We start from the raw sequence: 115,343 nt of genomic DNA, 5'->3' as shown, positions 1-115,343 counted from the left end.
AACCGTAGTGTAACGGAATTTATTATTTCAGGTATTATTTCTTGAGGTCTTGATGTAAGTAGAATGATATTTTCACCCCCTTTTAAAGAGAGTTCTTTAACTTGTTCAGCGACCTCTTCTTGATGCTCTATATCAATTTCATCATATCCATCTAAAATCACATAAAATTTACCAGTTTGAAGTAACTTGTAAAACAAATCTCTACTAAAGCAATCACCATAAACATCCAGTTCTTTTGCTAAATTGTCTATTAAATCAATATTTTTATTTACTTTCCTTAGCTCAAAAAAAAGAGGGATTCGATTTGATTTATAGAGTAAAGATGCAACAATGTATTTGGCGAACGTACTCTTTCCCATTCCCGCACTATCGATTATGAGAAATGACTCTGAGTTTTCGTTAATTAGATGATTGATTTGAATCTCTTCAGTCCCAGAATCATACTTTAGCTTTTCAAGTAATAACGGCTCATAAGCATCAAAAATATTTAGCTTCATAAGAGGAAAAGATATGGAAGTAATCTCGCTAACTCTTTCAGACAGTTTTAATATATAACCTCTCATAATTTTAGAAATATTTTCAGGATTAATCTGACCTTCCAGGTCTTTCTCCTTGCTCCAAGCTTTAACTCTGTCAATTTTGGGTCCTAATATTGCATCTACAAATTTTGAACCTCCTTTTACAAGTTGCAAAGCTACCTTTCCATCAACTGAAGACATAACCCCTCCGCTATCCATTTATCTACAATATATCTTTAACTGCATTTACCATAGCTCCCTTTAAACTTGTTAACAACTTAAAAAAGTGGTCATATTTAATTTGAATGGCTGCATAGGTGGGAGTTAACCCCCGTATTACAGTACGGGGGTTTTTCTTGCTCCGGTTTTGCCAGATGAACCTCCCCACTTCGTGGGGGCCCCTTCATCGGCAAAAGCCGGAGTTTTCCCCTGCCGGGGGCGTCACTGGCCGTGACAGGCAGCACTTAAGAGCAAGGCCCCCTGTGACGCCTCAAAATTCGTCAACTTCCTAAATCGGAACCCCAGAGGGGACCCCCTTGCTTCGCAACCCTGCGGGCGATTTAGTCCGTTTTGACTAATTTTTCTGGCTTACACATCTTCGTTATCACTTCGGTAAGCGGCGGGTTCCCCGTCCGCTACGCGAACTGATACAAAGGGGCCAATACCATGCAGGCATTAACTTTAGATTTAGACTTCAAGAGCTGTTTCCCCCTTGCCTGTCCGGTCAAAAAGAAGAGAGCTAAGCGTAATTTTGGCCCTAAACCTGTTCAATTAACCTTGATGTTGTTTCGAAAAATGGTGGCTAAATTATGGACCAGAAAAGACCGTGTGAAGTTTGTAGTAAACCTACCGATTCAAAAGCGAGTGAAGCAGAAACTAAAAGCTGTAGCCTGCTTGATAAGCCGAAATTTAAAAGAGCTAAGGCAGCAAATGAAGACTTTCATTGCATATTGTGCGGACAGACTACCATGGACGGGGAGGACTCAGGAAATGACTAAGCTGGAATTTCTGGAACTCAGGCAACGCAATATCAGAGCAGAAATTAAGCGCCTTTCTGAAATTGAACAGCAATACGGTTGCACTGACTTTACCAGGCAACAAATGGAGGTTGAATTAAACAGCCTTCAAGCGGTTAAAAGTGCAATCGCCAGCGAGGACGCAGCAAATGAGCAATAAGGACACAAACTATTCTGAAAAATTAAAGCGCTCAGGCATCGTTAAAATTACCCTGAGAGTGCCGGAAGAATTCAGAGACGAGTTTTTCAGAATGGCAGAGTTTTGCAGAGAGTACCGCGATTATTACCCGGATATTTGCCGCAGCAAGACCAAAGGCACCATTAAAGCCATTGGTAATTGATTTTTACGTGATTACGTAAAAATTATTACGTGATGCGTTACCTGTCACAATCAGCAAAGTGTGACAGGTAACGCTTATGATGATTTAAGTGATTCTCTGGTGTCATCAGCAATTGAATATGCTGGTTCATAGTCAGGCCGGAACCGAAACAGTGCCGTATATTCACCTTTGGAAATTTCGACACCATGACCAACATGTTTAATTTTGTAGCCCATGCTTTTCAGGTCTTCACCATAAACCCTGTCGTGTACCTTGTTGGTTTTGTCGTACCAGACCACAATCAAATCCCAGATGTAATTGCGCCTCATGTCCAGATAGGTAATCCTGGATTCGTACCTGATATTATTCGACTGAACAAAATCCAGTGGCTCCGGCTTTGGCGGTGCTTCTTTTGGCAGGTTGGGTAAAGGCTTGCTTTCTGTTGCTGAATTTTGTGCTGATGCTTCTGCAACACTTTCCGGCGAAAAGAATGAATTCAGTGAAACCACAGCGAACACCAGAACAACCAGAAACGCCGGAATGCCAAACTTTATGCCGTTTGTCTTAAACAGGTTTAGCCTGTCATCCTGATAATTTTCCGTATTCTCCGTGTCGCTCTGGTGTGAGGCATAGGCCCCGTAATATCTGGAATCATAACTTTCTACGTTGGACCTGATTTTCTCGAAAGTTATGTCGCCTCGTTTTGTGGGAACGCCCTGGTATGTGGTCCATTTATACCGTTTATCGAGGCCCACCATATCCAGCTTTAAAAACTGGATTTTGCGCTGTGTTCTGCGCTTCCAGAGGTTGTGACAATCTGCCAGAGACTGGCCCATGGCCACAATGTCTATTCCCCGATGCCTGTGCTCTGTAACGAACTTTGTAATACCTTCATCCAGTTTTTGTCTGCCTGACGGGAAATAATTCTGCAATTCATCGATAACAACCAGTGAATCATTTTCAACATGGTCATAAATTTCATGCACCTTTTCCTCTGGTATATGCACCAGCAGCTCTTTGCAGCGCTCGACCGAAATATCACACAACTCTGATATTTTTTCGTAATTAATACCGTTTATGCGTGCAAAGACTTTACGCCCTTTCTGAATGTTGGGAATGATATGTTTAACCAGTGCCTCGTATGACTTGCCAGCACCGGGCAATCCTTCGTGAAATATCAGCATATTACCATTGCCCCAACGTAAACAGTTTTCTCAACATGCGGAACGTGACCCCGCTGCCAAAAATCGCCAATCCGGTAGAGAAACCAGACATATTTAAAAAGTAAAGAATGTCCGGAGGCACTGCCTCAAACAGCGAGCCTATGCCGTTAGACAGGAAAACGGGCGGCTGAATGTTGTTGTATATATACACAATGCCATCCAGTAATAATTCAAAGACGAATAAAAATAAATCGCGCAGGAACAGTAGTAACATTCTGAACAATTCATGTACCCACGCAATAAACCCCTGAAACGTATCCGCAAGCCAGTCCATCATAATATCGCCACCCTGAACGCCATAAATGAAAACACCACCATAACCACCGCCTGAATAATGGGCCAGATTGCATTCATTACCGGGCCACAGAAGTGGTCAATCGTGATAGTAAATTTTATATAGTCCACATATACCGAATAAATCGGACACTGACCCACAAATGAAACATCAAAAAACGCATCAATCGCGGTAAACAGCGGCGCCGTTTTCATTCTGGTAACTGCATCCTCTATCACCGTGCCAAAATTGCGCTGTGAATAATCATTCGGCTCTGTCATGTCCCGCAATGTACCGGGAATGGCAAAATCCACGTTTTTTGTGGGAGTAAGCTGGTCGTTAATTTCCCCCAGTTTACCGTCCAGCTTGTTACCCTGCGCATTAATGGCGCTGATAATCCCTGAGTCATCAAATGTTACTGTTACAGCCACCTGCTCTGTCGGCTCTCCATAGTCCGGGTCGTCTTGTCCGTCTCCGTCAGAATCTAAATCCTGTTCGTTGGGTATGCCATCCCCGTCAATGTCAGGGTCGGCATAGTCCGGCACGTCATCGCCATCTAAATCACCGGATATACAAATAAATTCTGTCTGGTCACCCAGACCAAAAATGCCGCACCCTTCCTGGCAACTAAATCCCGTACACACATTTTCAGGGTCTTCAATACAGGCCATGGTGCCGTTCCCTAAATCTTCACAGTTGCGGTCAGGGTCATTGTCAGCGGTATCAGATAACTGTGAATCGTCATACATGGGGATCTCACCCTCGTAACAATTGGCCTCAAAATTGGGCGTATAGACTCCCGCATCAGGCGCTAAATCGTAAGCACAAATAGAGCCGTCATTGGTCTGGCTGCATATCCGCTCATTACCGGAGCCATCAGACGGCAACATAAAATCGGGTGAAGTGGGTCCGGTTGGGCAGGTGTCGCGTGTTGACAAATCAAGCGGGTCATAACACATGGTAATTTCTGACTGAGTAACCGCCAGTGTGTAAAACGGTTTGTTTTGAGGGGGGCAGCTATAAACAACAAGCGGGGCGACCTGAACAGCTACCTCATGGATCACCGTCCATGATGGCGGGTTAAAACGACCATCAGTATAACCACAACTACATTGCCCAATCAGGACGGAGTTGACTACACTTGATGACTGTATACTGCACCCTGAAATAATCGGCTTTCTGTTGCTTTGCTCGTACGCTGAACAGTAGGCACTGATCGCATTGCCGGGGTCGCCTCCATGGTGCCTGTCATTGGTAACCGCAACAACGGTTGTTTCTGTCCTTTGACCCAGCGCATTGCTGATGTGATACAGATGCCCGTCTATATCCATACCCTCTTCAATCGTAATATTCGCAAACGCAGCAAAGGTTGCTGTCATGCAAAACGCAAATAAAATCAGCGTCAGGTATACCTTGATGACAAAGATCAGCGCCTTAAGAGGATGCAGGACAATATACCTGGCACACCACATCAATTTTTCAGTTATCCGAGCTAAAACCGGCAATAGCTGCATACGCACAAATCACCCCCAGTAATGCAATCATTAATATCCAGAACATGTCTTCACCCCTTAATCAATAAAGGGGACCGCAGCCCCCTTAACAACAACAAATGCAGTCCAGTTATCGGAACCAACCAATCACCTTGTTATAACCCCAACGGGCCACACCGGGTGCAATTTTGATTGCTGCAATTGCTGTTAATGCCGCAACGATGGTGGTTGAATCCACAGCGGCTGTTACATTAGTAAAATCCATAATGATTACCTCTTAGTAATTATCTTTGGCGGCGAAATTGATTACCGATTGATAGCCCCATGCCACCAGATAGACTAACAACGGCAGTGTGAAAAACAGTGTAAAAATCATCTGATAATCAGATACAGGTATGTTTTGCGGGAAGAACAAATCTTCCATTGTCAGCGGTACAGGGTCGCTGTCGGAGGTATCAGGCGGCGAACCGTCATCAGCAGGAACATTGACATAGGCCTTATAGGTTGTGCCACGAATAAACACATCGTAACCGTTTGCAACGCACTGATTAGGGTCATCAGCCAGTGCGTAACCTGTACCATCAATTAATACGCCACAGGTCCCATTTTCGTAGGTCATACCAGCATCAGAATCACCAGTGGGCGTGTAATAATTCGCGTAATTGGCCGCAGTGTCATGCCAGTAATTGCCAAATCCGTTACAGTCCTCATAGGTGATAGTTGTATGGTAAAAATCACCCGCTGTACCGCCAGATTGAGAGCCATAACAGGCCATCAGTGCACCCCGTATATCAGTTCATAGCTGCCATCGGCCTGATGCTCAAATGTGACCCGGTCAGATTGCGACAGGCGCACCATGGCATGGTCAAATTGCTCAAACGGAATCGCTACGCCAAGGCCATTTTTACCGTTAGTGATAAATGTAAAATCACCATCAGGAAAATAAGCGCTAAACACAAAGTAAGTGTCAATTGCCTGAAAGACATTTTCACCTCCACTGATAAAGATGGCCTTGTCCATGGTTATGCGTCCTTCTCGATTAAGCGAAGACCATAATTGACCATCGCAACAAAGACCCAGTGTTCCACCCTGAACGATTCCATTTTCTCCACCGTTTTGGGCAGATATTCTGGTGCTTCGGTGTCATCAGTACCCTGCATAAGTGCAGCCTGCTTTGCGATTTCGAGCAATTCAGAAGGAGATATAACCGCCTCCAGCTTGTCAAAGTCCTTGAGCAACAGTGTTGCGGTTTGCTTATCCATCGAAGGATTAAATGGGTTGTAGCGAAGCATGGTTATGCGTCCTTTTTAGGGGCCTGATGCTGTCTGACAGGCTCAGCACCAACAACCATGTTTTTCATGGGGTTCTCAGGGTCTGGCTCCAGTTGAACGTCCATATGGGCCGGATATGCATTACCGAGGAATTCCTCAATCAGTTTCGGGTCAGCTTTGACCTTGAAACCGCTTTGTTTCTCGTCTGCATGAAATCCGGCAACGCGCTTTTCACCGTTTTCGGTTTTCCATGGGCGCAACGGTGTGCAGCAATAGAGGGTGGCTATTTCGTAGGGCTTGTTGTTTGATTTGCCTACGCCTTTTGAATGTTCAAATCCGGTCACGAATAATTGCATGGTTTTACTTCCTCAAGTGGTCTTAAATCAAAGTTAAGTAAGTGTTTATAGGTATCCGGCAGGTTGAATTTCCCGCCAGATTCGCGGGCGATAATCGAATATGCTTTCTCAATATCACCGTTGAAATGTTCGGCAACGTCCGTTAAGAGTTTGCCGACTTGCCTGCGCGCCCAGCGGATTTTGCCCGCAAATTCGAGGCGGGTTTTAACCTGCGATAGGCGCACACGTTGCAATCTGTCTGCTGAAATTTGTTCTTTGTAGGAGCCAGCGAAGGCGCAGAGGGCCGCGAATGATGCGGGTAAGTCTTCCAGTACGGATACCGAGACTTTTTTAAGTTCGACTTCGGTTCTGTACCATGTTTTATCTGATACGCCCTGCTCTAACGATTTGTCATAAATGCGCCAGTAAACCGGGCTTTTGCGACTTCCCACGTAAACGGTATCACCGAACAATTCTTTGCTGGTGCGTGGTCGCCTGATATCCAGTTGCGGGGTTCTCCCGCCTTTGGGGTTGTTAAAACCGTTGTCAGCATAGGCCCGTTCAGCAAATTTAGTGTCAAAGTTTCCGGTGAAATCATCGTAAGCAATATCGATACGGGACAGGCGAATAATGCTTAAGACTTTAGAGAGCCAGTAATGCAGTACAAAGGGGCGAATTTTTGCAAAGGTGTGCTGGCAACCGGTGCCGGATATCTGGATATAAACCGTATCGTTGTTGCCACCATACGCCAGAAAGCCCACTTCGATTTTTCCGGTTGGGTCGTACAGGCGTCTTGATTCATGATAGCCATGCAGGCCCTTATTGCGTGGATGGCCCACTTTGAGATTGAGAATTTTTTCAATGAACTGGTGGCAACGCTGATAGCAGACTTCCTCAAATTTAGCCTGATAGTCCCGAATAAGGGCTTCTTTTGCTTCCAGTGATTTAGCCTTTCTGAAAAGTGGCTGAGGGAGTTTTACCCATTGATTGCGTTTTGTGGTTTCTTTGCCAGCCCGGTTTAAATGGCGGAAATCGGAAACCGGGACGGTAAAAGCCAGATGGTCAACAAACAGAGTATCGTGGAGCTTCCAGTTCTTATTCATCGAACACCCCTTGCCTACACAATTCAGGGTAATTCTTCGGGGTAATTTCTGTTAACTGGTATTGGGTGCCATACTCACACGTAAGGAAGTCGCGCATTTCTGACATAGATTTGAACCATTCATTACGACACGGCCAGTCTGAACATGTGGCGTTCACTCCTGCTCCGTCGTTGTCGTAATAGATGGTTATCATAAATCCAAGGCCGTGTTTGATGCGGTATAATTTTTAGGCGAATACTAAATCTCGATATTGGGCGTGTCAACGCCCTAATATGGGCTTTATGGTGGTGAGCATTGATCTGGAGTGTGATTTTCTAATAGGATTGAGGGGAGGTTCTCAAATTGGATAAATTGGTGTTTTTAGATTCAGCATTTAAGTATGCGATGATGCAAAGTAAAGGGCTTACGAATAAGTCAGCGTCTGAAGAAATGGGTATTCCTTACAATACTTATCAAAAGTGGGTGAATTGGCGCAATACATCAAAGTTTCCAAGTGACGAATATGTTCATTTGATCGCCAAGTATATTGATTGGAACGTTGATGATTTATTCATAGCTATTCAAGCTGCAAAACACGCCAATAGTGAACTTCAGGAGAGGTATGAAAGCTTAATTGACAGTAAAAACCTTGTATTTAAAAAGGTTCTTACTAATGATTAGTAATGGGCCGTTCACTATAGCTTTGGCCACTAAATCAAATCTAGCGTCCATTATCATTTTGAGAATTTAACGAATTACGGCCTACCCCTTTTTGGGCGTTACAATACGCCATATTGGGCGTTATTAACTATGTATACATTATGGGAACAACCCATAAAGTGTGGATAGAATGTGATTAGTTAATTTATGCTTTCGCTGTCTTCAATCTAATTTGGTTCTGTAGCCGCTGTTTTACCAGGTTCACAACTTTCATGGAGATATAAAAAAGCCCGACGATTTGCCGGGCCTGTTCAGGTTGGTATTAAATACGATTCAAAGTGACATGTGCAATATCGGATATGGTTTACCTTGTCCGTCAGTGGCTGAACGTCCAGTCACTTTAAAGCCGAGTCGCTGATAGAATCCTGTTGCTTGTGGATTTTGCTCGTTTACATCAACTTTATGTGCCGCCTGATGATCTATAGCGTGACGAGTCAGAAATGAGCCTACGCCATTGCCTCTTTCTTCAGGTGCAATAAATAGCATTTCGATATTGCCGTCATGTACACCGCAGAAGCCTAAAATGTTGCCACTTTGATTGATGGCACATTTTAAATCTACAGCATCAAAATATTGTTCCAGAATCAGTGGCTTTAACTCCTGAATATCTGACTCTGGTAAAAAGTCATGCGTGGCTCTCACCGACGCCTCCCATATTTCAATTAAGGTCAAATAATCAGATGGCTTTGCTGTTTTAATTTCCATAACGATTGGTTCCATGTTGTATTCAGATAAATTTACACAGGAATCTTATCAGCATGATGGATTTTTTCGAAGCCAATTTACTCTTGAATTCAATAATATGTCATTGTGGCGGTACTATCTGGACCCAAACGTAGCTAAAGCACTAAAGTCAGATATATTAGGTGATGCAAGAATTACGCGTAACCGCTTTTACTTATCTAAATCGCTGAAAGTGACGCAATCCGGGTATCAGTTGCAGTCACTAAGTCGATAAGTGTGTCTCGATTGTGATTTGCTTTTTTAAGAAGTCTTGTAATTTCTTCTTGTAGTAGTCGCAGATTGGTACGGCGTTTATCTGCAAATAATAAACGGGCTGCGCTGGTGTAATAATCCCCCAAACTCTCAAAAAACTTTCGGGTAAACGTAACCCCTGTGGTTTCAAATTCTGAAATATCAAACAGGTCCAGTTCCAGCCAGATTTTAATAGATTCTGTAGCAAAGTTGTTTACATCGTAAAAGCCTGGATTACTTAAATCTGCGTCTGAAACTATTTTGGCTTCTCTTGAGCCCACCTGTCTTTTGGCGACATTGTCTGAATAATCAATGGCTGTGCTGTAAATACTGCATGCAACACTGTCGATTACTGCCTGGCTATATCCCAGCTCCACAAGCTTATCGTGAGAAACATTAATACTGATCTGCTCGTGCTCCTGGCGCTCAATAATATTGCCAATATCGTGCAGTGCCGCCGCCAGTCCAATGCGCTCGTAACACTTGTCGGTATAAGCAATGCCATCAATAATGGCCAGTTTTAATGCTACAGATAACACTCCTTTTACTGGATTAAAGGTATGACAAACATTGTGGAAATAGAGCTTTTCTAGCTTCTCTTCGTCCTGCAATAAATAGTCTTTAGCAAACGCCACAATTTCCATAAAGGACTCAGACTGAGGAAGATAACGACCGTTTTTATAACTGAAAATATCCAGCGTCATAAACTCGTGCAAGCTGGCAACCGGATCTTTGCTATTGGTGACGTAGTCATTGGGCAGGAAAAAGCATGATTCTTGATCAATCACGACTGGTCGAAGTGGGTAGGAAATATCTCCGAGCATCTTTTTCGCAAGCTTTCATCTGTTTTATTATTATTAATCATAGAGTTACAATTTCGGCCTTGCAACATTTTATTTACAATTCCGTAGTTTATCTGGACAGTCAGTTAAAAGAGAAAGCGCCCATAGTTATAAATTTCTCAAAAACTGTTGATTTAAACGGCTAATTCATCTTATCTCATAGAATTAATTAAGGTTATTTGCTAATTTTATCAATAACTAATGCCCCTACTCCGGCTAATTTACAAGGCATTTAACGGGTCTCACATACATGTTCCAAATTGGTTGTTACTTAATCCAGGAAAAACTTTTTGAAAGTTCAGGCACTATTGTTTTTCGGGCTGAGAATACGCAATCGGAGCAGAATGGGTTTCCCTCCAGTGTCGTACTAAAACAACTCAAATACGATTACCCAACCTCTGAGCAACTTGCTCGCTTTCGTCGGGAGTTTGAATTAACCAAAAAGCTGGCTGGTCCCGGTGTTATAGGTACGCATGAATTAATTCGCCACGAAAACACACTAGTGATGGTGATTGAAGATTTTTACGGTGAATCATTAGCTACGGTCTATAAAGAAAGGGCTATGCGGCTGCCTGAATTCTGGCGATTTGCTATTAAAATTGTAGAGTGTTTATCAATAGTGCATGACGCGAAAGTCATTCACAAAGACATTACCCCATCAAACATCTTGCTCAACAAACAAAATCAAAAAATGAAACTGATTGATTTTGGTATTTCCATTGAGCTGGCCTCTGAAAGTATTGATGGTGAAAAACCCGGTGTGTTAAAGGGCACTTTAGCCTACATTTCACCTGAGCAGACAGGAAGAATGAATCGGGTACTGGACTACCGCACCGATTTTTATTCCCTGGGGATTACCTTTTATCAAATGCTCACCAACACTTTGCCTTTTGATGCAGACGATCCTATCGAGTGGGTTCATGCGCATATTGCTAAGGTGCCCAAATCACCTCATGAACTTAACGCCCGTATTCCCAAGCCGCTTTCCGACCTAGTGATGAAGCTTATTGCTAAAAACGCTGAAGATCGCTATGTCACAATCGCTGGCTTAAAGCGCGACCTGGAAATATGCCGTCGCGAACACAGCACTACCGGCGATATCGGCCAGTTTGTACTGGGCGCACATGACCACTCCGGAGAGCTCAATTTATCGCAAAAGATTTATGGACGAGAGCTGGAAGTGGCCACCATGTTGGGCCTATACGACAAAGTGGTTAATGGTAGAAAGTCACTGTTAACCGTGTCTGGTGCGTCGGGTATTGGCAAAACCTCATTAATTAGAGAAATACAAAAGCCTGTTGTGTCACGACAGGGCTATTATACCGAAGGCAAATTTGATCAATTTGAGCGCTCTACCCCCTACTCTGCCATTGTCCAGGCGACCACTTCACTGGTGCGTCAAATCCTTACCGAAAATCAAGAGCAAATAGAAAACTGGAAACAGCGCTTTTTACTGGCACTGGAAGGCAATGGTCAACTGGTGATAGACGTAATCCCCGAAATGAAACACATCATTGGAGAGCAACCCACGCTGGCCAATATTCAGGGGACTGAATTAGAAAACCGTTTTCATCGAACCTTTCAACGATTTATGCGGGCTGTCTGCGACACTGAGCGGCCATTAGTTATCTTTCTGGATGATATGCAGTGGTGTGATCTGGCCACTTTAAAACTGGTATCCCTGTTACTTAACGACAATCATATTAAACACCTCTATCTGGTATTAGCCTGGCGCGACAACGAAGTCATTGAAACCCACCCCCTGGCTCAAACCCTGGAGGATCTCAACAACAGCGATGTGGTGCGCAGTAACTTAAAACTAAGCCCCTTATCGGCTCAGGATATGAATCGATTTATTGCCGATTCCACCGGATTAGATATGCAGTCTTGTCGTCAATTGGCGTCACTGTGTTTTGACAAGACATTAGGCAACCCCTTCTATCTCAATCAGTTTCTGCTGTCCCTGTACGATGCAGGACAAATTCGTTTTAGTCATGAACGGATGCAATGGACCTGGGATATTGCCACATTAGTGTCAGCTGACAGTACCGATAACGTCATCGACTTGATGCTGAAAAAGATGAACGCCCTGTCACCTGAAACCCAGTCGTTACTGCAGTGTGCAGCTTGTATTGGCAATCGGTTTGAACTGCATACGTTAGCCACTATTAGTCATCAGCCGGTACAACAGGTTGCAAGACAGTTAATGGAGGCGTTAAAAGCCGGCTTTTTAGTGCCTGTGGACGAAGCTTGGCAATGGGCGCAGTACCTGGATTCGGATACACAACTGTCAGTAACATCGGAGCTAAAATCACGGGCCGAGTACCGCTTTTTACATGACAGGGTTCAACAGGCAGCACACGCTTCAATGTCTGAAGTACAGCGTGATAAATTGCATTTACAGATTGGTCGGATCCTCAGTGAAAAGTTATCAGGCAACGAATTAAACGAACGCATTTTTGAAGTCGTTAATCACTTTAATGTCAATCTCAAAGACCTTGAGCAAGATCAGGAACGGCTCAATGTTATTAATATGAATCGCATTGCTGGTGAGAGAGCAAAAACCAGTGCCGCCTTTTCTATAGCTGCAGACTACTTTGCAGTTACCCTGTCGCTAATTAACGAGAATGACTGGCAGAGTAAAACCGATTTTATTATTGGTATTTACCTTCAGGCGGCTGAAGTTAGTTGCATCAACACTAGCTATGTTGAGATGTCCAACATACTTCAGAATCTGGAGAGTCACACTTCCGACAAGTTCGCAAAATTAAGTGCCATGAAAATCCGAATTTTGGCATTGATTGCGCAAAACCGTTCCGATGAGGCGGTTGATGTGGGACTGGCTGCCATGTCTTTGTTTGATATTGATATGCCACGCAACCCGGATGAGCAAGATGTGGAGCAGGCAATTTCTTCTACTTTGATCTCGCTTTCATCTGTAGATGATACTTTCTTACTCTCCGGAAATGATGCCCAGGATCCAGAAGCGCAAATAGCCCTGGATGTGCTGAATGTATTTGCTGCCGCGGCTTTTCGCAGTCAACCCATGCTGTTTGCACTGCTGGTGTGTAAGATGGTGCAATTGTCGGTCACCCGAGGCTGCACCGGCACCAGCTCATTTGCTTTCGCCACGCTGGGTATTTTGCTTTGCGGTTTGGTGGGCGACATCGACAAAGCACAACGCTATGCCAATGTTGCACAAAAGCTGATAGAGCGCTTTTCTGCAACAGACATAGAAGTACGTACGGTTTATGTCATCAAAACCTTTGTAGAAATTTGGAAAAAACCTCTGGAATTGTCTATTTCAGATCTACGCAGTAATTTCCAACTGGCGCTGACCCGTGGTGATCTGGAATACGCGTCGATGTCGGCCATGATGGAAAAGGTCCACAGTTTTTACACTGGGCAAAATCTTGCTGATTTATTGCAAAGTACCAGAGCCTACCTGGACAGTATTGAAGAAGCCGGTCAGGAAGTGTTTCACCATTACGTTTCCATGCTGTGTCAAACCATCAGCAATTTACGGGAACCCAATGAACACCCCTGGGTTTTAGAAGGGGAATTCTACAAAGAAACCGTAGGGGTGCCGATGCATGAAAGTGTGGAGGATCACACCGCACTGGCAAAACTGTTTAGCTTTAAACAGTTGACGGCGTTTTTAGCAGAAGACTGGGCTGTTGCCGATGCCTATGGTCAAAATATCATTCCACTGCTACCGGGGGTCGTTTCTTCAATCTATTTACCGCAGTTTTATTACTTCAGCAGTCTGAATCTGGTGATGCGCCACAGAGATATCGAACTCAGTAAAGAACAACTGGATCAGCTACGGCAATTCTCCAAATTACTTAATGGTTGGTCGCAGGGTTGTTCCCACAACTTTGCCAGTAAAGCCACACTAGTCAAAGCAGAGCTTAGCCGTTTAACCACCTCATTTAATCTCAAAACCATCAAGCTCTACGAGAAAGCAATCGAAGAAGCACGTTTAAGCGGCATGGTGCATGAAGAAGCCCTAAGCAATGAGTTTCTGGCTCGATTTTGGTTGCAGTACAACAAAATTGAAGTGGCGCAGATATACCTCAAACGCGCATTTCATTTGTACGATCTATGGGGCTGCGAAGTTAAGAAAATCAAGCTGCTGGAAAACTTCGATCAGTTATTGGGCTTTGATACAACAATAAAAACCTGGGAAAAAACGCCTACCACAGTGACTTCTGGGTTTACCCAAAGCCAAAGCCTCGACCTTAACTCCGTTATGAAAGCTTCACAGGCTATTTCCGGAGAAATTGTAAAAGAAAAGCTCATTCATACCATGATGCTATTAGTGGTGGAGAACGCCGGAGCGCAAAACGCCTCGTTGTTACTGCGCAACAACGGTTTGTGGCAATGGACCGCTAAAGCCACCTTGGAAAACAAAAAAGTAGAGCTGTATGATGAAGACTTCAGCTTTATGACTGATGAGCGTTTGCCCCTTCAGGTATTGCAATATGTGCTTCGGACTCAACAGGCATTACCTATTCACAACGCCACAGAGGACCCACTTTGTGCGCAGGATGCATACGTAATCAAACACCGTCCTGAATCCATCCTGTGTGTGCCAATCTCCCACAGAAGTGAAGTTCTGGGCCTGCTGTACCTGGAAAATAACTTACTGCGCAATGCCTTTACACCAGAGCGAATTGAAATAATTCAATTACTCTCATCGCAGTTAGTTATCTCAATGGAAAACGCAAATCTCTACGCAGACCTGGAAGCCAGAGTTAAGGAGCGCACCAAAAAACTGCACGAAGCCAACGAAAAACTAACGTTATTGGCAACCCTTGATTCGTTAACAGGCGCCTGCAACCGAAGACACTTTATCGAACTGGCCAACGTTGAAATAGCTCGTTCGAAGCGTTCCGGCAGACCCATTGGCATCATGATGTTGGACATTGATCACTTCAAAGCTGTTAATGATGAGTTTGGCCATGCCGCAGGCGACGAGGCTTTAAAAAAAGTAGTGAAAAACTGCATGAAGACTTTGCGTCCCGGGGACCTGTTTGGCCGTATGGGTGGTGAAGAGTTTGCATTACTGCTACCAGATACGGATCTGGAGCTGTGTCAAAACGTCGCTCACCGATTACGCAATTCCATCGAATCACTGCAAATCATTAGTGACCCTCATCATTTCAGTATTTCGGCCAGCATTGGTGTCTGTGGTTTTAATGGTGGCAATGAAACACTGGAACAATTATTACACTGTGCCGATCAGGCTTTATATCAGGCGAAGAATAAAGGCCGAAACCGAGTTGAAGTTCACCCCCAATAAGCCCTCCCTGCAAGCCTGAGTGATGTCCAACACATTTTCAGGTCGCTTTTATATGCTACACTTGGTTTAGTGCAAAAAAGTTAGGATTTTTCTGTGCTAAATCCGACGTCAGGGATTACATTTACCGTAGCTTGACTGAAAACATATGATTTTAATGAAAAAAACTGCACTCACTGCCACAATATTTGGGGCACTTGTTCATGCCTCAATTTCCGCCAATGAAACCCATGATACGCAGTCATCTGAACAATCAGAAATGGAGAATATTACTGTCTATGCACAAAAACGTCCTCAAAGATCTCAGGATGTCAGTGTGGCTGTTTCAGTATTGCAAGGCGATGTGCTGGATAAGCTCAAGCTCAAAGATACCACTCAATTATCTGCGCAAATTCCCAATGTAAAGATTACCGCAAACACTGGTGAAGGCGCGCCACCTGTGGTGAATATCCGCGGTGTCGGCAGTCTGGATTACAACAATACAACTACAGCTCCGGTAGCGTTCTACGTCGATAACGTGGTTGGTGGCTCGTTGAGTAATTCGTTGCTGTATCTGTTTGATATGGAGCGAATTGAGGTATTAAAAGGACCACAAGGCACCTTGTTTGGCAGAAATACCACAGGCGGCGCTGTGTTGCTTACTTCGAAACAACCTGTGTTTGAAACTGAGGGCTATCTAACCCTTGGTCTAGCCAATCAGGAGCACCACAAAATTGAAGGGGTATACAATACCCCGATTTCAGATTCTACCGCGTTAAGAGTGGGCTTTAGTCAACAGGACTACGATTATTCCTCTAACAACCTGGAGCACGGATATCCTCAGGCCGGGATGAGACAAAACAATGTGCGTCTGCAGCTCAGACACGAACAAGAGGATCTGAGCTTTTTACTCAAATTGCACGCTGCTGACTGGGATGGCAATGTTAAACCGGTCAGAAGCAAAGGTTATATTTCCGCTTCTGGTGAAATTTGCTCACCGGAAACGGCTGGAACAACAGCCTGTACCGACAATTTTGGGTTTAATGTTGGCACTGATAATTTTCACGATGTACGACTAGACGACAACAGTCCTCACACAACCGAACGATATGGGGCCAGCTTTGAACTTAATTATCAGCTAACTCCAGAGCGCAGTTTTACCTCTATTACCAGTATCAATCAGTTAGACAGATTGCACACCTTTAACTGCGATGCCAGCCCATCCCGTCTTTGTGATGGCGATCTGGGCGTAGATAATCAGATTTTCACCCAGGAATTTCGGCTAAATCAGCAATTGGGTGAGCATTACCTGATTGCCGGGTTATTTTATCTGGATGAAGACATTCAGCAGGACAATGAAATTGACCTGTTTTATGATTACAGAGCCTTTCTGAGCACCGGACCTGTGCATCTTTTTTATGATAATCAGGTATTTACCAATTCTCTGGGAGCATACAGTCAGTTAGATTATCAGCTCAGTGACACCCTGACCTTAACCACGGGCTTGCGTTATACCTGGGAAAATATTGATTACTTCGCCACCTCGCTATTAAACGTGCCATTAATGGCGGGAGACTTTAACGGCATTACCGTACCGGGTTGGAAAATCCCGGGCGAAATCAAAGACAATAACCTGTCCGGTAAAATTGCCTTAGTGCAGCGTATCTCCAACAGCACCAGTTTGTATTACAGTCTTAACCGGGGCTTTAAGAGTGGTGGTTATAACGGTAGCCTGGCTTTTTCCGTTGATGAAGCGCGACTGGCGGAGTATGGTCCGGAAACGCTCACAGCCTGGGAAGTCGGTATGAAAACCGGCTCCAAAGACTTTAATCTGAACCTCGCTGCGTTTTATTACGATTACCAGGATCAACAGGTATTTATGAACCAGCAATCCGCAGAGCAGTTAGCGGCGCCCGCTCAGGTGTTAGATAATGTTGGTGAATCTGTGATTTATGGTGCAGAACTGGACATTACCTACATGCCCGGAACCGACTGGTTATTGCAGGCGGGTATTGGTTATTTACCAGAGGCAAACCTGGAAGAGTTTATCAATGTACAAGGGCAAACCATTCGGGATAATCGCCTGCCCTTCAGCTCAGAATGGAATGCCAATGGCTTAGTTAATTATCGCACTGACACAGACATGGGGACTCTGAGTCTGCAACTGGAGTTTGATTATCAATCGGCTTTTTACTTTGATCAGAACCAAAACCCACTGGCAATGCAAGATGCCTATACTTTATGGAACGGCAGCGCCAGTTGGGAACGACATAACTGGGAAGTTACCTTGTGGGTTAAGAACCTGACAGATGAAGAATACAGCCAGATTCATTTCGATATGGGTCCCGCTTTTGGCTTGCTGCAGGACCTGAAAGGCGAAGCCCGCCGATACGGCGTTGAGCTCAGTTATCATTTTTAACAAAATCAGCGGGCCTGGTGACTGGTAAATTCCTTTCCTTTTGCTACATTTTCAACAGTTAACATCTCAATTGAGCGTGTTGATGCTTTCCAGTCAAAACCCGTTAATTAAGGATAATGGTTAATATGAGCTCAGTAATCCCCTCACTTCCGCAAAAAGACTCTGCCGCACAACAAGCAGCCAGAGCATTTCAGCTTTCGGTTGCAGGTACGTCATTCAATTATATGAATACCTATATGTTAGGTGTGGCACTTTCAGCAGACCTGCCGGATGGAGAAGAATTTAACACGCCCTATAAATTGAAACTGATCCCCATCGTAGCCACCATGATGGCGAATTTAATTGCTAATCTTGAGGATATGTTGGAGGAGGAGAAAGAACTCACCAAGAAGCACTCAATACTAGACCGCATCAGAGATGCCGCTAAAGAACTAATTGATTTTCAGGATAGCAACATCAGCGACAAGGTAGACGCCATTGGCGATATATTTGACGCACTGGACGATATTCCGGAAGCGTTGGGAGTAGAGTTGCGCAGCCTGCCTTCCAAACTACAAAGCAGTTTAAAAGCTATTAAAAAGCTGGCCAAAGAAGTGGAGAAAAACGGCCCTACGGCTATTTTGAAGAGCTCAATGTGGGATTTATTGTCTACCACCGAAAGAAGAGAAATTCTGGAAGCGGAAACCTGGGAAAGGTATAAACAACTGTTTCAAAAAATCCCCACGCCATTAATGCTGCAAATTGACGATAACAAACAGCCCTGGATGGCAGATGCACAATTTCAGTGTATGGAGGACTGGTTTCTAGGGTACCTGCAGGTAGGCGGCTTTAACACCACCATGTTACGCGGCGTGCGCATAAATGCCCCAGAGAATACCGACATTGTGGACCTGGACAAGCTGCTGACTAAGTTTCCCGTAACCGATGAAATGTTAAAAATCGAGGTGGGCGACGACACCCTTAGCCTCAAAGCTGCAGCAGAGCAAAATCGCTTGTTTGTAGTGGATTATGAGTGTCTCGAAGGTGCTACTTGTGTGCCTGTTCACGGTGAAGAGCGTTTCTTAGGTGCACCAATGTGCCTGTTTTATCTGAACCCCAATCCACCGGAAGGCTATCCGCAAACAGAAGGTGGCGCTTTACAGCCAATTGCCATTCAGTTGTTGCAAAAGCCAGATCCGGTTAAGGCCCCTATTTTCACCTCAAAAGATGCCGGCAATGCCAATGACGAAAACGGTTACAAGTGGTTAATTGCCAAGTATTTTGTCAATGTCAGCAACGCCATTCAACACGAATCCGTTGCTCACCTGGGCGACTGTCACCTGGAAATTGACCCTATGGTAGTGGCTGCCAACCGCAACTTCGCGAAGGTTCACCCACTGATGGTTCTGTTAAAACCACACTTTCGCTTTACCATTAATATCAATCAAAGTGCCTTGCATAGTCTGATCATTCCCGGTGGTGTGGTCGCCACCAATGTTGGCCCGAGAATTCAGGATACCTGGGATCTGGTAGCGGAAGCCCACAAAAATTGGAAATTTGATCACAACAACCCAGAAGTCCTTTTTGCCCGTCGTGGTGTAGATACCATCCCTAGCTTCCCCTTCAGAGATGACACCATGTTGTTGTGGCAAGCGACCTTTAATTGGGTTTCGGACTATATCGATATCTACTACAGCAGCGATGAAGATGTCGTTAAAGACTTTGAGTTGCAGAACTGGATAAACGAAATGGTGTCGGGTGATTACGCCGGATTCAAAGGCTTTGAACACTTGCAGGAAAATCCGGACGCAGACGGACATCCATGGGTTTTGGCTTCAGTGGATTATCTGAAACGCATTATTGCGCAGATTATTTACATCGCCGGACCACAACACGCATCGGTAAATTTTGCTCAATATCCACTGATGTCCTTTATGCCCAGTGTGGCTGGCACCATTTATGAACCTGCACCAGGCAAGGATACGGTAATAAACGATGAAGAGGATTGCTGTAAATACTATCCGCCTCTGGATGTAGCCTCTTACACTTACCTGTTTGAGTACCTGCTTTCGAGTCTGCAGTACGATACTTTTGGCCATTACGACGAAGGCGATGAAAAGGACGATGGCCCTTATTTTGATGACACTCGAGTGGCTGCACCTCTGGTCAAATTTCAGCAAGCTTTGAAAGAAATAGAGGGCACTATTACGCAGCGCAACAAAACCCGGCCAATGGAATACCCATTCCAGATCCCGTCAAAAATCCCAAACAGTATCAGTATTTAACTTAGCTTATAAACCGGGAAGCTTAATGCTTCTCGGTTTTAATTGCTACCTGGGGTAATATTCGTTGAGCCGTTTAAACAGCGTTTGAGCGAACTGCTGGCGAATGCCGATTGCTCCGGCGGAGAAACATAACTAGCAATAGTATTGGCATAGGTGCCATTGTTTAACATTTCATCCATGGCTCGCTGCAACGCGTTGACTATCTCCAGATCGGTGGATTTATTCAGTGCCAGGTGGTTACCACCCAAAGCATCATCATTAAGCTCTAACACTGGCACCACGTCTTGCGGTTTCAAGCCGACTCTTTTGAGTTGATAAGCCAATGTTAAAGACGAGCCGATCATCAGATCCAGTTTGTGATGTGCAAACATTTGACTGTCTTCATGCTTGTTGGAAAAAGTCAGGTATTCCTTGCCTTCCGTCATTCCCAAATCATTCAGGACATCCTGATAGATATCGCCACGGGCAATACCCACCGTATAATTCAACAGGTCTTGTTCGTTTTTAACCTTGAAATCGGTACGTGTCTTTAAGCGATAAAAACAAGCGTTACTGGAGGTCAGCGGGCCCGCCCAGCGAAATAACGCTTCGCGCTTTGGATAACGAGCCGTGGTAAAAACGCCGGTGTTTTCATGAGTTAATGCCGCTGTATAAGCCCGATTCCAATGTACCAGACTAAAATCACATTCAATCTCAGCTAATTCGCACGCGGCAGCAACTATCTCGTAGTTAATGCCCCGTAATTTATCATCTTGCAAAAAGTTATAGGGTGGGAACGACTCAGTGAAGAGTTGTAGCGGTTTGCTTTGTGCATTGCCATCCTGAGGCAACAGGAGCAATCCAGCTATGGCGGTAGCAACAACACCAGTGAACTGCATAGTCAACCACCTACTCCCAGCAAAATATCTTTTGCAGTTTATCGGTTAAAAAAGCGATAGCGGCTGGCTACGCCTTGCAACAGATTAGAAAAAGATTTAGCCATTCTCGGCCCTATGTAATTATCCAGCATCTGACCAAACAACGGGAATTGCATGCCAAACTCTGAAGTCCAGGCTACACGCGTTTTATCGCCTTCCTCAGAGAACTCCATGCGGCCTCCAGGGTGATAAATGCGCAAAGGCTTTGAATCAGTTATGCGATATTCCATCACCTTGTTAGGTTCAAACTTAATGATTTCTTCTTGTAACGTTGCGCCACTCACCTTAACTTCCCGAACAGCGCCTACGCCATTGGGCTCAGTGTTGCCAGTTTTTAACAACTGCGCCGCTTTGATGCCTGGATACAGATTATAGTTACTATGATCAGTTAACATCTTAAAAGCTGCATCTATCGGCATGTCTAACAGTTCTACTACTTCTATCTTGTACAAAACAACTTCCTGAATAATGGGTTAGTCGTCAAATACAGTGCTACAACCACCGTACTCATTAAATGCTTTATCCCAACGACGCACGTCATTGGCTCTGCGCCACCTTTCATGGAAAAACTCCATCAAACAAGGTCCGGCATCAGTTTGTATAATCAGTGTATCATTTTCCTGTACTTGATCGTATTGGGGATAACTATCCAGCGTTCCCCAGAATTTTGCGCCATTGTTACCGGCATAATCCAACCAAAAATCATTCAGCCCAATCCAGGATTGGCGTTTACTGTGCCAGACCAGCGAGACATCATTAATTACCATGATTTTACCGTGCCGTGGGGTTCCTTGCGCCAATACTTGCCAGCAAAAACAACTAACGACTAAGCCTACAATTAATTTTTTAAGCATGATTATTACCGGTTGATAATAGCGTGACTTCTCGCTGAGGAAAGGGAATGGCAATGTTATTGGCCTTCAGGGTATCCCAAATCATTTTGTTTACCTGATATCGACTGGCAAACAACTTATCGGTTTCCACCCAATAGCGCACTTCTATATTAACGGAACTGTCCGCAAACTCTGCAATACCAATCAGTGGTGACGGCTCCTGGGTAACCACCGACATCTTGTTTAGCGCTTCGCTCAGCAAAGCGATAACCTGGTCTAAGTCACTATCATAGGCTACCCCAACCTGCATTTCGGTCAGAGTGTAATTCCTAGAGTTGTGCAAAATCTCGCCAACAATATGTTTGTTGGGGATCAGGATCTCAACGCCATCTTCATCCTCTAATTTGGTAAAGGCCAAAGTGATCTCACGCACAACGCCAGAAACACCCTCAACCTGAATAGTATCCCCCACTACAAAGGGCCTGGCGAGAATGATATTGAATCCCGCACCATAATTAGATAGCAGCCCCTGCACTGCCAACCCAGCTCCCAAACCAAGCGCACCGATGGCCGCCACAAATGGGGTAATACTGATGCCAATCATGTTTAAACAGATTATGGCAATCATCACCAGGATAGTGATTTTAACCACATTTCCGATAAACTGAGACAAGGTGATATCCAGGTTCTTTCTTTTACACAGCGCCACGACCGCTGCAGAAATCCGTCGTGCTATCAGCAAGCCCAAAATAAAAACAAACAGCGCACCTAATAACTGGAAGCTGTATTCCACAAGAAAATTAACGATAAGGCTGTAGACCTGTTGAACTTGTTCTAATTGTTGATTGGCAGATTCATTCATGCTTTTGGCTCAGATTCAGGAGGTTTAAACGTTCGAACTAAACGGGCAACTAAGCTCTGTGTATGCCACTTTAGGTTCTTGATACATAGTACTATATCATCTCTGCTCACTGTACATAGGCAATTAGTCGCAGAGCTAAAATTGCCCAACGGCGGTAATTCTGCTAAAAATAGGTATGCAATCGCACTGACTGTGCCAATTGCTGAATGATAGCGAAATCACTCAGGCAGTCCCCATGAATAATGGATTACACCATCCGCAAGATAGTAACTTAGTTAAGCCACAAGTCACTGAGGAGTTGGCTCTGCTAAAACGCCAGGTCCAGGACCTTAAAAAACAACTCAAAGAAGCCGAATCCTTAGCGAATTTGGGGTTATGGGAATGGCATATCAGCGAAGATATCGTGGTCTGGTCGGAAAACGCCTATCGTATGTTCGAAGTTCCACCGGGTACACAAATTACCTATCAGAAAGTTTTAGAACGCATCCACCCGGATGATCGGGAACATCACAATCAACGCACTCAGGAATGGCTAAAAAATGGTGGTGGAGCTCCCTACGAATATCGGCTGCGAATTGATGAGCGCATAAAGTACTTTAAAGCCTTTGGCAAAGTGGAGCATAACCAGGATGGTAAGCCAGTGCGTTTTTTTGGAGCCATTCAGGACATCACTGAGCAGGTGACTTTACAAAATAAGCTGGAAGCCTCGTTACCCCATGTGATAAACGATTTCATCCCCATTTGCGCCTGGTGCCAGGCCATTAAAGACGAGCAAAAAGGCTGGTTATCCATCGAAGACTACTTGCACAGTAAAAACGCCGGCGCATCGCTAAGTCATGGTATCTGTCCTTCCTGTATGCAAACTGCAGAAACTGAGTTCGACGCTGATATGGCCAAATTGAAACAGGTTAAACAAAAAAAATAACCAGCTTAATTCATACTCTATTTAAATGGACGTGCCAGTACTCATTCTAAATCAAGGGGGTCGTCTACTTCACCTTAAGGCGCAGTCGGCGCCCCGACAATGATTCATATCGAACGAAAGTGGTTAAACTATACTGCGGCGTCGAAATAAATTTCGACCTACCAACAAACTCAAAATTAGAGCCTGTGGGTAGGTTGAGTGCTTCAATATCGATAATTTATGACGTACCCAAATAATTAGGTTCTGGCTTCGGTTAGCTCTGGCAAAACCGGTTGTCGCTCAAAAATGGTTCTCGATATTGCCCTGATTAGTCAGCTTATTCAAGATTATCACTATCCAACGCATATCCATGAACAATGAAGATTTTGCCTGATACCTTTAGCGTGTTGACTAAATAATTACCCGTGCTATTCTGCCATGGATTGGGCAATTTTAGCTGTATTACTCAAAATTAATTACAGATTACAACTGCCCATGGAGGGTGTAATGGACGTCATTACTCTGTTTATTACTGTTGCCGTCAGCATATTCATGTTTCCCTATCTCTCTTTAATATTTGTTGAGCTCATCAACAGTATAGGCAAAAAGCATTGTTCAAAAAGGCCATCATCGGCAAGCAAGTTGGAGAACAACTTGCGATTTGAACCCGTCCCCCCCCGTTATTAAACTTTAAATCAAAGGAAGTCATTATGGATGTTGCATTGATATCAAGCGGTATTCGGGCAGTCATGCGCGCTGCACAATCTGGAACAGTATTATATGCAGAGCACGCTAGGGATAGAGCGATTTTTCTGCCCAGCGTACAGTTGCCAGAATTAACGATTCGAAGCCAATTAGATATGTACTTGCGCGAAAATATCGAGCTGCAAGAAATCGAACCATTTGCCGCAATCTGGGCTGGCGAAAACGGTGTTATTCTCTCCCAAGATGCCACCATTTACGACCCTGCTTTTGCGGAAATGCAAAAACTAAAAGCGTTAGCTAAATTAAACGCCAGCGATCTTAACGATCAATACGAAGCAGGCATGATAGGTGCTGGGGCTTTGATTGAACAATGGCGACTCTCAAAAGAGCCACCTTCTGTTGTGGCGCGCTTCGCCCTCACTATTACAGATATTGGTTTGGAATTTGTTAGTACCAATCCCAGTCTTTTCGGTGTCAGTGGTAAAGGCGAGGCATTGGTTGTCTCCTTTGCCAGCCAAATTGAAGCAATTATACCCAATGATGTTGCTGATTTCGGCCCCAAACAGGGCTTTGCCAACCGCCTGCTTGGCAATGTCTTGCGAGCCGCATTAAGCACCCTGGCCGAAAACCCCGACAGTGTATTTGACGACGATAATACCAAAACACTTGTTACTACCTTCATCGGCCCTGTGATTGCTGCAATGCCCAGCAACATCAATGAATATCTCAATTACCAGGATGTTGTAGATGCCATGACAGGCCCTGCAATTGGTGCTCTGTTGGGGGTAGTTGCAGAAAATCCAGGCCAGTATTTAGGTGATTCGGTTAAAAACGATAAAGCACTGTCTGCATTGTCCCAGGCGGTGATCTCTGAGGCGGCTAAACTTAGTGCCGATTCAAGCATCCTAAACTTGCTGGGCAAAGACGGAATGTTGTCTTTGTATCAAGCGGGAATGGATGTAGCAATTAAACAGCCTGAGGTCTTTATTGATGCCGACGCGCCCTATGCAGATGCTTATAAAGCACTGATTTCTGGTGTCGCAACTCAACTCAGAAACAGTCCTAAACTGGATAAAACTGTCGTCACAGGAATTGCCTCGGAAGTAATTAAAGTGGTGGGTGCTCATGCCGGTACATTATTTAAAATACATGGCGATGACTCGTGGGATAAAGTGGCACTGGGGATTATTCAGCATATCGCAGATGACATTAGTGCTGCGCTCACTACGCCCAACGGGGCACAGACATTGTTTACTCGAGAAGACTTTAAAACCATGGCATTAATCGTGGTGGCTGAAGTTAACGAAAATCCGCTAATGCTGGGCGTAGAAAAAGACGGTTTGCAGGCCATTGTAAAAAACTTAACCCAGATAATGGTAGCAGATCAGAGTTTACTATTAACGCGCGAAGACTGGCTGGTTGTTGCCAGTATGGCAGCCGCACAAGCAGCTCAAAACCCCGGCAAACTGTTCGATACAGATTCGCAAGTAATGAATAAAATCTTATCAGCCGTACTTCAGGTTGCCAGCACCACATGGGAAAATGCCGCTGCCACGGGCCTACCTAAGTTAGCATTTGGTCGAACCTTGTTGACCATGATTGAAATGATCACCGAACAGTTGGCCAACAATATCACCGGTGTCAAACAACACCCAGAAATAGTCTCAGAATTTTTAGCCGTTCTTCTCAATATTGCCAATGAGCATCCTGATGCCATCGGCAGCGCCAATTTGATCGAAGTTTTTGGTTTGTTCCTGGCGGAAGTCATGGAAACCGGTGCCCTTCCGGAAGAAGCAACAGTTAAACAAGCATTTGGAGTAGCCTGATGAATACATTGATAAAACATGGAAAAATTACGCTGAATCTGGCGTTTTGTTTATTACTTACTGCCTGTGCAACTACTGAAGACATTAAACGTTCATCCAGTTTAATCCGCATGGATAACCAGATGAATACCATACTTCAAGATACCTCAATGAGAAAATCTGATGAGGGAAAAGCCAAACTGGCAGTGATAGCCAGTGATGCAAAAGAACAGGCGACAAAAAGCACAAATCAAAACGACGCCATAGCCTTTTATCGGCTAGCAGCAACAGCAGAATGGCAACAGCAAGATGCAACATCTATTAATGATTTGGCGACTACCGTGAACTCAGGGCTGAATGTTTGCGAGAGCATGAAAGAGGATAAACCTGATCGCGATTGCTTCTTGCTGAAAATGGTCTTGCCGTTTCATGCGTTTGAAATTAACACTTATGATTTCACCAACCAGCTAACCCGAATAAATTTCTCTGATCCGGTTTCCTCAGACACTGAAGTTACAACCTTAAATGGGGCTTACAGTAAAACAGAGCAGTTTTATTCCATTCTCATGCGAATGTACAACATTGATAGTGAAGACAAAGCCATGTTGGCAGACCATCCATCATTAAAAAATTATTTTTGCACAGAGAGTCAAAAAGTCTTTCTCTTTTACAGTTCTCAGTGGGGGCCTGTAAATGCAAAAACTACTGAGTTTGAGAACAACAGTCCTGCTGTGAGTGTCACTGTAGAATTCTCTGGAGAAAAAATGGCGCTGTTAAAGCCGAAAACCTTAAGGGATAAATACCCTGCTACGTTTTCCTTATGTAATGCTGGCTAGAAATAATTAAACGGCCTGTAATCTGATTCAACGAGACTGACGTGTTCCAATAGATTCACACACCCGGTTAAGAGATAATTCTCACAACTGGAGTATTTATGAAAACCCGAAAAAGCTATTCAAAAGAATTCAAACTGGACGCAGTGAGTCTGGTCACTGAGCAAAACTACAAAATTGCCGAGGCAGCAAGAAGTCTGGGGATCTGTGCCAATATGCTTGGCCGCTGGATTAAAGAGCAGGAATCTGAAGGTGCTCACGCTTTCCGCGGCAATGGCAAACTTACACCAGAGCAAGAGGAGCTTCGCCGTCTCAGGGAAGAAAATAAACGCCTGAAAATGGAGAAAGAGATTTTAAAAAAGGCGACGGTCTTCTTTGCCAAAGAAACCAGGTAAAGTACGGTTTCATCACCCAGCATAAGAAGACCTGGCCAATCAGCCTGATGTGTCAGGCATTGGGTGTCTGTCGTCATAATTATTACAGTGCGATGCGTCGGGAACAGGTCCAGGAGCCAGATCCACAGCATGATGAATTGATTGAATGGGTAGAAAAAATTGCGGACGCCAGTGACTTTACCTATGGCGTCCGGCGTATGAAACGAGCGTTGAATTTACTGGGTTATCCGGTAGGTAAGCAACGCACTCGTGCTTTGATGAAAGAAGCAGGAATCAGCGTTAAAAGGCGCAAGAAGTATAAAGTGACGACCAACAGCAATCATAACCAGCCAGTATTCGACAATGTACTGACACGCGAATTTGATGTGCAACAGCCCAACCAGGCTTACGTCTCCGATATTACCTATATCTGGACTCAGGAAGGCTGGTTATATCTGGCAGTGGTAATTGACCTGTTCTCACGCAAAGTCGTGGGCTGGAGCATGTCATCGCGTATGAATGCGCAGCTGGTCTGTGATGCACTGACCATGGCATTGTGGCAACGTCAGCCCAACGCTGGTCTGATCCATCACTCAGACCGTGGATCACAATACGCGAGCCGTCAGTTCAGACAACTGCTTAAACGCCACAAGGTCACAGGTAGCATGAGCAGAAAAGGTGACTGTTGGGATAATGCGGTAGTAGAGAGCTTCTTTGGTACGTTGAAGCAGGAGCGAGTGCAATGGCGCTACTACCAGACGCGACATGCAGCGCAGCAAGATATTCTGCAATACATTACGATGTTTTATAACAGCCAAAGATTGCATTCATACTTGGATTACAGAAGTCCAAACCAATATGAAGCTGACATGGAGAAATTAGAAAAAGCCGTTTAACTGAGGTGTGTGAATTTGGTTGACCATGTCAGACCGTTAAAATGTAATTAACTACTGCTTAATAAGACGTCGGTAACTTTTTAAGCAGTAGTATCGCATCCGTGTCCACCTTGATATATCCCCCTACAGAAAGATCTTTCATGATTCTGGCCACCCGCTCTCTGGTGGCACCGACACGCGAAGCTAATAGCTTTTGCGTCATTTTGGGTTTGATTTTCAGAACACCATCCTCTTCAATCGCCTGGGCTTCAAAAAAACTCACCAAACGACCATAAACATCTTTCATAGCAAAGGCTTTGATCGTATTTACCTGACTTTTGGAAAAGGACGCTAAATTAGTCAACAAAGTTCGTGTGAGTTTATGGTTATTATCTAACAAGGTATCAAAACCGCTTTTTTGGATGGCGTATAACAAACTGTCTGAGGTGGTCATTACCGACGCTGCTCGGGTTTGATCGGTGAGAATTCCCAGTTCCCCAAAGTAATCCCCGGCCTCCATGGTGGTCAGCACCAGTTCCTGCCCTTGCTCATCAGATAAATAGACTTTGATTTGCCCCTGCTCTATCAGAAACAAGGTATCAGCTGTATCTCCCTCGTTACATATCACAGAACCTTTTCCATAGCGGCGCGGAATGCACAGCTCAGCAATACTGCCCAACGCTTGTTCTTCCAGATCGCTAAAAAGACACACTGTTTTAAGTAATTCTGTTATTTTTTCCGTGTTCATGCTTGTCTCTGATAACCATGTTCCTCAGAGTTAATTATGGACATAGATACTTTAATTGCCTATGTCAATGTGATCTATTTTACAAAATTGCTGTAATTCAGATCACAGCGTCAGGCGACTCAAATCGGTTTTAATAGCTTCAACAAATTAAAACGATGTGGAGTCGTATCATGTTTCAACAATCTATCAGCGTATTAAAACAGTTTAGTCACGGTATCGCTCTGTTGTGGCTGTTGCTTATAACTAACAGTGTTTCTGCCACACAGTTAGCCGATTATGCTTATGCCAGAATCGACAGAACCATGGCCAACAACGAAATCGCCGTAATCAAAGCACCTTACGGTCAAACAGCTTCTAAGCTTGAAGCAGGAAAAAGCTATTTCCTGGCAGTTAAAACTCAACATCAGCAACAAATAAACAACCGCATAGTGCTTTACTTTGCAAAGCCAGAGCAAAGCAACGCAATATCTCGCTATGTAGAGTTTTTAATTCGTCCTGAGTTAAACCAGAATGATTGGGTAGCCACGGATGAGCTGGATGGTAACTATCAATTATTGCCTTTTACCCTGCCTGAATCAGCAAATACCATTATGCACGGTCGTATCGAGGCTGTTGTAAAATATTACAATGGTAACCAAGAAGTGTTTGCAGTAAATCAGTGGCAAGTAGAGGATAAAGCACCACATGCGTTACTGGCACAAAACCCGAACCAGGCTTTCCGCACCATCCCTGTTAATCTGGGGTATGTAGGTAGCAGCAAGACACCAGATCAATTACAGGAATTAGCCGAGGATCTGGAAAACCGTTTTAATACGGCCACCAAGGGCTACGTTAATATTGATGTTAACTTAATTGGCAGTCACGTTTTCCCGGAAAATGGTACCTTGCTGGCCGATGATGAGCATAACTATATCCAGTGGTGGAATAGCTTGCCGAAATTGCAGAACCAGCCAGGTTATGTTGCTTTGGATCCGGAAAACCAGGACGACCTAAACCTTATCCGCATGGCCTGGTACGAAGCACATCCAAGACAAATGAACAAAGACGTTAATGCCCTGTTTGGTCTTGATGATCAGGATTATCAACTACATCATCACCTGTTTTATGTTGAAGCCGGATACCGCTTTGCGGGTGCTCGTTACGCTGCTACCGTCGGTATGTTAACTAACTATGGTAACCAGGCATTCAGACAACGCATCAATGGTGAGTATCAGTATGGTTTTAACGCTGAGCACCTGACAGAGCAACCGGCTGAAGTTTTACAAAAAATCGCCTTGCATGAGTTTGGCCATACTCTGGGATTCCAGCACCCTCAAAATGACTATGTGCTGGAAGGTCAACACTGGAAATCTAAAACCAACCACTCTGTGCACGAATCAGTGACTAATATCATGACTCAAGGCACCCAAGGTACGACTAACAAGTTTTTTATGGATGATGACATCCTGCGTATCGTACCAGCCAACGTGCGCAACACTTTAACAACATTACCTCTGGTGGCTCACAACCCGGTAGCACACAATGTCTCAAATGGTGTTGTATCTCTGTCAGGTAATGACGCAGCCCACAACGTGCTGGTTAATGAGATGGCTGTAAATGCTCACAGTAACGGCTGGACATATACCCAAGACCTGAACGAAGGCGATAACACAGTTTCTGTATCACGTTTAAGTGGTGAGCTTCAGGGACACCCGCAACTGTTTAAAGTACAAAGCAGTGATAGCAACTTACAGGACACTCCAGAGTTTGAACTACAGATCCAACAACGCCCTGCTGGCAGAATCAGTGATATCACCTTGCTGTCCAGCTCTACCAGAGGTATCAAGTCCAGCTGGTTCTGGGTGTACAAAATCGAAAACGGCTCACGTCAATTCAAAGTTAACCTGGGTCGCTGGATGAACCACAACGGCGAACACCAGGCACAAACCACCTTCAGAGTTGTGTTTGAAGCTGGTCAATACGAAGTATGCGGACGCGCTCGTGATACCCTGTATGGCACTGGCACTCAGTCACAATCGGATGTTGATTGCCATATTTTGGATTTCTGAAATACCTGGTAGTCTTTGACCGCTGTAAAAATAACAAAAGGAGGCTGGGCCTCCTTTTGTAGTGACTATAGAAACCGCTAAATGGATCGAGCAGAGTTTTTATTATTGGTCATTTTAAAAGCTATAAAACCTAGCCAGGAAAATACCCAAATCAATAAAAACCACAGAAACTTTTGCACAGGTTCAACATCCTGCTTCAACATGAGCGTCAAAGGTACCAAATACAAAAGCACTGCTAATAACAATAAAACAACTGGTGAAATTAAAAACTCTAACATTTAATCACTCCAAGAATTCACAAAGCGTTAAAACGCTTTTCCGTTATTAAGAAATACTAATCCCCGATCAAGCCTCGACGTTGTACTAAACTGGTTATTAAAACTTGCGACAAGAGCTTCTTGTAAACAAGTATCTGCCGACCAACTGATTTTTGTGGGACCTATCATAGTTACCGTATCATCATTCAAAATTAAACGCCCTAGTTCACCCGGCTGCAATACCGCACCCGTTGCCAGATTAGAAGGATCGTTAGTTGAATCAAAGTTGCCAAAATATGATACTCCGCTTGGAGAATGGTTTTGGCCATTGATGTTGGTGAATTCCAGTTTAACGTTTACTGGCTTACTGCTGATATTTGTCAGAGTGTATTCTACAGACCAGTTTCCATTAGTATTTGCTGCTGGGGCAAAAATAGTATTTTCCGAACCTAATGTATCAACGTAACAAGTTTGTTCTGCAGCATTCAAAAAAGAAGCACTAAAACATAGAGCTGTGGCGAGTATCAGTTTTTTCATGGTAATTCCTTTATAGTACCTTTTATAAGTAAGGTTATAAAATTACACTAAAAAACTGCCTATGTAACCCAGGGTGAGATCGTGAACGTTATTTAACCAATCAGGTGCATAGTCAAAGCATTTCCTGGACCTTACTGTTAGCTTGTGATCATATACTCTCTTTTTGGGAGTTAAATCATGTACCTGGAAGCCTTTTCCTCTCATTTTGGTCAAATAGAAGACCAGCGTCAGACCGCTAAAGTAACCTATCCCCTGTTTGATATCTTGTTTGTAGCGTTCTGTGGCGTTATTGCTGGAGCCGAGGGATGGGCTGATATTCGAGATTATGCCGAGTGTCATCATGACTGGTTTAAAGAACGTGGAGTATTAGCTGATGGTATTCCCGTTGACGACACAATTGCTCGTACCATTTCACGTATAAAACCAGAGGAGTTTAGCGCCTGCTTTATTAACTGGATGCAGTATGTTCATGAGCTGACCAAAGGTGAAGTTATCGCTATTGATGGCAAAACGTTACGAGGCTCTTATAACAGAGAAGATCGCAACTCAACTATCCATATGGTCAATGCATTTGCAACGGGTAACAGAATGGTACTGGGTCAGATAAAGACCGATGAAAAGTCGAATGAGATCACAGCTATTCCGGAACTGATCCAGTTACTTGATATCAGTGGCGCATTGATTTCCACTGATGCGATGGGCTATCAGGTCAGTATTGCGGAGCAAATCCTTGATGGAGGTGGAGATTACCTCTTTGGTGTGAAGGAAAACCAGCCCACGCTAAGTAAAAGCCTCCGGGATGCTTTCAGTGAGGAGCGTTTAGCGCCATTCATTAACCTGGAAATGGCAAAGCAACATGGTCGAATTGAAGCAAGAGCCTATTATGTAAAAAGTGCCGATGAGTTAGGAGAAGTCGGTGCAAAATGGCCGGAGTTGAAAACAGCGGGCATGGTGCTCAACTACCGTCACGTAAAAGGTAAAGAGCCACAATTAAATTACCGATACTATATCAGCTCAGCCGACCTGACAGAGCAAAAGTTTGCTGACAGTGTGAGGAAGCACTGGCTGGTAGAAAATACACTTCACTATGTTTTGGATGTCAGCAAGAACGAAGACAAAAGTCAGATTTATCAAGACAACAGTGCCGACAACTGGGCCATTCTAAGACAAATGTCACTAAATATGCTTCGGGCAGAAGAGTCCAGCCTCAGTATTGCGCGAAAACAGAAACGCGCCTGGGCAAAAACAGATTATCTTGAGCAAGTTTTGAAGGCAGGACTAAACGACCTGGTCATTTAATGTACACTCATGCGGTAGCCCTGCTATGTAACCCGTTTAAGGTTCCACTCGATGTTAGTTAATATGAGCCCGACCACTTAGAAAAGGTTGTTGAACTGAATCCGGTTTACTTCGTAGTTTCGACATAAGTTTCATGGGAGACACGAATACCGATACTGCCGGAAAAAAGTCTGCTTTTCTGAGTTTTATATTTGATTGAGGAATCTTTGTTGGAATGAATTCCAACTTACGAAAAGAAGTGGTGCCCGGGGCCTCCCCCTCTTTATAGTCTCAAAAAATGCCAAACAATCCCAACCCCCTTATTAAAAGGGTTCTATTTAATTATCTTGTCTCAAACTGTCGCTATCGGTAACATATAATAATTCATTTTATGGGTGGGTATTTGGTATGCCGATAAAAGCAAAAGAGTTAAACGCGAAGCAAGTCCGGGACAAAGTTAATCAGTTGCAAAAGGGGTTTGAGGCCGGAGATTTTACCTCAAAAACTACGGGGCGATACTTACCACAAAAGCACCCTGTGGGTGGTACGGCTGGCCTTTACATCCAAGTTTCAAGTCCTCATTCAGCCAGTTGGATATTGCGCATCAGAATGGGTGATAAGCGTCCAGATATTGGCCTGGGTAGCTTCCCTGAAATTGGATTAAAAAAAGCTAAAGAACTGGCGGCTGATATAAAAATTAAAGTGAAATACGAAGGTATAAATCCCGTATTAGAAAAGAAAGAAGCAAGACAAAAGATTGCTGCCGAACAAATCAAGCATAAAACCTTCAAGCAAGCCGCTGAACTATTCATTGAAAAGAAATCCGCAGAGTACAAGACGGCTCAACAAACCCGCAAGCTTACACAGCAATTAACTGACTTTGCATACCCGGTATTAGGTAATTTATTGCTTAAAGATATTGAGTTGGCACATATTGAGGCAGTCTTACAACCGATTTGGGAAACGAAAAACGAGACAGCGAAACGCTGTCGAATGTATATCGAACGTGTGCTGGATTTGGCAGAGGTTAAAGGCTGGCGCAGTGGCGAAAACCCGGCGCGGTGGACTGGCTTTCTGGATCAGGTTTTCGTCAAGCCTTCAAAAATCGCACAAGTAAAGCATTACAAAGCCCTACCTGTAGATGATATGCCGGAATTTTGGAAGAAATTAACCAAAGAGGATTATATGGGGGCCCTGGCACTTCAATTTGTAATATTGACAGCGGCGCGTTCCGGTGAAGTTCGCCAGGCAAGATGGGAACAAATAGATTTTGTCAATAAGGTGTGGACAATACCCGGTGAAGATATGAAAGCAGGTAAGGCCCACAGTGTGCCGCTTTGTGATTCTGCTATTATCCTTCTAAATGAGTTGCCGCGACTAAGCGAATACATTTTTGTGAATCGCAACAATAAACCTTTGTCTGATGTCTCAATTTCCAAAGCACCCAAACGTATCGGGCACGACGCGACCACTCACGGGTTCAGGTCAACATTCAAGGATTGGTCACGGAAACATACAAATTACGCGGATGAAGTTTCAGAACTTGCACTGGCCCACGTCAGTGACGATAAAACCCGCGCGGCTTATGCCCGTGATCAGCTAATCGACAAGCGAAGGCTGTTAATGCGTGACTGGGAAAATTTTGTGTTAAATGGGCATCAAAAAGCCGATGTCGTTAAGCTAAGGGGCTAAGGTGTGGACATATTAGAAGAAGAAATGCGCGAGAGGAAAATAAAAGCCGAACGCTACCAGCACGCCAAGCAGTTTGAGCGGATAAATACTGATGATCCCCATGAGGTTAAATTCATAAGCAGCCTTAAAATTTCAGACGGAATGAAAACTAACTTTTATTGGGTTGCCGCAATCCACGCTTGGGAACATAACTCGCCAGAGCCTTTAAGTCGATTAATCGCTAAACATGCTATTCCCGCAGATCTCCGCGAAGTAATAGCCGACATGATCCAACGCGGAAAGGGGCGCTACAAAAAATTAAAAGATTCTGAGGATAGATTTTTGAGAATCGCTTTTTTGCGTGATGTTTCCCAATATCATGAGGATGTTTGGGAAAGTCTACGCACTGAAAGAGAAGGTTACAGCGGTGAGATGGAAATTGTAGAATTAAGAAATCAGCTAAGAGCGAGCAAAAAAGCAAACAAAGAGTTAATGGCAAAAGGGGGGCATGAGCATCAAATAAGCACACGCGCCCAAGAAGATGAAATAAAATATTTCAATAACATCATAGACTTATATCCCAGATTGAACTTAGATTGGAAGTTGACTTCAATCGGCAAATAGGCGTTGCCAGTTTCATGTGAATAATGAGAAACCACTTAAACAACCCCAAGAGGTGATAAATGGTGACTCGAAAATACTCAAGTGTTCCAACAGTGTCTGAAAGATACGACGTGAGCGACAAAACAATCTGGAGGTGGATCAAGCAAGGTAAGATACCTAAACCCGTCAAGCTTCCAAATGGTGCTACTCGTTTCCTTAATTCAGACCTTGAAAAGTGGGAAAAGGGAGAGGCATAACATGGATATTAATACACTAAGCAAATGCCGCCGCCTCGCTCAGTCTCTTGAGCTTGTGCAGAACAACTTACCTGAACCCGCGAAGGTTACAGCGCGAAACTTTATCAATGCTGCAAGCGTGTTTTTTGGTGAAGAATTACAGCAACCCCGGCTTGTCCTTCAAAGTTTTAGATTCCTGAAAGAAAATTATCAGGATTTATTAGAGGAAGTCGCTTTTTCTGTGGCACAGGAGGCGAATGATGGAATGTAAACAAAATAGCTCCCCGGCGGCAACCGGGGACACTCAATCAAAAAGGCGTTTGGCTAACACCATCGGGTTTGATTCTAGCAAACTTCCGGAGATTTGCGAAGTAGACCAATGGATTTTGTATTATGTTAAGCACAACTGTAAGACTGGCAAAGTCGACAAAATCCCAGCAAAAGTCAAAAACGGGAAGATAGTCAATGCCAGTGCAACCGACCCGCATTGTCGCACCAGCTATCAACAGGCGTTAAACGACTGCCAGCGATTTGGGGCGGATGGTGTGGGCTTTGTGTTAACTGACAAAGACCGTTACTTTTGTATCGATCTTGATGGAGTTTTGCAGGATGGAAAAGTAGAGCCCTGGGCGGGAAAGCTTGTGGAAAAATTCGATTCGTTTTGTGAAATCTCCCAAAGCGGTAAAGGCTTACATATTTTTGGCAAGCTATCGAATAAAATCGACCATAGAAGTAAGAGTAAATCTTTTCATAACAGCAAAGTTGAGATTTACAGCGCTGGCCGCTTTATTGCCTTCACCGGCAAAGTGTACGGCGATTACAAGCCCGTCAGAGACTGTACGGCAGAGTTTGAATCACTTGCCAAAGCAATTGCCATTGCTGGTAAAAAAACACCTGAAAACACAGTTAAGCCTGTGTCCACAGAGAAGCCGGGCAGCGTTCAGGAGGTGCTGGAAGTCATATCACGAGTTGCAAGCGGTACGGGCAAAGGCGCTGGCACCGCACAGGAATTTTTGCAGCTACATAACGGAGGTCATCTATCTGATGACCTTTCAGCCGATGATATGACTTATTTGAACGTTGCAGCTTTTTACTGTGGTGGTGATGCCGCGCTAATGGAAAGCATGTGGCTAAACTCAGCATTAACCCGAGACAAGCTAAACCGGGAAGATTATCGACAGCGTACCATTAACAAAGCACTTGAGGACTGCCAGCAGTTTTATCAACCTCAATCCTCGCAAGCGCAACAACATTATGCACCCACACCAGAAAACCAGGTGCAGGAAATACACAATCTGCACAGCAAAGAGTTGAAAAAGGAAGAAATCCCCGAAGTTTGCCCGGAACTTGAGTATTTGCCTGGAATGCTTGGAGAAATTCAGGCATGTATCTACAACCGTATGCAATACCCGAGTAAACAAATGTCAGCGGCAAGTGCTGTTGCAGCGCTCAGCCTTGCTGCACAAAAGAACTTCTTAATCAACAGCCAGGATGGTTTGGGATTTAACGAATACTTTATGGCACTGGCCCCAACAGGCTTTGGTAAAGATGTCCTTCGCAAAGGCATTAAAGCAGTGACAAAAAACTGTGGCGTTAACCTTGAACGGTCTGCGCCAGCTTCAAAACAAGGTCTTCACTGCGTTCTTGAAAATCATTGCGATCCGTCAGACAGGCAAGATATTCCTGTTATGCTGATGAGCGATGAATTCGCACACTGGTACGCCGAATCGAAAAGCGAAAGCCATAAACAGCAGGCAATGGGCTATTTGATGGAGATCTATTCATCGGCCTGTGATTCAGTCCACCCGGGGCGAACTGCGGGCAATAAATACAAGACTGTCGAATCACCAAAATTAAGTCTGTTTGCAACCACAACGCCCGAATTCATGTTTGAAGCAATGACCATGGAAGAATCACGGAAAGGCACATATAACCGGTGGCTGTTCTTTGTTGAAGAAACCGAGCTACCGGAAAAGGTCTATGAAGGTTTGAGCTATCACGTACCAGAAGACGTTCAGGAGTTTATGGCGTGGCTGGAAAACCATCATCAAACTATAATCGAATTCCAGCGAAATCCCGCAACATGGAAGCGGTATAAAGAGCTTGATAGCTTAACGGAGCAAATCAAACGAAAGGACGGTGAAATGGGCGGCAGACTCGCTGAACAAGCAATAAAACTGGCTGGGTTATTCGCGCTATCTGACAAGCGCACCACCATTGAACCTGGCGATATTGAAAAAGCATTCAGGATACGGATTAACCTTCATAAACGACTTGTGGCAATGATGCACAAATACGATTGTTTCAGTGATGCTGATGCAACGGTAAAAGCCAAGGATCAGGTTTACAAAGCTTTACTCAGCAATAAGACTCTTTATCTTTCTCAGCTTTCAAAATACAGTCGCGAATATGCAAAGTTGCCAGTTTACCAGCAAGGCAATGTGGTTAGAGCGCTTTTGAGTGAAGGTTTAGCAATACAGGACGCTAAACGAATCGCGTTATCTTAGGACTTTTAGGACAAGGAGTGTCTTAATTACCCACACTAGTAAGGACGGGACCTGTAGGCGTGATAATTGTAATAATAAGACAGTAAGACACACACAGATATATATAATTAAAAAACCTCTCTTTTCACGCACTTGTGTATGTCCTAATGTCCTAATTGTCCTAAAACTGGATAATTAAATAACCGTTCGCATTTAGTACTTATACTCTGTTTATCGGGGGCATTAATTTAACTCAACAGCATCCCCTAACCATAAGATGGTGCCTGTATCAGTCACCTAATCCGAATCGCAGGCCATTACTGGTAGTAACCTGAAAATTCAATCAAATGTACCCTTCATAATACCCACCCAAAATGGTACAATTACAGCCAGATACAGCACAAATACAAAGCGATATGACTAACGTACCAGAGCGATTTTCACCCGGCTGGATCCAGCAATTGGACGGAAGGACAGCAGCAGCGGCAACCCTAAAAGCGCGGTTTAATGAGTTAAGCGACGACTTAGGCGGTTTACATAGTCTTTCATATCAACGCCGAAGCCTGGCAGAGAGAGTTTTGTTTTTGGAATTTCACTTGCAACAAATGGAAGCGCAAATAATTACAGGGACGTTTGAGGACTCAGGCAAATACACCGGGTATTTAAACAGCCTTGTCGGTCTTTATCGAAGTCTGGGCCTCAACCGCGAGCGCAAAGAGATCAGCCTTAAAGAGTACATCAGCGAATGAACATTATTCAGGCAATGACCGACCCTAATTTATTCGGCAATCACTTCGGTAAGGCATCATATTTTAACTGGCGACAACTGATTTCTGGTTTCTATGGGCTAGAAGTGGAAGACCCTGAAATATTCGAGCAAATAACAAAACGTAAGCCACCAAAACACGAGCTTTCAGAGATGGTTATGGTAGTAGGACGCCGAGGCTCTAAGTCCCATGTAAGCGCATTACTGGCCTGCTATGAGGCTTTTTTTCGGAACTACCAAGACAGGCTTTCACCTGGTGAAGTTGCCACTATCGCGGTGATCGCCACTGACCGGATGCAAGCGCGGTCTGTGATGAGATACATAAACGGCATGATTGACGACTGCCCTATGTTACGACAAATGGTTGTCCGTGAAACCGCAGAAAGTATCGAGTTGTCAAACCGATGCGTGATTGAAATCCGAACAGCCACACACCGGGGCGTTCGAGGCTATACATGTGCAGCGGTCATCTGTGATGAGATCGCCTTTTGGCTGCAAGACGGTGCTAACCCTGATTTTGAGGTGATCAATGCTGTCCGTCCGTCGCTGGCTAGTCTGAGCGGCAAACTGATTTTGCTTAGTTCGCCTAATTCACGCAAAGGCGTTTTGTGGGAGATGTATCGCAAATTTTACGGCGTTGACGATGAACGCGTTTTGGTTTGCCAGGCTTCAACTGAGATGATGAACCCGACGATTGATAAAGAATTCATCAAGCGACAATACGACGATGATCCCCAATCCGCATCGGCTGAGTTTGGAGCGCAATTTCGAACAGATATAGAAACTTTTGTAAGCCGTGAGATCCTCGATATTTGTACTATTCCAGACCGCCACGAACTCCCCCCTTGCGCCCGACTCAACTATCACGCTTTTGTCGATGTAAGCGGTGGCAGTTCAGACGCTTACACTCTCGCCATAGCCCACGGTGAGGGGAAAAGCTGGCAGGAAATCACCGCTGTTATTGATTGTATACGTGTTTTTAAGCCACCTTTTTCACCCGAGCAAGTGACCGAAGAAGTGGTCAATCTTTGCCGAATGTATCGCATCCGGGAAGTTGTGGGCGACCACTATGCCGCAGAGTTGACTCGCGAACTTTATACTAAGCGAAACATGGCCTATCGATTTTCAGAGAAAAACAAAACAGAACTGTATCGGGAGATGATCCCAATACTGAACAGCCACCGCGTTGAGTTGCTGGATAATCGGCAGCTATACAACGAACTTGCTCAACTTGAACGCAAAGTATCCCGGAATGGTCGAGAGGTAATCGACCACCCACCACGCCAGCATGATGATGCTGCAAACGCTGCGGCTGGCGTGATTAACCTTGTACTAGATAACCCCCGGCCCGGCAAAGCCGTACCGTTTCGATTTTAATAACAACAACCTCAAGAGGTAAAATAAAATGGCAATACCATCACAACTTTTCAGAGATTTAGAAAACCGTGTGGGCGCAATCTCAACAGATACGCGAATATCAGTACCTTTTTTAAATGGTGTCCGAAGCCTTGGCAATCAGATCCAGTCGCTCGAGTCCCTGAAAAAGAATAAACCCCAAAACCGGACGCCGGAAGAACACGCGGTAAAGGTCGATGCAGCGGCTAAAAAAGTTCGCCATAACGTCACTGAGCAGCTTAACCAGATGCTAAGAACGGTCAACCAATTAACCGACGCGCTAAAAACAGAAGCTGTTCAGAAAGCCGGGTTACAAAGCAAAGGACGCGATTCAGAAATTCGAGCAGCGATCCTTGGAATGGATAAGAAGGACAAAATTGACCTTGTTCATTCTTCGATAAAAAGCGGCAGCGGCGAAGTTGTAAACGCGATCCTGTCAGGCCCACAATTCCTATCTGGTGTGGATAAGAGCATTTACGACCGCCTGGAGTCTGATTTTCTCAGTGCTAATGCACCGGAGCAAATGCAGGCGATAAAACAACTGGACGAATTGAACGAGCTTTATCTGACCGCTGATAAATCAGCAATTCAGGCCGCGAAGGATTTTGAAGCGGATACAGCCGAATACAATGATTCGCTGGAGAAAGCAGCCGAAGCCGAACGCGATTTTAAATTAGCGGCTGGTTGATGTTTCTAAAAAATAGAAATGTGCTATTTTCGTAAAAAACATCAAAAGTACAGTGTGTAATTTTGGAGGGGTGTAAAACCTGAGCTTTATTTTCACTATGTAAATCAATGACTTACGGTAAAAATGGTGCCCGGGGCCGGACTTGAACCGGCACGATCTTACGATCGAGGGATTTTAAATCCCTTGTGTCTACCAATTTCACCACCCGGGCTTAGGGGGTTAGTGCGATTGCACTATTGGATTTTCCAAATTATGGAGGCGGGTCCCGGAGTCGAACCGAGGTCCACGGATTTGCAATCCGCTGCATAGCCACTCTGCCAACCCGCCAGTATTTGGAGCGGGAAACGAGATTCGAACTCGCGACCCCAACCTTGGCAAGGTTGTGCTCTACCAGCTGAGCTATTCCCGCAAATACTTGCTACGTTTTAGGGTGTTTCAGTTGAGTGACAGCACCTCAAAACGTGGAGCAGGATTTTACAGTGAAGCGCCATACTGTCAACAGAAAATATAGCCTTTTTAAACTGACTGCTTGATTTTTGGCTTAAGTGCGTCATTTTCAATCAATTTCGCGTTATTTTGCGTGTTTACGTATGGTTGTCCAGGCGGCAACGGAATATTGCACCATAGAATAAACAGATAATACGGTGGCCACATACAACAACACATAACCCAGGGTTACCCAATACAACATCTCAAATTCCGACAGCAAGCCGATTAATGCCAACATTTGTGCCATGGTCTTCGCCTTACCCCAAAAAGAAACTTTAACCGTGTCAGATTCGCCGTGTTGGGCCATCCACTCACGTAAGGAAGACACAAAGATTTCGCGGGACATCAATAAAATGGCTGGAATAGTGATCCACAAGGTATTGTAGGTATGAGTAATCATTAACAGCGCAGCGGCTACAATGAGCTTATCCGCTACCGGGTCTAAGAACGCCCCGAAGCTGGTGGTTTGTTGCAGTTTTCTGGCCAGATAACCGTCGAACCAGTCGGTAATTGCGGCGAGCCAAAAGATGAAAGCACCGGCCTGGTGCGCCCATTGCCAGTCGAGGTAGTACACAACGACGAACACGGGGATAAGTAATACTCTAAAAAAAGTAAGCAGGTTGGGAATGGTATACATTGAATTCCTGTAATCTTCTGTCTGTTTCGGTATCAGGCTGATCGGAGCCAGGCATGAATTTTTTCGGCTAGTTCGCGGCTAACGCCCGGGACTTGCTCTAGTTGTTCTACGCTGGCGCCTAAAACTTCCTGCAAACCACCCATATATCTTAACAGGCTTTGTCTGCGTTTAGCACCTACTCCCGGAATATCTTCCAGTTTTGAGCGTTTCTTTTCTTTCTGACGGCGGTTGCGATGGCCTGCGATGGCGAATCGGTGGGATTCATCGCGAATGTGTTGGATCAGGTGCAAGGCAATGGAATCAGCTTCCAGCGGAATAGTTTCATGACTGCCCGCCATGATCAGGGTTTCCAGGCCCGGCTTGCGGGATGTGCCTTTGGCCACACCTATCAGTTGTGGAGTTTTATCTCCTTGCCAGTCCTCAAAAAACGCCTCAGCCTGGGCTAACTGGCCTTTACCACCGTCAATAAACAAGATATCCGGGATCTTGGCGGGATCAGAGCCAGGTTTAAAGCGCCTTTTCAGGGCCTGTGCCATAGCAGCATAGTCATCACCTGGGGTAATTCCTTCGATATTGTAGCGACGATAGTCATTCTTAAATGGCCCTTCGCGATTAAACACCACACAAGAGGCTACAGTTTGTTGTCCGGATGTATGGGAAATGTCAAAGCATTCCATTCGCTGAATGGGCTTTTGCCATTCCAATACTTTTTCCAGTTCAAGATAGCGGGCATGAATCGACTTTTGCTGAGACAATAAGGTAGTAAGCGTAGTTTCAGCATTGGTGGTGGCTAATTCCAGATAACGCTTTTTCTCGTCTCTCAGCCCCTGATAAAAGGTCACCTTGCGCCCTGCTTCCTGACTTAGGGCTTTTTCCAGCGCGTCTTTATCTTCTAATTTAAATGGCAACACCACTTGTGTGGGAATGCTTTTTCCACCTGAGAGGTAATATTGCACCACAAAGGATTCCAGCACTTCATTGAGTTCTGAATTGGCTGGCACCTTAGGTGTAAAACTCTTGTTGCCCAGTAATTTGTTATCCCGAATAAAAAAGCCCTGAATACAGGCGGTGCCATTGCGATAGGCCAGACCAAACACATCCATCTCTTCCTGAGAGCCACTAACCCATTGTTGCTCCTGAATGCGGTTTAATATGGTGATTTGATCGCGATGAACCGCTGCCTGCTCAAAATTTAACGACTGGCTGGCACTTTCCATTTTATCTGCCAAAGATGCGATAACGTCTTTGCTTTTGCCCTTTAAAAACATGCGAGCTAAATCCACCTGTTCCTGATATTCAGTGTCAGAGACATAACCGGGCACACAAGGCGCTGAGCAGCGTTTTAATTGATATTGCAGGCAAGGTCTGGAACGAGCGCGATAATAACTGTCTTCACACTGACGTACCGGGAAAATCTTTTGCATCAGGCGCAGACTTTCCCGTACTGACCAGGCGCTGGGGTATGGGCCAAAGTATTCACCGCCCTTCTCTCTTTTCGTGCCGCGAAAGATGCTCAGCCTGGGATGTTTATGGCCAGAAAGATGAATATAGGGATAGGATTTGTCGTCTCGCAACAATACGTTGTAGCGAGGTTTGTACTTTTTTATAAAGTTATTTTCCAGAATGAAGGCTTCGGTTTCTGAATGAGTGACCGTCACATCCATATTGGCAATATTCTTAACTAAGGAAATGGTTTTTACGCTATCCAGATTGGTTTTAAAGTAACTGGATACCCGCTTTTTCAGATTCTTGGCTTTCCCCACATAAATAACATCGCCTTTGTCGTTATACATGCGATAAACGCCGGGCTGCTGGGTGAGGTTTTTGAGAAATGCGCCAGAGTCAAAAGCGCTACTCTGGCTTTCTTCCTTATCAGACATGCGCGCTAAAGGTTATCGGATTTTATCAGGTGATGACGTAACGCAAGGTGAGTTAGCTCTACATCTGAGCTGACGTTAAGCTTTTCGAACATTCTGTAACGATAGGTATTAACTGTTTTTGCACTGATGTTTAATTGCAGCGCGATATCTGGCACTTTAGTGCCTTTGGTGATCATAATCATGATCTGCAGTTCACGTTCTGACAATGACTTAAAGGGATCGTCTTCGTTCAGATCTAACTGACCAAGGGCGATTTGTTGTGCAATTTCCGGAGCGATGTATTTTTGTCCGCGAGCCACTTTTTGAATGGCAATAATCATTTCCTGAGGATCGGCGTCTTTGGTGAGATAACCAAACGCTCCCATTTGCATTACTTTAGCGGGAAACGGGTTTTCCTTATGAACCGACAAGGCGACCACTTTAATGTCTTCGTTAATGCGCAGGATCTGTTTGGTGGCTTCTAGTCCGCCAATGCCTGGCATACTCATATCCATCAAAACAATATCGGGAGGATCTTTACGGCACAGCTTGACCGCAGCCTCACCACTTTGAGCTTCGGCTATTACATTGAATCCTTCAACATCATCCAAAATTCGGCGAATTCCGGTTCTGACCAAGTCATGATCATCAACTAACAGAAGTTTTATCAATCTAGTAGCTCCACTCTAACAACAGGAAGTCTTTTCTTGTTTTACACAATACAACAATAGAATTTAATCAACAGACCGTCATTGGGCAAGTAAAAATATCCAAATTAGCCGACTACTGCTTATGGTGGCACCAAATCGCGAAGAATTTGACCATTAATTCAACAATCAGAGGCTTAACGGTAAAACCCAGAACTCAATCGATTCCAACCTTTTATGGTATCCGGTAAGCCAACACCGTAGTTAACAGCCTTGCAATGCTCAAAACTACAGCGAATTACCCACCTTTCCGGGCAAGTTTTTGATTGCATGGGTAACGTAGCTTTGCAGCCACATCGGCACTTTTTGATTTTTTCCATTGATTAAAAAGGTATTTTTTGTGAAACGGTAGCCTTTGGGCCAGTGCAATTCAAGCTTAATATAACTAATAGTTAATATCTCGCTCAACCTTAAACTCAAATGAAGACCTGGAAACGGTCTTCTTCTGTTGTGGAGAATAAATTCAGTAAAAAGAAATTTAAACATTGAATTTAAACATGACACCCATTCAAAATTTGTTGATTCACCAATCGTTGTAGTGTTCGAAGTCCGGTCAAATCAGGTCCATTCGCGAGATAAGCCGAAAGAGCAGGTAAACCTGAAGATTGGCTGAAGATACGAATTCATTCGAACAGCGGTGGTTGAATTTGGTAGCGGTGTCTGAATAAATTCAGTTCTATAAGGGTTTGACTGTTATCGGACAACGGTGGTTGATTCAGTTTGCTTTGTCGAACTGAAGTTCCACCTACAGGCTTGTGTTTTCTCGCGCCATGGGCAAAAGGGGGTTTTAGGGAAGCGCCCCCAAAGAAAAATGTAGAAAGCAAAAAGGCCACCTTACGGCAGCCTCTTTACTAAATTTGGCGGAGAGAGAGGGATTCGAACCCCCGGTGGGTTTAACCCCACGCCTGATTTCAAGTCAGGTGCATTCAACCGAGCTCTGCCATCTCTCCAAATTGTGGAGCGCATATTAATGATGTTATTTAGGGTTGTAAAGGGTTAATTTCCATTAATTTGTCCGACTGCCTTAACTTTAATCAAATTGACCAAATAATTAGCTAATCAGGAAAAATCGAATATCCGGTTACGCTTTTTCGACCACTAAACAGTGAATTTTAGTTGAAAAATGTGGTCGAAACCCTAAAACTAGCGTTAGATAATAATATCTATTTTTTGCTGACTAACTACGGAGTTTAACGATGCAACAAAATTCAGTGTATTCTGCCAGTTCAAGGCCTTCAGTACTGGAGACCAATAAGGTTCTGCGTAATACCTACATGCTTCTTGGCCTGACACTTATATTCAGTGCCATTTGCGCCGGTATTACCATGGGCATGAATCTTTCACCAATGGCGGCTTTAGGCATGTCTCTTGGTGCATTTGTGTGTCTCTTTATCGTTCACAAACAAGCAGATAAAGCTTCAGGCTTAGCCTGGATCTTTGTTTTCACCGGTTTATTAGGCGGCTCTTTAGGGCCAATGCTTAACGCTTACCTTGGCTTGCCAGGTGGCGGTGCATTAATTATGCAGGCATTAGGTGCGACGGCATTAGTGTTTTTCGCTCTGTCTGGTTATGTATTAACGACTAAGAAAGACTTCTCATTTATGGGTGGTTTTTTGATGGTAGGTTTAATTGTTGCCATCGTGGCCAGCATCGCCAATATCTTTATGGGTATTCCAGCGTTGTCTCTGGCAGTAAGTGCAGCGATCGTATTTATCATGTCGGGTCTGATCCTGTTTGATACCAGCCGTATCATTCACGGTGGTGAGACTAACTACATCAGAGCCACGGTGTCTTTATACCTGAACATCTACAATCTGTTCACCTCTATTCTGCACCTGTTAGGCGCGTTTGGTGGCGACGATTAATCTCTGATTAAACAGAGTCAATTAAAACACCCCGCTTTTGCGGGGTGTTTTGTTTTTACGGTTTGATAAAGTAAACTATCGCTATGAAAACATTCCTGATTTTAGTAACCAGCTCACCAACTGCCTCGGCTAATTGTTATTCCGCTTTACAATTCGCGAAAGCAGCAGCTGAGCAATCCTATAAGGTGGTGCTGTTCTTTTATGGCGAGGGTATTCACAACGCCAATGCTTTTATTCAACCGCCCGGTGATGAGCTTAATCTTCACAAGCAATGGACAGAACTGGCTCAGGATAGCAATGTGGAACTGATTGTTTGTGCAACTGCGGCAGTTAAACGCGGCGTGATCACCAAAGACGATGCGCAACATGCCAATGCGTTTAACCTCACTGCCCCCTTTCACGCTGGCGGCTTGGCAGAGTTCAGCCAGTTAAGCCAAACTGCTAAGCACTTTATTCAGTTTTAATATGACCAATAGAATCGCTTTAGTTATTACTCAGCCGCCTTTTGCCAACACCTCCGGGCAAGACGCCGTGGATATGGCAATGGTATTGGGCACCTTTGAAATTCCCACAGCTTTGTTCTTTGTTTCTGGTGGCGTTCGGCAACTGGCATCCGTCAATACTAACGGTACCTCAATAAAAGATTTCACCAAAAGCTTTGCAGCGCTGTCCTTTTATGACATCGAAGACATTTATGCCAGTCAATTAGATTTGCAACGGCATAATATCAACCAGCAGGAGTTACCTGATTTTGTGCAGGTACTAACCCCGGCGGATCTGTCGCTGACACTTTCTGAATATCAACAAGTAATTCGATTTTGAGCACCCTACACCTGTTAACCAACAATACCGGATTTGACCTTCTCAGTGAGCAGGCTTATCTGATTACGCCAGAAGATGCGCTGGTATTAATGGCTGAAGCCGTTTATCTGGCCGATGGCAGCTTTCCCCTGCAACAAAAAGTTTATGTGCTGCAAGAAGATATGCAGCTCAGAGGGATGACAGAGCACAATACCGAGCTGGAACAAATCAATTACCCGCAATTAGTAGCGCTTATAGCAGAATACGACAAAACCCTGTCGTGGTAAGGAAAACATTAATGTCTGATACATTAGAATTTAATGGTAAAAGCATTCCGTTGGACAAAAACGGTTATTTACAAAACGTTGAAGATTGGGTCGCGGAAATGGTGCCGCTGTTAGCGGAATCTGAAAATATCCAATTAACCGATAGTCATTGGGAAGTCGTCTGGTTTGTTCGCGAGTTTTATCTGGAGTTTAATACCAGCCCGGCAATCAGAGCGCTGGTAAACGCCATGAAAAAGAAACTAGGGGAAGATAAAGGAAACAGTCGTTATCTGCATCGACTGTTTCCTAAAGGTGCGGCTAAACAAGCAACAAAGCTTGCCGGATTGCCAAAACCGGCTAAATGCCTGTGAGTTAGTTCTTTTGGCCCATGCCTTCGTTTACGGTCACGAATATTTCAAAACCGATGTAACCGATAAAACCTATGATGGCCAGTATACATAACCAATATATCCATTTCATCATTTGTTTAAACTCACGACTTCTTGCCATAACGACCCCTGTGATACTTTTATCCGATAACTTTGTTATCGGATAGTATTACGCTACTGAAATTTTTTCCAGCCCGCCCATGTAGCTTTGCAATGCTTTAGGAATAACCACACTGCCATCAGCTTGTTGGTTGTTTTCCAGTATTGCCACAAGCGTACGACCTACAGCCAATCCAGAACCATTCAGGGTATGAATCAGCTCAGGCTTTTGATTGTCGGCGGCGCGATAACGAGCCTGCATCCGTCTTGCCTGGAAATCGCCCATATTACTGCAGCTGGAAATCTCTCTGTAAGTATTTTGCGCTGGCAACCACACTTCTAAATCGTAGGTTTTGCAGCTGGCAAAGCCCATATCACCTGTACACAACAGTACTTTGCGATAAGGAAGCTCCAGTAATTGCAAAATCTTTTCAGCGTGCCCGGTAAGTTCTTCCAAAGCTTCCATGGATTTAGCTGGCTCAACCAACTGCACCAATTCCACTTTATCAAACTGATGCTGTCTGATAAGACCGCGGGTATCGCGACCATAAGACCCTGCTTCACTTCTGAAACAAGGTGTATGCGCAGTCATTTTTACCGGCAACTGTTTGGCGTCAAAAATAACGTCTCTGGCTATATTGGTCAGTGGCACTTCGGCAGTTGGGATCAGCGCCAGGCCCTGTCCTTCTTCGGTAGCAGGCTTAGTATGGAACAGATCTTCACCAAACTTAGGTAATTGACCAGTACCGTACAAGGATTCGTCGTTAACCAGCAGTGGCACATAACACTCTTCGTAGCCATGTTCGGCGGTGTGTGTGTCCAACATAAACTGTGCCAGGGCACGATGTAATCTGGCTACTTTACCGTTCATCACCACAAAGCGAGAACCGGTAAGCTTAGCCGCTGTTTCAAAGTCAGCACCGTTGTTTAGGCCAGCAGCGATATCCACGTGGTCTTTAACCTCGAAATCAAAGGTTTTGGGTGTGCCCCACTTAGTGATTTCCTGGTTTTCAGATTCATCTTTACCGGCAGGCACAGCACTGTCGGGTACATTGGGTACCGATTGCGAAATCAGCTGAATTTCTTCCAGCAACGCACTCAGCTCGTGCTTAGCTGCGTCTAGTTCGTCACCCAGTTTGCCCACTTCGGCTAGTAATGGTTGAATATCCTCGCCGGATGCTTTGGCTTTACCAATCGACTTGGAACGGACGTTGCGCTCATTCTGTAATTCTTGTGTTTTAACCTGCAGTGATTTTCTTTTTTCTTCCAATGCAGCTAATTTTTCAACGTCAAGTTTGAACCCGCGCGCCGCCAGTTTATCAGCGGTATCCTGCAGGTCCGTACGCAACAATTTTGCATCCAACATGGTGTTTAATTAACCCTTAATAATATGTAGTCCTACCCAGGCAGCGCCCAGGCAACAACTGAGATTCAAAAATATATTCAGAACACCTTTCAGGTAGTGGCCCTGTTGTAACAACAGCAGGCTGTCTACAGAAAAGGTAGAGAAAGTTGTAAAAGCCCCTAAAAACCCTATCGCAATCAACGTGCGCCAGGGAACAATTTCCAGGTGGCCGTGTTCGGTCAGGCTGTAAACCCAGCCCAATAAAAATGACCCTACAACATTGACCAGCAGTGTACCAAAAGGAAACCCCTTGCCAAGCCATTGCAGCATGATTTGTGAGATAAAAAAGCGTAGTGACGCCCCAAAAGCCCCACCAACGGCCACCAACAGATAAATATTTAAACTACTCATAGCGTTTGTTAGGGCTGTTTTTGTCCAGCTCAGCTAAATAATCCAGCTTTTCGCGGATTTGTTTTTCCAGGCCTCGCGCTTCCGGAAAATAAAATTTTTGGTCACTGAGTTCTTGTGGAAAGTAGTTTTCGCCCGCGGCATAGGCAAAATCTTCGTTATGAGCATAGCGATATTCCTGACCATGGCCCTGCTGTTTGGCAATTTGAGTGGGAGCGTTGCGCAAGTGCACCGGTACTTCAACATCACCGGTTTCGGCAGCTAATCGCCGGGCAGCCTTAAAGGCTTTGTAAACCGCATTACTCTTCGCCGCACTGGCACAATACACAGTGGCTTGGGCGATTGCCCTTTCGCCCTCAGCCGGTCCAACGCGATGAAAAATATCCCAGGCATTCACGACGATTTGCAAAGCTCGCGGATCGGCATTGCCAATATCCTCTGATGCAATGGCCAGCAGTCGTCGTGCTACATAGAGCGGTTCGCCACCGGCTTCCAAAATGCGACAATACCAATACAGTGCTGCATCCGGACTGGTGCCGCGCACTGACTTGTGAAAAGCGGAAATTAAATCGTAAAAGTGATCGCCTTGTTTGTCGAACTGGACAACTCGTCCTTCGACGGCATATTTGATCTCAACCGGGGTGATTTCGCCCTTGGCAACACTGTCAGCCAGTTCCAGACAATTTAGCGCACGGCGAGCATCACCGGATGCAAAATCGCTGAGCAGCGCCAGTGCATCATCAGTAATAGCGGTATCGAGATAACTCACAGCCCGTGTGATGACTTGTTGTATTTCTGCTTTGCTGAGCTTTTCCAGAATATACAAACGCACCCGAGATAACAGTGCCCGGTTTAGTTCAAAGGCCGGGTTTTCGGTGGTAGCACCGATGAAAACGATACTGCCGTCTTCAATATGGGGTAAAAAGGCATCTTGCTGAGACTTGTTAAAGCGATGTACTTCGTCCACAAACAAGATGGTTTTTTGATTAAACTGCGCGCGGTTTTGTTGCGCTGTAGCGACGGCATCGCGGATATCTTTAATCCCAGAGGTAACAGCGGATAGGCGTATCAATTGGGCGTCATTATGAGCGGCTACCATTTCCGCCATCGTGGTTTTACCCGTGCCGGGTGGTCCCCAAAAAACCATTGAATGCAGGTTACCCGCCTCCAATGCAGCGCGCAAAGGCATACCCTGACCAAGCAAATGAGACTGGCCGATATAATCGGTTAAAGATTTAGGTCTTAGTTGCGCCGCAAGCGGTGAACCTGATTGTTGCATTGTGCTGCTACCCTGAATTAGCGCTGGTCGTCCAGGCTATAACCCTCAGGTAAGGTAAAAGCAAAGCGCTCGTCGCTAACCGATTGATTTTGTTTTACATCAGAAAAGACTAACTGGTTGGTCTGTTCCATCTTATCCAAAATTGCTAATTGGGTGAGCTTGCCTTCGGTAAAGGTTAACGTCAGGGAAATAAAGTCGCTGTCAGCTTTAAGACTTTTCATGGTGAAGCTATCTTCTTTGCTTTCCTCCACCAGATAATGTTGCCACATTGGCGAATCTGGTTGTGCTAACAGCATTACCGGGTGGTCTTGTGCTGCGTTTTGCTGATCAATAGCAACAACTTGCTCGACAAAAGGATCTACGTGCCACAGCGTTACCCCATCGGCAATCAGCTGCATTTCATTCGGTTCGAATGACTCCCAGTATAGCTTTTGTGGCTGTTTCAATAACAAAATACCTTCAGCGTTTTGCAGTTCTTCGCCCAACGCATCTGATACTTTTTGCTGAAATTTAGCGCTGAAAGATTGCAACTGCGCTAATTTGGTTTTTAATTCTGCTTTGCTTTCATCGCTGGCCACTGCACTGTGTGTCAGGGTTAGCGCTATTAACAAACTGGTGATCTTTCTTATCATCAATTAATCCTTAGGTGGCGGTGCCGCCAATACATCCCGGTTACCATTGTGCCCTGGCGATGATACTACGCCATTTTGCTCCATTTGCTCCACTAAACGAGCTGCACGGTTGTAACCAATTCTAAATTTACGTTGTACGCCGGAAACTGAAGCTCTGCGGGTTTCAGTTACAAAGGCCACGGCTTCATCATAAAAGGCGTCGTATTCCTGATCTTCGTTCTCGGCCTGTTCACCAGGTAACATCACATCAGCCGTCGCTTCGCCGTTTAAAATCTCATCAATATATTCAGGCTCACCGCGTTTCTTCCAATCAGCAACTACCGCGTGAACCTCATGATCATCCACAAACGCACCGTGCACACGGGTTGGTACGCCGGTCCCTGGTGGCAAATACAGCATGTCACCCATACCCAGTAGTGCCTCTGCACCTTGTTGATCCAGTATGGTTCTGGAATCAATCTTAGACGACACCTGGAAGGCAATCCGGGTGGGAATGTTAGCCTTTATCAGACCGGTAATAACATCCACCGACGGACGCTGCGTTGCCAATATCAGATGTATACCGGCGGCCCGTGCTTTTTGCGCAATACGGGCGATCAGCTCTTCTACTTTTTTGCCCACAATCATCATCATGTCGGCAAATTCGTCCACCACAACCACAATAGAAGGCAGCTTCTCCAGTTCCGGTGCTTCACTATCCATACTTTGCTCCGAAGACCAAAGCGGGTCTTTGATTGGCGTGCCCTGCTCTTTCGCTTTCAATACCTTGGCATTGTAGCCTTTCAGGTTTCGCACCCCTAACGCAGACATCAAGCGATAGCGACGTTCCATTTCTCCCACACACCAACGCAGCGCGTTAGCGGCTTCTTTCATGTCGGTTACCACTTCTGCCAGCAAGTGAGGGATCCCCTCATACACCGACAGCTCCAACATTTTCGGGTCGATCATGATAAAGCGCACATCTTCCGGTGTGGATTTATAGAGTAATGATAAGATCATTACATTAACCCCAACTGACTTACCGGAACCAGTCGTACCCGCCACCAATAAGTGTGGCATCTTGGCCAAGTCCACCACGACCGGGTTTCCTGAAATATCAGCACCCAACACCATGGTGAGATTAGATGGGTTAGACTGGAATTTCGGTCCACCAATTACTTCGCTTAAAAATACGGTTTCTCGGGTTTTGTTGGGAAGCTCCAGACCAATAACGGATTTTCCTGGGATTACTTCTACCACCCGAACTGACATAGCCGACATGGCACGCGCCAAATCTTTTGCCAAACCAGATATTTTGCTGACCTTAACCCCAGGAGCCAAATCCAGTTCAAAGCGGGTAATAACAGGTCCAGGAAATACACCTACAACTCGTGCTTCGACGTTGAAGTCTGCCAACTTGGCTTCCACCAGACGGGCAATTTGTTCCAACTCCTCTTCTGTAATCGGATTTTGCTTTTTATTGGGACGGTCTAACAGGTCAAACGAAGGAACGATACCTTCCGGTACATCTTCCAGGTCTTTAAAGGTTTTCAGTGGCTTGGCACCGGGAACCCCGACTGTCACAGCGGGTTTAGCCGGTTCTTTGGTCTCAGCGGCCACAGGTTCTGAATCGCTTGTTGTATCCGGTTTTGGTGTTGCAGGCGCAGTGGCATTGTCAGCTTTGATAACCGGCTCTTTGCGCTCCGGTACCTCTTCGGAAACCACCTCAACCGTCACTGGTTTCGGTTTAAACAAATTAGTAATGGCAGAGAAACTATGACCTTTTTCGTCTTTTGATTTGCCGGCTTCGAACTTATCTTCTTTGCGCTCTGGCACATCATAATCTTCCTGCACCACTTCCTGTTCCTGATCATCATCCAGGTCTGGTTCAGGACGCATACTGGTGATTTCAATATTGTGGGAGTTGGCGCGTGAGGTGGCTAGTTGCTTATCTTTACTCTTGTCTGCCAATCTCGGGCTGCTACTACCGTCAAATCCAAGCAGCAACGGAACCTGAGCCGTTTTTTTCCACGACCAGATACTATAAAAGCCCAAACCATCGATGATGCTGAGCCAGGAAATACCGGTCAACAGAGTAAAGCCGGTACAAACAAAACAAAGTAGTAGTAAATTGGTTCCCACCAGACTGAAAAACGGAATGAGTGCATGACTGATGGCTTCGCCTATCATGCCTCCAGAGGTGACAGTTACCATATCATCAACATTGATACTTAAAATGCCGGTAAGACCGATTAGCAAAGTAATGGCACCAATTAACCTCAACCCAATGGTGAGGTAGTCCAACTCATAAACGGATTTGCTGGTCTGAAACATAAACCAGCCCACAAAGGCAGTGGCAAAGGGGATCACCCAGGCCAGATAACCAAAACACCAGAATAGTACATCGGCAACCCAGGCGCCTGCTGGGCCTGCGGCATTGCGCACATCTGAAGAAAACCCGGTCTGACTCCAACCCGGATCAGCTGAGTTAAAGGTTGCAACGGAGAGGAACAAAAACAATGCAAAGCCAGCCGACACGATCATGCCAACTTCCATAAGTCTTTGCATACCACTTAAACGAGCCATTATGAAAGCTACTTTCCCTATTAATCTTGTTATTTATTATGTTAACTGTTGCGCACAGCTTTTTATTTCACGTTTATCTTAACATAAGTCGATTGCTTTACTTCTTCCATTACCACATAAGTGCGCGATTCACTTACTCCTGGCAACCTGAGTAGTATATCACCTAATAACTTTCTGTAACTCGACATATCTGCAACACGGGTTTTCAACAAGTAATCGAAGTTACCGGATACCAGATGACATTCCTGGATGTCTTCCAGCTTTTTTACCGCATTGGAGAAGTCTTCAAAAATATCCACCGAGGTTTTTACCAGGGTGATTTCCACAAACACCAACATGGCAGCCCCCAGCTTTTCCGGGGCAACCTGGGCCACATAACCGGTGATATAACCCTGATTTTCCAGCCGGCGAACCCGTTCCAGGCAAGGAGTCGGGCTAAGGCCCACCCTTTTGGACAGCTCCACGTTAGATAATCGGCCATCGTTCTGCAATTCTACAAGTATCTTGCGATCAATACGATCGAGGTCTTTTGGCGTTTTTACCAGCATATTTAATATCGTTATTTTAACTTTTTTAGATATATTATCTGAGAATATAGCAAAATAAAGTCATTCATTCTGTATATTTTTACCTATACTCATCAAACATATTTTCTAACGAATTTAGGACCCTACTTGCTATGTTGATTGGTGTACCAAAAGAAATTAAAAATCACGAATACCGTGTTGGTTTAACTCCTGCAGCGGTTAAAGAGTTTGTTATGCACGGCCATCAGGTGATGGTGGAAACGGATGCAGGCGCCTCAATTGGTTTTACTAACGAGCAATATCAGGAAGCTGGCGCAACTATCGCTGCTGGACCTGAGTCTATTTTTGAAAAAGCAGAAATGATCGTTAAGGTAAAAGAGCCGCAACCAAACGAATGTAAAATGTTGTCTGAAGGTCAGACACTGTACACCTATCTGCATTTAGCTCCGGATCCAACACAAACTGACTTGCTGGTTAAATCTGGCGCAACCTGTATCGCATACGAAACGGTTACCGATCGCACTGGTGCGTTGCCTCTGTTGGCACCAATGAGTGAAGTAGCGGGTCGTATGTCTGTTCAGGCGGGTGCCCACTTCTTAGAAAAAGCACAAGGTGGTAGCGGTACTCTGTTGGGTGGCGTTCCTGGCGTTGCACCGGGCAAAGTTTTGATCATCGGTGGTGGCGTAGTTGGTACTAATGCTGCAAAAATGGCATTAGGCATGGGTGCGGATGTCACTATTCTGGATCGTTCTCTGCCGCGTTTAAGAGACCTGGACGATATCTTTGATGGCCGGGTTAAAACCGTATTCAGCACGGTTGATGCTATTGAGCATTACTCTTCAAAAGCTGATCTGGTCGTTGGTGCGGTGTTAATCCCTGGAGCTGCAGCACCTAAGCTGTTAACCAGAGAGCACATCAAAAACATGAAAGAAGGTTCAGTTGTAGTTGACGTTGCTATTGATCAGGGCGGCTGTTTTGAAACTTCTAAAGCTACAACACACCAGGATCCTGTGTATATCGTTGATGGCGTTGTGCACTACTGTGTTGCCAACATGCCAGGCGGTGTTGCCCGTACATCTACAATGGCCCTGAACAATGCGACATTGCCATTTGGATTGGCTCTGGCAAATAAAGGCCCGAAAAAAGCCATGTTGGACGACCCACATCTATTGGCTGGCCTTAACGTGCACAAAGGCAAAGTCACTTACAAAGCAGTTACCGATGCTCTGGGTGAGCAACTGGGTCTGGAATACATGGACGCAGTACAGGCATTATCGCTGTAAGCATGAAAGTCTGATATCAAGTAGGGTGAGGCGTCACCGCCTCATCCCTCTCACAGAACCGTACGTACGGACCTCGTATACGGCTCATGCATACTTCCATTCAGCATAAGCGCTGAACACATACCCCGTCCTAATTAGCTCAAAATTGACCAGACCAAGGTCGTTGAACCATTGATTTGGCATCGCATAACTGGCCAGAGGGCTATGAGCATTTCTCCAACTGTTCATTTGGATAAACCTGAACGGCGGTTTATAACCAAGCTGCTTCAGTCTTCGATGCAGCTTCGCTGGTTTCTTCCATAATTTCAATTGGATACTGCGAAGCCTGCGCCTCAACCATCTCGCTATCTTAGAAAATTCCCTGTTGCTATTGGCAATCCTGAAGTACTGGCTAAACCCTCTTAAAACAGGGTTCAACTCTTTGATAACTGCACACAGCGGTTTGCCACCATTGCGTTTCGTCATCTGCTTCAACTTCTTTTTAAACGCTGCGAGTTTCTGAGGTTGTATACGGGTGTATTGACGCCCAATTTCAACACCCAGAAATTTCACTCCCTCATCGCTATGAGCAATGTGAGATTTCGCCTGGTTAACTGTCAGTTTCAGCCCTTTCTCCAGTAGCTTCGTCGCCTGTTTCTGTGCATTTTCTGCTCCAGAACGACTTCGGCAGAAGATCAGAATATCATCGGCATAGCGCACTATTCGGTGCCCTCGCTTCCTCATCTCCTGATCAAACGCATCCAGATAGATATTCGCTATCAGTGGGCTTATCACACCACCTTGCGGGCTTCCTGAGCCGCTCTGCTGCCAGTAACCATCTACCATTACACCACTTTTCAGGAACTGATTTATCAGTGACAGTACGCTGCCATCTGTGACTCGCTTTCGGATACTTTCAAGGATAATCTCATGATCGAGCTTATCAAAGCACTTCGACAGGTCCATATCCACAACATGCTCCAGTCCGTAGCGACGGATGAACATCGTGGCTTTATTAATGGCATCGTGACAACTTCGATGCGGTCTGTATCCAAAGCTTGATGGATGGAATTGCGCATCAAAGAGCGGCATAAGCAGATCATACAGGGCCTGCTGGACTACTCTGTCCCGTACTGCTGGGATCCCCAGTAATCGTGTACCACCATCGTCTTTCGGTATTTCTTTCCGCCTGACAGGTTGTGGACTGTACTTTCTGGTTTTGAGTTCACAGACAAGTTGGTCAAGATTATCACTCAGATTTAAGGCGAAGTCGCTCAGGCTCTGCCCATCTGTTCCGGCCGCGCCTTTCGCTTTCTTTACCTTTTTGAATCCTTTGTACAGGCGCTCTTTATTAAGCAGTTGCCCATACAAACTGTAATAAACTCTCACCTTGCCTCCTCAGGTTGTGTGCTGTGTGGGGACGGATATCCTTTCTTTGCGTTGGTATATTTCATGTTGTCGTAAAGCGTGCTGGCACAATGGCAATCTACTTAACGTGCACAACATTACTCCCGTGTACAGTTTCATGTTCCAGTCTGCGGTTTCCACCACAAACCAGACAGGAAGACTTCGATAGCTAACCGACTCGTGTACCACTAAAAAAAAACATCTGTTCATCACAGACTTGAAGTATGCTTCCTCCCTTCGCAACACTGATAAGCTTTTGGCCAGTCAGTGTCCCATCAGACACTATGCTAATGGTCAGCTCGGTTTTATCCTCCACACCATTACTGGGTTTCACAGGCCGGGCCTTACTCACTACTACGGATTCATCTGCCACCTCGCACCAACACCTGCCTTGAGTCTCCCCTCGTACAGATGATTCTGGCTCTTCACCAGAGACGGTGTCAGGCTTCCCCAGTTACTGCACTGGCTCCCTGTCAGAGATCCCACCCTCAAGCACAAAACAGAACTGACTGAGTATCGGGCTTCACGCTATTTTGCACGCTTACCCTCCTGCTTTGCCGAATCAGGTTCACTTTCGTTGTGTACCTCTGACTTCCTATGGCTTCCTTCAGACCTTGCCGTTAGCCAGCAACGCCCTTGCCATTTGGATTATCTTCCCCTCAGTCGGGGTGATTCAGGTTTCTTTCAACCTGACGGGTTTGCCAGCTTCGCTGGGCAAACAAAAAAAGCGCCGACATTAGTCGGCGCTTTTTTGTTTAAGGTTACCTAACGGGTATTACAATTAGTATTCCCACCAATTGTCCTGCCACCAGGCAAGAAACTCGTCAAAGTCGATACTGCCATCGCCGTTCTCATCAATCAGCGCAAAGCCTTCCTGCGCCTGTGATTCCTTAGCTTTAGGTGAAATTACTTTTAATAGTTCAAAAAATTCACCAAAATCGATTTCGCCGTTCTTGTCGTTGTCGAAGAAATCAAACTCTTCACGGATCTGGTTAATTTTTTCTTGATCTATTTCTTTTGTGTCGCTCATCAGTAAGCTTCCGTTTTCTGTTCTTTTACCCAGTTTAAACGCTTGAATGCGCTGGTGTCTACACTTGCTTTACAGCATGTGCCCTTAGCTCCACTTAGCTTTTTGCAGCCTGGCGTTGGGCACGGCGCTCGTTAATTTTTAACTTGCGCATTTTGTTCATAACATCTCGCGCTTCTGTACCAATGTGCTCTTCGTTTCGCGCTTTTGCTAAGGCAATTTGCTTTTCTCTTTCGCGAAAACGCTCAATCTGCTCATCACTGTGTTTACCGTAGCAATGGGGACAGGATACGCCTGATTCGTACTTATCGCTTTGCTTATCTTCTTCTGTAATTGGCAGGCGGCAGGCATAACATTGGTCGTAGTGGCTTTTTTCCAGGTCGTGGTTTACTGCCACCCGGTTATCAAATACGAAGCAATCACCTTCCCATAAGCTCTGCTCTTTAGGAACCTCTTCCAGATACTTTAAAATACCGCCTTCCAGGTGATAGACCTCTTCAAAGCCTTGCTCTTTCATAAAGGCAGTGGACTTTTCACAGCGAATACCGCCAGTACAGAACATCGCAACTTTCTTGTTTTTATTGGGATCCATGTTGTCGGCGACATACTGAGGAAACTCCCGGAAAGTCTCGGTTTTTGGATTGATTGCGTGCTTAAAAGTACCAATGCCAATTTCGTAATCGTTGCGGGTATCGATAACGGTCACTTCAGGATCAGCGATTAGCGCGTTCCAATCTTCGGGTTTAACGTAGGTTCCCACCGTTTTGCGCGGGTCGATGCCTTCCACCCCCATGGTAACGATTTCTTTTTTCAGTTTGACCTTAGTGCGATAAAAGGGTTGCGTGTCTTCAAATGACTCTTTGAAGGAAATCGGGTTGATGCGCTCATCCTGATTAAGATATGCCAATAAGGCATCAATGGCTTCTCTGGTACCGGATACTGTACCGTTTATGCCTTCGCTAGCGAGTAGCAGTGTGCCCTTAATACCCTGCTCTTCCATAAAGGTTAACAGGGGTTGACGTATTTCCTGGTAATTGTCTAATGCCACAAATTTATACATGGCACAGATAACGATCTGATTCATATTGTCTCCGCTATCCGGATCTTTAATCCGGTGCAAATTAAAAACTCACGCCGTATGGACAGCATACGGCGTACAAAAAGCGCGCGGATTCTAGCTTAACAGGCGTTTTTATGCAAATTTGGCCGGGCGTTGGGAAGCCATGGGAAATAGTTGGAAGAAGTTATCTGTGGTGGTCTGGGCCAGTTTTTCCAACGGTATTTGTTTCAGGTCCGCAATAAACTGTGCAACATCTTTTACATAGGCAGGTTGATTCTGCTTGCCTCTGTGCGGGACTGGCGCCAACCAGGGGGAATCGGTTTCGACTAACAATCGGTCCAACGGTATTTTTTTCACTACATCTCTTAGCTCGGATGCGTTTCTGAAGGTCACAATTCCGGATATAGAAATGTAAAAGCCGAGATCTAACGCTGCTTTAGCCATTTCCCAATTTTCAGTAAAACAATGCAACACGCCTCCGCACTGCTCACCGCCGTGCTGCTTTAACAATGAGATTGTATCTTCACGTGCGTCTCTGGTGTGAATAACCAGGGGTTTATTGAGCTGATTGGCCACCTGAATATGTTCAACAAAAGACTGGATCTGTACAGATTTACTTTCCGGAGAATAAAAATAATCCAGGCCGGTTTCACCAATTGCCACTACGTTGTCGGCCTGCGCTGCTTTTAACAGCTCATCTTGGGGACAGGCTTCATCCTGATGCAAAGGGTGCACGCCACAAGTTGCATAAACATTGGGCAAGCCAGATATCATGTCCATCATAGAATTAAAATCGTTGACGGAAACACAAACACATAAAAAGTGCTCTACGCCTTGGCTATTGGCGGCTTTGATAATATCTACTAGTTCTTCTTTGGTTTTATCTAATCTATCCAGGTGACAGTGGGAATCCACCAACATTACAAGCTCCGGTATTTCTAAACTGATTACAATAAGGTCGAAAATTGACGCCAAGATTGTAACATTTTTTCGATGATAAGGGTTTTGTTTACGCCCTGCATATTCAGAGTTTTTCGGGCAGACAAGAGTTCGCAATGCATATCGTAGACACGCAATTTAATCTCGTCTGAAATGTCAGAGCGTTTTACCTCATTGAGTTTATAGGCCAACCAGTCCAGTAACAGTTGATGCTCCTCTAAGAGCTTCGCTGGGATTGCCGTTGTGGCCGTCATTTTTTGCAGGTTTTTCAGCCAGTCGAAACACTCTGTCAAACTCTCGTCCTTAAGAATGGTATGAATGAGCAAAGGACGTGACCAATACAATTCCAGCAATAATGGGTCAGGCTGCGCATCCTGGGTTTTTAACCAGTTTTCCACCACCGCTTTTTCGTTGATTTGCACCAATTGTTTTTCACACCGGCTTAAAATGGTGGGTAGTAACTCATTGGCACTGGTGGCTGACATCAGGATAAAGGTTTTACTGGTGGGTTCTTCCAGTGTTTTTAACAAGGCATTGGACGCTGCCACCGTCATTTTGTGGGCGTTTTCGATAATTAACACCTTGTCCAGGCCAAGATGAGAGGTTTGGTTAAGACGAGTAATACCATCGCGAATGACGTCTACACCAATGGTTTTCTCATAAGGTGTCAGAATTAGATCCGGGTGGTTACCTGCGGCATACAGTTTACATGACTGGCACTGGCCACAGGCACTTTTAGCGCTGCATAAAAGGTGGTGAGCCATCTGTTGTAATAGTTCTGACTTCCCGGTGCCGCGACTGCCAATGAATAGCAGTCCGTGATGTAATTTTTGCTCTTTGGCACGGGACATTAAGCCGTGAAATTGTTTTTCAAACCAGGGGTAAATCATCTTATAAACCTAATTGATACTTTCTGACGGCCGCGTTGTGCTGTTGCAGGGTTTCTGAAAACTGATGGCTACCATCACCTTTAGATACAAAATAATATTCGTCTGTCATCATCGGGTTTAGTGCCGCAAAAATTGCTTCTTTACTGGCCATAGCAATCGGTGTGGGTGGCAGCCCCTTTATTACATAGGTATTGAATGGCGTACTCTGACGCAAATGTGCGCGAGTCAGATTGCCATCAAAACTATCACCCAACCCATAAATCACAGTTGGGTCAGTTTGCAAGCGCATATTGTCGCGCAGACGATTAACAAACACCCCGGCGATGCGCGGACGTTCCTCTGCAACGCCGGTTTCCTTTTCGATAATGGAAGCCAAAATCAGCGCTTCATAGGGGGAGTTTAACGGTAACATACCCTGCCTGTTGGCCCATTGCTCTTTGAGATATTGCTGCATATTAGCGCGCATACGCAAAACCAGTTCCGATAACGGCGTTTGATACCGTACGTCATAGGTTTCCGGCAGTAACAAGCCCTCCAGTGAAGCCCAGGGCTCATCCAGCAAAGCTAAAAGTTCCGCATCAGACTTATCCATTTTGATAAAAGCTCGTTGTGCTAATTCGGCGCGCCATTGCTGCCAGGTTAGCCCTTCAACCATAGTAATACGGTAGGTTTTCTCTTTTCCGTTGGAGATATCCGCCAGCAACTGTTGCAGGCTGGTTCCCGGCATCAGGCTGTAATGCCCTTGCTTGATGGGATACTCATCAGCCATCAAGCGAATATGGAGTTTTAACAGTAGCGAATTTTCTATCAGATTATCGTTACTGAGGTCTGCGACTAAGCCGGTCAGGCTTTGCCCCCGGACCACATCCAGAGTTTGTTCCTGCTCCACCATTACAGGTTGCTTGATCACCGCATAAAACGCCCTGTAAATAAGCCAGATACTGAGTAACGCACTCAGCCCCGTCAGTAGGATAAAAATACTGCGTTTGTTCACTGAGCTTAATTCCCTTTTATCATTATTTGTTGGCGCAATTCCGCCTGTAGTTTGACCACAGCCTGATTGTTGAAATGGACTTTATTCCCGCCCTGCAACTCAATTTCCTTAACGGGGACCACCCGCATTAAACTGTTACATATCAGCATATCAGAAGCATGCTGTAAGCTACTGACAGAGGCCCTGATTTGGGTAACGGGCTGATGATTACTCTGAAAACAACCCATTAAAAAGTTACGCATAACACCTGTAACACCTGAGTAATCTAACGCAGGCGTAAACCACCGATTGTGAGCACGCCAAAACACATTACCAGCGGTAACCTCCACAATTTTGTCGTCTGTATCCAAAACCAACATATCCTGGGCATCATTTTGCTCCAACTTTATCAGGCTTTGCTCTAAACGATTCAGGTGTTTTAAACCAGCGAGCGCGGGCTGTTTGCCTAGACGATTTTTGGCGACAGACAATACCACCCCCTGTTCTTGCCAGGGCTTATAATCTGGCTGTCCTTCGGTTATTTTAATATAACATTTGGCAGTAATATCACTGCCACGCGCATAGCCTCGACCACCGTCTCCAGCCGAAATCAGCACTTTGGCGATACCAGATTGAATCGTTTTAACGTTTTCCTGAAGGCGCTCTTTTAACAGGAGAAACTGCTGCTCTGAAACCGGAATTTGCAATTTGTGGCAACCGGATTTAAGTCTAAGCAGGTGCAGTTCCAACAACTCTATATTGCCTGACTCAATAGCTGCCGTTGTAAAACACCCATCACCATAACTGGCGGCTCTGGATTCAAAGGGGTAGTCAAAACTAATATGCATAAAAAAAGCCTGTATAAACAGGCTTTTATTGTGACAGTTTTTGGCTGACTATTAAATACGTTTTAACAAGACAGAGCCGTTTGTGCCACCAAAACCAAAGGAGTTACACAGGGCGTACTCTTGTTCAAAGCCTTTAGCTTTACCGGCTACAAAATTAAGATCACAACCTTCTCCAGGCGTGGTCAGGTTCATAGTAGGCGGAGCCATTTTGTCGCGCAGCGCTAAAATGGTGAAAATAGTTTCTACTGAACCAGCCGCCCCTAACAGGTGACCAGTCATCGACTTAGTAGAGCTGACCAACAGCTTTTTAGCATGTTCACCAAAAATCGACTTAATGCCTGCTACTTCGGCCACATCCCCCGCGGGAGTCGAGGTACCATGCGCATTGATATAACCCACAACATCTGGGGAAACACCGGCATCATTAAGCGCATTTTGCATAGCCGCCGCACCACCTTCACCGTTCTCCGGCGGAGAAGTCATGTGATAAGCGTCGCCACTCATGCCAAAACCAACCAGTTCAGCATAAATTTCTGCGCCACGAGCTTTAGCACTTTCATACTCTTCAAGCACTACGACACCTGCGCCCTCGCCCATAACAAAACCATCGCGGTCAGCGTCCCATGGACGACTGGCTGCCTGCGGGTCATCGTTACGAGAAGACAGTGCTCTGGCTGCAGCAAAGCCCCCCATGCCTAATGGCGTGATAGCGGCTTCGGCACCACCGGCAACCATAGCGTCGGCGTCACCGTAGGCAATCGTACGCGCAGCAATACCGATGTTATGCACACCAGTGGTACAGGCAGTTACGATATTCAGATTTGGTCCTTTCAGACCTTCCATGATAGACAGGAAGCCTGAAATCATGTTGGTGATAGTAGAAGGCACAAAAAATGGTGAAATTCTTCTGGGACCGGAATTGGTTAGCTTAGTGTGATTTTCTTCGATCAAACCTAAGCCGCCAATACCTGAACCAATTGCTACGCCAACACGCGAAGCATTGTCATCGGTAATAACCAGGCCAGAATCCGCCAATGCTTGTTTACCCGCGGCTATGCCATACTGGATAAACAAATCCATTTTTTTGGTTTCTTTTTTAGGAATATAAGATTCTACGTCAAAGTCTTTTACCTCGCCTGCAAAGCGTGTACTGAATTCAGACACATCAAAGCGGGTAATTTCACCTATTCCACTCTTACCGGCCAACACATTAGACCAGGTAGTTGCAACATCGTTGCCAAGTGGAGACAGGATACCAAGACCAGTAACGACAACACGTCTTTTAGACATATAGGCCTCCGCTGGAGAAACTGGATAGTGTATTTAAAAATATTTTCATACAGATACAAAAAAACGGCCCAATAGAGCCGTTTTATATTCAACTGTGACTCTTACGCGTCTTTGTTTGCGTTGATGTAGTCAATAGCTGATTGAACAGTAGTGATTTTCTCAGCTTCTTCATCAGGGATTTCAGTGTCGAATTCCTCTTCCAAAGCCATAACCAACTCAACTGTGTCCAGTGAATCAGCGCCCAGGTCATCTACGAATGAAGCTTCTGGTTTAACTTCTTCTTCTTTAACGCCCAGTTGCTCAACGATAATCTTAGTTACGCGATCTTCAATACTCATATTTTTAGTTATCCTAACTTTTAGCAAGTTGTAAAATTGCGGTTAGTCTATGCTTCAAATCCCAACCATGCAAGCATGACCATGGGTTTTTTGGCTGGTCTAACCACAAATTTAGCACATTTAATATTTATTCATAAAGCATTTGCGAAATTTTTTACAAAGTCGCTTAAACCATGAACATCCCACCATTCACATGAATGGTTTCACCAGTAATATAAGCCGCACCATCAGATGCCAGGAAAGCAACAGTTGCTGCGATTTCCTCAGGTTTACCCAGACGCTCCATTGGCACATCTTTCATAATCCCGGCTTTCTGGTCATCGGTTAATACCTTGGTCATATCGGTGTCAATGAAACCCGGAGATACCACGTTTACAGTGATACCTCGAGATGCAATCTCGCGTGCCATGGATTTACTGAAACCAATTAAGCCCGCCTTAGCTGCTGAGTAATTAGTTTGACCAGGATTACCGCTACTGCCTACCACAGAACCAATATTGATGATTCTGCCAGCACGCTTTTTCATCATTGGCCGTAAAACGGCCTTAGACATGCGGAAAATCGACGTCAGGTTAGTATCCAGAATGGACTGCCACTCGTCGTCTTTCATACGCATTAACAGGTTGTCTTTGGTGATACCGGCGTTATTTACCAGTATATCCACATCACCATATTGCTCTTTGACTGCAGCAAGTAAGGCTTCGATGGACTCCTGGCTGGAAACGTCCAACACTTTACCAGAACCGTTCTCGCCGAGGTATTCACTGATAGCAGCAGCGCCCTTTTCTGATGTGGCGGTACCAACAACAGTCGCGCCCTGCGCTACCAAAGCTTCAGCAATGGCTTTACCAATGCCTCGGCTGGCACCGGTTACCAGCGAAACTTTACCTTCTAAGTTTGCCATTTTGTGTTTCTCTCTTAGATAGTTTTATAAAAATTCTGTTACCGATTCGGGTGTATTCATGGCACTCCCGGAAAGGCTTTTGTCTATGCGTTTTGTCAGACCCGTTAACACTTTGCCCGGCCCAACTTCTACTAGTTGCTCAATGCCGTCGGCTGCCATCTTTTGCACGGTTTCAGTCCAACGGACTGGGCTGTATAACTGACGCACCAAAGCATTTTTAATCGCGTCTGCCGCTGTTTCCGCCGTGACATCAACATTATTGATAACCGGGATCTGCGGGGCAGATAAAGTTAGCGTATCTAACTGTTCTTTGAGTTTGATTGCCGCCGGTTCCATCAATGCACAATGGGAAGGTACACTTACCGGTAATGGTAAGGCGCGTTTGGCACCGGCCGCTTTACAGGCATCACCAGCGCGCTTAACTGCATCGGCGTTTCCAGCAATAACAACCTGTCCCGGGCTGTTGAAGTTCACTGCTGAAACAACCTCGCCTTTGGCTTCAGCGGCACAAATTTCGACGATTTTGGCGTCGTCTAAACCGATAATAGCAAACATCGCTCCGGTACCTGAGGGGACTGCTTGTTGCATATATTCGCCACGGGCTTTAACTAATTTCAGGGCATCAGCAAATTGTAAAACACCGGCGCAGGTTAAAGCGGAATATTCACCCAGACTATGACCGGCCATAACGGCGGGCTTTGCACCGTTTTGCGCCAGATAATGACGCCAGATTGCGACGCTGCTTGCCAACAAGGCAGGCTGCGTTTTATCAGTCTGATTTAGTTGTTCTGCAGGCCCTTGTTCAATTAATTGCCATAAATCGTAACCCAGTGCATCTGAGGCCTCGGCAAAAGTTGCTTTAATCACATCAGAAGCAGCAACCAGTTCATTTAACATCCCAACGGATTGCGATCCCTGACCAGGGAAGACAAAAGCAGTTTTAGACATAGTTTAACCTTAGTATTTGATCAGTAACGAAGCCCAGGTGAATCCAGCACCAAAAGCTTCCAATAATAAGTTTTGACCGCGTTTTATGCGTCCGTCTCGTATAGCTGTATCCAGCGCCGTCGGAACTGTGGCTGCGGAGGTGTTACCGTAATGCGGCAAGGTCAGAACCACCTGGTCCATCGACATATTGAGCTTATCTGCGGTGGCTTTAATAATGCGGAAATTTGCCTGATGTGGCACCAGCCAGTCCAGGTCTGATTTATCCATATTGTTGGCTTCCAGCGTTTTGTCTACTACTTCGCTGAGTTTGGTAACAGCAACTTTGAAAACAGCGTTGCCTTTCATGAAACCCCAAGAGGAATTGACCGACGCAGCATCACCACGGGTTGGCAATGAAGCGTAAAGCAAGTCGCCCTGTTTACCAGACGCATGCAAGTGACTGGACAAAATTCCGGGCTCTTCGCTGGCTTCAATAATAACGGCACCAGCGCCGTCACCAAATAAAATGATCATGGAGCGATCATTAGGGTCCACCAATGTCGATAGACAATCGGTACCCACCACTAACACGCGCTTACACATGCCAGTGCGAATATATTGATCGGCAACACTTAATGAATAACAAAAGCCAGAACAGGCGGCAGCCACGTCGAAGGCGCCCATAGTGGCCTTGATGCCCAGACCCGCCTGGATTTCACATGCGGCGCTGGGGAATGAATTGGGTGCTGTGGTAGTACCACAAACGATTAAATCGATAGACTCAGGATCAATATCCGCCATTTCCAATGCTTTTTTGGATGCTTCAACACCCATAGTAGAAACGGTTTCATCTTTACCTATGATACGACGCTCTTTTATACCCGTTCGGTCGGTAATCCATTCATCCGTTGTATCAACCATTTTTTCCAGGTCACTATTGGATCTTACTTCACTGGGATAGTAACTTCCGGTGCCTATAATTCTTGAGTACATTTATTCTGCCTTATTCACGAGAGCATGGTTAATCTTGCTCTGAATTTTGTCGGGTACCTGTCTTTCGACTTCTTTCATAGCTTCCTGAATTGCATACATAAACGCGTCTTCAGAGGCATTGCCATGACTCTTTACTACAATGCCGCGCAATCCTATCAAACTGGCACCGTTATACTGGTCGGGGTTCACCCTGTAATAGACCTTTTTTAATATCGGACGAGCAATAAATGACAGCATTTTAGTCCAGATATTTTTGTTTGCTGCTTTTTTACCTTCTTTGGCTATAAATTTTGCCAGACCTTCGGAGGCCTTCAATACAATATTGCCAACAAATCCATCGGTAACTATCACATCAACACTGGCGTTAAACAGAGCATCGCCTTCTACATAACCAACATAATTAATGTCTTTGTTTGCCAGCAGCATTTTATTCGCATCTTTGACAATGGCGTTACCTTTATTTTGTTCGACACCAACATTTATTAATGCCACTTTCGGCCGTGTGACACCTTCTACGGTTTCAGCCATCACGGATCCCATCACCGCAAATTGATATAGGGCGTTGGCATCCTGGGTAACATTGGCCCCGAGATCCAGCAGATATACGCGTTTTTTGTTATTGCCGGGGATCGAAGAAATCAGCGCAGGACGTTTAACACCGTCCAGCGGTTTTAAAAAATATAAGGATAAAGCCAATAATGCACCGGTATTGCCCGCACTGACACAGGCATCGGAATCTCCGGATTTAACAGATTGCAATGCCATTCCCATGGTGGAATCTTGTTTATAACGAAGTGCAGACGTAGGTGCCTCTTCCATACTAACGAGGGAAGACACATCGGTTATAGATATGCGTTGTTTTACTTCGCTTGGTAATCCGTATAAGTATGGCCGGATTAGCGATTCTGGTCCAAAAAGATTGAGGTATAGGTGGGCGTAATTCTGGCAAGCCCGAATAGCGGCAGGCAAAGTAATAGAGGGGCCATTATCGCCCCCCATTACATCGACTGCTAGTCGAATATCAGTCAAACTGATACCTTACTTTTCGACGACTTTTTTACCTTTGTAAAAGCCATCTGCAGTCACGTGGTGACGACGGTGAGTCTCACCTGATGTAGCATCAATAGACAAAGTCGCACCGCTTAATGCATCATGTGAACGACGCATACCACGCTTGGAACGAGTCTTACGATTCTGTTGTACCGCCATAATCTACTCCTGGTTCCGCTTAAGTTCTTTTAACACCGCGAACGGGTTTGGTTGCTCAGTTTCCGGTTCAATTTCACCAAAACTCATTTGGTCATCGGTTACACTGCAATCTTTTTCGTCATGCATTGCTACCAATGGTAAAGACAAAATTAATTCATCTTCAAACAGTTCCAGTATATTGATTTCTCCATGCTCATTGAGCTCTACCGGATCATAAGCTTCCGGAATATCTTCGACTGATTGGCCTTCGCTTATTGGCGTATAGCAAAATGGCAGATCAATCGGATATTCAAAAGGCTTGTTACACCTTTGGCATTCCAATGAAACTTTGGTCTGCATGTTGCCGTGAAAAAAGGTAAGACCCTGCGCGTCTATTTCAAACCTTAGCTCAACAGCTACATCGTCCAGAATTTCAATCACCGCTTCTTTCAGTCTGAGCATATCACCAGTAGCCATGACACCCCGATAATCGGAACGTTTCATAGCGCACTTGTGTGGCTCAACCTGTTTTGGAAGACGGACATTGGACATAGCGCGCGCATATTATAGATTTATAACCCAATAGTCAAAGACTTAGTGTATTAATTTAAAGGAAATGTAGCTAAAAAATAAAGCAGCTATCGGTCTTATGTTTTTTATAGGGCTCTTAACCCACTCCTGCAATCACTTTTCAACATAAATATAACTACGGTCCGTTTTTTGGTTAGGAGTAAGTGATTAACAAACAGGTGCTAAGATAAGCTCTATTTTGGTTTCACCCAAAACCTCTAACCATTATTGTTATAATGTCACAATCCATTCTGGTAAACTGCAAAACTAAAATAGCAATAACACAAGGAACGGCTTACCTATGAATAGCGCGAACGCCCTTCACTTAACTCTGGCTTCAGGCTCCCGTTACAAGCAATCCGTGCTGGCGAAACTCGGAATACCATTTGCAATATCCTCGCCAGATATTGATGAGTCTCCGTTGCCCGATGAAACAGCCGAAACGTTGGTTTTGCGTTTGGCCCGGGAAAAGGCTCTACATATATTAAAAACCCATACAGAAATTCAAAATACTGAACACTTTATTATTGGCGTAGATCAGGTTGCGTTGCATAACAATAATATATTGGGTAAACCCCACACCCGAGAAAAAGCCATTGCACAGCTGAAAGCCTTTTCAGCACAAGAAGTGGTATTTTTAACTGGCATTGCGGTTTGTCACGGCAATGGCACCATCAAATCAAAGGTGGAAAAATATCGGGTCGCTTTCAAAACATTAACTGAACAGCAGATAATACGCTATGTTGATGCCGAATCACCGCTGGATTGTGCCGGTGCATTTAAAAGCGAAGGGGCCGGAATATTGCTGTTCAACGAGTTAGCCGGACGAGATATCAATGCCTTGGTGGGTATGCCTCTATTGGCTTTTCAGGAGCTGATGATGGAATTCAATGTGGATCTGTTTGAGCACATTTCAAAAAATGGCCAGTGAACTTTTAGTTCAACCAGCCAATCGCAGTGCTGTAGCAATCAATAATAGCTTTCGGCTCTGCTTCCTGAAGTTTTTCTCTGCGGTGGGCACCAAACGTGACACCAATGCGATCCATATTGGCATTCCTGGCCATGTTCATATCGTGAATACTGTCCCCCACCATCAGGCACTCTTCTGAAGCAACATTGTAAAAACGGCTGATTTGCAAAAGCATATCAGGAGCAGGCTTACTGGCTGCTTCATCCGATGTACGACTATAAGTGAAGAATTTCCCCAATCCGGAACGCTGGAAGGCGTTTTCCAGCCCTCTTCTGCCTTTGCCCGTTGCCACAGCCAACTTAATATCTCTTGCTTTCAGTTCCTCTAACAATTCAGGAACGTAATCAAATAAGGGCAATGTAATATCATCGTTTTTGATGTACTGGTTTTTGTAGTTATCCCGAAACCGTTCAAACTCAGTCTCCTTGTCATTACCAAACAAAGTTACAAATGCCTCGGGCAAGCTCAGCCCAATGATATTTCTGGCGCTGGCTTCATCTGGAACAGGTAAGGCGTTGTCAATTGCCGCCTGCTGCACACAATGCACTATATGGGCAATGCTATCCATCACAGTGCCGTCCCAATCAAAAATAACAACCTTATATTTATCCAGCATTTTTGATTCCTTTTAAATACGCTTTTAATTCATCCGTGAGTGGCGCAGAATAAACTTGTCGTTCACCTGACTCATGGTCAGCAAAAGATATCTGGTGAGCATGTAGAAACATTCTACTCAGGCCACCGCGCTTAGCCTCATCATTTCGTTCCTGAGTACAGTACTTATCATCCATTAATATCGGATGACCGGCGTGTAAGCAGTGTACCCTTATCTGATGGGTACGCCCGGTTACTGGAATTGCCTCCACCAAAGTAGCGTTTCCGAATCGTTCCACGACATTGTATCGAGTCTCGGACGGTTTACCCTGGTCAGAAACTTTGACAACCCGCTCTCCAGACTGCAAAACATTTTTGTGTAGCGGCGCTTTTACTTTGTTGCGATGTTCAGGCCAGTCGCCGTCCACAAGCGCAAAGTACTTTTTAACTGTCGTCTTTTCTCTTAGCTGTTCATGCAGGCTACGCAGAACTGAACGGCGTTTTGCTATCAGTAAGCACCCAGATGTATCGCGGTCCAGGCGGTGTACCAGCTCCATATAACGCTCATCCGGCCTGAGACTTCTCAGGGCTTCAATTACCCCAAAACTTTGACCACTACCACCGTGCACAGCCATTCCATGAGGCTTGTTTAAGACAATAAGCTTTTTATCTTCATGAATGATTAAGGATTCCAAATTCTGTACGGAAGACAGCTTCGCGGAAGGCCCCTCCTTTTCTTCAGAAACACGAATAGGGGGAACTCTTAATTCATCACCTGGGCACAGTTTATATTCAGGCTTTACCCTTTTTTTATTAACGCGCACTTCGCCTTTGCGCAATATCCGATAAATCATACTTTTGGGCACGCCCTTGAGTATGTTTTTCAGAAAATTATCAACACGTTGGCCTTCATAATCAGGCTCAATGGTTAATATTTGTACTTTATCAAATGTCAGATTCTTCATAGCGAGCGCAATTTTACAGATTTTCTATAAATTCACACCAGTTATTCGTTATTTTCTTGCTACTGTTTCAAGATTAATGCCATAATCTAACTACGCTTGCATTAAAGCGTAAAACAGGATTATGTGGTAATACTCCGGCGTAATAGAGAATACCCTACAGCAACCATGAAGAGAGTAACGTTTCATGTAGATTGCAACCGGATTAAGCCCAACAAAATTGATTAATCACCTGTTACAATGCAAACGTGGGAAGAATTTTGATTGCGCGCTAAAAAGGCGCGGAATAAACGAAAGTAAGACAATTTAGACAAATTACACACTGCTAGTATGTTAAGTCGGGAGGCTTTGCGTGCCTATCGCTAGTTAGGGCATATTTGGATATATCCCCGTTTGTATTGTGACGTATATACATTATTTGAGTCACAATATGAAAAGAATGTTAATTAACGCTACGCAGTCTGAAGAGATGCGTGTTGCGCTGGTTGACGGCCAAAAGCTTTACGATCTTGATATCGAAAGCCCTGGTCACGAACAGAAAAAAGCCAATATATACAAAGGCACGATTACTCGTGTCGAACCCAGCCTTGAAGCCGCCTTCGTAGATTACGGAGCTGAGCGCCACGGATTCCTTCCGCTAAAAGAAATTGCTAAAAGCTACTTCCCCAACGGATATAAAATCGAAGGTCGTCCCAACATTAAAGATGTTGTGTCTGAAGGTCAGGAAGTTATTGTCCAGATCGATAAAGAAGAACGCGGCCAGAAAGGTGCAGCTTTAACAACCTTTCTAAGCTTAGCAGGTAGTTACCTGGTGCTAATGCCGAACAACCCGCGTGCCGGTGGCATCTCTCGCCGAATCGAAGGCGACGAACGCACAGAACTGAAAGACGCCTTAAATCGTCTTAGCCTGCCCAAGGGCATGGGGCTGATTGTACGTACTGCCGGTGTTGGGAAGTCTTACGAAGAATTAGAGTGGGATTTGAACGTGTTGCTGACTCATTGGAAAGCCATTGAAGAAGCTGCTGATTCGCGCCCTGCTCCATTTTTAATCCATCAGGAAAGCAACGTTATTGTTCGCGCCATTCGCGACTACTTGCGTCGTGATGTGGGTGAGATTCTAATCGACCATTCAAAAGTTTACGATCAGGCGTTAGAGCACATTAAACTGGTTCGCCCTGATTTTGCAAATCGGGTCAAGCGCTACAACAGCGATGTACCATTGTTCAATCACTTCCAGATTGAAAGCCAGATTGAATCCGCTTTTCAGCGTGAAGTCAGATTGCCTTCTGGTGGTTCTATCGTTATAGACCCAACCGAAGCATTAACTTCTATCGATATTAACTCTGCCCGCGCCACAAAAGGCGGAGATATCGAAGAAACCGCGTTGAATACAAACCTTGAAGCGGCTGACGAAATTGCTCGTCAGTTAAGGCTGCGAGATCTTGGTGGTCTGGTGGTAATCGACTTTATCGATATGACACCAGTTAAACACCAACGTGAAGTTGAAAATCGCATGAACAAGGCAGTGGAAAACGACAGAGCACGAGTTCAAATTGGACGAATTTCTAAATTTGGTCTGTTAGAAATGTCTCGTCAAAGATTGCGTCCTTCATTGGGTGAGTCTGCAAATCACGTTTGTCCACGTTGTGTCGGCCAAGGCACTATCAGAAGTACTGAATCTTTAGCCCTGTCAATTCTTCGTTTATTAGAAGAAGAAGGCATCAAAGAAAATACCCATCAAGTACACGCTCAGGTTCCGGTAGATGTTGCCACCTATCTGTTGAATGAAAAGCGCAAAGCCATTCAGTATATAGAGAAACGTCATAACGTATCCTTGCTGATCATTCCTAATTCCAATATGGAAACACCTCATTACGAAGTTATTCGTTTCCGTAAGGATGAAGCCACTGATGAGCTGAGCTTTAAACTGGTAAGTGAACCGGTAGATACCACTCCAGCTGTGTCTGTGGGTACCAGCAGCGAACAACCCAAGAAAGAACAACCTGCTCTGTCTGGATTTATAGCGCCTAAAGCTGCGGCCCCGGCACCTGTAGTAGCAGAGAAGAAAGAACCTGGTATCTTTGCGGTGTTCTTTGCCTGGCTAACGGCCCTTTTCCAATCTGATGACAAATCAGCAAAAGGCAAAAGTAAGCACAAGCCTGGTAACAAGTACAACAAAAACAACCGCAACAAAAAACAAGGACGTCAGCGCAATAACAACGACAGAGACAGAAACCGTCGTAGTAGTGAAGCGCGCAAAGACAAAGACTCCTCCCCTCGTCAGCAAAATAAAGACGCTCAGGGCAATCCGCGGAAACGCGAAAGAGTCAGAAACAATAACAATGCTGAAGCAGCTAACACCAACACCGAAGCACGTAGTAATAACGTAAATCGCGAAGAAGGTACTCGTCCGCGCAAACAAGTTGCTGAGCGCCGTAAACGACGTGAAAATCGTCGTAGTGTACGTGTTGATAACACCCAAAAAGAAGCCGCATTAGCAAATACAGCCCAGATGAACGAACAGGCCGCACAAACGGAAAAACGTGCTAAACCTGAAACAAAGGCTGTCGCGAAAGACAATGTGCAGGAACCAGTAAAGCAGCCTCAAATTACAGAAAATGTAACAACTGAGCAGAAAGCGGAAAAAGCCCCTGTGGCAAAAGCTCAAGCTAAGCCAACTGAGAAGCCGGTTAGCAAGCAACCCAAAACTGAACAGCTTGCTGAGCCAAAGGTAACTGAAGAGACTCAGGAAGAGACTAAACAGCAGTTAAGCCTGGATGTAACTGCAGAGTCAGCAGTTGTTGGAAATGAAGTTGCGAACACAGACTCCGCTGAAGAGCCAAAAGAGACCGTTGAAAGCGCAACTGATGCTCAGCAACATTTATTGGATATGGATTTTCACCATGAAGAACCAACTTCCGATAAACAAGAGCCTGAAAAAGCAGTGGCAGAAAGCGAAGCTAAGTCAGCAAAGGTGGCAACTAAACCTTCGAAAGTACTGGTGTTTAAAGCTTCTTCTCCGATGACTCGACCGGCTGAATTGCAAGAGAGCATTGGCGAAATAGAAATCGTCGCTCGGGATATGGCATCCAGACCAGACGTGCGCATCAGTGGTAAAAGTGCCGCATTGCTAAGTGCCAGCAATCGCTCTTCAGCACCAACCACTAAGCCTGTATCTTTGTAACGATACACAAGGAAATAAAAAAGCCCTGCAAATGCAGGGCTTTTTTGATCGGTTTGACCCGTCCTGAAATACGTTGACATAAAGAGGACTTCTTTATGTCAGCATCAAACCTATGCGATGCTTTGATTTATCTGTTGTAATGTCTGTAACGGGTTTTCTGATTGGGTGATAGGTCTGCCAATAACCATGTAATCAACCCCATCTGCCACCGCCTGCTCTGGCGTGACGATGCGAGATTGATCTCCAGCTGCACTGCCTGTCGGCCTGATACCTGGTGTTACTAACAGAAAGTCTTTGCCCAACTGCGCTTTCAGGCTCTTGGCTTCCATCGCTGAGCAAACAACACCATCCAGCCCTGATTGTTTAGTTAATGCCGCCAGATGCTCAACATGGGCCTGAATCGAGGTTGTTATACCTATGCCTTGTAACTGTTCAGCGTCCATACTGGTCAACACCGTCACAGCAATCAACTTTGGTCGATTGCTATAGGCACTCAGGGCTTCATTAGCTGCCTGCATCATCTTGCTGCCGCCAGAGGCATGAACATTAACCATCCACACTCCAAGCTCTGCTGCAGCGGCACAGGCTTTGGCAACGGTATTGGGAATGTCATGGAACTTGAGATCCAGAAACACATCAAAACCTCTGCCAACCAGTTCTTTAACAAACTCAGGGCCAAACAAAGTAAACATCTCTTTGCCCACTTTAAGTTTGCAGGCTTCAGGTGTTACCTGATCAACAAACTCAAGGGCGCGATTTTTATCGTTGTAATCCAGTGCAACTATAACTTTACTATCTTGCATTTATTCACCATCTAAACCTTTTATTGGTTTCATCTCTCCCCAGGTTTTACAGGAAGGACACAACCAATGAATCTTCTTCCCGGAAAAACCGCAACCGTTACAGCGATATTTCGGGCGTTGTTCTATTTGCTTTTCAATTAATTTATTCAACAGCAACAAACTGTTTTTGGTATCGGAGTTTTCGGTTTCTTCGCCAGCATATAAGCTGAGCAATTTATGAAACCCCTTCATTGAAGGACTTTTGTTGATCTTTTCCAGCAATAATTGTGCTGCAGCTGAAGAGGATGTTTCTCTTTGCGACAGAGACACCAAAGCTAGATAGGCGGTGGCACATTGATCGGAATGCTGCTCCAGAATACTCTTTAGCGCCGGCCAGTTCTCGGTTTTTTCCGTACACTGCCACAGTCCAGGTATCGCTTCGCTTACCCAGTCAATATCCCGTTGCGGAATTTGGCTGAGATATTCAAAAGCCTGCGCATAGTTCTGTTGCTTGTTTTCTATATCTGCCAGCAAAAACCAGGGCCGAACACTATGTTCATCAGACATAACCGCACGTTGAAGCCATTTCTCGGCATGCAGGTATTCTTCCTTGTGAATGGCAATCTGTGCCTGTTCGCAATAAAAATGGGCGATGCGTTTTGAGAGGTCATCACTATCACCGTGATTTTCGACCATATTTTCAGCCAGTTCTATGGCTCTGTCCCACTCTTTGGTGGTTTGGTAAATATTAAATAGTTGCTGATGAGCTAACAGGTAGTAATCTTTGGAGTCCATCAGGCTTAAAAAGGCATTTTCGGCTCGTTCCAAAAAGCCAGCCAACAGGTAGTCTCTGCCAAGTTCATACATGGCGTTTTCTCGCAGCTTTCCTGATACCTCTTTTTTGTTCACCAGGTTTTGGTGTACTTTGATTGCGCGATCAATCTCTCCCCGGTGTCGAAAAAAGTTCCCCATAGCAATGTGAGTTTCAAAGTTGCCGGTATTGATGTCCACCATCTTTATCAGAGTATCAACCGCTTTATCCGGCTGATCTGACAATAAGAAGTTCAACCCTTTAAAGTATTGTTTGGTGAGAATCTTAGAGGTATTGCGCTGTTGTTGTCTGACGCTATTTCTTCCCATTACCCAACCGTAGCCGGCAGCAACAGGCAGCAAAAGAAAGAGGAGTTCCAGCATTAGCTTGTCTTATCTAGAGATTTGACGAATTTTTTATTTTGGCTACGAAGTTGTAGCTTTAGCTTGAGGACGTAAATTATCCAGAACAACGATGCTAAACAAGCCCCCAATAAGATAGAAGCTGACATCAGTGCTGTCACAGATACCGTCTGTTTTGCGATAAGAAAATTGAAATCTGTAAGCTGTGTGTTCTGTGAGCCCAAAACGATGGCCAATACCAGGCCTAGCAGACAGATTGAGATATAAAGAAACGCCTTCACAATTTCAATCCTGAAAATAGAGGTGTAAAAAAAGCGGTTGCTACCAGCAAACCGCTTTTTGTATTTTAATTTGCAATCGCTTCATTAACGCGTTCGCGAAGTTCCTTACCGGGCTTAAAGTGCGGTACATACTTCCCATCTAACTTAACAGTTTCTCCAGTTTTAGGGTTACGACCCTCTCTTGGAGCTCTGAAATGTAGTGAAAAGCTGCCGAATCCACGGATTTCGATTCGCTCTCCTTTTTGTAGCGTCTGAGCCATTTGCTCTAACAGCTCTTTTATCGCTACTTCTACCTCTTTAGAGGGTATATGCCGCGCCCTATCGGCGAGTCTTTCGATTAATTGTGACTTGGTCATCTCAACCCCTTTGTCAACATGAAAAACCAGACGTTACCGACAGTAACCCGCCACAGAGTGACGGGTACAAGTTTTTACTCTTCGCCTTTTGCTGCTTTGAAGGCTTCAGCCATAGCACTTGCGAAACCAGAATCTTCTTGTTGGTTTACGCGAGCCAGAGCTTCTTTCTCATCTGCTTCGTCTTTTGCTTTAACAGACAAGTTTACGATGCGGTTCTTACGATCAACACCGATGAACTTAGCTTCAACAGCATCACCTACTGCAAGTTCAGTTGATGCATCTTCGATGCGGTCGCGAGATAAATCTGCAACGCGGATATAACCGTCAACTTCTTCAGCAAGGTTAATTGTTGCGCCTTTAGCGTCAACTGCGGTAACTGTACCGTTAACGATAGCACCTTTCTTTTTATCTGTCAGATACTTATTGAAAGGATCTTCGTCAATTTGCTTCACGCCAAGAGAAATTCTTTCGCGCTCTGCGTCGACCTGAAGTACAACTGCAGTGATTTCGTCACCTTTCTTATAATCACGAACCGCGTCTTCACCCGCTTTGTTCCATGAAATATCAGACAAGTGAACCAGACCGTCGATGCCGCCATCAAGACCGATAAAGATACCGAAGTCAGTGATTGACTTGATCTTACCAGTGACTTTGTCACCTTTGTTGTAAGACTTAGCAAACTCTTCCCAAGGATTAGCTTTACACTGCTTAAGACCCAGAGAAATACGACGACGCTCTTCGTCAATTTCAAGAACCATAACTTCAACAGTGTCGCCAAGGCTAACCACTTTTGAAGGATGGATGTTCTTGTTAGTCCAATCCATTTCAGAAACGTGAACAAGACCTTCAACGCCTTCCTGGATTTCAACGAAGCAGCCGTAATCAGTCAGATTTGTAACCTGACCAGTTAACTTAGCACCTTCAGGGTAACGGTTTGCGATTTCTTCCCAAGGATCGTTGCCCATTTGCTTCATGCCAAGAGAAACACGAGACTTCTCTTTGTCGAACTTCAGAACCTTAACGTTGATTTCGTCACCAACACTTACGATTTCGCTAGGATGCTTAACGCGCTTCCAAGCCATATCAGTGATGTGTAACAGACCGTCAACACCACCCAGATCTACGAACGCACCGTAGTCAGTCAGGTTCTTAACGATACCCTTAACTTCAACGCCTTCATCCAGAGTTTGTAACAGAGTATCGCGTTCTGCGCTGTTTTCTTCTTCGATAACCGCACGACGAGAAACAACAACGTTGTTGCGTTTTGCGTCTAACTTAATAACTTTGAATTCTAATTCTTTACCTTCAAGGTGCAGCGTGTCACGTACCGGACGAACGTCTACCAAAGAACCTGGCAAGAACGCGCGTACAGAGTTAACTTCAACCGTGAAACCACCTTTAACTTTACCGTTGATAACACCGGTAACGGTAACTTTGTCTTCGTAAGCTTTTTCAAGCTCAACCCACGCTTCGTGGCGTTTCGCTTTTTCACGAGAAAGGATTGTTTCACCGAAGCCGTCTTCAACAGCGTCTAGTGCAACATCAACCTCGTCACCAACGGCAATTTCCAGATCGCCTTTGGAGTTTTTGAACTGCTCAGCAGGAATGGCACTTTCAGATTTCAGGCCAGCGTCTACTAAAACAATATCTTTATCGATAGAAACAACAGTACCACGTACGATCGCACCTGGGCGTGTTTCTAATTCTTTTAAACTTTCTTCAAATAATTGAGCAAAACTTTCAGTCATAATCTTTCGTTTTTTAGTCCAAGCTTACATCCGGTAAGATGGGGTTGTTAAATTATACGTTTTTAATCCATTTAAACGCAGTTGTACTTGGGTGAACTACACCTCACCCTCATGCAATTTGGTCTCTACCCAGTGGGCCACTTTTTGCAACACTTCTTCTATAGAAAGTTGTGTAGAATCAACCACTAAGGCATCAGCGGCAGGTACCAGAGGAGCGACTGAACGGTTTGTATCTCGTTCATCCCGGGCCTGTATGTCCGCCAAAAGGGCCGTAATGCTAACATCATGGCCTTTTTCACGCAACTCATTATAGCGTCTGCTGGCTCTTTCTTCGGCCGATGCGGTCAGGAAAATCTTGGCTTTGGCTTCCGGAAATACCACTGTTCCCATGTCTCTTCCGTCAGCAACCAAACCCGGCTCCATGTTAAAGGCGCGTTGCCGTCTTAACAGAGCTTCACGAATACGGGGTAAAGAGGCGACTTTTGAGGCCATAGAGCCCACTTCTTCGTTGCGAATCGAATGTGTTACGTCCTCGCCCTCGAGAATTACCCGAGTTTCCAGACTTTCAGCATAATCAAAATTAACGTCTAAACTGGTGGCTAATGGGATTAACGCTTCTTCGTCAGTTGCGTCGATACCGTGATGAATTGCTGCGATTGCTAATACTCTGTAGATAGCGCCGCTATCCAAAAGATGCCATCCTAGTTTATTCGCAAGTAACTTGCTTATTGTCCCCTTTCCTGCACCGCCTGGACCATCTATGGTAACGACTGGGCTTTTAAGCATATATGGGCTCCCTGATTAACGCTGTGTTCAAAATGCGCGACATTATACGCTCCCAAAATTATTCTACAACGGCGAGTTTGTGACAGAAGGTGAATGATGGATTAAAAAAGCCCTCAAAGAGGGCTTTCGCTATCCTTATAAGCGTCGCTTTAGTGGCAAATTTTTGCCAGGCGTTCGAAATAGTCAGGAAAGGTTTTAGAAGTACATTTGGGGTCATTAATCACCACTGGCGTATCGCTAAGAGATACCAGCGAAAAGCACATGGCAATGCGGTGATCGTTATAGGTGTCAATGGCCGCTTCTTTGAGTTGGGTTACTGGTGTAACCGAAATAAAATCGTTGCCCTCTTCCACGATAGCACCTAACTTTTTCAGTTCAGTAGCCATTGCTGTCAGGCGATCGGTTTCCTTTACCCGCCAGTTATAAATATTGCGGATAGTAGTAGTTCCCTCTGCAAACAGGGCTGCTACGGCAATTGTCATGGCGGCGTCAGGAATGTGATTCATATCCATATCGACAGCCTTGAGTTTTGCGCCCTCAACCTCAATGAAGTTGCGATCCCAATTTATCTTGGCCCCCATGTTCTCCAGCACATCCGCAAAGCGAATGTCGCCCTGAACACTGTCTTTACCTACACCGTATACTTTAACTTTACCACCTTTGATAGCACCTGCCGCAAGGAAGTATGAGGCAGAAGAGGCATCACCTTCCACCATGTATTCACCAGGGCTTTGATAAGACTGATTGCCTTTAACGATGAATTCCTGGAAATCGCAATTTTCAACGCTGACGCCAAACTGCTCCATGATCGCCAGGGTGATTTCTATGTAAGGTTTAGAAACCAGATCTCCGGTTACCTGAATACGGGTATCACCACTAAATAGTGGTGCAGCCATTAAAACCGCGGTCAGAAATTGACTGGAAATAGAACCGTCAATTTGCAAGGTTCCGCCACTTAGAGCAGTACCGCTAATTTTCAATGTCGGATAACCATCGTTTTTTAGATACTGAATTTGCGCACCAGCACCTCTTAAGGTGTCCACCAGTGAGCCTATTGGGCGCTCTTCCATTCTTGGTTCGCCACCTAAGACAAACTCGCCTTTACTCATAGCAAGTGCAGCACACAAAGGGCGCATAGCGGTTCCGGCATTACCCAGGTATAACTCAACAGGCTCGGCTACCTTAAAGACGCCTCCGTTGCCTTTTACCTCACAGACTGTTTTGCAGTCCGATAAGCTGTATTCAACACCTAACTGAGTAAGTGCATCCAGCATGTGCCGGATGTCATCGCTGTCTAACAGGTTAGTAACCTTAGTGGTCCCATTGGCCAACGCAGCCAACAATAAGGCCCGATTCGATAAGCTTTTTGAGCCGGGTACGGTAACTTCACCAGTCACCGAGCCCACAGGTGATAGTTTAAGTTGCTCCACTATCACTCTTCCTTGTTGTCGTTTTCAGGCGCTTCAGCTTCATTATTACTAACTTCTGCAGTTGCTGCTTCAGTTTCGCTTTCGCCCTCTTCGGAAAATTCAGTATTCTCAGTCACAACTTCTTCGATACGTTGTAAACCCACTACTTTTTCATCATCTGCGGTACGAATAATACGGACACCCTGAGTGTTTCTGCCGATAACCGACACTTCGTTAGCGCGGGTTCTTACCAGCGTACCAGCGTCACTGATTAGCATCATCTCGTCATCTTCATCCACCTGGATAGCGCCGACGACAGCACCGTTACGCTCTGATACTTTGATAGATACAACACCTTGGGTTGCCCTGCTCTTGGCCGGGTAATCTTCAAGCGGCGTACGTTTACCGAAACCATTTTCAGTCACGGTCAGAATTGGAGCGTCCGTTTCAGGAACAATAAGTGACACAACACGCTGTCCATCCTGCATACGAATACCGCGCACACCCGTAGCAGTACGGCCCATTGGGCGAAGTGCCAGTTTTTCTTCACCGGTTTCCGGATCGATTTTCACTGCACCGGTTTCTGAATCTCTTTCTTTCTCATTAAATCTGACCACTTTACCCGCATCAGAGAACAGCATGATGTCGCTTTCACCTGAGGTTAATGCCACCCCAATCAACTCGTCGCCTTCGTTCAGATTTACGGCAATAATACCGTTTGCACGTGGGCGAGAATATTGCGTTAACGCGGTTTTCTTAACGGTACCATTGGCAGTCGCCATCAACACGAATCTGTCATCCACAAATTCTTGTATTGGCAATATCGCTGTGATGCGTTCATCTGCTTCAAGCGGCAAGATATTAATAATGGGTTTACCTCTGGCGTTTCGGCTGGCCAGCGGTAATTGATAAACTTTCAACCAGTACAATCGGCCTCTGGTGGAGAAGCACAAGATGTGGTCGTGGGTGTTAGCCACCAGTAGCTTCTCAATATAGTCTTCGTCTTTCATGCGGGTGGCGGCTTTACCTTTACCACCCCGACGCTGCGCTTCATAGTCAGACAGTTTTTGATACTTAACGTATCCCTCTCTGGATAGCGTCACTACTACGTCTTCTCTTTCGATCAGGTCTTCCATGTCAATATCATGGGCAGCCGCAGTGATTTCGGTACGGCGCTCATCACCAAATTCGTCGCGTACTTTTTCCAGCTCTTCGCGAATAACTTCCATCAGACGCTCTGGATTACCCAAAATTTCCAGCAATTCAGCGATCAGATCTAACAATTCTTTGTATTCAGCCAGAATCTTCTCGTGCTCAAGACCGGTTAACTTATGCAGTCTAAGGTCAAGAATTGCTTGTGCCTGATTTTCTGTCAGATAATACAGGCCATCGCGGATACCAAACTCGGCTTCTAGCCATTCAGGACGAGCAGCGTCAACACCTGCGCGTTGCAGCATGTCTTCTACATTGCCCAATGCCCAGCCTTGCGCCACCAAACCTTTCTTCGCTTCTGACGGGCTTGGAGAGGCTTTGATTAATTCAATAATTGGGTCAATATTGGCCAGTGCTACCGCTAAACCTTCAAGAATATGAGCGCGTTCTCGGGCTTTTCTTAATTCAAAAACGGTTCGACGGGTAACAACTTCACGTCTGTGACGGATAAAAGCATTAAGCAGTTGATACAGATTTAGGGTTTTAGGCTGGCCCTGGTCCAGGGCAACCATATTGATACCAAACACGGTTTGCATCTGAGTGTTGGCATACAACTGATTAAGCAGTACTTCGCCAGATTCGTTGCGCTTAACTTCAATAACAATGCGCATTCCGTCTTTGTCTGACTCGTCACGTAATGCTGAAATACCTTCGATTTTCTTCTCTTTAACCAGTTCAGCCATTTTTTCAATTAATCTGGCTTTGTTAACCTGGTATGGAATTTCTGAAACGATAATGGTTTCTTTACCATTTTTGTCAGTCTCAATTTCGGCTCTGGCGCGTAGGTATATTTTACCGCGTCCGGTACGATAGGCATCGTCAATGCCTTTGCGACCGCTGATCATGGCCGCGGTTGGGAAATCTGGCCCCGGAATGTATTGCATCAAATCATCGATAGTCAAATCCGGATTATCGATTAGGGCAATACAACCATTTACGACTTCAGTAAGGTTGTGAGGTGGAATATTGGTTGCCATACCTACGGCGATACCGGAAGAACCGTTTACCAATAAGTTCGGTACCTTAGTGGGTAATACATCGGGAATTTTTTCAGTACCATCATAGTTTGGTACATAATCAACCGTTTCTTTATCCAGATCAGCCAGTAGTTCGTGGGCTATTTTGGCCATACGTACTTCGGTATAACGCATCGCAGCAGCTGAGTCACCATCCACAGAACCAAAGTTACCTTGTCCATCTACCAACATATAGCGCAGTGAAAACGGCTGAGCCATACGTACTATGGTGTCGTATACTGCAGAATCACCATGAGGGTGATATTTACCGATTACGTCACCAACGATACGCGCAGACTTTTTATAAGGTTTGTTAAAGTCATTTTTAAGCTCGTTCATGGCGAATAGCACACGACGGTGCACTGGCTTAAGACCATCTCGCACATCGGGCAATGCACGCCCGACGATAACGCTCATGGCGTAATCCAGATACGAGTTTTTCAACTCATCTTCGATATTAATTGGAAGGATTTCTTTGGCGTTGTCAGTCATATACAGCCTTGTTGTTATTATTTTCACCGACGGTCATCGGGAAACATCACTGTTTAATTATCTTTGCAAAGCTTTTAGATTCAAAAATCGCAGCTTGTCAAAACAGGAAATAAAAGTGTTCAAGATTCTATCACCGAACCACAAAAATAAAAGGTGCTGATTGCTGAATATATGTGCAAACGAACCTGTTAAAGGGAGTTTTGAAGCCGTATACTTGCCGAAACTTGTTTGGAGTCAGCATTTTGCAAGAAAACGTCGATTATTCAGAAATTCAAAAATTCGCCGATCTGGCCAGTCGTTGGTGGGATTTTGAAGGTGAATTTAAGCCATTACATGAAATTAACCCCCTGCGTTTGTCATTTATCATGCAGCAATGTGATGGACTGCACAGTCTAAAAGTGCTGGACGTGGGTTGTGGTGGTGGCATTTTGTCCGAATCAATGGCCAAAGCGGGTGCTGATGTTGTTGGTATTGATATGGGCGCTGAACCGCTTGAAGTTGCTAAATTACACGCTCTGGAATCCGGCGTTCAGGTAGACTACCGACAACTACCAGCAGAACAGATGGCCGAAGCTGAGCCAGAATCTTTTGATGTGGTTACCTGTCTGGAGATGCTGGAACACGTACCGGATCCTGCTTCTATCGTTTCGGCTTGTAGCAAATTAGTAAAACCCGGTGGCTGGGTTTTCTTTTCCACCCTGAATCGCAATATTAAGTCCTGGTCTATGGCAGTCGTTGCTGCAGAATATGTTTTGGGTTTGGTGCCTAAAGGCACTCACGATTATCAAAAATTCATCAAACCCTCTGAGTTAATGGCATGGACGGATGCATCGGGATTGGCTGCCCGCAAAATAACCGGTCTTCACTATAACCCTTTGGCAAAATCCTATTATCTTTCTGACAGCAATGTCGATGTCAATTACATTGTAGGCTGCCAGAAATTATGATGACCTTACCACAGGCTGTGTTATTCGACCTGGACGGGACATTATTGGATACCGCGCCGGATCTGGGGAATGCCTTAAACCACATTCTGGCCCAACTGCACTACCCCTTAAAGAGTTATCAGGAATATCGGGTTGAGTCCTCCAATGGCGCCATTGGTTTGCTGAAAATGGGCCTGGGCGATGATTTCGAAACGTTTGATAGTGCAGAATTGAGAGAGCAATTTTTGCAATTCTATGCCAAAAACGTTTGTCAGGATACCCGGGCATTTGAGGGCATTGAAGGATTAATTAGACAACTGGATAAGATGGACATCCCTTGGGGTATTGTCACTAATAAACCGGCGTTTTTAACCACCGACCTACTGACGTTCTTTCCTTTATTCAAACAATGTAAGGTGTGTTATTCAGGGGACTCATTCACAAACCGCAAGCCTCATCCTGAGCCACTTTTAAAGGCGGCAGAAGTGCTTAATATTGTTCCATCACAAATATGGTATGTCGGAGACGCCGAGCGAGATATGGACGCTGCCAAAGCGGCTGGCATGAAAGCGGTGCTGGCCCGATATGGTTATTTAACACAAGCAGAACTGGACAAGAATTGGGAAGTCGATTTGGTAGTGGAATCACCTCAACAACTTACCGATATTTTACGTAAATGCACATTGGGGGAATAAATTCTCTCGGCATTTTCAATCGGTCCAAATGGACGATTTTGTCAATGTTATCTTTAGATCGCTTCAATCTAAATGAAGTGATTTTATTACTATTTATTTTATACAAAAATTCAGTTGTAAGATTAGTATTGAAATTCCAAACACTCCTACATGAAACCAGCTTTGAAGTTAGCTTACACTAACCGAAAAAAGCACCGGTGATTAAAGCATCAGCACACACCATATCTTGGGTTGAAAAGAGCAAGAAACCCCTTTATCTTGTGTCCCAAGGTTAACAAGGGTTAGCCTTGAATTGGGGAATGACGAGTCGAAAAAAGCATCATAGCTAAGCCAAACACCAGTATACATACCGGGTTGGCAAAAATAGTGTGCGCGACAGACTACACTTAATCGACCTCGCCAACGATTTATAATAATAACAGTGGCAGCTTTATGAATAATACTTTGTACGTCACCAAGCGAAATGGTGAGCGTGAGCCTATTGATCTGGATAAAATCCACCGCGTCCTTGACTGGGCCGCTAAAGGTTTGTCTAACGTTTCCGTCTCTCAGGTAGAGATAAAAGCCCATATTCAGTTTTACGATGGAATCAAAACCGAAGACATTCACGAAACCCTGATCAAATCAGCAGCAGACCTGATATCCACAGATAGCCCGGATTATCAGTATTTTGCTGCGCGATTAGCGATATTCCATTTGCGCAAAAAAGCCTATGGCCAGTTTGAACCGCCGTCGCTGTATCAGCACGTTCAAAAAATGGTAGAAATGGGCAAGTATGACGAGCATATACTGCAAGATTACAGTGCCGCTGAATTTGAGTTAATGGAAGAATATATCGACCACTGGCGCGATATGAATTTCAGTTACGCAGCGGTTAAACAGCTGGAAGGTAAATACCTGGTGCAAAACCGTGTGACCGGTGAAATATACGAAAGCGCGCAGTTTTTGTATATTTTGGTGGCCGCCTGTTTATTCGCAAAATACCCGACAGAAACAAGAATGAACTATATTCGACGTTTTTATGATGCAACGTCGACTTTTAAGATCTCACTGCCAACCCCGATCATGGCCGGTGTCAGAACCCCTACCCGTCAATTTAGCTCCTGTGTTTTGATTGAAACAGGAGATAGCCTGGATTCTATCAATGCCACTGCCAGCGCTATTGTTAAATATGTGAGTCAACGGGCCGGAATCGGTGTCAACGCTGGTAACATCCGAGCATTGGGAAGCCCAATCAGAGGCGGTGAAGCATACCACACTGGTTGTATTCCATTTTATAAGTACTTTCAGACTGCGGTTAAAAGCTGCTCTCAAGGCGGTGTCAGAGGTGGTGCAGCCACTCTGTTTTACCCGCTTTGGCATATGGAAGTCGAATCATTGCTGGTACTTAAAAACAACCGTGGTGTAGAAGAAAACCGTGTTCGTCACCTGGATTACGGTGTTCAGTTTAACAAGACCATGTACCAACGCCTGATCAAAGACGGCTACATTACCTTGTTTAGCCCCTCTGACGTTCCCGGCTTATACGACGCCTTCTTTGCTGATCAGGACAAGTTCGAAGCGCTATATACGCAATACGAAAAAGATCCCAGCATTCGCAAAAAACAAATTAAGGCTCTGGAGCTGTTTAGTCTGTTTATGCAAGAACGCGCCAGCACTGGCCGTATCTATCTGCAAAATGTCGATCACTGTAATACCCACAGTCCATTTGATCCCAAAGTGGCCCCGGTTAAACAAAGTAACCTGTGCCTTGAAATCGCTTTGCCTACTAAGCCTCTGGCGCATGTTAACGACGAAGAAGGTGAAATTGCACTTTGTACTTTATCGGCCTTTAACCTGGGGGCTATCGAGTCTCCGGAAGACTTTAAAGAACTGTCAGAACTGGCAGTCAGAGCACTGGACAACCTTTTAGATTATCAGGATTACCCAGTACCCGCCGCTTATAACGCAACCATGGGCAGACGTACCCTGGGGATTGGTGTTATCAACTTTGCTTATTATTTGGCGAAGAACGGTGTTCGTTATTCTGATGGCAGTGCCAATAACCTGGTACACGAAACCTTTGAAGCCATGCAGTATTACTTGCTTAAAGCGTCTGTAGAGCTGGCTAAAGAAAAAGGTGCCTGCCCTAAATTTAATGAAACTACGTATGCTCAGGGCGTTTTGCCAATCGATACCTATAAAAAGGATCTCGATGCAATCTGTACTTCTCAGCTCAAACTGGACTGGGAGTCCCTGAGAAAAGAAATACAACAGCATGGCTTGCGCAATTCAACCTTGTCGGCATTGATGCCTTCTGAAACATCGTCGCAAATCTCTAACGCCACTAATGGCATAGAGCCGCCGCGCGGCCACATCAGCGTTAAAGCCAGTAAAGATGGTGTATTAAAGCAGGTTGTTCCTGAGTATCAAAAGCTCAAAGACAACTATGAATTGCTGTGGGATATCCCGTCTAATGATGGCTACCTGCAATTGGTTGCCATTATTCAGAAGTTTATCGATCAAACGATCTCCGCAAATACAAATTATGATCCGGGTAAATTCGAAGGTGGTAAAGTGCCGATGAAGTTACTGATCAAAGATTTGCTTACTGCGTATAAACTAGGTGTAAAAACACTGTACTACCACAATACTCGTGACGGAGCCGGAGATGAATCCAGCAAACCTGAAACCACTCAAAAAGCAGCCAGCAGGCCTGCAGTGGAAGAAGTTGTGGAAGAGCAAGATGACGATTGCGCCGGTGGTGCCTGTAAAATTTAAAACTGTTACCGGGAGCCTGTTGGCTCCCGGTGAGATATCGCAGACCTTCTTATAAAAAATATAATCAGATGAAATATACAACGTTCAATCACAAGACCACTAACCCGCTCAGTGAACCTATGTTCTTTGGCAACCCGGTAAACGTAGCGCGTTATGATCAACAAAAACATCCAATCTTTGAAAAGCTGATTGAAAAACAAATCAGCTTTTTTTGGCGACCTGAAGAAGTGGATGTCAGTAAAGACAGAATCGACTTTCAAGGATTGAGCACGTCGGAAAAACACATCTTTGTTTCCAATCTGAAGTACCAGACTCTGTTAGATTCTGTGCAGGGTCGTAGCCCCAATATTGCATTTTTGCCCATTGTGTCCTTGCCTGAGCTGGAAACCTGGGTGGAAACCTGGTCGTTTTACGAAACCATTCACTCTCGTTCCTACACTCATATACTGAGAAATCTGTTTTCAGATCCCAGTGATGTGTTTGAAGATATCGTGGTTAACGAGGAAATTAAACGTCGCGCCACTGACATTTCTAAGTACTACGATGATTTAATCTTCGCTACTCAGTTATGGCAAACCCAGGGTGAAGGCGTTCATGTCGTTAACGGCACTAAGTATGAAATCAACATGCGCGTGCTTAAGAAGAAACTGTATCTGTGCATGAATTCCGTCAACGCACTGGAAGCTATTCGCTTTTACGTTTCTTTTGCTTGTACCTTTGCTTTCGCCGAGCGCGAGTTAATGGAAGGCAACTCGAAGATCATTCGCTTGATTGCCCGCGATGAAAACCTGCATCTGACTTCCACACAGCACATTCTCAATCTTTGGGCTCGTGGCAAAGACGATCCGGAAATGGCGGAAATTGCAGAAGAGTGTAAAGACGAAGCTGAAGCTATTTTCTTAAAAGCGGTTGAACAAGAAAAGCAGTGGGCAGAGTATCTGTTCCAGAATGGCTCTATGATTGGTCTGAACAAAGAAATCTTGTGCCAGTACGTTGAGTTCATCGCTAACCACAGAATGGCAGCCATTGGTCTTGGACAGCCCTTTAGTGTGCAAAGCAATCCTCTGCCATGGATGAATAACTACTTAAATTCTGACAACGTACAGGTAGCCCCTCAAGAAGCGGAAATCAGTTCCTATCTTGTAGGACAGATTGATAGCGAAGTTAATGCTGACGATTTCGGCGATTTTGATCTTTAATTAGATCATTTCGTCGTAATGAAACCTATAGAACCGTTACGCATAACTCTGGAATCAGGCGAAGCTGTTGAACAACAGACTGATAAAACCATTCTGGAGTCATTGGAAACCGCCGGGCAAGAAGTACACTTTCATTGTCGAGAAGGGTTTTGTGGCGCATGTCGTACCAAACTGACTTCTGGTTCAGTTAAGTACCTGACCGACCCACTGGCATTTATTGACGACGATGAAATACTGCCTTGCTGTTGTGTTGCAGAGCAGGACATTTCAATCAAATTATTATAAAAAAAGCCACGCATTTGCGTGGCTTTTTAGTTTTTATCGGGTTCTAAAAAACTTAGTCCAGATTAACGCCTAATCTGTTGGCGACTTCTTCATAAGCTTCTACAACACCACCCAGACCTTGTCTGAAGCGATCTTTATCCAGCTTTTCACGAGTTTCTTTATCCCATAAACGGCAACCGTCTGGCGTAAACTCATCACCCAACACTATCTCACCATTGGATACACCAAACTCAAGCTTGTAATCCACTAACAACATTCCCGCATCACTGAATAAGGTTTTAAGGACGTTGTTAACTTTGAAGGTTAATTCCTTCATGCGATCGATTTGTTCTTGTGTTGCCCAGCCAAATGACAATACGTGGTACTCATTTACCATAGGATCGTGCAGTTCATCATTTTTGAGGAAAAACTCAAAAGTAGGCGGATTCAGCTCCATGCCTTCTTCTACACCAAGGCGTCTTACGATAGAGCCAGCTGCGATGTTTCTTACCACACATTCCACAGGGATCATGTCTAACTTTTTAACCAGAGATTCATTATCTGACAGCAACGCTTCTACCTGAGTAGGAATGCCTGCTTCTTCCAGCTTAGACATAATAAAATGATTGAACTTGTTGTTTACCATCCCTTTACGGGCCAACTGTTCAATTTTTTGCCCATCAAAAGCAGAGGTGTCATTTCTGAACTCCAACACTAACTTGTCAGCGTCGTCAGTTAAGTAAACGGTCTTTGCTTTACCACGATAAAGTTCTTTAGTTTTTTGCATGATAGCTCTTCAGTAGATTAAATATCTAAATCATCAGTGGTCATAACCTGCTCGAAGGCTGGATAAATGTCACTGACGGTGCTGGCTGACAACGGATTATCTTCCGCATCACGCAGCGATAAACTGGTTTTAGGTCCCTGCTCCTTGACTACAATTCGGTAGTCAGCCTGCTCAATGGCAAGCTTATTATTGGAGTTAAACAAACTGCTCCACCATCCTTCTTCACTACCCGCATAGGTGGCGAAAATCAGGCCAGTGGACTGATCCAGATCTTTGACATTGAATCCCAGTTTTCTCAGTACCAACAACAATCTTGGCCAGGTAACTTCATAGCTCGCATTTACCAGGTAAGCCGGCTCTCCATCGGCGTCAAAACCCAACTCCATAGGCAATCCGCTCATCACTTTGCGGGCCTTGCGAATATCCGCTAATTTTAACTGTTTTTCATAATGACTGATAACATCATTGAGTACTTCTACTTCATTTTTTCTTACCTGATGCTCAGAAATGTCTGCGACAACATCCTCGTCAACCGTTTCCAAATAATCCACCAGTCTGGTATACAAGGTGGCAGAACGGCCATGAGATTTAACATCCAGGGTGAACTCAAACCTTTGACCAATTTTCCGTTCGGTTTTAGTCCAGCTATACCAGGGGCTGTCGGCATCATCTTCAATGATCATCCAGTCAGTTTTTAAGCGCTGCTGAGCTTTATCAAAATCAACAACTGCGATACCTCTTTCGTCGAGATAACTGATCAGAGAATTCCAGATTGCGGTGTCGAGCGGCACGTCATCGCGAACCTGGTCGAATTGTACAATGGCTTCACGAGAGCCTTCCATAATACGAGAGCCAGTAACAACCGGTAAAACTAATCTCGGTGAACTGATATCAAGCTCCCCGCCCAGCTCTCCTGATTCGGCATTTGCGCCAATCTGTGGAATCTCATATTCATCGCCAAAGCGAGGCGTATCTTTGCCTTGCGGTACTTTGACCTTTTCAGTTTGCACAGAATCAAGATGAGGATACGATGGATCAGTTTGTTGTTCTTCTTGCCACAAGGCACAACCACTTAATCCGAGCGAAAGGGAAACTGCTACTAGTGCACTTATACGTAATTTTTGCATTAAATCAACGCCATTTGTTTTAATAATTTTTCGAGTCTTTCCTGACTTGCCACTTCAGGCTCCACCATGGGCAATCTCAAAAACGGGCTTTGGCTAAATCCCATCTTGTACAATGCCCATTTTGGCATAACAGGATTAGGTTCGATAAATAATTCGCGATGAAGTTCCGCAATAGATGCATCTATTTGTCTGGCCAGCTCGGCATTACCGCCAGTAGCGGCTTTACACAAGTCAGACATCAACTTGGGCACTATGTTTGCTGTCACAGAAATTACCCCATGACCACCTTGCAACATAAATTCACAGCCTGTTGGATCATCACCGCTTAACAGTGCAAAGTCAGCGGGAAGCACCTCTCGCAATTCTGCCAGTCGCGCCAGATCGCCGGTAGCATCTTTTAATGCCACAATGTTTTCGTGCTGCGCTAGTTGGCGCACTGAATCCGCATCCAAGTCCGCGACTGTTCTGCCGGGCACATTATAAAGAATAACCGGCACAGTTGCAGCATCCGCAATAGCCTGAAAATGTTGCACCATGCCCCTTTGTTGCGGTTTGTTATAATAAGGGACCACACTGAGCATGGCTGATATACCAACGCTTTGCATTAAATCACCCAGTTCAATCGCCTCGGAGGTGGAATTAGCACCGGTTCCAGCGATTACCGGGATTTTGCCATCGGCATATTCAACGGTTTTTCGTACAACTTCAACGTGCTCTGAAACAGGGAGAGTGGCGGACTCACCGGTAGTCCCAACGGACACTATGGCATCAGTGCCATTATCAATGTGGAATTGCACTAGTTTTTGCAATGAAGCATAATCGACGTCACCGTCAGGTGACATTGGCGTAATCAACGCTACAATACTGCCTTTAATCATATGGGCTCCCAGAAAAATAGCGCTTAATGGTAATGACCTAAGCCATTAAAAACAAGGTATCCGCGAGTTTTATCTGGCGACATAAAAAAAACAAAGGAGCGACGCAGGAAATCTGTATGAAACATCAGCTAATTGTAACTTTCCTTGGTGCTGATAAAGCGGGAATTTTAGGAGAAATAGCGACTCTGGCCTGTTCTCTTAATTGTAACATCTTAGACAGTCGTCTGGCTCACTATGGACAAGACTTTTCCTTTAATATGATTTTAGAAGGTTCTTTGTCATCGGTAACCAAAGCTGAGTTTAATTTGCCATCTTTGGCACAAAAACTCGATCTACTTTGCATGGTAAAGCGTACAAGCCACCACACCAAACAACACCTGGTGCATTTGGCTGACGTAGAGTTTAATGGTCGTGACGCAGTCGGAATAATTAAAGACATTACGACACTGTTTACCCATCACGGTATTCACATTAATGCCTTCCGGCAAAAAACAGTGGAATTCGAGTCAGAGCAAAACATGGTGGAATGTAAAATGGTGGTGAGTATGCCGCAGGAGCTTAAGATAGAAACCATTGAACCCTTGTTTAACGACTTTATCAAACAACATGACCTGCAAGGGTCTTTCAAAGAAAAGAAATAGGATTAACAATGAATACGATCTCCGAAGGACAACCCGTCCCTCAATTCAGCATTCCCAATCAAGACGGCGCGTTAGTTAATTCCGCCGACTTTAAGGGGCAAAAAACACTCATTTATTTTTATCCTAAGGCGATGACGCCAGGCTGCACGGTGCAGGCTCAAGGACTCAGAGATAGTAAAGCTAAACTCGACGAGTTAAATGTTAAGGTCTACGGTATCAGCATTGATGCGGTAAAACGTTTAGGAAAATTTATTGAACGTGACCAACTGAACTTTGAACTATTGTCAGACGAAGATCACGCAGTAGCTGAGCTATTCGGTGTTTGGGGTCTAAAGAAGTTCATGGGACGTGAATTTGATGGTTTGCACCGAATCAGCTTTCTTATCAATGAAGAAGGCGTGATAGAAAAAGTGTTTAACAAGTTTAAAACAAAAAATCATCACGAGGTTGTACTAGACTACCTCGAACAGGCAAGCTAACACTGCTTAAAAAAACCTCAGCCGCACCTATTGTGCGGCTTCTTCTTCACTCTGATAGTTCATCACCGGTGCCGACCAGGCGTTAATCAATGCTTTAACCAGGGTGGCTAGTGGAATCGCGAAAAACACTCCCCAAAAGCCCCAGAGACCACCGAAGAATAGTACTGCCACTATGATGTACAAAGGGTGTAAGCTCACCGCTTCTGAAAACAGTATGGGAACCAACACGTTGCCATCCAGAACCTGGATGATGCCGTAAGCCACCATTACATACCAAAATTCCGGACTAATGCCCCATTGAAACAGTGCCACTACGGCTATTGGCAAGGTAACCACGGCAGCGCCTATAAACGGAATTAGAACCGAAAACCCTACCAGTACCCCCAGCAATACCGCGTAACGCAAATCCATGATTAAAAAGGTAATTACCGATACCGTCCCCACAATAATGATCTCAATGACCTTACCGCGGATATAATTGACTATCTGCTGGTTCATCTCCTGAGCTACCTGCACAATTAATCTTCTCTGGGTGGGCAAAAAACCTGAAATTTGGGTGAGTAGCAGGTGTTTATCCTTAAGCATGAAAAACACCATTAGTGGCACCAGGATGCAATAAATTAGCAAGGCCGCAAAGCCAAACAATGAGCTAAAAGAGGCGGATATGATTTTTTCCCCTAAGGAAACCACTTTTTCGTCCACACCCACCAGAAGATTCTGAATTTGGTCAGTCTTAATCAGGTGAGGGTAAGTTTCTGGAAGACCCAATAGCCAAACCTGAGCTTTTTGCCATATATCAGGCATTTCACCGATAAGATTGACTCCCTGTTGCCAGATCACCGGCACCAGTCCTAAAGCCACCAGAATGGATAACCCTGTAAAGCTCAACAGTACCAAGGTACTACCCCACTGTCTGGGCATCTGCGCTTTTTCCAATTTGCCTACTGGCCAGTCCAACAAGTAGGCAAGCACAACAGCCACGATAACAGGAGTCAGTATGCCGCCCCAAATCAGCAAGAAAAAACCGGATAAAACCAACAGGAGCAACAACATCGCTGCATCTGGATCCGAAAACTTCCTTTCGTACCAACGACCAAAAACTCCAAACATACTTCAATTTCCGTTACAGTATTCTTCTGCGCATATTATCAGACTCATTCTGTCAAAACGAGATTTGCATGATATAGTTTGTGTTAAACAGATATTATTATTTCCAAGGATTTCCTGTGGTTGAAAGCATTTCATTAAAAGCCATTAGTCAACAACGCAAAAGTTCTAATTGGGGAGAAATTCCGCCGTTTTTTCATTTAGTGGCCAGCTCAATTGCAGACCTCGAGGGAATGAATGTGCATGGATTTGACAATGCCTTTAAACGCCTGATTAAAAGAAACAACTGGAATCTAAATCGACTGGGCGGTGAAGAACTGCTCAGCGGTAAAATCACTGTTGAAAGAAAGCCAAAGCTGGTGGTCCACAGACGTTTTGTCGGCAATAACTACGAAGTGCATTGTATGCCGGAAATCGATGATGAGCCACTGGTACTGTTTTCAAAAAACAATCCCAAAATCGATTTTAAAGTTTGGGATCCCAGCACCATGCAATGCCTGATTAAACTACCCGATTTTATCGAATTTATTCGCTTTGCGTTTACCCGTGGCGACGAGATAGATCAAAAGCTGGTGCGCTACGCCGCTATAACGGTAGACAATATTTTAAAAGATCTTGCAACAGAAATTGATATCGTCGGTCTAAAAGGCTATTCCATCAATCACATCATTGAGCGCATTGAAGAAGAAGGTTCTGTAGAATAACTTCTGTCAACCAGATTAGCCGTTCAACGTTATCAATTTAACACCTGAAAAAAGAGCAAGAAAATTAACAATATGATGAAAAAGCTGTTCTGTGTATTGCTGTCAGTCAGTGCTTTTTTTACAAGCGCCCAGGTTGGGCAAGATAAAAACACTCTCCCCGAAATCGGCGTAGTGGCTTCCGATGCTATTACCATTAGCAAGGAAAAAGAGATTGGCGAGATAATGATGAAGCAATTGCGCAGTCAGGCGCCCATCATTGCCGATCCCCTGTTAGAAGAGTACCTGAACGATATCGGAAATCGCCTAGTGGTGAATGCCGATAATGTAAAATTCCCTTTTACTTTTTTCTGGATAAACAACGAAGCCATTAACGCCTTCGCCTTTTTTGGCGGCCATGTTGGTGTGCATACTGGCCTGATTTATCAGGCTGACAATGAGAGTGAATTAGCCTCGGTTCTGGCTCACGAAATCAGCCACGTCACGCAACGACACATTGCCCGCCGCATCGCCGCACAAACCAAAGCCGCGCCGCTGGCTCTCGCCAGTATGTTGGGTGGCATATTGTTGACCATGGCAGATCCGGAAGCAGGTATTGCGGCAATCTCAGCCAGTCAGGCCGCATCGTCGCAATTTGGAATTAATTACACCCGTTCTAACGAGCAGGAAGCGGACAGAGTGGGTTTTGATATGCTGGATAAGTCCGGGTTTGACGTCAGTGGTGCTGCCTCCTTTTTTGGCAAGCTGGTTGAAAAAAGCCGCGGTCAGTCAAAACAACTGGCGTTTTTACAAACCCACCCTCTGCCAGAATCTCGGGTTTCCGATGCCCGTTCCAGACAGGCTTACTATCCCAGAAAGCAATTGCCCGACAGCTTGCCATTTCACCTGGTAAAAGCCCGTATTCAGGCCCGCTACATGTTTGATAACAAATACAACATCGCGGATTTTGAAAACAAAATCAGCCGTACTCAAGGGGTTCAACAAAAAGCTATGCGCTACGGACTGGCTCTATCTTACCTGGCTAACGAAGAACCCATCAAAGCGGAAAAAACATTGGAAGTATTACTTAAAGAAGACCCAGAAAATCTGTATTACATCGATTTAGCGACTGACATTTACCTGGCGTTGAATCGCCATGATCAGGCTATCCGCAACCTGGAAAATTTAGCCCTTAAAATCCCTAGAAACCGGGTCATCAGCCTTAATCTGGCGAACGCCGCGATTACCAAAGGGGATTATGATAAAGCCATTCAGGTACTCAATGATTACCTGCTGTTAAACCCTGAGCACACTCTGAGCTACCAATTGTTAATTGAAGCTCATGCAAAACAACAATCCTTTATGCAAATGCATCAGGCTAAGGCAGAATATCTTGCTTTGTTGGCCGCCTACCCCAATGCCATTGATGAATTGCACACAGCCTACAATTTTGCCGAAGGGAATCATCTGGAGCGGCAGAGGATCAAGGCGCGCATCGAACAGTTACGAGAAAATCAGAAGCGTTTAAAGTCCCTTTAAGCGCTTAATGGCATTGATGATGTTGTCACTGGTTTGTTCCCCCATCAGTCGCTGCCGAACCACGCCATTACCATCAACAATGTAAGTTGCCGGTAATGCGTTGGGTTTTTCCATCGGCAAATTGGCTGGCGTCTCGGCGCTGATCAATGGAAATTGCATCTGATATTTGTCGCGAATTTGTTGCATTACTTCATCCGGCTCGTTGTCGTAACTCACGGCAAATAAATTATATCCTGAAGACTGGTGAAACTCGTTTAATTCAGGCACTTCTTTAAGACAAGGGGCACACCATTCTGCAAAATAATTAACCACCACCCATTGCCCACTTAAATCAGTCCAGCGATAAGATTGTTGGTCTACCGTTACAAAATCAGGTTGGTTAACCTTAAAGACCACAACTCCGGCTGAAAGCGAAGCGAGCCCAAGCAGAAAAAATAAGATATTTTTGTTCAATTGAGTGTTCTCTGATGCGTTGTATCGTTAGAATAGATGTTTTTAATTAATGGGATTAGCATGTCAAAAGTCACTATTTTACACAACCCACGTTGTTCTAAAAGTCGTCAAACCTTAGAGATATTAAATCAGGCTAACCATTCACCCGAGGTCGTAGAGTATTTAAAAACACCTTTGACTGCGGAACAACTGACTGAAGTTAAAAATAAGCTGGGACTGGGATCATTTATTGAAATGATGCGCGTAAAGGAGCCTGAATTCAAAGAAGCAGGATTGAGTAAGTCAGAATCTACTGAGCAACAGTTTTTAGACGCCATGGTGGAATACCCTAAATTAATGGAACGCCCCATCGTTATTACTGATTCTGCAGCCCGCATCGGTCGTCCCCCTGAATCTGTATTAGCACTATTCTGATGAGTTACATTCTGGTTCTCTATTACAGCCGTCACGGGGCCACCAAAAAGTTGGCAGAGCAAATAGCGCTAGGTGTCGCCAGTGAAAACATGGAAGCCCGCGTAATGACGGTGGCGGACAAGGATAGTGACAGCATTGACCAGTTTGCCAGCCAACAAGACCTGGCAAACTGTTCGGCATTAGCCCTTGGCAGCCCCACTCGATTTGGTCAAATGGCGGCACCATTACAGGTTTTTTTACAAGGCTCTTCAACACTGTGGTTAAAAGGCAATCTGGTTGATAAACCGGCAATGGTGTTTACTTCATCTTCTTCGATGCATGGCGGGCAGGAATCAACCTTGTTAAGCATGTCGTTACCCTTGATTCATCATGGCATGTTGCTTTGCGGCATTCCCTATTCAGAGCCAGAATTGCACGACACAACCACCGGCGGTACGCCCTACGGAGCCAGTCACGTAGTGACAAATCAATACGCAGATAAACTCAGTGAGCACGAAAAGCAACTGGCCTTCAAGCAAGGTAAAAGACTGGCCCAAATCACTAAAAAACTAATGAGTAACTAATGACAGAAAATACCGCATCCAATGCTACGCCTTTATCTCCACGTACCCGCTTTTTCAGAAACCTGGCGCTTGTAGGTTATTTTGGACTGTTTGCCTGGATACTGATTTGGCACTTTGTGTTGAGCAGCAGTGAATATTCCAACTTGTTTCTGTTTTTATTTTGGGTCTTACCCTTGCTGTTTCCAATGGTTGGCTTACTAAAAGGTAAACCTTATACCTACGCCTGGGCCAACTTTATTGTAATGATTTATTTTTTACACGGTCTTACTGCTATATATACTGAACAAACCTGGTGGTACGCCGCCATTGAGCTGTTTTTTGCCCTGCTGATGTTTATTGGCTGCTGTTATTACGCCAGAGGACGCGGCCGTGAACTGGGATTAAAACTAAAAAAGTTGTCTGAACTAACCTGATCTAAGTTTGTTTTAATTCCCTATATTAATGAGTAAAGCCATCTAAAGGAGTACAATGTGGTTAGAGTATCATTGCTGAGTCTGACGCTTTTTTTATCTGCTTGCGGCGGTTCTGGTGGTAGTTCCAATGATACACCGCCCCCTGTAACGCCACCGCCAGCGGCTACCACATTGACCATTCAGGGCGATACCGAAGCTAACCAAAATCAAAGCGTTGCCATCATCGCGATGTTAAACGCCGATGCTTCAGCCTATAAATTTACCTGGGCTCAAACGTCCGGGCCTGCGCTGGAACTGCTCACAGCAAACAGTCAGGTGTTAAGTTTTGATGCGCCTTCGCCCGGTGAATATGGATTTAGCGTTTCGGTTTCTGATCAAAATGGTGCGGTCAGGTTTCAGGATACTCACACTTTAATAGTTAACAACCAGGTGCATAATGCGACCGTCAGGTTGGATCACGTGGTTTCGGAAAGTGCAAAAGTATCTTTCAGGGCGGATGCCATACCGCAACGGGAAATTATCAGTATTAGTTGGCAACAAACCGCCGGACAAACCGTTCCTCAAAGCAATTTTACCGCTACAGACGATGAACAGTTTCTGTTTTTCGATGCACCATTGGTTTCTGCCGACCAGATATTACAGTTCAGAGCGACGATGACCCTGGACAATGGCGACAATATCACTGACGAGGTTTATCTGTTAGTCAGAAATGTCGCCTCCAATGAAGATGGTTTTTTCCCTGGTTCTGCTGAGCGCATCGTTACCACCGAAATGCATGCCTATAACAGTAATTCCCCCTATGCCAGCGCTTTAGAGTCCTGTGTATACAATAATAGTGTCGGTAGTTCCTGCCGATTCTCGACATTACCACTTTTGGGACAAGTATCAGACTCCCCTGATATTGATGACGTCATGGACAGAGTATTAGTTTCCCATCAATGGATGGGGGATCGCCTGAAATCTTATCTGGAAAACTCAGTAGCAGCACAAGATATGCTGTTATTGTTCCGCGGCGTCACGGCCATAATCATTTCTTACGATGTCAGACCTTCTTTTTATTGGGTCGCCACAGGCGCAATTTACCTTGATGCTGATAATTTCTGGGTTACCCCTGAAGAGCGCGATACCCTGAATGATGTGCCCGATTTTCGCAGCGCCTTTGGTGCAGATTTGCAGTTTATTATGCCCTGGCGTTATGTCAAAGATAACCAAAGTTATCTGGCACGCGCCGCCTACCCACGGCAACAGAGATTAAGTCGTACTTTTGAGGATTTAGAAGCCGACATCACCTGGCTGATGTACCACGAACTTGCTCATGCCAATGACTATTTTCCACCGGACAGATGGCAGGATATTCCGACCAGTTCAGATCCGCTTGCCTATTACAATGTGATGGCGCCGGACTCCACCAGTTTTGCCTCGTTCTATCCCCTCACCTCTGAGCAATTAAAAGCTTTGGCGCAGGTGAGCTTTGCCGGAGAAACAGCAACCACTGCACAACGCAACGTCACTGATGTGGAAGCTGCAGAGATGTTTCAAAATGACAGAGCAGCCATGTACTACAGTTACAGTTCAATTCGGGAAGATTACGCCACCCTGTTTGAACGCTTTATGATGGCCTATCGTTTTGGCGCAGAAGCAGATACTGCTGTAATGAAAGTTCGCAATGAAAACCCTGATTTGATTGTAACCTGGGGTCAGCGCTCCCGAATAAATGATCCCAGCTTGTTGAATCGTACCCGTCAGGTCGTTCGCAACATTTACCCGGATTTAGACGTTGATGCAATCCAGCCAACTTTACCTGCGGCACAAGAGTTACGTGCAGGTGAAACATGGGAAGCCAATCTGAATCTCGAAGACAGTGCAGAGCGCGTCAATAAACTTCCATTGAGACGTTCACCAGCAGAGCAATTTCCAGCCCATATGCAGCACTATTTACACCAGGGCAGACCGGTTATTCCCGGAGAGGGAAACTAGAAACTAACTAATACCCAGCACTTCTTTGGCAAACGGGATAGTTAATTTTCGTTTTGCCTGGAGTGAGCTTTCATCCAGTGCTTTCATGGCACTGGTGAGAGAGTGAAGGTCTCTTGGCAAGCGGGTTAATAAAAAGTTTGCCAGGTCATCTGGCAATTCCAATCCGGCATTTTTTGCCATCAACTGCAATAACTGAACGCGCTCTTCTTCACCGATGGGACGGATACTCATACATTGTCCCCAAACCAGACGCGACGCCAGATCCGGCAATCTAAAAGACATCAACTTCGGCATTTTCTGAGCAGATAAAATAATATGCACATTGCCGCGTTCCAGTATCCGGTTGATTAAATCGAATACTGCCACTTCCCACTCTTTGTTAAGCAGTATGGCATCGATATTATCAACGCAAACCAGGTCGCAGTTTTCCAGTCCTTCCATCATTTTCGGACTTAATGTCTCTGCCGCGTCCAAATCAATATACACCGCGATTTGTTGGTTTTCGTTGGCGAGATTACAGCTGGCATTAAGCAAATGGGTTTTACCATCTCCACGCCCTCCAGTGATAAAAGTGATCACAGATTCCGTGGCACTGCCCAGAGAAAGACCTTTTAAATGCTCAATCAGCTCAGCATTGTCAGAGACAATGAAGTTTTCAAAAGTTTGAAACTCAGAGCTGGAAATAGGCAAAGCCAACTGAGGGGTCATTGAAGCCATCTGAACTCCATATCGTTTATAACTCTGCCAAATGCGTCAGTTTTTTGGGTGATTTTTGCGTCCAACTCAAGAGTATTAATTAAATCTTCTTGTGCCCCGACGATATCCAAGCGGAAAGTGGCAGTCTTGCCTGAAACCTTGACCAGTTTGACGTTATTTACTATCGCTAACGACTCAAGGAATTGTTTCGCAGAAACATAAGCCTCAATGGAATCCAGATTAATAATGTTCATAGTGACGGAATTTTCGGTTTCATAACTGGAAGAAACCACGGCAAATCTGGCTGCCAATTTATCTGCCAACATATCCACCAGGTTTTGCAATGCCACTTCGCGACTGGCTGCAAAAAAGCTACCCTCTTCAATCAAATCTTCATTGAGCAATTGCCAATCCAACTGCCAGCGCATCTGATCTGATATATTTTCGTCACCGACACTAATCTGACCTCGGTCAAACAAGCGCGCGGCGATTAAATTATCATTAGGGTAACGCTGACTGGCGCGTTTAATAACACCATCAAAACGTCCCCACACATCGAATACATGTATCACTTGCGAGTCTTCGATATCCATCAGTGGAAAAGTAAAGGGAATTCCACGAATCTGCGCCTGCTCCAGTAATAATTGTTTAACTTCTGTATCTCGGGTTGCGGTAATCAACTCCCGGTCGTCTCGCTCATTGAGCCAGGCTAACCAGAGCAAAGTATCAGGACGTCTTTTACCCCAAATGGGTTTACCGACATCGCTTAGCAATTGATTGATTTTTGCTTCGTCAAATTGGGCAACCATATAGCGACCATTGCTGTTGTTCTCAAAGCGAAAGGACTGGATCAGATCTCTGGCTTCATTATCAGTTTTTGCTAACTCTGGTACTTGAGTAATGGTTTTCGAACCACTGACTTTCACTAAAACCTGAAAGTAGCTGTCTCGAATAGCTGCATTTTGCGCAGCCACAGTTTGGCTGGCCACCCGCACTTTGGTTTCATAGAGGTTTTGTATCACCGCTGCATGAGATTGCAAAACTCCCAGGCAACAAATGAGTATACATACCGTTTTAAGCAGCAAATTAGGTCAACTGTGTGATTGTAATAAGTTTATTGTCCTGGAATATGAGCCAAAGATCACCCCTCAGAATCAAATAAATAGCTCATTTGCTTATTTTCAAGCCAATTTGAAAAGACAAATCAGTATTCAATGGGCCGTTAAATTGTTAACATTAGCGCCAATTTTAGCCATACCCAGAGTAGTCGTTTTGAGTAAAGAATCCCTTAGTTATAAAGATGCCGGCGTTGACATTGATGCAGGTAATGAACTTGTCGAAAGAATTAAATCAGTAACTAAAAAAACCCATCGCCCTGAAGTAATGGGTGGCTTGGGAGGATTCGGCGCTTTGTGCTCGATTCCTGAAAAATACAAAAGCCCTCTGTTGGTATCAGGAACCGACGGCGTAGGCACTAAATTACGTCTGGCGATGGATTTAAACAAGCACGATAGTATTGGTATCGACCTTGTGGCCATGTGTGTAAACGATCTTATTGTTCAGGGTGCAGAACCCCTGTTTTTCCTGGATTATTACGCCACCGGCAAATTGAACGTAGATATTGCCGCAGAAGTTGTTACAGGTATTGGAAAAGGCTGTGAGCTTTCCGGTTGCGCCCTGATCGGTGGAGAAACCGCAGAAATGCCAGGTATGTATCACGGCAATGATTACGACGTAGCGGGATTCTGTGTCGGTGTCGTTGAAAAAGAAGAAGTTATTGACGGCAGTAAAGTTGCTGCAGGTGATAAATTGGTGGCACTGGCTTCCAGTGGACCCCATTCCAACGGCTTCTCGTTAATTCGCAAAATTATTGAAGTCAGTCAATCTGATACCAGCGAATTGCTGCAAGGCGAAAGCATTGCCGACCATTTGCTGGAACCTACCCGCATCTACGTCAAAAATACCTTAAGTGTTATCGCCCAATACCAAATCAATGCGATTTCTCACATCACAGGTGGCGGCTTCTGGGAAAACATTCCACGAGTACTACCTGACACAACAAAAGCGGTTATTGATGGCAATTCCTGGCAGTGGCCAGCAATATTCAACTGGCTGCAAGAAAAAGGCAATGTCACTACCCACGAAATGTACCGCACCTTTAACTGCGGTGTAGGTCTTATTCTGGCGGTGCCTGCAGACCAGGCAGAAGCAATTACCAATAGCTTCAATGAGCTGGGTGAAACGGCCTGGGTTATCGGCGACATTTCCGAGCGAGAAGGTGAAGAAACTCAGGTAGAAATACGCTGAGACGCCTTTTATGAAACGTATAGTCGTACTTATCTCAGGCAGCGGTTCTAATCTGCAAGCCATCATCGATGCGACGGAAAACAAGGAAATACCGGGACAAGTAGTCGCGGTTATTTCCAATAAGGCAGACGCTTTTGGTCTGCGCCGCGCGCAAAATCACAATATTGCTCATCAGGTCATCGACCACAAGGCATTTCCTGACAGAGAGAGCTTTGATAAAAAACTACAAGCCGTTATTGAAGACTATCGCCCGGATGTTGTAGTGCTGGCCGGATTTATGCGGATCCTGACCAATCAATTTGTTGAGTATTTCACGGGAAAACTGATCAACATCCACCCTTCTCTGCTTCCAAAGTTTAAAGGTCTGGATACCCACCAAAGAGCACTAGAGGCAAAAGAAGTCTTTCACGGTGCCTCTGTACATTTTGTAACACCAGAGTTAGATGGCGGTCCTGTTATTGTTCAGGGACCTGTCGCTATACTTGCAGAGGATGATGTGGAATCCTTGAAAGCCAAAGTGCACAAGGTTGAACATCAAATTTATCCCTTTGCGGTTAAACTAATATGCGAAGACAAAATTAAAATGACGGTGGATGGTGTGCTTTATGAGCAACAGCGTTTACCGGAAACAGGGTTGGTCCATGAAGTTTAAAAAACACGTTACCTTACCACTGGCTTATTTGTTTACAACCTTGTGGATGCCTCACAGCGCGACGGCACAAGAAACAATCACAGCTGAGCCAGAGGTTACCAGTACAGTTGCAGAGCAAGCTCAGACAGCACTGGCCCCCTTTTCAGCAAAGTATATTGCGTATCGCAATGGCAGTGATATCGGTCATGCGGTTATGTCATTAGAGAAGACAGAATCCGGTTATAAGCTGTTTTACAAAAGCGATGTCTCCATTTTCTTTTTGTCTGACACTCGCGCAGAAACCAGTCTATTTAATCTGATAGATGGGCAATTTGTACCGCAAAAATATCAGTACAAGCGCGAAGGCACTGGCCCTGACAAATCCCTCAGCCTGACATTTGATGATGAGACGCAAAAAGTCATCATTAAATCTGGCCGTAAAGATCCTGCCAGTATCAACTGGCAAGGTGAATGGGATAATCAGTTATACCGCTTCGATCTGCAGCGGCAACTTAAACTAAACAATCAGGATATCAGCTACAACCTGATCAATTATCGCGGCCAGTTAAAAACCTATGGGTTTGAAATCGAAGGTGAAGAAGTTTTGCAGCTGCCATTTGGCAAACTAAACACTATCAAGGTAAAAACCATCCGCAGCAGTAATAAGCGCGTTACCTGGTCCTGGTTTGCACCCGACTTAAATTATCAGTTAGTGCGTTTACAGCAATTCAAAGAAGGCGACGAACAAGGCGATATCCAGCTTTCCGAATACCAACTGTTAAATTAAATTTGAGCGTATTGCAGCTACAAAAAAGGCCGTTTGTACGGCCTTTTTAGTTCTACTCAACAAATAACTCTCTATTTACTGGCGATGTACTGGTCAACAAATCCTGCCAACACATCTAACGGCACAGGACCATTAGCCAGCACGATATCGTGGAACTCACGGATATCAAACTTGTCGCCCATTTCCGTTTTTGCTTTTTCACGCAGCTCGATAATCTTGTTCATACCAATCTTATAAGCTGTCGCCTGGCTTGGCATAACAATGTGACGCTCTACCATTTTAACCGCATCGGCTTTGGCATTTGGGGTATTGTTAACGTAATAATCTATCCCTTGTTCACGTGTCCACTTCATGGCGTGAATACCGGTATCTACCACCAAACGACAGGCGCGCCATAGTTCCATTGCCAAGCGACCAAAATCTGAGTACGGATCTTCGTACAGGCCAATCTCTTTCGGAACCAGCTCACTGTATAATCCCCAACCTTCGGTATAAGCCGTGTAACGACCAAACTTACGGAATTTAGGAATGCCTTCAAGCTCCTGAGCGATAGCAATCTGCATGTGATGGCCAGGAACACCTTCGTGATAAGCTAACGCTTCCATTTGATAAGTGGGCATAGACGCCATGTCATACAAGTTGGCGTAATAGGTACCCGGACGGGTTCCATCCATCGAAGGTTGTTGATAAAAGGCTTTACCGGCAGATTTTTCTCTGAAAGGTTCAACCGCTTTTACAATCAGATCAGCTTTGGGTTTGGTGATAAACAATTCATCCAGTCTGGCCTTCATATTATCGATAAGCGCAGTGGCCTCATCCAGGTAACGTTGACGGCCTTCTTCTGTCGATGCATAAACGAATTGCTCATTGTCACGCATGTGTACAAAAAAGTCCTGCAAGGTACCTTCAAATCCGACCTTTTTCATTATGGCGCGCATTTCATCGTGGATGCGTTCAACTTCATCCAATCCAATTTGATGGATTTCCTGCGCAGTCAGGTCAGTAGTCGTTGTACGAGCCAGTGCGTTGTTGTAAAAAGTTTCACCTTCCGGGAATTTCCAGGCACCATCTTTATCGTCAGCCTGAGCTTCGATATTTTTAACACCCGCGATCAGGCTTTCGTAGGCTGGCTTTACTGAATTCAACAATGCAGACTTTGCATCATTTAACAGTGCTTGTTTTTGCGCATCTTCAATTTCCAGCGCAGCTACTTTGCCAGAGAAATCCGCCCATAAAGTACTGTCTTCACCATCGTCAAACGGCGCGCCAGTGATAATATTTTGGCTGTCATTGATCACATAAGGATATACGAATTTAGGCGCAATAATGCCCTGTTCAGCGCGTACATTCAGGTTGGCAACCAATTGTTCAAACAGTTTTGGCAAGCCATTCAATCTTGAAATATAAGCTTCGGCGTCTGCGACGTCACCGATGCGATGTTGATTTATCAGCAACGAAGCGACGCTGGAGTGCAAACCAAACATCTGATTTACCGGATAGTTATAGTTGCGCCATTTATAATCATCAATGCCATTTTGCAGTTGCTGCACCATTAACTGCCAGCTGAGTTTGGTTTGCTCGTCCAGTTGCTCTACATTAATCGCTTTAACACGGGTTAACTGTTCTTTTTGTAACTCGTGATCTTCTTGTTCTCTCTCACTGGATAAATCATCCCATTTGTCTTGGTCAGTTTTAATGCCAAGATAGGATTGATACATAGGAGAACGCATGACATTCTCCATAAAAATATCTTCAAATAACTGGTTGGCTTTTTCTGATTCACTCATTGCTTTAGCTTCAGCAACCTCAGAGCTTGCCGGAGTCTCCACGCTGGCTGATTCCTGCTTAGGAGCCTGACCACAAGCGCCTAAAACCAGAGCCAGCGATACTGCTGCTGATATGCATTTTAGTTGTTTCATAATTTCCTCAAGGTTTCTGTCTTAATTATAATTATCGTATCCCTTTCTCAGACTTGCTCTGAGAAAGTGGTCGCCTCTGACGGCTTTTTTTATTAACCCTTTAGCCAAAATAAGGGACTTCTGTTGGGTAATCTAATTATGTTCCGGTCCTGAATGTGGATCAATGCTGAGTAATCTTGCAAAAATAGACAGGCCCGAACAAAGATTAATAAACTTTTCGCTCAAGGACAATTAAAGCGTGTTACCCGCCTTTTAATATTAACTCGCCTTTTTTAAACAATATAAATTCTCCGGACTCCATTTTCTGCCAGGTCTCATCCCCTGTCAGCGGCTCTGTCGCAATAACCGACACCACATCATTGGGTGTTGTTTCCTGTTGAAAATCAATAACCCAGTCAGTGTCAATTAAGGTGGCTTTTCCAAAAGGTGCTCTTCGGGTTATCCAATGTAATTTAGAAGTGCAATAGGTCATCAGGTAGATACCATCTGAAAGCAACATATTGAACACGCCAAGTTCCTTTAATGACGCCGCCAACTTTGCCACATAGCGGAATACGGGTTTCATGTCCTTTGGCCTGTTTGGATATTTTTTCTTGATGTTATCCATTATCCAGCAAAATGCCATTTCACTGTCTGTGTTGCCTACTGGCTGGAAAAAATCAGACTTCAGTTTGTCTTTATAATTGGATAACTGGCCGTTATGCGCGTAGGTCCAATGCCGGCCCCACATCTCCCGTATAAATGGATGAGTGTTTTCCAGAGACACCTTGCCGCGATTGGCCTGTCGAATATGGCTGATTACTGAACAAGACTTTATTGGATAAGATCTGACTAGTTTGGCAATCTCAGAATCGCAACTGGGCAGCGGATCTTTAAAGCTCCGGCAACCTTTACCTTCGTAAAAGGTAATTCCCCATCCATCTCTGTGCGGTCCTGTTCTGCCCCCTCTTTCCAGCAATCCACAAAAGCTGAAACATATATCTGTGGGCACATTGGCCGACATTCCTAATAATTCACACATAGCTAGTAAATCTTACGTTTTGAAAATAGAAGAAAAAAATAATTCAAACACCTGTTTGAATTTTGCAAATTATGCTATAAATTAAACATCCTGTTTACATTTTAATTGTCCGGACAGACTAATCATACTGTCCTTGGGAGCCATTATGAATCTATTAATATGGTTTTTTGCGCTGTTCGCTGCGCTTGCAGCCTGCAGTTATTTAAGAATCAAACTTTTTCAAACTACTCTGGTAGTGGGTGCAATTTTTGTTGTTGGAACCCTGTTAAACCTGGTGGGTGTCCTCGGATGGATTGCCTTTGCAGCAATTGCAATCCCGTTAAACTCGGCGCAACTGCGCAAGCAATACTTTACCGCTCCGGCGTTAAAAATGTATCGCAAGATCATGCCGGAGATGAGCAAAACTGAACAAGATGCTATCGATGCCGGCACCGTTTGGTGGGACGGCGAGCTGTTTAGTGGTAGTCCAAATTGGGAAACCCTGCACAACATTCCTCAGGCAAGGCTTTCAGCTGAAGAGCAAGCCTTTCTGGATGGCCCGGTAGAAACCGTTTGCGGCATGGTAGACGAATGGCAGGTAAATCACGAGCTGGCGGATTTACCCCCAGAGGTATGGCAATACCTGAAGGATAATAAGTTCTTCGCCATGATCATCAAAAAAGAATACGGCGGCTTACAATTTTCCGCTTATGCACAATCACGTGTTCTACAAAAGCTTTCAGGCGTCAGTACAGTTTTAGCCAGCACCGTAGGTGTGCCTAATAGCTTGGGTCCAGGCGAATTGTTACAACACTATGGTACAGAAGAGCAACAGCAGCAGTATCTGCCCGCCCTGGCAAGGGGTGAAGAAGTGCCCTGCTTTGCGCTGACCAGCCCTGAGGCAGGCTCTGATGCCGGAGCAATTCCCGATCGCGGCGTTGTTTGTAAAGGCGAATGGAATGGCGAAGAAGTTATCGGTATGAAGCTCACCTTTAACAAACGCTATATCACTCTGGCACCTGTCGCAACGGTAGTTGGACTTGCTTTTAAACTTTACGATCCAGATGGTCTGATTGGCGAGCAAGAAGATATTGGTATTACCTGTGCTCTGATCCCTTCAGACACCAAAGGATTAGACATTGGGAACCGTCATTTTCCGTTAAACGTTCCTTTCCAGAATGGTCCTATCAGAGGCGAAGATATTTTTGTGCCTCTGGATTACATCATCGGGGGTGTGAAAATGGCGGGCCAGGGCTGGCGCATGTTGGTGGAATGTTTGTCAGTTGGCAGATGTATCACTTTGCCGTCAAACTCTACCGGTGGTGTAAAAACCATGGCACTCGCAACTGGTGCCTATTCTCGCATCAGACGCCAATTCAAACTGCCCATTGGTAAAATGGAAGGCATCGAAGAAATGTTGGGCCGCATTGGTGGTAATGCCTATCTGATGGACGCCGTCACCAGCATGTCTACAAAGGGTGTTGATCTGGGTGAAAAACCTTCGGTTATTTCAGCCATTTGTAAGTACCATTTAACTGAAAAAATGCGTCAATGTGTCATCGACGCGATGGATATTCATGGCGGTAAAGGCGTGATGTTGGGGCCAAATAACTACCTAGGTCGTGGTTATCAAGGCGCTCCTATTGCTATTACAGTTGAAGGTGCAAACATTCTGACCCGTAACATGATGATCTATGGCCAGGGCGCGATGCGCTGTCACCCATTTGTACTAAGTGAGATACAAGCTGCAGCCATTGAAGACAAAAACAAGGCCATTGCTGAGTTTGATAAGGCGGTATTTGGTCACATTGGTTTTGCCATCAGCAATACGGTGCGCAGCAAATGGTTGGGCTTTACAGCTGCCAAGTTTATCAGTGCGCCATTCAAAGACGAAACCCGTACCTACTACCAATCACTAACGGCCTTCAGTGCTAACCTGGCGATGCTTTCTGACATTTGCATGGCGCTGTTGGGTGGTGAATTAAAACGCAAAGAGCGTATCTCGGCACGTCTGGGGGACATCCTGAGTTACTTATACCTGGGTTCAGCCACTCTGAAACGCTTTGATGATGAAGGTCGTTTAAAGGAAGATTTACCCTTCCTACACTGGGCAATGCAAGACACTTTGCACAAAACAGAGGTGGCAATAGTTGATTTGCTGGACAACTTCCCCAACAAAGTCGTTGGACGTATATTGAAGTTCATGATCATGCCATGGGGTCGCCGTCATACTAAGCCTTCTGATGTGTTGGAGCATAAAATATCACTGATACTGCAGCAACCAGGAAGTGCACGTTCTCGACTGGGCCACGGTCAATACCTGACGCCGTCAGATAACAACGCTATCGGTAAAATGGAACAAACTCTGAAGGATATTCTGGATGCCGAACCGCTATTTGACAGAGTGTGCAACGCAGCTAACGAAAAACTGCCGTTTACCCAACTTGATCTGGTTGCGGCGAAAGGCGTCGAACTAGGTGTTTTGAATGAGCAAGAAGTTGCTCTACTCAACAGAGCGGAAAAAGGACGTCTGGAAGTAATAAATGTGGACGATTTTGCGCCCGAAGCACTGCGCGCGGGGGTAACCAAAACCAGTCGCAGAGGAAAAGCCAAAGCGGCTTAAGCCATCCAATTTACTGCTATAACGGCCCTCCATGGGCCGTTTTTTGTTGTATAAATACCTGCATTATTCCCCTTAATTCTAAAAATTCTTTTTAAATTATCTAAACTTAAGCGATACTGGTCTGATTTACAGAACCGAACCGCTGTGTTGAACTGGCGCTATTGTTTTGCCAGAGCAGAACGCAATCATAATAAGGTGCAGTAATGCGCGAAGATGACTTTCCAGATACCAGAGACTTCGCCAAGATATTGGTAGTTGACGACGATCAGATCAACCTTGAGACTATTTGCCATACCCTGGAGTACTACGGCCACAACGTCTGTCCAGTAGAAGATGGCGAGACAGCATTAATGGCGGTTCTCGACTTTCAACCTGACCTCATCATCCTCGACATCAATATGCCCGGAATGAACGGCCTGGAAGTCTGTAAGCGGCTTCAAACTGAACCCAGTACCAGTAAAATACCCATCATATTTTTAACCGGCAGCAAGACTGACATCAATAAAGCGTTTGAATTAGGTGGTGTCGACTACATTGTAAAACCCTTTAATACCCACGAAGTACTGGCCAGAGTTAATGTCCACCTGCGAAGCAGTATGCTGCTTAACACCCTGGCGGATACCAATGCCGCCCTTGAAAAGATCACCAATAGCCTGGAAGAAAAAGTCAAAGAACGAACCCGGGAACTGGCACTGTCAAATCAAAAGCTGACTGAAGAGATCGCCGAGCGGCAAAAGCTACAAAGCAAACTTGAGCATTTAGCGAAATACGATATGACTTCCAGTTTATTAAACCGCATATCGATGGAAGAGCAATTGGATTTCAAACTGCTGGAAAGTCAAATGCTGGAAGACTTCACCCTGTTCTATCTCTACATGGATGTGGATCAGTTTAAAGTCATCAATGATACCTGCGGACACGCCGCCGGGGATCAACTCATTCGCAATCTATCAGAGCTGCTTAAGCGCGTAGCCAATAACGATGAAATCGTGGCCCGCATGGGAGGCGATGAGTTCTCTATTATCTTCAACAGCACCGACCTGGATTCTGCAAAGCGACGGGCAATAGACATTCGCAAAGCAATTAACGATATGCACTTCGACTGGGAAAAAGAACACCTGTTTGTCAATGTCAGCATGGGTTTAGTGGAGCTGAATGGCGAGTTTCAGGATGCCAACCACATAATGAGTGTGGCAGAAAGACTTTGCTTTGAGTCGAAATCTCAGGGTGGCGGTGAACTGTTAATTTACGAACAAGAAAAAGAAGCCGTTAATAATAAGACCCGCGCAGTGCGCTGGGTTCCGGTAATTCAACAAGCCATTGAACAAGATAAGTTTTCTTTATTTGGTCAGGGTATTTATGCTACTCAGAGCCAAAAATCCGCCAAGTTCGAAGTACTGGTACGTATGCAAAGCAGCGGTGCAGAATTAATACAACCATCGCAATTTATTAGCGTTGCAGAGCAGTATCATTTGATATCTGCGATCGACCAAAAGGTATTAGAAAAATCTTGCCAGATGATCGCCGACTTTCCTAATTTTAATGGCGAATTGGCTCTTAATATCTCTGGCGAATCCGTTTACAAAGCCAGTTTTGTGGACCAGGCCTATGATACAATCCAAAAATACGGTATCGACGCCAAAAAGTTATGTTTCGAAATAAACGAGTCTTCGGCTCTTACCAATATCAATGCGACACGGCGTTTTATCGAAAAGTTAAAACAACTTGGCTGCAAGTTCGCGCTTGATGATTTTGGAACGGGAACCTCTTCCTATGGATTTTTGCGTGAACTGGATGTGCAATATGTCAAAATTGACGGTAGTTTTATTCATAAGATTGGCTCGGAAAAGATCAGTCGCATGATGGTGGAATCTATAGTGGCCATTGCCAGAGAAAATAACATGTGTGTTATTGCTGAAGCCGTTGAAACCGAATCCATGTTAAAAGTGTTAAAAGAGATAAACGTGGATTACGCGCAGGGCTTTTTGTTACACAAACCCGAAGCCTTAGAAAACCTAATAAAAGTGCCCCATTAAAATAAGTGCTGTGAATGAGTGAATCAGACATCAACCAAAAGCTAGAACAGTATCACCAATACTTTACGATAAAGCATTCTCTGAATGTTAATCTACTGCCGATGCCTTCGGATTTTCAGGTGCCTTTACCGGAAGAATTGCTCAGTCACATGCCCTACGCTTTTCGCATGGCTGGAGAGTTGGCAGAACTGGAAACCAAAGCATTGCGCCCTTTGCGACACCTTGGCGATCACGCCAGAGAACTGGCAGAGTTCCTGAATCATCAATCGAAAAAAATTGATCTGATGATGTCGTACATCCTGCATCAACAAGACGAAAAAGAAAATCGCTACAAGGGAACCGAGTTTGGTGGTGCCGGCCTGAGTGTCATCAGTTCCAAAGAAATGTTGCCCGGCAGCATTTATCAACTTAAAATTTTTCTGGAAGAAGAAGCCGCTGCGGTGTTTTGTTATGCCGAAGTGATCTCATGTGAGCCTTCGGACGAAGAAGAGTTCCGAATCGCTTTAATTTTCAGTAGCATTAGAGAGCAGGATCAGGAGTTGTTAGTGCGCGCCAGTTTACATTTACAAACCCGACACCTGAAAAGCCGTACAGAAAACAATCAATAATCAAATTTCTCCAGTTAATTAATGCAAAAATCAATATTTTCTCCCGTATTCCCTAAAAAACCCGGTGAACAACAACATTGGTGTAATCTCGCCGGAAGTTCATCAGCGCTGGCTATTGCAAACTGCGCTCTGGAGAGTAACAAACGAGTTGTTGTAGTTACATCAGACACGCCTGGGGCGCTGAAATTAGAACGTGAAATACGTCACTTTCTTAAACACACAACAGTGAAAGTATCGGTATTTCCCGATTGGGAAACCCTGGCATACGACACCTTTTCACCTCACCAGGATATCATTTCCCAGCGTCTTGAAACGCTTTATGAGTTGACCCAAAAAGGCCGCGATATCTATATATTTCCGATAACTACGTTGCTGCAAAAAGTGGCACCAGTGGAATATCTCGGCAAATATGTGTTGTTCCTCAAACAAGGGCAAACACTGGATATTGATGCTTTCAGAACCCGTCTTAATCGCGCTGGCTATACTGCGGTTAATCAGGTTATGGAACACGGCGAATACTCTGTCCGTGGCAGTATTGTGGATTTGTACCCCATGGGCACAACCAGCCCTTTGCGTCTGGATATGTATGACGATGAAGTTGAAAGTATTCGTGAATTTGATCCAGACACGCAACGCTCTGGCGAACAGCAAAAAGCGATTCGATTATTACCGGCTCACGAGTTTCCGATAAACAAACAAGGCATTGAGCAGTTTAAGGAAAACTACAAAAATGTCTTTGATGGCCACTACGGCAAGGGTTCCATATTTCACGATGTCAGTTCCGGCGTCATGCCCGCAGGGATAGAATACTACCTGCCCCTGTTTTTTGAAGAAACTTCCAGCATCTTCGACTATATCAATGATGATGCAATGTTCGTTACCCAGGGTGACATTACCCAGGCCATCGACTTTTTCCTGGCAGACGTTAATGAGCGTTACGAGCAGCATCGTTGGGATCCATTAAAACCTCTGTTGCCGCCTCACAGCCTTTTTCTGCGCGTAGAAGAGCTCAATGGGCTTCTCAAAAAGTGGCCAAGAATCAATGTCACAAATCGACTTTCTGACAACAAAAACGGAAGAACTGATTATGCTGTTGAACTACTGCCTGACGTTGCCATCAACGCCCAATCAAAAAGCCCTTACACTAAGTTACAGGCTCAACTGAAAACCTGGTTAGAGGAAGGCACCAGGGTACTGTTTTGCGCGGAGACGGCAGGCCGTAAAGAAACGCTACTGGAATTATTGCTCGAAGCAGCCATTAAACCCAAAAGCTTTGAACACACTGAAGCTTTCCTGAGTGCGCACTCGCAGGTGGGGATCTGCGTGGGTTACGTGGACAATAGCTTCGTTATTCATGGCTCAGATGGCGCCCTCGCCTTTATCACAGAAACTGAACTTTTAGGCCATAAAGTTAGTCAACGTCGGTTGCGTAAGAAACAACAGGTTACCGACGAATCAGCGGTAATTCGCAACCTGGCAGAACTACAACCTGGGCAACCCGTGGTGCACATAGAGCACGGTGTCGGTCGCT

General features: G+C 44.9%; 111 protein-coding genes and 4 tRNA genes (2 of these 115 running past the window's edge). 48 read left to right on the top strand and 67 right to left on the bottom strand.

Features of this window, described 5'->3' with window-relative positions:
- On the bottom strand, positions 1-719 hold the start of the coding sequence (locus tag ACXAD8_RS03865; RefSeq protein WP_475225122.1) for an NACHT domain-containing protein. The gene continues 1,240 nt to the left of window position 1, outside the view; 719 of the gene's 1,959 nt are visible here — the first part of the coding sequence; it begins with the start codon at positions 717-719; its stop codon lies off the left edge, out of view.
- 465 nt (positions 720-1,184) lie between these two features.
- Here ACXAD8_RS03865 and ACXAD8_RS03860 point away from each other — a divergent pair, with 465 nt between their 5' ends.
- The gene (locus ACXAD8_RS03860) at positions 1,185-1,694 is read left to right on the top strand and encodes a hypothetical protein (protein ID WP_475225119.1); all 510 of its coding nucleotides are present in this window, start codon (positions 1,185-1,187) and stop codon (positions 1,692-1,694) included.
- A complete protein-coding gene (locus ACXAD8_RS03855; RefSeq protein ID WP_475225117.1) occupies positions 1,684-1,875 on the top strand; it encodes a hypothetical protein in 192 nt (63 codons plus the stop codon). Before ACXAD8_RS03860 ends, ACXAD8_RS03855 begins: the two co-directional genes overlap by 11 nt.
- 74 nt (positions 1,876-1,949) lie before the next feature.
- On the opposite strand, the gene ACXAD8_RS03850 is transcribed toward ACXAD8_RS03855, so the two are convergent.
- The 9 genes from ACXAD8_RS03850 to ACXAD8_RS03810 all read right to left on the bottom strand — a co-directional run bounded on the left by ACXAD8_RS03850 (position 1,950) and on the right by ACXAD8_RS03810 (position 7,553).
- On the bottom strand, positions 1,950-3,038 hold the full coding sequence (locus ACXAD8_RS03850) for a zonular occludens toxin domain-containing protein (RefSeq protein WP_475225114.1): 1,089 nt from the start codon (positions 3,036-3,038) through the stop codon (positions 1,950-1,952).
- Between the two features lies 1 nt (position 3,039).
- Positions 3,040-3,354 (bottom strand): DUF2523 family protein, encoded by a 315-nt coding sequence (locus tag ACXAD8_RS03845; RefSeq protein ID WP_475225112.1) that lies wholly within the window; start codon positions 3,352-3,354, stop codon positions 3,040-3,042.
- Entirely contained in the window at positions 3,351-4,871 is a 1,521-nt protein-coding gene (locus ACXAD8_RS03840) for a hypothetical protein (protein ID WP_475225109.1), read from the bottom strand. Before ACXAD8_RS03840 ends, ACXAD8_RS03845 begins: the two co-directional genes overlap by 4 nt.
- Before the next feature lie 103 nt (positions 4,872-4,974).
- Positions 4,975-5,109, bottom strand: coding sequence for a hypothetical protein (locus ACXAD8_RS03835; RefSeq protein ID WP_475225107.1), 135 nt, complete (start codon positions 5,107-5,109; stop codon positions 4,975-4,977).
- Between the two features lie 12 nt (positions 5,110-5,121).
- Positions 5,122-5,619 (bottom strand): hypothetical protein, encoded by a 498-nt coding sequence (locus tag ACXAD8_RS03830; RefSeq protein WP_475225105.1) that lies wholly within the window; start codon positions 5,617-5,619, stop codon positions 5,122-5,124.
- Entirely contained in the window at positions 5,619-5,864 is a 246-nt protein-coding gene (locus tag ACXAD8_RS03825; protein WP_475225102.1) for a hypothetical protein, read from the bottom strand. The genes ACXAD8_RS03830 and ACXAD8_RS03825 overlap by 1 nt, the downstream gene beginning before the upstream one ends.
- A 2-nt stretch (positions 5,865-5,866) precedes the next feature.
- Positions 5,867-6,136, bottom strand: a complete 270-nt coding sequence (locus ACXAD8_RS03820) for a hypothetical protein (RefSeq protein ID WP_475225100.1) — start codon at positions 6,134-6,136, stop codon at positions 5,867-5,869.
- Positions 6,137-6,138: 2 nt separating this feature from the next.
- Complete coding sequence (locus tag ACXAD8_RS03815) at positions 6,139-6,471, bottom strand: hypothetical protein (RefSeq protein WP_473021291.1); 333 nt, start codon at positions 6,469-6,471, stop codon at positions 6,139-6,141.
- Complete coding sequence (locus tag ACXAD8_RS03810) at positions 6,456-7,553, bottom strand: replication initiation factor domain-containing protein (protein WP_475225098.1); 1,098 nt, start codon at positions 7,551-7,553, stop codon at positions 6,456-6,458. The genes ACXAD8_RS03815 and ACXAD8_RS03810 overlap by 16 nt, the downstream gene beginning before the upstream one ends.
- A 342-nt stretch (positions 7,554-7,895) precedes the next feature.
- Here ACXAD8_RS03810 and ACXAD8_RS03805 point away from each other — a divergent pair, with 342 nt between their 5' ends.
- Entirely contained in the window at positions 7,896-8,213 is a 318-nt protein-coding gene (locus ACXAD8_RS03805) for a helix-turn-helix domain-containing protein (RefSeq protein WP_475225095.1), read from the top strand.
- Between the two features lie 312 nt (positions 8,214-8,525).
- Here ACXAD8_RS03805 and ACXAD8_RS03800 read toward each other — a convergent pair whose 3' ends face one another.
- Positions 8,526-8,957, bottom strand: a complete 432-nt coding sequence (locus tag ACXAD8_RS03800; protein WP_475225093.1) for an acetyltransferase — start codon at positions 8,955-8,957, stop codon at positions 8,526-8,528.
- Between the two features lie 197 nt (positions 8,958-9,154).
- Positions 9,155-10,015: an HD domain-containing protein gene (locus tag ACXAD8_RS03795; protein ID WP_475225091.1), complete on the bottom strand. Its 861-nt coding sequence runs from the start codon at positions 10,013-10,015 to the stop codon at positions 9,155-9,157.
- A gap of 304 nt (positions 10,016-10,319) precedes the next feature.
- Here ACXAD8_RS03795 and ACXAD8_RS03790 point away from each other — a divergent pair, with 304 nt between their 5' ends.
- The 3 genes from ACXAD8_RS03790 (at position 10,320) to ACXAD8_RS03780 (ending at position 20,033) form a co-directional block, all read left to right on the top strand.
- Complete coding sequence (locus tag ACXAD8_RS03790) at positions 10,320-15,374, top strand: diguanylate cyclase (protein WP_475225088.1); 5,055 nt, start codon at positions 10,320-10,322, stop codon at positions 15,372-15,374.
- Between the two features lie 154 nt (positions 15,375-15,528).
- Positions 15,529-17,769, top strand: a complete 2,241-nt coding sequence (locus ACXAD8_RS03785) for a TonB-dependent receptor (RefSeq protein ID WP_475225085.1) — start codon at positions 15,529-15,531, stop codon at positions 17,767-17,769.
- 125 nt (positions 17,770-17,894) lie between these two features.
- Complete coding sequence (locus tag ACXAD8_RS03780; RefSeq protein WP_475225082.1) at positions 17,895-20,033, top strand: lipoxygenase family protein; 2,139 nt, start codon at positions 17,895-17,897, stop codon at positions 20,031-20,033.
- A 38-nt stretch (positions 20,034-20,071) separates the two neighbouring features.
- On the opposite strand, the gene ACXAD8_RS03775 is transcribed toward ACXAD8_RS03780, so the two are convergent.
- Genes ACXAD8_RS03775 through ACXAD8_RS03760 form a run of 4 tightly spaced genes read right to left on the bottom strand, consistent with a single transcriptional unit; the run spans position 20,072 to position 22,645 of the window.
- Positions 20,072-20,911 carry a substrate-binding periplasmic protein gene (locus tag ACXAD8_RS03775; RefSeq protein ID WP_475225079.1) on the bottom strand — a complete coding sequence of 280 codons (840 nt, stop codon included), beginning with the start codon at positions 20,909-20,911 and terminating at the stop codon, positions 20,072-20,074.
- Between the two features lie 38 nt (positions 20,912-20,949).
- A complete protein-coding gene (locus ACXAD8_RS03770) occupies positions 20,950-21,402 on the bottom strand; it encodes an SRPBCC family protein (RefSeq protein ID WP_475225077.1) in 453 nt (150 codons plus the stop codon).
- Between the two features lie 21 nt (positions 21,403-21,423).
- Positions 21,424-21,804 carry a hypothetical protein gene (locus tag ACXAD8_RS03765; RefSeq protein ID WP_475225075.1) on the bottom strand — a complete coding sequence of 127 codons (381 nt, stop codon included), beginning with the start codon at positions 21,802-21,804 and terminating at the stop codon, positions 21,424-21,426.
- Positions 21,797-22,645: a mechanosensitive ion channel family protein gene (locus ACXAD8_RS03760; RefSeq protein ID WP_475225072.1), complete on the bottom strand. Its 849-nt coding sequence runs from the start codon at positions 22,643-22,645 to the stop codon at positions 21,797-21,799. Before ACXAD8_RS03760 ends, ACXAD8_RS03765 begins: the two co-directional genes overlap by 8 nt.
- A 235-nt stretch (positions 22,646-22,880) precedes the next feature.
- Between ACXAD8_RS03760 and ACXAD8_RS03755 the strand changes: the two genes are divergently transcribed.
- The 4 genes from ACXAD8_RS03755 (at position 22,881) to ACXAD8_RS03740 (ending at position 28,162) form a co-directional block, all read left to right on the top strand.
- Positions 22,881-23,570, top strand: a complete 690-nt coding sequence (locus ACXAD8_RS03755) for a PAS domain-containing protein (protein ID WP_475225070.1) — start codon at positions 22,881-22,883, stop codon at positions 23,568-23,570.
- Positions 23,571-24,259: 689 nt separating this feature from the next.
- Entirely contained in the window at positions 24,260-26,080 is a 1,821-nt protein-coding gene (locus tag ACXAD8_RS03750; protein ID WP_475225068.1) for a hypothetical protein, read from the top strand.
- Complete coding sequence (locus ACXAD8_RS03745; protein WP_475225065.1) at positions 26,080-26,895, top strand: hypothetical protein; 816 nt, start codon at positions 26,080-26,082, stop codon at positions 26,893-26,895. Before ACXAD8_RS03750 ends, ACXAD8_RS03745 begins: the two co-directional genes overlap by 1 nt.
- Before the next feature lie 98 nt (positions 26,896-26,993).
- A protein-coding gene (locus ACXAD8_RS03740; RefSeq protein WP_475225063.1) for an IS3 family transposase occupies positions 26,994-28,162 on the top strand; the annotation gives its coding sequence in 2 pieces (ribosomal slippage) (positions 26,994-27,243 and positions 27,243-28,162; 1,170 coding nt in all).
- A 58-nt stretch (positions 28,163-28,220) separates the two neighbouring features.
- On the opposite strand, the gene ACXAD8_RS03735 is transcribed toward ACXAD8_RS03740, so the two are convergent.
- A complete protein-coding gene (locus ACXAD8_RS03735) occupies positions 28,221-28,889 on the bottom strand; it encodes a Crp/Fnr family transcriptional regulator (protein ID WP_475225061.1) in 669 nt (222 codons plus the stop codon).
- 170 nt (positions 28,890-29,059) lie between these two features.
- On the opposite strand from ACXAD8_RS03735, the gene ACXAD8_RS03730 reads away from it, so the two are divergent.
- On the top strand, positions 29,060-30,937 hold the full coding sequence (locus ACXAD8_RS03730; protein ID WP_475225058.1) for a hypothetical protein: 1,878 nt from the start codon (positions 29,060-29,062) through the stop codon (positions 30,935-30,937).
- A gap of 77 nt (positions 30,938-31,014) precedes the next feature.
- On the opposite strand, the gene ACXAD8_RS03725 is transcribed toward ACXAD8_RS03730, so the two are convergent.
- Entirely contained in the window at positions 31,015-31,215 is a 201-nt protein-coding gene (locus ACXAD8_RS03725; RefSeq protein ID WP_475225056.1) for a hypothetical protein, read from the bottom strand.
- 27 nt (positions 31,216-31,242) lie between these two features.
- Positions 31,243-31,731 carry a hypothetical protein gene (locus tag ACXAD8_RS03720; protein ID WP_475225053.1) on the bottom strand — a complete coding sequence of 163 codons (489 nt, stop codon included), beginning with the start codon at positions 31,729-31,731 and terminating at the stop codon, positions 31,243-31,245.
- A 177-nt stretch (positions 31,732-31,908) separates the two neighbouring features.
- On the opposite strand from ACXAD8_RS03720, the gene ACXAD8_RS03715 reads away from it, so the two are divergent.
- From ACXAD8_RS03715 to ACXAD8_RS03675, 9 genes are all read left to right on the top strand, one after another.
- Positions 31,909-33,030 (top strand): ISAs1 family transposase, encoded by a 1,122-nt coding sequence (locus ACXAD8_RS03715; RefSeq protein WP_475225050.1) that lies wholly within the window; start codon positions 31,909-31,911, stop codon positions 33,028-33,030.
- A gap of 387 nt (positions 33,031-33,417) precedes the next feature.
- Entirely contained in the window at positions 33,418-34,701 is a 1,284-nt protein-coding gene (locus tag ACXAD8_RS03710; protein ID WP_475225047.1) for a tyrosine-type recombinase/integrase, read from the top strand.
- Positions 34,702-34,704: 3 nt separating this feature from the next.
- Positions 34,705-35,304 (top strand): hypothetical protein, encoded by a 600-nt coding sequence (locus ACXAD8_RS03705; protein WP_475225045.1) that lies wholly within the window; start codon positions 34,705-34,707, stop codon positions 35,302-35,304.
- 59 nt (positions 35,305-35,363) lie between these two features.
- Positions 35,364-35,540 carry a helix-turn-helix transcriptional regulator gene (locus tag ACXAD8_RS03700; RefSeq protein WP_475225042.1) on the top strand — a complete coding sequence of 59 codons (177 nt, stop codon included), beginning with the start codon at positions 35,364-35,366 and terminating at the stop codon, positions 35,538-35,540.
- Position 35,541: 1 nt separating this feature from the next.
- Complete coding sequence (locus tag ACXAD8_RS03695; RefSeq protein ID WP_475225040.1) at positions 35,542-35,790, top strand: hypothetical protein; 249 nt, start codon at positions 35,542-35,544, stop codon at positions 35,788-35,790.
- Positions 35,777-38,026, top strand: a complete 2,250-nt coding sequence (locus ACXAD8_RS03690; protein WP_475225038.1) for a phage NrS-1 polymerase family protein — start codon at positions 35,777-35,779, stop codon at positions 38,024-38,026. The genes ACXAD8_RS03695 and ACXAD8_RS03690 overlap by 14 nt, the downstream gene beginning before the upstream one ends.
- Positions 38,027-38,421: 395 nt before the next feature.
- On the top strand, positions 38,422-38,754 hold the full coding sequence (locus ACXAD8_RS03685; RefSeq protein WP_475225035.1) for a hypothetical protein: 333 nt from the start codon (positions 38,422-38,424) through the stop codon (positions 38,752-38,754).
- The gene (locus ACXAD8_RS03680) at positions 38,751-40,148 is read left to right on the top strand and encodes a hypothetical protein (protein ID WP_475225033.1); all 1,398 of its coding nucleotides are present in this window, start codon (positions 38,751-38,753) and stop codon (positions 40,146-40,148) included. The genes ACXAD8_RS03685 and ACXAD8_RS03680 overlap by 4 nt, the downstream gene beginning before the upstream one ends.
- A 28-nt stretch (positions 40,149-40,176) precedes the next feature.
- Positions 40,177-40,854, top strand: coding sequence for a hypothetical protein (locus tag ACXAD8_RS03675; RefSeq protein ID WP_475225031.1), 678 nt, complete (start codon positions 40,177-40,179; stop codon positions 40,852-40,854).
- A gap of 124 nt (positions 40,855-40,978) precedes the next feature.
- Here ACXAD8_RS03675 and ACXAD8_RS03670 read toward each other — a convergent pair.
- From ACXAD8_RS03670 to ACXAD8_RS03640, 7 genes are all read right to left on the bottom strand, one after another.
- Positions 40,979-41,065, bottom strand: a tRNA-Leu gene (locus tag ACXAD8_RS03670).
- Positions 41,066-41,107: 42 nt separating this feature from the next.
- Positions 41,108-41,181: transfer RNA gene (locus tag ACXAD8_RS03665), tRNA-Cys, on the bottom strand.
- A 6-nt stretch (positions 41,182-41,187) separates the two neighbouring features.
- A tRNA-Gly gene (locus ACXAD8_RS03660) sits at positions 41,188-41,263 on the bottom strand.
- A gap of 162 nt (positions 41,264-41,425) precedes the next feature.
- A complete protein-coding gene (pgsA, locus tag ACXAD8_RS03655; protein ID WP_475225029.1) occupies positions 41,426-41,980 on the bottom strand; it encodes a CDP-diacylglycerol--glycerol-3-phosphate 3-phosphatidyltransferase in 555 nt (184 codons plus the stop codon).
- 32 nt (positions 41,981-42,012) lie between these two features.
- The gene (gene uvrC, locus ACXAD8_RS03650; RefSeq protein ID WP_475225026.1) at positions 42,013-43,860 is read right to left on the bottom strand and encodes an excinuclease ABC subunit UvrC; all 1,848 of its coding nucleotides are present in this window, start codon (positions 43,858-43,860) and stop codon (positions 42,013-42,015) included.
- Positions 43,861-43,865: 5 nt separating this feature from the next.
- Positions 43,866-44,510: a UvrY/SirA/GacA family response regulator transcription factor gene (uvrY, locus tag ACXAD8_RS03645; RefSeq protein WP_475225024.1), complete on the bottom strand. Its 645-nt coding sequence runs from the start codon at positions 44,508-44,510 to the stop codon at positions 43,866-43,868.
- A gap of 894 nt (positions 44,511-45,404) precedes the next feature.
- Positions 45,405-45,496 (bottom strand) — tRNA-Ser (locus ACXAD8_RS03640).
- A gap of 246 nt (positions 45,497-45,742) precedes the next feature.
- Here ACXAD8_RS03640 and ACXAD8_RS03635 point away from each other — a divergent pair.
- From ACXAD8_RS03635 to ACXAD8_RS03615, 5 genes are all read left to right on the top strand, one after another.
- Positions 45,743-46,411, top strand: a complete 669-nt coding sequence (locus ACXAD8_RS03635) for a Bax inhibitor-1/YccA family protein (protein WP_475225021.1) — start codon at positions 45,743-45,745, stop codon at positions 46,409-46,411.
- An 83-nt stretch (positions 46,412-46,494) separates the two neighbouring features.
- The gene (gene tusD, locus ACXAD8_RS03630; protein ID WP_475225018.1) at positions 46,495-46,875 is read left to right on the top strand and encodes a sulfurtransferase complex subunit TusD; all 381 of its coding nucleotides are present in this window, start codon (positions 46,495-46,497) and stop codon (positions 46,873-46,875) included.
- Position 46,876: 1 nt separating this feature from the next.
- Positions 46,877-47,233: a DsrE family protein gene (locus tag ACXAD8_RS03625; RefSeq protein ID WP_475225015.1), complete on the top strand. Its 357-nt coding sequence runs from the start codon at positions 46,877-46,879 to the stop codon at positions 47,231-47,233.
- On the top strand, positions 47,230-47,499 hold the full coding sequence (locus ACXAD8_RS03620) for a DsrH/TusB family sulfur relay protein (RefSeq protein ID WP_475225013.1): 270 nt from the start codon (positions 47,230-47,232) through the stop codon (positions 47,497-47,499). The genes ACXAD8_RS03625 and ACXAD8_RS03620 overlap by 4 nt, the downstream gene beginning before the upstream one ends.
- Positions 47,500-47,510: 11 nt before the next feature.
- Positions 47,511-47,849, top strand: a complete 339-nt coding sequence (locus ACXAD8_RS03615) for a TusE/DsrC/DsvC family sulfur relay protein (RefSeq protein WP_475225011.1) — start codon at positions 47,511-47,513, stop codon at positions 47,847-47,849.
- 1 nt (position 47,850) lies between these two features.
- Here the strand turns inward: ACXAD8_RS03615 and ACXAD8_RS03610 are convergent, their stop codons facing one another.
- The 7 genes from ACXAD8_RS03610 to lrp all read right to left on the bottom strand — a co-directional run bounded on the left by ACXAD8_RS03610 (position 47,851) and on the right by lrp (position 54,743).
- Positions 47,851-47,988, bottom strand: a complete 138-nt coding sequence (locus ACXAD8_RS03610) for a hypothetical protein (RefSeq protein ID WP_229527353.1) — start codon at positions 47,986-47,988, stop codon at positions 47,851-47,853.
- Positions 47,989-48,036: 48 nt separating this feature from the next.
- Positions 48,037-49,332: a serine--tRNA ligase gene (serS, locus tag ACXAD8_RS03605; protein WP_475225008.1), complete on the bottom strand. Its 1,296-nt coding sequence runs from the start codon at positions 49,330-49,332 to the stop codon at positions 48,037-48,039.
- Positions 49,333-49,341: 9 nt separating this feature from the next.
- Positions 49,342-49,722: a fluoride efflux transporter CrcB gene (crcB, locus tag ACXAD8_RS03600; RefSeq protein ID WP_475225006.1), complete on the bottom strand. Its 381-nt coding sequence runs from the start codon at positions 49,720-49,722 to the stop codon at positions 49,342-49,344.
- Complete coding sequence (locus ACXAD8_RS03595) at positions 49,715-50,998, bottom strand: replication-associated recombination protein A (protein WP_475225004.1); 1,284 nt, start codon at positions 50,996-50,998, stop codon at positions 49,715-49,717. The genes crcB and ACXAD8_RS03595 overlap by 8 nt, the downstream gene beginning before the upstream one ends.
- Positions 50,999-51,015: 17 nt before the next feature.
- Positions 51,016-51,630, bottom strand: coding sequence for an outer membrane lipoprotein periplasmic chaperone LolA (gene lolA, locus ACXAD8_RS03590; protein WP_475225001.1), 615 nt, complete (start codon positions 51,628-51,630; stop codon positions 51,016-51,018).
- A 3-nt stretch (positions 51,631-51,633) separates the two neighbouring features.
- Positions 51,634-54,195 (bottom strand): DNA translocase FtsK, encoded by a 2,562-nt coding sequence (locus tag ACXAD8_RS03585; protein ID WP_475224999.1) that lies wholly within the window; start codon positions 54,193-54,195, stop codon positions 51,634-51,636.
- A 62-nt stretch (positions 54,196-54,257) separates the two neighbouring features.
- Positions 54,258-54,743: a leucine-responsive transcriptional regulator Lrp gene (gene lrp, locus ACXAD8_RS03580; RefSeq protein ID WP_475224997.1), complete on the bottom strand. Its 486-nt coding sequence runs from the start codon at positions 54,741-54,743 to the stop codon at positions 54,258-54,260.
- Positions 54,744-54,874: 131 nt separating this feature from the next.
- Between lrp and ald the strand changes: the two genes are divergently transcribed.
- Complete coding sequence (gene ald, locus ACXAD8_RS03575) at positions 54,875-56,005, top strand: alanine dehydrogenase (RefSeq protein ID WP_475224995.1); 1,131 nt, start codon at positions 54,875-54,877, stop codon at positions 56,003-56,005.
- Between the two features lie 84 nt (positions 56,006-56,089).
- On the opposite strand, the gene ltrA is transcribed toward ald, so the two are convergent.
- The 15 genes from ltrA to yceD form a co-directional block, all read right to left on the bottom strand.
- On the bottom strand, positions 56,090-57,373 hold the full coding sequence (gene ltrA / locus ACXAD8_RS03570; RefSeq protein WP_475224992.1) for a group II intron reverse transcriptase/maturase: 1,284 nt from the start codon (positions 57,371-57,373) through the stop codon (positions 56,090-56,092).
- Positions 57,374-58,172: 799 nt separating this feature from the next.
- Positions 58,173-58,421, bottom strand: a complete 249-nt coding sequence (locus ACXAD8_RS03565; protein ID WP_229527361.1) for an EF-hand domain-containing protein — start codon at positions 58,419-58,421, stop codon at positions 58,173-58,175.
- A gap of 94 nt (positions 58,422-58,515) precedes the next feature.
- The gene (trhO, locus tag ACXAD8_RS03560) at positions 58,516-59,502 is read right to left on the bottom strand and encodes an oxygen-dependent tRNA uridine(34) hydroxylase TrhO (RefSeq protein WP_475224989.1); all 987 of its coding nucleotides are present in this window, start codon (positions 59,500-59,502) and stop codon (positions 58,516-58,518) included.
- A 108-nt stretch (positions 59,503-59,610) separates the two neighbouring features.
- A complete protein-coding gene (locus tag ACXAD8_RS03555; RefSeq protein WP_475224987.1) occupies positions 59,611-60,399 on the bottom strand; it encodes a TatD family hydrolase in 789 nt (262 codons plus the stop codon).
- A 26-nt stretch (positions 60,400-60,425) separates the two neighbouring features.
- On the bottom strand, positions 60,426-61,307 hold the full coding sequence (locus tag ACXAD8_RS03550) for an AAA family ATPase (protein WP_475224985.1): 882 nt from the start codon (positions 61,305-61,307) through the stop codon (positions 60,426-60,428).
- A 1-nt stretch (position 61,308) separates the two neighbouring features.
- Positions 61,309-62,301: an endolytic transglycosylase MltG gene (mltG, locus tag ACXAD8_RS03545; protein WP_475224982.1), complete on the bottom strand. Its 993-nt coding sequence runs from the start codon at positions 62,299-62,301 to the stop codon at positions 61,309-61,311.
- A 5-nt stretch (positions 62,302-62,306) separates the two neighbouring features.
- The gene (gene pabC, locus ACXAD8_RS03540; protein WP_475224979.1) at positions 62,307-63,128 is read right to left on the bottom strand and encodes an aminodeoxychorismate lyase; all 822 of its coding nucleotides are present in this window, start codon (positions 63,126-63,128) and stop codon (positions 62,307-62,309) included.
- A gap of 51 nt (positions 63,129-63,179) precedes the next feature.
- Positions 63,180-64,418: a beta-ketoacyl-ACP synthase II gene (gene fabF, locus ACXAD8_RS03535; protein WP_475224977.1), complete on the bottom strand. Its 1,239-nt coding sequence runs from the start codon at positions 64,416-64,418 to the stop codon at positions 63,180-63,182.
- Positions 64,419-64,519: 101 nt separating this feature from the next.
- Positions 64,520-64,756 (bottom strand): acyl carrier protein, encoded by a 237-nt coding sequence (gene acpP, locus ACXAD8_RS03530; protein ID WP_229527368.1) that lies wholly within the window; start codon positions 64,754-64,756, stop codon positions 64,520-64,522.
- A 166-nt stretch (positions 64,757-64,922) separates the two neighbouring features.
- Positions 64,923-65,660, bottom strand: coding sequence for a 3-oxoacyl-ACP reductase FabG (gene fabG, locus ACXAD8_RS03525; RefSeq protein WP_473021311.1), 738 nt, complete (start codon positions 65,658-65,660; stop codon positions 64,923-64,925).
- Between the two features lie 24 nt (positions 65,661-65,684).
- Entirely contained in the window at positions 65,685-66,608 is a 924-nt protein-coding gene (gene fabD / locus ACXAD8_RS03520; protein WP_475224973.1) for an ACP S-malonyltransferase, read from the bottom strand.
- A gap of 9 nt (positions 66,609-66,617) precedes the next feature.
- Positions 66,618-67,580 carry a beta-ketoacyl-ACP synthase III gene (locus ACXAD8_RS03515; protein ID WP_475224971.1) on the bottom strand — a complete coding sequence of 321 codons (963 nt, stop codon included), beginning with the start codon at positions 67,578-67,580 and terminating at the stop codon, positions 66,618-66,620.
- Positions 67,581-68,609: a phosphate acyltransferase PlsX gene (gene plsX / locus ACXAD8_RS03510; RefSeq protein WP_475224968.1), complete on the bottom strand. Its 1,029-nt coding sequence runs from the start codon at positions 68,607-68,609 to the stop codon at positions 67,581-67,583.
- A gap of 9 nt (positions 68,610-68,618) precedes the next feature.
- Complete coding sequence (gene rpmF, locus ACXAD8_RS03505; protein WP_229527373.1) at positions 68,619-68,789, bottom strand: 50S ribosomal protein L32; 171 nt, start codon at positions 68,787-68,789, stop codon at positions 68,619-68,621.
- Between the two features lie 3 nt (positions 68,790-68,792).
- Entirely contained in the window at positions 68,793-69,320 is a 528-nt protein-coding gene (gene yceD, locus ACXAD8_RS03500; RefSeq protein ID WP_475224966.1) for a 23S rRNA accumulation protein YceD, read from the bottom strand.
- A 319-nt stretch (positions 69,321-69,639) separates the two neighbouring features.
- On the opposite strand from yceD, the gene ACXAD8_RS03495 reads away from it, so the two are divergent.
- Positions 69,640-70,269, top strand: a complete 630-nt coding sequence (locus ACXAD8_RS03495) for a Maf family protein (protein ID WP_475224963.1) — start codon at positions 69,640-69,642, stop codon at positions 70,267-70,269.
- Positions 70,270-70,273: 4 nt separating this feature from the next.
- Here ACXAD8_RS03495 and ACXAD8_RS03490 read toward each other — a convergent pair whose 3' ends face one another.
- The gene (locus ACXAD8_RS03490; protein ID WP_475224961.1) at positions 70,274-70,924 is read right to left on the bottom strand and encodes an HAD family hydrolase; all 651 of its coding nucleotides are present in this window, start codon (positions 70,922-70,924) and stop codon (positions 70,274-70,276) included.
- Positions 70,914-71,867 (bottom strand): 23S rRNA pseudouridine(955/2504/2580) synthase RluC, encoded by a 954-nt coding sequence (gene rluC, locus ACXAD8_RS03485; RefSeq protein ID WP_475224958.1) that lies wholly within the window; start codon positions 71,865-71,867, stop codon positions 70,914-70,916. The genes ACXAD8_RS03490 and rluC overlap by 11 nt, the downstream gene beginning before the upstream one ends.
- Positions 71,868-72,294: 427 nt before the next feature.
- On the opposite strand from rluC, the gene rne reads away from it, so the two are divergent.
- Complete coding sequence (rne, locus tag ACXAD8_RS03480) at positions 72,295-75,048, top strand: ribonuclease E (protein WP_475224956.1); 2,754 nt, start codon at positions 72,295-72,297, stop codon at positions 75,046-75,048.
- 110 nt (positions 75,049-75,158) lie between these two features.
- Here the strand turns inward: rne and pyrF are convergent, their stop codons facing one another.
- The 8 genes from pyrF to gyrA all read right to left on the bottom strand — a co-directional run bounded on the left by pyrF (position 75,159) and on the right by gyrA (position 84,303).
- A complete protein-coding gene (gene pyrF / locus ACXAD8_RS03475) occupies positions 75,159-75,851 on the bottom strand; it encodes an orotidine-5'-phosphate decarboxylase (protein ID WP_475224954.1) in 693 nt (230 codons plus the stop codon).
- On the bottom strand, positions 75,852-77,024 hold the full coding sequence (gene lapB, locus ACXAD8_RS03470; RefSeq protein WP_475224952.1) for a lipopolysaccharide assembly protein LapB: 1,173 nt from the start codon (positions 77,022-77,024) through the stop codon (positions 75,852-75,854).
- Entirely contained in the window at positions 77,024-77,284 is a 261-nt protein-coding gene (locus ACXAD8_RS03465; protein ID WP_475224949.1) for a lipopolysaccharide assembly protein LapA domain-containing protein, read from the bottom strand. The genes lapB and ACXAD8_RS03465 overlap by 1 nt, the downstream gene beginning before the upstream one ends.
- A 65-nt stretch (positions 77,285-77,349) precedes the next feature.
- Positions 77,350-77,670, bottom strand: a complete 321-nt coding sequence (gene ihfB / locus ACXAD8_RS03460) for an integration host factor subunit beta (RefSeq protein WP_267498149.1) — start codon at positions 77,668-77,670, stop codon at positions 77,350-77,352.
- A gap of 44 nt (positions 77,671-77,714) precedes the next feature.
- Positions 77,715-79,388: a 30S ribosomal protein S1 gene (gene rpsA, locus ACXAD8_RS03455; RefSeq protein ID WP_475224947.1), complete on the bottom strand. Its 1,674-nt coding sequence runs from the start codon at positions 79,386-79,388 to the stop codon at positions 77,715-77,717.
- A 96-nt stretch (positions 79,389-79,484) separates the two neighbouring features.
- Positions 79,485-80,174: a (d)CMP kinase gene (gene cmk, locus ACXAD8_RS03450; protein WP_475224944.1), complete on the bottom strand. Its 690-nt coding sequence runs from the start codon at positions 80,172-80,174 to the stop codon at positions 79,485-79,487.
- A gap of 149 nt (positions 80,175-80,323) precedes the next feature.
- Positions 80,324-81,604, bottom strand: a complete 1,281-nt coding sequence (gene aroA, locus ACXAD8_RS03445; protein WP_475224942.1) for a 3-phosphoshikimate 1-carboxyvinyltransferase — start codon at positions 81,602-81,604, stop codon at positions 80,324-80,326.
- A 2-nt stretch (positions 81,605-81,606) separates the two neighbouring features.
- Positions 81,607-84,303: a DNA topoisomerase (ATP-hydrolyzing) subunit A gene (gene gyrA, locus ACXAD8_RS03440; protein WP_475224940.1), complete on the bottom strand. Its 2,697-nt coding sequence runs from the start codon at positions 84,301-84,303 to the stop codon at positions 81,607-81,609.
- 239 nt (positions 84,304-84,542) lie between these two features.
- Between gyrA and ubiG the strand changes: the two genes are divergently transcribed.
- The 5 genes from ubiG to yfaE all read left to right on the top strand — a co-directional run bounded on the left by ubiG (position 84,543) and on the right by yfaE (position 90,168).
- Positions 84,543-85,250: a bifunctional 2-polyprenyl-6-hydroxyphenol methylase/3-demethylubiquinol 3-O-methyltransferase UbiG gene (ubiG, locus tag ACXAD8_RS03435; RefSeq protein WP_475232866.1), complete on the top strand. Its 708-nt coding sequence runs from the start codon at positions 84,543-84,545 to the stop codon at positions 85,248-85,250.
- Positions 85,247-85,924: an HAD family hydrolase gene (locus ACXAD8_RS03430; RefSeq protein WP_475224937.1), complete on the top strand. Its 678-nt coding sequence runs from the start codon at positions 85,247-85,249 to the stop codon at positions 85,922-85,924. The genes ubiG and ACXAD8_RS03430 overlap by 4 nt, the downstream gene beginning before the upstream one ends.
- Before the next feature lie 432 nt (positions 85,925-86,356).
- Entirely contained in the window at positions 86,357-88,684 is a 2,328-nt protein-coding gene (gene nrdA, locus ACXAD8_RS03425) for a class 1a ribonucleoside-diphosphate reductase subunit alpha (protein ID WP_475224935.1), read from the top strand.
- Between the two features lie 68 nt (positions 88,685-88,752).
- Positions 88,753-89,883 (top strand): class Ia ribonucleoside-diphosphate reductase subunit beta, encoded by a 1,131-nt coding sequence (nrdB, locus tag ACXAD8_RS03420; RefSeq protein ID WP_475224933.1) that lies wholly within the window; start codon positions 88,753-88,755, stop codon positions 89,881-89,883.
- Between the two features lie 18 nt (positions 89,884-89,901).
- Positions 89,902-90,168, top strand: coding sequence for a class I ribonucleotide reductase maintenance protein YfaE (yfaE, locus tag ACXAD8_RS03415; RefSeq protein ID WP_475224930.1), 267 nt, complete (start codon positions 89,902-89,904; stop codon positions 90,166-90,168).
- A 52-nt stretch (positions 90,169-90,220) separates the two neighbouring features.
- Here yfaE and purC read toward each other — a convergent pair whose 3' ends face one another.
- The 3 genes from purC to dapA are packed head-to-tail and all read right to left on the bottom strand — an operon-like array spanning position 90,221 to position 92,939.
- Positions 90,221-90,934, bottom strand: a complete 714-nt coding sequence (gene purC, locus ACXAD8_RS03410; protein ID WP_475224927.1) for a phosphoribosylaminoimidazolesuccinocarboxamide synthase — start codon at positions 90,932-90,934, stop codon at positions 90,221-90,223.
- A 17-nt stretch (positions 90,935-90,951) separates the two neighbouring features.
- Positions 90,952-92,061, bottom strand: a complete 1,110-nt coding sequence (bamC, locus tag ACXAD8_RS03405; RefSeq protein WP_475224924.1) for an outer membrane protein assembly factor BamC — start codon at positions 92,059-92,061, stop codon at positions 90,952-90,954.
- Positions 92,061-92,939 carry a 4-hydroxy-tetrahydrodipicolinate synthase gene (gene dapA, locus ACXAD8_RS03400; protein WP_475224922.1) on the bottom strand — a complete coding sequence of 293 codons (879 nt, stop codon included), beginning with the start codon at positions 92,937-92,939 and terminating at the stop codon, positions 92,061-92,063. The genes bamC and dapA overlap by 1 nt, the downstream gene beginning before the upstream one ends.
- Positions 92,940-93,055: 116 nt before the next feature.
- Between dapA and ACXAD8_RS03395 the strand changes: the two genes are divergently transcribed.
- Complete coding sequence (locus ACXAD8_RS03395; RefSeq protein WP_475224920.1) at positions 93,056-93,580, top strand: glycine cleavage system transcriptional repressor; 525 nt, start codon at positions 93,056-93,058, stop codon at positions 93,578-93,580.
- Between the two features lie 8 nt (positions 93,581-93,588).
- On the top strand, positions 93,589-94,059 hold the full coding sequence (bcp, locus tag ACXAD8_RS03390) for a thioredoxin-dependent thiol peroxidase (protein ID WP_475224917.1): 471 nt from the start codon (positions 93,589-93,591) through the stop codon (positions 94,057-94,059).
- Positions 94,060-94,086: 27 nt separating this feature from the next.
- Here bcp and ACXAD8_RS03385 read toward each other — a convergent pair whose 3' ends face one another.
- Positions 94,087-95,169, bottom strand: a complete 1,083-nt coding sequence (locus ACXAD8_RS03385; RefSeq protein ID WP_475224915.1) for an AI-2E family transporter — start codon at positions 95,167-95,169, stop codon at positions 94,087-94,089.
- A 116-nt stretch (positions 95,170-95,285) separates the two neighbouring features.
- Between ACXAD8_RS03385 and ACXAD8_RS03380 the strand changes: the two genes are divergently transcribed.
- Positions 95,286-95,870, top strand: coding sequence for a hypothetical protein (locus ACXAD8_RS03380; RefSeq protein ID WP_475224912.1), 585 nt, complete (start codon positions 95,286-95,288; stop codon positions 95,868-95,870).
- Between the two features lie 72 nt (positions 95,871-95,942).
- Entirely contained in the window at positions 95,943-97,385 is a 1,443-nt protein-coding gene (bepA, locus tag ACXAD8_RS03375) for a beta-barrel assembly-enhancing protease (protein WP_475224909.1), read from the top strand.
- Here the strand turns inward: bepA and ACXAD8_RS03370 are convergent.
- The gene (locus ACXAD8_RS03370) at positions 97,371-97,838 is read right to left on the bottom strand and encodes a TlpA family protein disulfide reductase (protein WP_475224906.1); all 468 of its coding nucleotides are present in this window, start codon (positions 97,836-97,838) and stop codon (positions 97,371-97,373) included. The two genes, bepA and ACXAD8_RS03370, sit on opposite strands and share 15 nt — an antisense overlap.
- A gap of 60 nt (positions 97,839-97,898) precedes the next feature.
- Between ACXAD8_RS03370 and arsC the strand changes: the two genes are divergently transcribed.
- From arsC to ACXAD8_RS03350, 4 genes are read left to right on the top strand one after another with little or no spacing between them, the layout of a single operon-like run.
- On the top strand, positions 97,899-98,252 hold the full coding sequence (gene arsC / locus ACXAD8_RS03365) for an arsenate reductase (glutaredoxin) (RefSeq protein WP_475224904.1): 354 nt from the start codon (positions 97,899-97,901) through the stop codon (positions 98,250-98,252).
- A complete protein-coding gene (gene wrbA / locus ACXAD8_RS03360) occupies positions 98,252-98,815 on the top strand; it encodes an NAD(P)H:quinone oxidoreductase (protein ID WP_475224902.1) in 564 nt (187 codons plus the stop codon). The genes arsC and wrbA overlap by 1 nt, the downstream gene beginning before the upstream one ends.
- Positions 98,815-99,228 (top strand): DUF2069 domain-containing protein, encoded by a 414-nt coding sequence (locus tag ACXAD8_RS03355; protein ID WP_475224900.1) that lies wholly within the window; start codon positions 98,815-98,817, stop codon positions 99,226-99,228. Before wrbA ends, ACXAD8_RS03355 begins: the two co-directional genes overlap by 1 nt.
- Positions 99,229-99,285: 57 nt before the next feature.
- On the top strand, positions 99,286-101,205 hold the full coding sequence (locus ACXAD8_RS03350) for a PKD domain-containing protein (protein WP_475224897.1): 1,920 nt from the start codon (positions 99,286-99,288) through the stop codon (positions 101,203-101,205).
- Positions 101,206-101,208: 3 nt separating this feature from the next.
- Here ACXAD8_RS03350 and hda read toward each other — a convergent pair whose 3' ends face one another.
- Both hda and ACXAD8_RS03340 read right to left on the bottom strand, forming a co-directional pair.
- Positions 101,209-101,922, bottom strand: a complete 714-nt coding sequence (gene hda, locus ACXAD8_RS03345; protein WP_475224894.1) for a DnaA regulatory inactivator Hda — start codon at positions 101,920-101,922, stop codon at positions 101,209-101,211.
- Positions 101,910-102,941: a DUF2066 domain-containing protein gene (locus ACXAD8_RS03340; protein WP_475224891.1), complete on the bottom strand. Its 1,032-nt coding sequence runs from the start codon at positions 102,939-102,941 to the stop codon at positions 101,910-101,912. The genes hda and ACXAD8_RS03340 overlap by 13 nt, the downstream gene beginning before the upstream one ends.
- Positions 102,942-103,173: 232 nt before the next feature.
- On the opposite strand from ACXAD8_RS03340, the gene purM reads away from it, so the two are divergent.
- Genes purM through ACXAD8_RS03325 form a run of 3 tightly spaced genes read left to right on the top strand, consistent with a single transcriptional unit; the run spans position 103,174 to position 105,626 of the window.
- On the top strand, positions 103,174-104,208 hold the full coding sequence (purM, locus tag ACXAD8_RS03335; RefSeq protein ID WP_475224889.1) for a phosphoribosylformylglycinamidine cyclo-ligase: 1,035 nt from the start codon (positions 103,174-103,176) through the stop codon (positions 104,206-104,208).
- 10 nt (positions 104,209-104,218) lie between these two features.
- On the top strand, positions 104,219-104,860 hold the full coding sequence (purN, locus tag ACXAD8_RS03330; protein WP_475224886.1) for a phosphoribosylglycinamide formyltransferase: 642 nt from the start codon (positions 104,219-104,221) through the stop codon (positions 104,858-104,860).
- Positions 104,850-105,626, top strand: a complete 777-nt coding sequence (locus ACXAD8_RS03325) for a DUF3108 domain-containing protein (protein ID WP_475224884.1) — start codon at positions 104,850-104,852, stop codon at positions 105,624-105,626. Before purN ends, ACXAD8_RS03325 begins: the two co-directional genes overlap by 11 nt.
- A gap of 71 nt (positions 105,627-105,697) precedes the next feature.
- Here ACXAD8_RS03325 and ACXAD8_RS03320 read toward each other — a convergent pair whose 3' ends face one another.
- Entirely contained in the window at positions 105,698-107,545 is a 1,848-nt protein-coding gene (locus tag ACXAD8_RS03320) for a DUF885 domain-containing protein (protein ID WP_475224881.1), read from the bottom strand.
- 241 nt (positions 107,546-107,786) lie between these two features.
- Complete coding sequence (locus ACXAD8_RS03315; protein WP_475224879.1) at positions 107,787-108,566, bottom strand: class II glutamine amidotransferase; 780 nt, start codon at positions 108,564-108,566, stop codon at positions 107,787-107,789.
- 145 nt (positions 108,567-108,711) lie between these two features.
- On the opposite strand from ACXAD8_RS03315, the gene fadE reads away from it, so the two are divergent.
- The 4 genes from fadE to mfd all read left to right on the top strand — a co-directional run.
- Complete coding sequence (fadE, locus tag ACXAD8_RS03310) at positions 108,712-111,168, top strand: acyl-CoA dehydrogenase FadE (RefSeq protein ID WP_475224877.1); 2,457 nt, start codon at positions 108,712-108,714, stop codon at positions 111,166-111,168.
- Positions 111,169-111,371: 203 nt separating this feature from the next.
- Positions 111,372-113,204, top strand: a complete 1,833-nt coding sequence (locus ACXAD8_RS03305; RefSeq protein WP_475224874.1) for a two-component system response regulator — start codon at positions 111,372-111,374, stop codon at positions 113,202-113,204.
- Between the two features lie 14 nt (positions 113,205-113,218).
- On the top strand, positions 113,219-113,812 hold the full coding sequence (locus ACXAD8_RS03300) for a PilZ domain-containing protein (RefSeq protein WP_475224872.1): 594 nt from the start codon (positions 113,219-113,221) through the stop codon (positions 113,810-113,812).
- 21 nt (positions 113,813-113,833) lie between these two features.
- On the top strand, positions 113,834-115,343 hold the 5' portion of the coding sequence (mfd, locus tag ACXAD8_RS03295) for a transcription-repair coupling factor (protein ID WP_475224870.1). Its footprint extends 1,970 nt past the window's final position; the window shows 1,510 of its 3,480 coding nt (coding positions 1-1,510); its start codon is at positions 113,834-113,836; the stop codon falls past the right edge of the window.

The organism is Planctobacterium sp. AWH2_060, assembly GCF_056158425.1.
Note: the sequence above shows the minus strand (reverse complement) of the source record. Positions and strands in the feature narration are given on the sequence as shown.

Excerpts from the sequence above, each read along its gene's own strand:
- ACXAD8_RS03860 (WP_475225119.1), top strand. The coding sequence starts at position 1,185 with ATGCAGGCATTAACTTTAGATTTAGACTTCAAGAGCTGTTTCCCCCTT.
- ACXAD8_RS03855 (WP_475225117.1), top strand. The coding sequence starts at position 1,684 with ATGAGCAATAAGGACACAAACTATTCTGAAAAATTAAAGCGCTCAGGC.
- ACXAD8_RS03850 (WP_475225114.1), bottom strand. The coding sequence starts at position 3,038 with ATGCTGATATTTCACGAAGGATTGCCCGGTGCTGGCAAGTCATACGAG.
- ACXAD8_RS03845 (WP_475225112.1), bottom strand. The coding sequence starts at position 3,354 with ATGATGGACTGGCTTGCGGATACGTTTCAGGGGTTTATTGCGTGGGTA.
- ACXAD8_RS03835 (WP_475225107.1), bottom strand. The coding sequence starts at position 5,109 with ATGGATTTTACTAATGTAACAGCCGCTGTGGATTCAACCACCATCGTT.
- ACXAD8_RS03830 (WP_475225105.1), bottom strand. The coding sequence starts at position 5,619 with ATGGCCTGTTATGGCTCTCAATCTGGCGGTACAGCGGGTGATTTTTAC.
- ACXAD8_RS03825 (WP_475225102.1), bottom strand. The coding sequence starts at position 5,864 with ATGGACAAGGCCATCTTTATCAGTGGAGGTGAAAATGTCTTTCAGGCA.
- ACXAD8_RS03820 (WP_475225100.1), bottom strand. The coding sequence starts at position 6,136 with ATGCTTCGCTACAACCCATTTAATCCTTCGATGGATAAGCAAACCGCA.
- ACXAD8_RS03815 (WP_473021291.1), bottom strand. The coding sequence starts at position 6,471 with ATGCAATTATTCGTGACCGGATTTGAACATTCAAAAGGCGTAGGCAAA.
- ACXAD8_RS03810 (WP_475225098.1), bottom strand. The coding sequence starts at position 7,553 with ATGAATAAGAACTGGAAGCTCCACGATACTCTGTTTGTTGACCATCTG.
- ACXAD8_RS03800 (WP_475225093.1), bottom strand. The coding sequence starts at position 8,957 with ATGGAAATTAAAACAGCAAAGCCATCTGATTATTTGACCTTAATTGAA.
- ACXAD8_RS03790 (WP_475225088.1), top strand. The coding sequence starts at position 10,320 with ATGTTCCAAATTGGTTGTTACTTAATCCAGGAAAAACTTTTTGAAAGT.
- ACXAD8_RS03785 (WP_475225085.1), top strand. The coding sequence starts at position 15,529 with ATGAAAAAAACTGCACTCACTGCCACAATATTTGGGGCACTTGTTCAT.
- ACXAD8_RS03780 (WP_475225082.1), top strand. The coding sequence starts at position 17,895 with ATGAGCTCAGTAATCCCCTCACTTCCGCAAAAAGACTCTGCCGCACAA.
- ACXAD8_RS03775 (WP_475225079.1), bottom strand. The coding sequence starts at position 20,911 with ATGCAGTTCACTGGTGTTGTTGCTACCGCCATAGCTGGATTGCTCCTG.
- ACXAD8_RS03765 (WP_475225075.1), bottom strand. The coding sequence starts at position 21,804 with ATGCTTAAAAAATTAATTGTAGGCTTAGTCGTTAGTTGTTTTTGCTGG.
- ACXAD8_RS03760 (WP_475225072.1), bottom strand. The coding sequence starts at position 22,645 with ATGAATGAATCTGCCAATCAACAATTAGAACAAGTTCAACAGGTCTAC.
- ACXAD8_RS03755 (WP_475225070.1), top strand. The coding sequence starts at position 22,881 with ATGAATAATGGATTACACCATCCGCAAGATAGTAACTTAGTTAAGCCA.
- ACXAD8_RS03750 (WP_475225068.1), top strand. The coding sequence starts at position 24,260 with ATGGATGTTGCATTGATATCAAGCGGTATTCGGGCAGTCATGCGCGCT.
- ACXAD8_RS03745 (WP_475225065.1), top strand. The coding sequence starts at position 26,080 with ATGAATACATTGATAAAACATGGAAAAATTACGCTGAATCTGGCGTTT.
- ACXAD8_RS03735 (WP_475225061.1), bottom strand. The coding sequence starts at position 28,889 with ATGAACACGGAAAAAATAACAGAATTACTTAAAACAGTGTGTCTTTTT.
- ACXAD8_RS03730 (WP_475225058.1), top strand. The coding sequence starts at position 29,060 with ATGTTTCAACAATCTATCAGCGTATTAAAACAGTTTAGTCACGGTATC.
- ACXAD8_RS03725 (WP_475225056.1), bottom strand. The coding sequence starts at position 31,215 with ATGTTAGAGTTTTTAATTTCACCAGTTGTTTTATTGTTATTAGCAGTG.
- ACXAD8_RS03720 (WP_475225053.1), bottom strand. The coding sequence starts at position 31,731 with ATGAAAAAACTGATACTCGCCACAGCTCTATGTTTTAGTGCTTCTTTT.
- ACXAD8_RS03715 (WP_475225050.1), top strand. The coding sequence starts at position 31,909 with ATGTACCTGGAAGCCTTTTCCTCTCATTTTGGTCAAATAGAAGACCAG.
- ACXAD8_RS03710 (WP_475225047.1), top strand. The coding sequence starts at position 33,418 with ATGCCGATAAAAGCAAAAGAGTTAAACGCGAAGCAAGTCCGGGACAAA.
- ACXAD8_RS03700 (WP_475225042.1), top strand. The coding sequence starts at position 35,364 with ATGGTGACTCGAAAATACTCAAGTGTTCCAACAGTGTCTGAAAGATAC.
- ACXAD8_RS03695 (WP_475225040.1), top strand. The coding sequence starts at position 35,542 with ATGGATATTAATACACTAAGCAAATGCCGCCGCCTCGCTCAGTCTCTT.
- ACXAD8_RS03690 (WP_475225038.1), top strand. The coding sequence starts at position 35,777 with ATGATGGAATGTAAACAAAATAGCTCCCCGGCGGCAACCGGGGACACT.
- ACXAD8_RS03685 (WP_475225035.1), top strand. The coding sequence starts at position 38,422 with ATGACTAACGTACCAGAGCGATTTTCACCCGGCTGGATCCAGCAATTG.
- ACXAD8_RS03680 (WP_475225033.1), top strand. The coding sequence starts at position 38,751 with ATGAACATTATTCAGGCAATGACCGACCCTAATTTATTCGGCAATCAC.
- ACXAD8_RS03675 (WP_475225031.1), top strand. The coding sequence starts at position 40,177 with ATGGCAATACCATCACAACTTTTCAGAGATTTAGAAAACCGTGTGGGC.
- pgsA (WP_475225029.1), bottom strand. The coding sequence starts at position 41,980 with ATGTATACCATTCCCAACCTGCTTACTTTTTTTAGAGTATTACTTATC.
- uvrC (WP_475225026.1), bottom strand. The coding sequence starts at position 43,860 with ATGTCTGATAAGGAAGAAAGCCAGAGTAGCGCTTTTGACTCTGGCGCA.
- ACXAD8_RS03635 (WP_475225021.1), top strand. The coding sequence starts at position 45,743 with ATGCAACAAAATTCAGTGTATTCTGCCAGTTCAAGGCCTTCAGTACTG.
- tusD (WP_475225018.1), top strand. The coding sequence starts at position 46,495 with ATGAAAACATTCCTGATTTTAGTAACCAGCTCACCAACTGCCTCGGCT.
- ACXAD8_RS03625 (WP_475225015.1), top strand. The coding sequence starts at position 46,877 with ATGACCAATAGAATCGCTTTAGTTATTACTCAGCCGCCTTTTGCCAAC.
- ACXAD8_RS03615 (WP_475225011.1), top strand. The coding sequence starts at position 47,511 with ATGTCTGATACATTAGAATTTAATGGTAAAAGCATTCCGTTGGACAAA.
- ACXAD8_RS03610 (WP_229527353.1), bottom strand. The coding sequence starts at position 47,988 with ATGGCAAGAAGTCGTGAGTTTAAACAAATGATGAAATGGATATATTGG.
- serS (WP_475225008.1), bottom strand. The coding sequence starts at position 49,332 with ATGTTGGATGCAAAATTGTTGCGTACGGACCTGCAGGATACCGCTGAT.
- crcB (WP_475225006.1), bottom strand. The coding sequence starts at position 49,722 with ATGAGTAGTTTAAATATTTATCTGTTGGTGGCCGTTGGTGGGGCTTTT.
- ACXAD8_RS03595 (WP_475225004.1), bottom strand. The coding sequence starts at position 50,998 with ATGCAACAATCAGGTTCACCGCTTGCGGCGCAACTAAGACCTAAATCT.
- lolA (WP_475225001.1), bottom strand. The coding sequence starts at position 51,630 with ATGATAAGAAAGATCACCAGTTTGTTAATAGCGCTAACCCTGACACAC.
- ACXAD8_RS03585 (WP_475224999.1), bottom strand. The coding sequence starts at position 54,195 with ATGGCTCGTTTAAGTGGTATGCAAAGACTTATGGAAGTTGGCATGATC.
- lrp (WP_475224997.1), bottom strand. The coding sequence starts at position 54,743 with ATGCTGGTAAAAACGCCAAAAGACCTCGATCGTATTGATCGCAAGATA.
- ald (WP_475224995.1), top strand. The coding sequence starts at position 54,875 with ATGTTGATTGGTGTACCAAAAGAAATTAAAAATCACGAATACCGTGTT.
- ACXAD8_RS03565 (WP_229527361.1), bottom strand. The coding sequence starts at position 58,421 with ATGAGCGACACAAAAGAAATAGATCAAGAAAAAATTAACCAGATCCGT.
- trhO (WP_475224989.1), bottom strand. The coding sequence starts at position 59,502 with ATGAATCAGATCGTTATCTGTGCCATGTATAAATTTGTGGCATTAGAC.
- ACXAD8_RS03555 (WP_475224987.1), bottom strand. The coding sequence starts at position 60,399 with ATGTTGGTGGATTCCCACTGTCACCTGGATAGATTAGATAAAACCAAA.
- ACXAD8_RS03550 (WP_475224985.1), bottom strand. The coding sequence starts at position 61,307 with ATGATTTACCCCTGGTTTGAAAAACAATTTCACGGCTTAATGTCCCGT.
- pabC (WP_475224979.1), bottom strand. The coding sequence starts at position 63,128 with ATGCATATTAGTTTTGACTACCCCTTTGAATCCAGAGCCGCCAGTTAT.
- fabF (WP_475224977.1), bottom strand. The coding sequence starts at position 64,418 with ATGTCTAAAAGACGTGTTGTCGTTACTGGTCTTGGTATCCTGTCTCCA.
- acpP (WP_229527368.1), bottom strand. The coding sequence starts at position 64,756 with ATGAGTATTGAAGATCGCGTAACTAAGATTATCGTTGAGCAACTGGGC.
- fabG (WP_473021311.1), bottom strand. The coding sequence starts at position 65,660 with ATGGCAAACTTAGAAGGTAAAGTTTCGCTGGTAACCGGTGCCAGCCGA.
- fabD (WP_475224973.1), bottom strand. The coding sequence starts at position 66,608 with ATGTCTAAAACTGCTTTTGTCTTCCCTGGTCAGGGATCGCAATCCGTT.
- ACXAD8_RS03515 (WP_475224971.1), bottom strand. The coding sequence starts at position 67,580 with ATGTACTCAAGAATTATAGGCACCGGAAGTTACTATCCCAGTGAAGTA.
- rpmF (WP_229527373.1), bottom strand. The coding sequence starts at position 68,789 with ATGGCGGTACAACAGAATCGTAAGACTCGTTCCAAGCGTGGTATGCGT.
- yceD (WP_475224966.1), bottom strand. The coding sequence starts at position 69,320 with ATGTCCAATGTCCGTCTTCCAAAACAGGTTGAGCCACACAAGTGCGCT.
- ACXAD8_RS03495 (WP_475224963.1), top strand. The coding sequence starts at position 69,640 with ATGAATAGCGCGAACGCCCTTCACTTAACTCTGGCTTCAGGCTCCCGT.
- ACXAD8_RS03490 (WP_475224961.1), bottom strand. The coding sequence starts at position 70,924 with ATGCTGGATAAATATAAGGTTGTTATTTTTGATTGGGACGGCACTGTG.
- rluC (WP_475224958.1), bottom strand. The coding sequence starts at position 71,867 with ATGAAGAATCTGACATTTGATAAAGTACAAATATTAACCATTGAGCCT.
- rne (WP_475224956.1), top strand. The coding sequence starts at position 72,295 with ATGAAAAGAATGTTAATTAACGCTACGCAGTCTGAAGAGATGCGTGTT.
- pyrF (WP_475224954.1), bottom strand. The coding sequence starts at position 75,851 with ATGCAAGATAGTAAAGTTATAGTTGCACTGGATTACAACGATAAAAAT.
- lapB (WP_475224952.1), bottom strand. The coding sequence starts at position 77,024 with ATGCTGGAACTCCTCTTTCTTTTGCTGCCTGTTGCTGCCGGCTACGGT.
- rpsA (WP_475224947.1), bottom strand. The coding sequence starts at position 79,388 with ATGACTGAAAGTTTTGCTCAATTATTTGAAGAAAGTTTAAAAGAATTA.
- cmk (WP_475224944.1), bottom strand. The coding sequence starts at position 80,174 with ATGCTTAAAAGCCCAGTCGTTACCATAGATGGTCCAGGCGGTGCAGGA.
- gyrA (WP_475224940.1), bottom strand. The coding sequence starts at position 84,303 with ATGACTGACAACGCCAAAGAAATCCTTCCAATTAATATCGAAGATGAG.
- ACXAD8_RS03430 (WP_475224937.1), top strand. The coding sequence starts at position 85,247 with ATGATGACCTTACCACAGGCTGTGTTATTCGACCTGGACGGGACATTA.
- nrdA (WP_475224935.1), top strand. The coding sequence starts at position 86,357 with ATGAATAATACTTTGTACGTCACCAAGCGAAATGGTGAGCGTGAGCCT.
- nrdB (WP_475224933.1), top strand. The coding sequence starts at position 88,753 with ATGAAATATACAACGTTCAATCACAAGACCACTAACCCGCTCAGTGAA.
- yfaE (WP_475224930.1), top strand. The coding sequence starts at position 89,902 with ATGAAACCTATAGAACCGTTACGCATAACTCTGGAATCAGGCGAAGCT.
- purC (WP_475224927.1), bottom strand. The coding sequence starts at position 90,934 with ATGCAAAAAACTAAAGAACTTTATCGTGGTAAAGCAAAGACCGTTTAC.
- bamC (WP_475224924.1), bottom strand. The coding sequence starts at position 92,061 with ATGCAAAAATTACGTATAAGTGCACTAGTAGCAGTTTCCCTTTCGCTC.
- dapA (WP_475224922.1), bottom strand. The coding sequence starts at position 92,939 with ATGATTAAAGGCAGTATTGTAGCGTTGATTACGCCAATGTCACCTGAC.
- ACXAD8_RS03395 (WP_475224920.1), top strand. The coding sequence starts at position 93,056 with ATGAAACATCAGCTAATTGTAACTTTCCTTGGTGCTGATAAAGCGGGA.
- bcp (WP_475224917.1), top strand. The coding sequence starts at position 93,589 with ATGAATACGATCTCCGAAGGACAACCCGTCCCTCAATTCAGCATTCCC.
- ACXAD8_RS03385 (WP_475224915.1), bottom strand. The coding sequence starts at position 95,169 with ATGTTTGGAGTTTTTGGTCGTTGGTACGAAAGGAAGTTTTCGGATCCA.
- bepA (WP_475224909.1), top strand. The coding sequence starts at position 95,943 with ATGATGAAAAAGCTGTTCTGTGTATTGCTGTCAGTCAGTGCTTTTTTT.
- arsC (WP_475224904.1), top strand. The coding sequence starts at position 97,899 with ATGTCAAAAGTCACTATTTTACACAACCCACGTTGTTCTAAAAGTCGT.
- wrbA (WP_475224902.1), top strand. The coding sequence starts at position 98,252 with ATGAGTTACATTCTGGTTCTCTATTACAGCCGTCACGGGGCCACCAAA.
- ACXAD8_RS03355 (WP_475224900.1), top strand. The coding sequence starts at position 98,815 with ATGACAGAAAATACCGCATCCAATGCTACGCCTTTATCTCCACGTACC.
- hda (WP_475224894.1), bottom strand. The coding sequence starts at position 101,922 with ATGGCTTCAATGACCCCTCAGTTGGCTTTGCCTATTTCCAGCTCTGAG.
- purN (WP_475224886.1), top strand. The coding sequence starts at position 104,219 with ATGAAACGTATAGTCGTACTTATCTCAGGCAGCGGTTCTAATCTGCAA.
- ACXAD8_RS03325 (WP_475224884.1), top strand. The coding sequence starts at position 104,850 with ATGAAGTTTAAAAAACACGTTACCTTACCACTGGCTTATTTGTTTACA.
- ACXAD8_RS03320 (WP_475224881.1), bottom strand. The coding sequence starts at position 107,545 with ATGAAACAACTAAAATGCATATCAGCAGCAGTATCGCTGGCTCTGGTT.
- ACXAD8_RS03315 (WP_475224879.1), bottom strand. The coding sequence starts at position 108,566 with ATGTGTGAATTATTAGGAATGTCGGCCAATGTGCCCACAGATATATGT.
- fadE (WP_475224877.1), top strand. The coding sequence starts at position 108,712 with ATGAATCTATTAATATGGTTTTTTGCGCTGTTCGCTGCGCTTGCAGCC.
- ACXAD8_RS03305 (WP_475224874.1), top strand. The coding sequence starts at position 111,372 with ATGCGCGAAGATGACTTTCCAGATACCAGAGACTTCGCCAAGATATTG.
- ACXAD8_RS03300 (WP_475224872.1), top strand. The coding sequence starts at position 113,219 with ATGAGTGAATCAGACATCAACCAAAAGCTAGAACAGTATCACCAATAC.